This is a genomic window from Micromonospora cabrerizensis (genome assembly GCF_022230955.1).
Classification (GTDB): Bacteria; Actinomycetota; Actinomycetes; order Mycobacteriales; family Micromonosporaceae; genus Micromonospora; species Micromonospora cabrerizensis.
Genome location: NZ_JAKKFI010000090.1, coordinates 1 through 91,490 on the forward strand (window position 1 = coordinate 1; position 91,490 = coordinate 91,490).

Here is a 91,490-nt window from a genome sequence, read left to right on the forward strand (position 1 = left end):
CCGGCGAAGAAGAGGCCGAGCAGGGCGTACCAGGCGAGGTCCACGGTCTTCTCCTCAGTTCCTCAATACCTCAGTTACTCAGTGCCTCAGTTGCTCAGTGCCTCAGTGCCTCAGTTGCTCAGTGCCTCAGTGCCTCGGGCGAAGGCCGGTTCGGGGTGGGCCGACTCGGTCGGCGGCGCCGGTGGGCGGCCGAGTGCCGGGTCGGCCGCGCCCCGCGCCGCGTGCCGGGCGAGCAGCACCCAGTTGGTGACGGCGAGGGTGCCGAGCAGCAGGCTGAACCCGATCAGCGAGGCGAGCATCACCGGCGCGCCGACCGGGGAGACGGCCTGCTCGGTGGGGAGCAGCCCGTACGCCACCCAGGGCTGGCGGCCGACCTCGCGGGAGATCCAGCCGAGGATCACCGCGACGAACGGCAGTGGCAGGGCGAGCAGGATCAGCCACAGCGGGAAGCGCAGCCGGATGATCCAGTCCCGGAAGAGCAGAGGAAGCAGCAACCAGACGCAGCCGAGGGTGAAGCCGATCAGGATCATGAAGCCCAGCCCGACGCTGGCCAGCACCGGTGGCGTGTAGTCGCCGGGGCCGAACCGGGTGGTCCACTCGGCGATCAGCGCCTGCGCCTCCGGGCTCTGGCCGCCGAACTTGGTCGGCTGCACGCCGCCGACCGGGCCGAACTGGGCGAAGCCGAAGCCCTGCACCAGGCTGATCGCCAGCGCCGAGGTGACCAGCCCGATCCGCAGCGAGGTGCGGAAGAGCACGAAGTCGGGCGTACGCCGGATCAGGTGCCAGGCGCTGACCGCCGCCATCAGCATCCCGCCGACCAGCAACGCGGCCGACACCACGTGCCCGAACGCCATGCCGAGGCTGGGGTTGGTCAGCAGCGCGCCGAAGTCGGTGAGGTGGGCGATGCCGTCGCGCACCTCGTAACCGACCGGGTTCTGCAACCAGGAGTTGGCCACCATGATCCAGAACGCCGAGGCGTACGCGGTGATCGCCACGCCCCAGAGCAGCGCGAGATGGACACCCTTGCCGAGCCGGTGCCAGCCGAAGATCCACATCCCGAGGAACGTGGATTCGAGGAAGAACGCCACCAGCGTCTCGATGGCCAGCGGCGCGCCGAAGACATTGCCGACGTAGCGCGACAGGCCACTCCAGTTCAGCCCGAACTGGAACTCCATCACGATGCCGGTGGCGATGCCGAGCACGTAGTTGATCACGTAGAGCTGGCCCCAGTAGCGGGTCAGCCGCTCCCACTTCGGGGTGCCGGTGAGCACCCAGGCGGTCTGCATCCCGACCAGCAGGGTGACCAGCCCGAGCGTGACGACCACGAAGAGGAAGTGGATCGAGGTGGTGGTGGCGAACTGCAGGCGGGCGAGGAGCAGGGTGTCCATGGCCGGCTCTCCGTAGTGTTGGCTCCCTTGTCGTAGCCACCCTACACGTAGGTTCTCTACACGTCTGACTACTACGTGCTGTCGTAATAGAGTCTACGACATCACGTAGTAGTTGTGGGGCCGGGAAGATCGCGCTCGATCCTGGATGTAGTGGCCTCGTCGGCCGTGGAGGCCACTCGATCCTGGATCGAGCGCGATCTTGCAATGGGGAGGCGGGCAGCGGGGCGCGGGGCGCACGCGGGGCGCGGTGACCCGCCGCGGCGAGAGCACCGCGGGGCGCGGGTGTGGGCGCGGGGGTGCGGGTGCTGCGCGGGGGTCAGGTCAGGACAGGAAGAGGGTGACCGGGAGGGCGACCAGCGTGCTGGCGACCGCGAGGGCGGTGGCGCCGAGCACCCGGGGCGGCCGGTCGGTGACCAGGAGGCGCTGGACCCGTACGTCGAGATCCCGGTCGCCCATGCCCAGCGCGCCGGCCGGCGTGATGCGGTGACCGGCGGCGGCGAAGCGGCGTAGTGCTCCGGCGAGCGGCGCTTCGGCGTGCAGCTCACACGCCTTGTCGTCGGCACGCATCTCGACCAGCAGGGCGACCCGCTCGTGGGCGTCGCGGACCCAGCCGAACCACGGCAACGCCCGGCACAGCGCGGTGAACGGCAGCAGCACCAGATCGTGCCGCTCGTGGGCATGCGCGCGCTCGTGGCTGAGCACCGCGGCCAGCTCGGCGCGGTCCAGCAGGCTCAGTGTGCCGGCGCTGACCACCACCTGCGGCTTCACCCCGGGCAGGCAGTACGCGGCGGCGCTCGGATGATCCAGCACCAGCGCACCGGGTGCGGCCGGATCATCCCGGGCGACCAGGGAGAGCAGGTCCCGGTGCCGGCGCTGGGCGCGTACGGTGCCGTGGATGCTGCGGACGGTCGTGGTCACCAGCACCGCGCCGATGCCGAAGCCCACGCCGACGCCGGCGAGGTGGAAGGCGTTCACCCCGATCGGCAGCGTGCCGTGGGCGAGGTCGTCGGCCAGGGCGAGCAGCGCGCTGCCGGTCGGCCGGTCGTACGCGCTCAACCCGAGCGCCATGGGCAGGCCCATCGCGGAGAGGCCCAGCGCCAACCCGACGGCCTGCCAGCAGATGATCGCCACCCGGGGGCTGCGCCACGTCCAGGTGGAGCGGGCCAGCACCTGGGCCGTCAGGTAGCAGGCCAACATGGTGGCGGCGAAGTGCACGGCGTACGCCATGGCGCGCGTCCTACCGCTCCGCTGCCTCGCCGGCGGTTCGCCGGCCCGTCGGTGCGTCCAGGCGGTCGGTCAGCTCGGTGTCGGCTGGGTCGCCGCCGGTGGAACCTGGACCGGTCAGGCCCGCCTCGCTGCCCAGGGCCGCCCGCAGCACCTCGGCCTCGGTGCCGGTCACCGAGCGGGCGAACCGCACCAGCGCGGCGTCCCGGCTGCCGCCGAGATCGAGGGCGTCGAGCATGAGCTGGGCGATGTGCGCCTCACGGCTGGCCGCCGGCCGGTAGCGCCAGGCCCGGCCCTCGCGCTCCCGCTGCACCATGCCCTTGCCGGCGAGCCGGTCCAGCACGGTCATCACCGTGGTGTACGCCAACTCGCGGCCGTCGAGCGCGTCGGCCACCTCGCGCACGGTCACACCGTCCGACGTGCCGGGGACCACGTCCCACAACACGTCCATCACCGCACGCTCAAGATCGCCCAACCGAGTCACGCACCAATCCTACCCCCGGTAGTAGAGCCCTGGCCCCCACGCCCACCCCACCGGCCCTCCTTCTCAGCCGTGATCATGGGGTTGACCGGGCCAAGCGAGATCAAAAACCCCGCCAACCCCATGATCACCAACCAGGATCGGCGGACCGGCGCAAGATCCGCACAAGTTCAGGGATGTTGCTGCCTCAGGCGCTCCGCAGGCAGCAACATCCCGGAAGTTGCGCAGATCTTGACCGCCCCGGCGAGGGCGGGCGAAGCGCGCACCGGCGGCGAGGAGCGGCCCGGCGAGGGCGGCCCGGCGGCGAGGAACGGGCCGGCGGCGGGAGAGCGCCCGGCACAGACAGTGCCTCACCGCACCTACCTGCCCCCGACCGGCAACCCGACCCGAGGCAGAACCCGTGAGCTGACCCACCCCGGCGAACCCGGCCCACGTCAGGTTTTCCGGGGGAGCCCCACCCGCGCAGGGATCAAGCCTGACCGCCCGGAGCGGGTGGGGCTCCCCCGGAAAACCCAAAGGCCGGGAACGAATCACACCCCCTTGGGATGCCACACGGTCTTGGTCTCCAGCAGCGCCGTCATCCGAGCCAGACCCGGGTCGACGGACCAGTCGTGGTCGGCCGGGGCAGGCCGGAGCACCCGCTTGAGGTTCTCCGCCGCCCTGACCTCCAGGTCGGTGGCGAGCGAGGTGTCGGTCACCCCGCTCAGGTCGATCGCGTTGACGTCCATGTGCGCAGCCAGCGCCGGCGCGGTCTCGGTGATCGCGCCGGTGAGAATGTTGACCACCCCACCGGGCAGGTCGGAGGTGGCCAGCACCTCGGCCAGCGTCACCGCAGCCAGTGGCTCGGAGGGCGAGGCCGCCACGACCACCGTGTTGCCGCTGACGATCGCCGGGGCGATCACGCTGACCAGGCCGAGCAGCGCCGGGCGCTCGGGGGCGACCACCGCGACCACGCCGGTCGGCTCGGGCGCCGAGATGTTGAAGTACGGGCCGGCGACCGGGTTGGCGCCGCCGTACACCTGGGCGAGCTTGTCGGCCCAGCCGGCGTACCAGACCCAGCGGTCCACCGCGGCGTCCACCTCGTCGCCGGGCACGCCCAGGGCGACGAACTGCTCGCGGCGGCCCTCCAGCATCTCGGCGGCGCGGTAGAGGATCTGACCCCGGTTGTACGCGGTCGCGCCGGCCCAGCCCTTCACGGCGGCGCGGGCGGCGACCACCGCGTCCCGGGCGTCCTTGCGGGAGGCCAGTGACACATTCGAGGACTGCACGAGATACGACCGTCCCGACTCGCTGCGCGGGAACTTCCCGCCGATGAAGAGCTTGTACGTCTTGCGTACCGCGACGCGCTCAGACATTGAGGTAGCCCTCCAGCCCGTGCCGGCCGCCCTCGCGACCGTAACCCGACTCCTTGTAGCCACCGAACGGCGAGGTGGGGTCGAACTTGTTGAACGTGTTGGCCCAGACCACGCCGGCGCGCAGCCGGTCGGCCATCCACAGGATCCGCGAACCCTTGTCGGTCCAGATGCCGGCCGACAGCCCGTACGGCGTGTTGTTGGCCTTCTCGACGGCCTCGGCCGGGGTGCGGAAGGTGAGCACCGACAGCACCGGGCCGAAGATCTCCTCGCGGGCGATCCGGTGGGCCTGGGTGACCCCGGTGAAGATGGTGGGCGCGAACCAGAAGCCGCGCTCGGGCAGCTCGCACGGCGGTGACCAGCGCTCGGCGCCCTCGGCGGAGCCGGCGTCGGACAGCTCGCGGATCCGCTCCAGCTGGGCGGCGGAGTTGATCGCGCCGACGTCGGTGTTCTTGTCCAGTGGGTCGCCGACCCGGAGCTGGGCCATCCGCCGCTTCAGCGACTCCAGTACGCGGTCGGCCACGTTCTCCTGGACCAGCAGGCGGGAGCCGGCGCAGCAGACGTGCCCCTGGTTGAAGAAGATGCCGTTGACGATGCCCTCGACGGCCTGGTCGATGGGCGCGTCGTCGAAGACGATGTTGGCGGCCTTGCCGCCCAGTTCCAGGGTGAGCTTCTTGCTGGTGCCGGCGACGGACCGGGCGATGGCCCGGCCGACCTCGGTGGAGCCGGTGAAGGCGACCTTGTCGACGCCGGTGTGCTCGACCAGTGCCCGGCCGGTGTCGCCGGCGCCGGTGACGATGTTGACGACACCGGCCGGCAGGTCGGCCTGCTGGCAGATCTCGGCGAAGAGCAGCGCGGTGAGCGGGGTGGTCTCGGCGGGCTTCAGCACCACCGTGTTGCCCGCGGCGAGCGCCGGGGCGATCTTCCAGGCCAGCATGAGCAGCGGGAAGTTCCACGGGATGACCTGCGCGGCCACGCCGATCGGCCGGGGGTTCGGGCCGAAGCCTGCGTGGCTCAGCTTGTCGGCCCAACCGGCGTAGTAGAAGAAGTGCGCGGCGACCAGCGGCAGGTCGACGTCCCGGGACTCCCGGATGGGCTTGCCGTTGTCCAGGGATTCCAGGACGGCCAGCTCGCGGGAGCGCTCCTGGATGAGCCGGGCGATCCGGTACAGGTACTTCGCCCGGTCCCGGCCCGACATCGGACCCCAGACCTTGTCGTACGCCTTGCGGGCGGCACGCACGGCGCGCTCCACGTCCTGGGCGCCGGCCTCTGCGATCTCGGCCAGCACCTCCTCGGAGGCGGGGTTGATCGACTTGAAGCTGCCACCGTCGGTGGGGTCGACGAACGTGCCGTCGATGAACAGCCCGTACGAGGGTTTGAGGTCCACCACCGAGCGGGACTCGGGGGCGGGGGCGTATTCGAACATCGGCTATCAGTCCAGGGTGAAGTAGTCGGGACCGGAGTAGGTGCCGGTCGTCAGCTTGGTGCGCTGCATCAGCAGGTCGTTGAGCAGGCTGGACGCGCCGAAGCGGAACCAGTCCGGGTCGAGCCAGTCCGGGCCGACGGTCTCGTTGACCATCACCAGGTACTTGATCGCGTCCTTGGTGGTCTTGATGCCACCGGCGGGCTTCACGCCCACCTGCCGCCCGGTCGCCGCCCGGAAGTCACGGACCGCTTCCAGCATCACCAGGGTCACCGGCAGGGTCGCCGCGACCGGGACCTTGCCGGTGGAGGTCTTGATGAAGTCGCCGCCGGCCAGCATGGCCAGCCAGGAGGCCCGCCGCACGTTGTCGTAGGTGGCCAGCTCGCCGGTCTCCAGGATCACCTTGAGGTGGGCGTCGCCGGAGGCCTCCTTGGTGGCCACGATCTCGTCGTAGACCTCCTTGTAGCGCCCGGCCAGGAACGCACCCCGGTTGATCACCATGTCGATCTCGTCGGCGCCGGCCGCGACGGCGGCCCGGGTGTCGGCGAGCTTGATCTCCAAGGGGGCCTGACCCGACGGGAACGCGGTCGCCACGCTGGCCAGGTGCACGGCGGATCCGCGCAGCACCTCGGCCACGTACGGGACCATCGCCGGGTAGACGCAGACCGCGCCGACGTGTGGGCAGGACGGGTCGGCCGGGTCCGGGCGCAGCGCCTTCGCGGCGAGCGCGCGCACCTTGCCCGGGGTGTCCGCCCCCTCCAGGGTGGTCAGGTCGACCATCCGGATCGCCAGGTCGATCGCCTGGGCCTTGGCGGTGGTCTTGATGGATCGGGTGCCGAGCTGTGCCGCCCGCTGCTCCGCGCCGACCTGGTCCACACCGGGAAGCCCGTGCAGGAAGGTCCGCAGAGCGGTCTCGGATCGTCCCAGCTCGGAGAGCTCCGACCGGGCCGACGTCGTTGTCGCCGTCATGCCGAGAAGTCTACGCACCGGACGGCTGAGTGATCTTGGTCACGGCGGGCCCGGCGTGAGCGGCGTCGCTGGTCCGACCGCACCCGCACCACCGCGCCGAACGGACCGGTAGGTTGAGCGATCGTGGACGTACACGTCATTGACCACCCGCTGGCCCAGTCTCGGCTGACCGCCATGCGGGACGCGCGCACCGATTCCTCGACGTTCCGGGCGGCGCTGCACGAACTGACCACCATGCTGGTGTACGAGGCGGCGCGTTCCTTCCCCGTCGAGCGGTACCAGGTGCAGACGCCGGTCACCGGCGCCGAGGGCACCCGGCTGGCCAACCCGCCGCTGCTGGTGCCGGTGCTGCGGGCCGGCCTCGGCATGGCGGACGCCGCACTCGGCCTGCTGCCGGAGTCCTCGATGGGCTTCGTCGGCCTGGCCCGTGACGAGGAGACCTACGAGCCGCGCGCGTACATGGAGTCGCTGCCCCGCGATCTGACCGGGCTGCCGGTGCTGGTGCTCGACCCGATGCTGGCGACCGGTGGCTCGCTGGAGCATTCCTGCCGGTTGCTGGCCGACCGTGGCTGCACCGACATCACCGTGCTCTGCGTGCTCGCCGCCCCGGTGGGCATCGAGCGGCTGGAACGCTCCGGCCTGCCGTTGCGGCTGGTCACGGCCTCGATCGACCAGGGGCTCAACGACAGCATGTTCATCGTCCCCGGGCTCGGGGACGCCGGCGACCGCCAGTTCGGCGGCATGCCCCGGTTCTGAGCGCGACACCCGGTCGGTGCCGGGTGTGGCGGGTCCGTGCGCGGTGGTGCGCGGACCCGCTACCGTCTCGGGCCATGACTGGTGTTGCGCTCGCCGAGGAGTTGCTGCTCCTCGCCTACGACGACACGACCGGCAAGGCGACCATGCCTCGGATCAGCCTGGACCTCGGCATGGCCGCCGCGGTGCTGGTCGAGTTGGCCATCGCCGGCCGGATCGCGTACGCCGAAGGGTCGTTGACCGTGGTCGACCCGACGCCGACCGGCGAGCCGGTCGCCGACGAGGTGTTGAGCCGGATCGCGGTCGACACCCCGCACACCCCGGCCTCCTGGGTGCAGCGTCTGCGGCACGGCCTGCGCGACCGGATCCTCGGTGACCTGTGCAGCCAGGGTGTGGTCCGCGACGTCGACGAGACCGAGCTGGGTTTCATCCACGTGCACCGTTACCCGGTGGTGGACGCCTCCGTCGAGGCGGAGACCCGCCAGCGGCTGGCCGAGGCCCTGACCGGCGCGGCGGCCCCGGACGAGCGGACCGCGGCGTTGGCCACCCTGGTCGTGGTGCTGCGGATGGAGTCGTCGCTCGGGGTGGACGGTGAGACCGCCGCCGACGCGCGCCGCAGGCTGGAGGAGATCGCCACCGGCGCCGGCTTCTCCGGCGAGGTGAGCACCGACGACTCGGTGGTCCGCCCGTCGGTCGGCCTGGTCGTCGCGGCCCTGGGCCGCGCCGTCGACCAGGCCCTCGGCCCGCGCCGCTGACGCCGGGTCGACCCCGCTCGGCGTTCCCTCTGCTCTGCACCCGCCCAGGCACCACGTGCCGGCCCGCGCCGCTGACCGTCGGGGGCCGACCCCGCTCGGTGTTCCCTTTGCTCTGCACCCGCCCAGGCGCCACCGGCCGACAGCTCAGCCAGTGGCGCTTCCGCGGGTGCAGAGCAAAGGACGGGTGGTTCAGATGCCGAGGGCGGCGCTGACCTCGGCGCGAAGCGCGGCGACGGCCGACGCCGCCCTGCCGCGGGCCGTCCGGACGTCACCGTCCACGACCGGTTCCACCACCTCGAGGTACGCCTTGAGCTTCGGCTCGGTCCCGGAGGGCCGGATCACCACCCGGGCCGCCGCGGTGCGCAGGATCACCACGTCCGACTCGGGCAGCAGGTCCCGGACGCTGTCCACCGGCTGCCCGAGCAGGGTCGTCGGGGTGTCCGCCCGGATCCTGGCCATCGCGTCGCTGATCACCCGCAGGTCGTCCACCCGGGCGGAGAGCTGGTCGGTGTGGTGCACGCCGAACTCGGCGGCCAACTCGTCGAGCCGGTCGGTCAGCGTCCGACCCTGGGTCTTCAGACCGGCGGCCAACTCGGCCACGGTCAGCGCCGCCGTGATGCCGTCCTTGTCCCGGACGTGCTCCGGTGCGACGCAGTAGCCGAGCGCCTCCTCGTAGCCGAAGACCAGAGGCGTGCTCCCGCCGCCAGCCCGCACGATCCACTTGAACCCGGTCAGCGTCTCGTCGTAGGCCAGGCCGCGCGCTGCGCACATCGCGCGCAGCAGTGACGAGGACACGATCGTGGTCGCGTACAGCCCGGTCACCCCGCGCCGCATCAGGTGATCGGCCAGCAGCACGCCCACCTCGTCGCCGCGCAGCATCCGCCAGCCGTCGCGCCCGTCGCGGACGACCACCGCGCAACGGTCGGCGTCCGGGTCGTTCGCGATGGCGAGATCCGCGCCGGTCGAGTCGGCCAGGGCGATCAGCCGGTCCACCGCCCCCGGCTCCTCCGGGTTGGGGAACGACACGGTGGGAAACGCCGGGTCCGGCTCGGCCTGGTCGGGGACCACGCCGGGCACCGGGAAACCGGCGCGGGCGAAGGCGGCGGTGAGCACCGCCGCGCCCACCCCGTGCAGAGGGGTGTACGCCACCATCAGGTCCCGTGGCCCGTCCGGGTCGATCACGGCGGTGGCCTGTTCGACGTACGAGGCGGCCAGGTCGTCGCCGAGCACCTGCCCGGGTGGGCCGAGCGGCACCTGGGTCAGCGGGCCGACCGATCGGATGGCCGCCTCGATGCCGGCGTCGGCGGGCGGCACGATCTGGGCACCCGCGCCCAGCTCACCGCCCAGCTCCGCACCGAGGTAGACCTTGTAGCCGTTGTCCTGAGGTGGGTTGTGGCTGGCCGTGACCATCACACCGGCGACTCCGCCGAGGTGGCGCACCGCGTACGCCAGCACCGGGGTGGGCAGCGGGCGGGGCAGCAGCAGCGCCGGTCGACCCGCCCCGGTGGCCACCTGGGCGGTGCGCTCGGCGAACTCCCGGGAGCCGTGCCGAGCGTCGTAACCGATCACCAGGGGGCCGGTGCCGCCCTGGGCCGCGAGCCAGCCGACCAGGCCGGCAGCGGCCTGGGTGACCACGGCGAGGTTCATTCCGTTCGGGCCGGCCCGCAGTGGGCCGCGCAGGCCCGCGGTGCCGAAGGTCAGTGGGCCGGCGAACCGGTCGGCCAGCTCCGGCGCGCTCGCCGGCAGCCGGTCGAGCACCGCCGTCAGCTCGTCCCGGCTGGCCGGGTCGGGGTCGTCGGCCAGCCAGCGCCGGGCTTGCTCGCGAATGTCGTCGATGTCAGTGGTGTCCGCCGCCATGCCTCTTGATAGCACGGCGGCGGATCACCGCTGTCGGTTCCCTCCGGCTCAGCCGTCTCCGGTGAGCTGGAACGTCCGCACCATCTCGTCGAAGATCGGCTTGCTCTCCGCGAACTTGGTGTCCGTCGAGGTCAGGTAGAACGAGTACGCCTTGCCGCCCTCGGCCACACCACGCCAGACGCCGTGCCGCATGGCGTCGCCCTCGCCGCAGGTGTATTCGAACTCGGCGGCGGGCTTGCTGGCCAGCTCGGTCTCGGTGGCACTGATCTGCTGGTACGGCTTGACGCAGGAGGTGCTCCTGGTCTTGAGACCGTTCTCCGCCGTCTCCGCCCAACGGTTGGAGTCGCTGGACCACTTCTCGGTGATGATGCGCACCTTGCGGCCGCTGTCCTCCGGGTCGATGTAGTCGGTGTAGGAACCGCCGGTGGCCTTCTTCCAACCCTTCGGCACCATGAGCTGGATGCCGCGGGCGGCGTGTTCCTGCATCTCGACGGTCGGCGCGGTCGCGGTGGACGGGGTGGGCTGCGCCTGCGGAGTGCTCGGCGGCGCGTCGTCACCGCCGGAGAGCGCCACCACGGTGAGCAGCAGCACAACGGCCAACCCGCCGGCCGCGGCGAGCTGCACCTTGCGCGGCCAGCCCTTGACCGTGCCGACGAGCTGACCACCGGTGGCGCGGACCTTGCCCAGCGCGCCACCGCCGCCGGACGCGGCCGGCGGCGTGGCCCAGGGTTGGCCGGTGCCCGGCACCGACCACTGGTTGCCGCCGCCGTAGGTGCCGCCGATGCGTTGGGTGGCCTCCGGTGCGCCGCCGTAGCCGACCTGCTGGGTGGCGCCGGCCGGAGTGCCGTAGGTGACCCGCTGGGTGGCGTCCGGGTGCGCCCCGGCGTCCACCCGCTGGGTGGCGTCCGCGTTGCCGCCGTAGGCACGCCCGGCGGACTGTCGGCCGGGTGCGGGCATCGCGCCGGTGGGGGTGTGCAGCGGGCCGGCCAACGCGTCGGCGCTGGTCTCGTCGAGCCCGGTGGCACCGGTCGTGCCGGTGGGCTGTGGGCGTTCGCCCCGGCTCAGCGCCGCCAGCCGGTCGGTGAGCGACTCACCCGGGGCCAGCATGGCGGGCCCACCGATCTGGCTGTCCGGCTTCGGCTCCGGCTGGGGCGGCGGCAGGACGGGCACCGGGCGCTGCTGCACCGGCACCACGGCGTACGGGTCGGTGACCGAGTGCACGGCGGTCGCGGTGCTGCCCAGTGCGCCGGCGAGCAGCTCGCGCAGCATGGCCCGCGAGGTGTGCACGTCCAACCGGCGCGCCGGGTCCTTCTCCAACAGACCCATCAGCACGCGGGTCAGCGGGCCGCTGCGCTGCGGCGGGGCGGGCGGGTCCTCGACCACGGCGTGCATGGTCTCGATCGGGTCGCCCTTGTCGAACGGGGGTCGCCCCTCGACCGCTGTGTAGAGCGTCACACCCAGTGAGAAGAGATCGCTCGGCGGCCCGAACTCCTGGCCCATGGCGCGCTCGGGCGAGATGAAGTGCGGGGAGCCGAGCACCATGCCGGGGGTGGTGAGCTGGACGTCGGTGGGCATCCGGGCTACCCCGAAGTCGGTCAGCACGCAGCGCCCGTCGGCGCAGATCAGCACGTTGGCGGGTTTCACGTCCCGGTGCAGGACACCGATGGCGTGCGCGACCTCCAACGCGCCGAGCAGCGCGATGCCGATCTTGGCAACGGCCCGGGGCGCCACCGGCCCGTCCTCGATGACCATGTCGGCGAGGCTGCGGGCGTCCAGCAGCTCCATCACGATCCACGGCCGGCCGGCCTCGGTGACCACGTCGTACACCTGCACGACGGCGGGGTGCTGGATGGCGGCGGCGGCGCGGGCCTCGCGCAGGGTGCGTTCGTACATGGCGTCACGGTCGCTGGGGGCCAGACCCGGAGGAAGGACGACCTCCTTCACCGCCACGTCACGGCGCAGCAGGGTGTCTGTGGCGCGCCACACCGTGCCCATGCCGCCGTTGCCCACCGAGGACCGCAGCGAGTACCGGCCACCAATGGTGGTGCCGGGCGCCGCTCGGCCGTTGGCGGGACTAACTGGTCCGCCGCTCCACGTCGGGATCTGAGTCACAGAAAAGCCACCGGGGGAAATCGAGGGGGGCTGGGACACAACCCCCCTATCTTGCTGGTTCCGACGCCCGATGCGAAAGCCGACGCGACGGACGTTTATCGAAGCTGACAGAACGTGCCGTGTCGTTCACCTGGTGTCGACCGGTCGGGACGCACTGTGCGGTATCCCTCACGCGAGGGCGTGGCCAGGCGTCCTACCATCCGGGGATGAGTGAACGGCGGTCAAGCGAGTCCGGTTTCCCGATCAACGGCGTCTACACGGAGGCCGACCTTCCGGAGGACCTGGACTCCCGGCTGGGCAGCCCCGGCGAGTTCCCGTACACCCGGGGGGTCTACCCCACGATGTACACCTCCCGTCCGTGGACCATGCGCCAGTATGCCGGCTTCGGCACCGCCACCGAGTCCAACGCGCGGTACCACCAGCTGTTGCGGGCCGGCACGATGGGCCTCTCGGTCGCCTTCGACCTGCCGACGCAGATGGGCTACGACTCCGACGAGCCGATCGCGCACGGCGAGGTCGGCAAGGTGGGCGTCGCCATCGACTCCATCGAGGACATGCGGCTGCTCTTCGCCGACATTCCGCTGGACAAGGTCTCCACCTCGATGACCATCAACGCGCCCGGCTCGGTGCTGCTGCTGCTCTACCAGCTCGTCGCCGAGGAGAACGGGGTGCCCGGCTCGGCGCTCAACGGCACGATCCAGAACGACATCCTCAAGGAGTACATCGCCCGGGGGACGTACATCTTCCCGCCGAAGCCGTCGCTGCGCCTGGTGGCCGACACGTTCGCGTACTGCCGCAAGGAGGTGCCGAAGTGGAACACCATCTCCATCTCCGGCTACCACATGGCCGAGGCCGGCGCGACGCCCGCGCAGGAGATCGCGTTCACCCTGGCCAACGGCGTGGAGTACGTGCGGGCGGCGCTGGCCGCCGGGCTCGCCGTGGACGACTTCGCGCCCCGGCTGTCGTTCTTCTTCGTGGCCCGCACGACCCTGCTGGAAGAGGTGGCGAAGTTCCGTGCCGCCCGCAAGATCTGGGCCCGTCTGATGCGGGACGACTTCGGCGCCAAGGACCCGAAGTCGATGATGCTGCGCTTCCACACCCAGACCGCCGGTGTGCAGCTCACCGCGCAGCAGCCGGAGGTGAACCTGGTCCGGGTGGCGGTGCAGGGGTTGGGCGCGGTGCTCGGCGGCACCCAGTCGCTGCACACCAACAGCTTCGACGAGGCGATCGCGCTGCCCACCGAGAAGGCGGCCCGGCTCGCGCTGCGGACCCAGCAGGTGCTGGCGTACGAGACGGACCTGACCGCCACCGTCGACCCGTTCGCCGGCTCGTACGTGGTGGAGGCGATGACCGCCGAGATCGAGGCCGCCGCCGTCGAGTTGATGGAGCGGGTGGCCGACCACGGCTCGGCGGTGGACGCGATCGAGGCCGGGTTCCAGAAGCGGGAGATCGAGCAGTCCGCGTACCGGATCGCCCAGGAGATCGACTCGGGTGAGCGGGTGGTGGTCGGGCTCAACCGGTTCACCGTTGACGAGGAGGAGCCGTACGAGCCGCTGCGGGTCGACCCGACGATCGAGGCGGCCCAGGCCGACCGGCTGGCGCGGCTGCGCTCCGAGCGGGACGCCGACGCGGTGACGCGGGCTCTCGCGGATCTGCGGGCCGCGGCCGAGGGAACGGACAACGTGCTCTACCCGATGAAGGCGGCGCTGCGGGCCCGGGCGACAGTGGGCGAGGTGTGCGGGACGTTGCGCGAGGTGTGGGGGTTGTACCGGCCCACCGATCGTTTCTGACCGGCACTGGCCGCGACGGCGGTGTTTGCGTCCGGTTCAGCGGGTACCCCTTCGACCACGGACGCACACCGTGTGCGCCCGTGGTCGACGCGTGCGTGTGAGCGTCCTTATCCGGTCGTCGCGGAGTGTGGTCGGCTAATTGTCGGAGTGTCAGTTCACCACCCCGACTAATGCGACAATTTGCAACAGGGGTCCCCTGGTGGCACCCCGGATTCGCGACCGCCACGATTGGTTACGCGTTGTAGGAGGTGAGGGGCGGATGACGGCATTCGAGCACGATCTACCTGCTGTCCCGCACATCTCCGAGCGCCCTCAGCAGGGCATTCGTGACGCTACGCGGTCTGATCATTACCGGAACGAGGTTGCGCAGCGTCACCGCCGGAGGTCTAGGCTGTCTGCTGTCCCCGATGATCCATCCACTTCTAGTGATCGAGAATTCGACGTGACGAGTGCGTTGACGCTGCCCACAGATGGCCAGCTGGCGTCGTCCTGGCTGGAGACGCCCCCCGGCTCCCAGCCGCTGCCCCGCGACCTGGACCACCTCCTCGCCCTGCGGGTACCGGGGCTGATCGCTACGCGCCGTCACATCCACTCGCACCCTGAGCTGTCCGGCAACGAGTTCGAGACGGCCGCCCTGATCGCCCGGGAGCTGTCGCTGGCCGGGCTGCACCCGCGTCTGCTGCCCAAGGGCAACGGCGTGATCTGCGACGTCAACGGCCGGCCGGACGGCCCGGTCGTCGCGCTGCGCGCCGACATCGACGCCCTGCCGCTCGACGACACCAAGGACGTGCCCTACCGGTCGACCGTGGAGGGCGTCTGCCACGCCTGCGGGCACGACGTGCACACGACCGTCCTGCTCGGCGTCGGTATGCTGCTGGCCCAGCTCGCCGACCTCGGTGAGCTGGACGGGCGGGTCCGACTCATCTTCCAGCCGGCCGAGGAGATCCTGCCCTGCGGCTCGCTGGAGGTCATCGAGGCCGGTGGCCTGGACGACGTCGTGCAGATCTTCGCGCTGCACTGCGACCCGAACCTGCCGGTGGGCCAGGTCGGCCTGCGGGTCGGCCCGATCACTGCGGCCGCCGACAACGTCACCGTCCGGCTCTCCGGCCCGGGTGGTCACACCGCCCGGCCGCACCTGACCGTCGACCTGGTCGATGCGCTCGGCCGGCTGATCACCGAAGTGCCCGCCCTGGTCAGCCGCCGGGTGCCGGCCAACAGTGGCCTGCTGCTGGTCTTCGGCCACGCCTCGGCCGGCACCCGTTACAACGTCATCCCCTCCGAGGCGAGTGCCTCCGGCACCCTGCGGGTGATGGACCGCGACACGTGGGAGCAGGCTCCCAAGATCGTCGCTCAGGTGGTCCGGGACGTGATCGCCCCGACCGGCGCCACGGTCGACCTGGAATATCTGCGCGGCCGGCCGCCGGTGTGCAACGACGCCCGGGCGATCCAGGTGCTGACCGCCGCCACCGCCGCCGCGCTCGGCCCGGAGGGGATCGCCGAGACGCCGCAGAGCATGGGTGGCGAGGACTTCTCCTGGTATCTGGAGTACGTCCCCGGCGCCCTCGCCCGGCTCGGCGTGGGCCGTTCCGGTCCCAACGTCGACCTGCACCGCGCAAGCTTCGACGTGGACGAGCGGGCCATCCCGGCGGGCGTACGGGTCATGGTGCAGACCGCGCTGCGGGCACTGGCGGCGGTGCGCTGACCGGACCGACCAGAGCCGGGACCTTCCGGCGTCGGCGCAGCACCACCAGCAGCACCGCCAGGGGTACGCCGAGCGCCACCAGCCACGGCAGCAGCGCGCCCAGCACGGTGAGCAGGACGGTCAACGAGGCGACGAACGCCTTCCAGCCGCCCCTGAGCCCGACCAGGAAGCCGGTCTCGGCCTTCTCCTCGGCGGCCTTGGCCGCCGGGCCCGCCAGCGACACGGTGATCGTGGACAGGGCGGTCAGGTCGGCCAGCCGTCGCTTCTTGGCCTCCAGCGACGCCAGGTCGGCCTCCCGGCGACCCAGCTCGTTCTCCAACGACACCAGGTCGGTGATCGAGGTGGCGCGGCCCAGCAACCGGCGGGCGCTGTCCACCCGGGCCCGCTGACTGGTGATCCGGGCGTCCAGGTCGACGGTCTCCTCGGTGACGTCCTGTGTGTCGATCTCCCGGCTCTGCTGCCGCCCGAGCTTCGCGATCTCCTCCACCACGCCGGCGAACTTCGGTGCCGGCACCCGCAGCTGCAACTCCGCCACCGCGTCGACGCCGGCACTGCGCCGCTGGTCGCCCCCGATGAAGCCACCGGCCCGGGTGGCCACGGCGGTGGTCTCGCGGGCCGCCGCGTCCACATCGTCCACCTGCACGCGCATCGTTCCGGTGTAGATGATCGCCCGTTGGTCGACCCGCAGGTCCGGTGCGCCGGCCCCGGCCGCCCCCGCCGCGTCCGCGGCGGTGTCCCTGTTCGCCTCGCCCGCCTCGCCCGCCACGCCGGCCTTCGCCGGCGCCTCGGCCGCCGAGCCCGCGGCGTCCTTCGACCCGCTGTCGTCGCCGGCGCCGCATCCCGTCAGCACCAGCGTCGCCGCCAGTGCCGTCACCGCCAGCAGTGTGCCGTGGCGTCGTACCACCTGTCCGTCCATCCCCGCTCCCATCGTCGTCATCCGGTGTGGCGATAGCTCGGACGCTGCGCACGCGTCGGCTGGTTCCGGCAGACTGCGCTGAGGACGTCACGATTCGATAATCGAGGAGTCACGATGCGGCTCACCAAGTACGCCCACTCCTGCCTCCGTGTGGAGCACGACGGGGGAGTGCTGGTCGTCGACCCCGGCATGTTCAGCGATCCAGCGGTGGCCCTGGACGGTGCGGACGCGGTGCTGATCACCCACGAGCACCCCGACCACCTCGACCTGGCGGCGGTGCGCCTGCAACTCGACCGGCAGCCGTTCCCGATCCACGGCCCCGCCTCGCTCGCCGGGGCCCTGGGCGACGCGGCCGAGACCCTCCACCCGGTCACCCCCGGTCAGTCGTTCACCGCCGCCGGGGTCGCCGTCCGCGCGTACGGAGGGCGGCACGCGGTGATCCACCCGGACATCCCGGTGGTGGACAACCTCGGTTACCTGATCAACGACGTGGTCTACCACCCGGGTGACTCGCTGGTGGTGCCCGACGAGACACCCGTCGACACGCTCTTCGCGCCGATCCACGCCCCCTGGTCGAAGTTCTCCGAGGTGCTCGACTTCATCCGGGCCGTCGCGCCGCGGCGCGCGTACGCCCTGCACGACGGCCTGCTCAACGACAACGGGCTGGGTGTGCTCAACCGGCAGTACACGGCGATGTCCGGCACCGAGTACCAGCGACTGGAGCCCGGCAGCCGGGTGGACGTCTGACCCGATGCCCGGCCCCTCGACGGAGCTGGTGCAGCAGCTCTACCGCACCCCACCGGACCGGTTCGTGGCCGCCCGGGACGCCGCCGTGGCCGACGCCCGCCGTGCCGGTGACCCGACCACCGCGCGGCAGTTGGCCCGGCTCCGCCGCCCGACGGTGGCCGCCTGGCTGGTGAACCTGCTCGCCATCAGACGCCCCGAGCTGGTCGCCGACCTCGTCGAGCTCGCCGACGAGCTGCGCACCGCCCAGCGGGAGCTGCGCGGCCCCCGACTGCGGGAGCTGTCCGCGCAACGCCGGGCGGTGGTCGGTGCCCTGGTCGCCGAGGTCCGCAAGCTCGCGGCGGCGGAGCCGGACGCGCCACCGGGGGGTAGGCTGCCACTGGCCGAGGTGGAGGCGACCCTCAACGCGGCGTTCTCCGACGCCGAGGTCGCCGAGCAGGTCCGGGCCGGTCGTCTGCTCCGGGCGGCCAGCTACGCCGGTTTCGGCGAGGTGCCCCGCCCACAACTGCGGCTGGTCACCGGCGACGACGAGGAGCCGGAGGAGGAGCGCCCGGCCCGCCGACCCGGTGCCCAGCGGGGGCGCCCCGAGCCGGCGACCGGGAAGGACCGGGCGGCCTCCCGCACGGACCGCGGAGCCTCCCGCCCGGACCGGGCGACCTCCCGCACAGACCGGGCGGCGGAGCGCGCCGAGCAGGCCGAGCGTGCCGCGCAGCGGGCGGCCCGTGCCGAGCGGGTCCGGCAGCGCCGCGCCCTGGACCGGGAGCTGGCCCTGGCCCAGGCCGACCAGGAGCGCGTCGAGGCCGAGCTGACCGAGGCGACCGGGCAGGAGCGGGACGGCGCCGCCGTACTCGACGGGATCGAGGCCGAGCTGGCCGAGCTGGAGCGGCGGCGGGCGGTCGCCGAGCAGGATCTCAGCCGGGCCAAGCTCGCCCGGCGCGCCGCGGAGCGGGCGGTCAGCGCGGCTCGGCGGCGCGCGGGCGAGGTGGAGGCGGCAATCGAGGCGTTGGCGGCCGAAGAGGGGGATGCGGCCGGGGGTGCTGGCGCGGCAGACTGACCATCGATGGATGACGACGGGTGTGCGAGCCGTCCACGGCGGGTGACCCCGGGTCGGGGAGTCGTCGCGGGCGACGGGTCGGGCTGGTCGGCGGTGGCGCGCGAATGACACCGGAGCAGGCCGCCGCGGCCAGCAAGCCCGTCGTGCTCGACCTCGGCGACGCGTTCAGCCGAGACCCGGTCACGTTGCGCCGGGCGCGGTTGCTCGGCATCTCCGGCTGGGCCTTCTACATCGGTGGTCGGGCCGGTGCCCTCGGCGACGTACGGGCCGAGACGGCCGCCGCCGCGCTCGGCTTCATCGCCCCGGACGCGGTCGCCGACGGGTGGGACGCCGCCGGCCGGGTCGTGCCGCCGTTCGAGGTGGCCGCCGCCAGCCTCGCCGAGTGCTGTCGGTGGGGAGCGCAGCAGCTCGGCGGCCTGCCCGGCACCGAGCGCCTGGCGACGCTCGTGGAGCGGGCGGTGGTCGCCGCGGACGCCAGTGCGATGCCGCTCTTCGCCGCCTGGCGGGCCATGCCCCTGCCGGACCTGTCCCCGGGCGCCCGCACCGCGGCCGGCCTGCGGCTGCTCCGCGAACACTTCACCGGCGCCTACCTGCTGGCGGTGCGCGCCGCCGGGATGACCCCGCTGGAGGCCGTGCTGTCCGGGCCGGAGGGGGAGGCCGGGGCGGTGGCCTGCGGCTGGCCGCCGCCGTACCCACCGATCGGGCCGCTGGTGCGTCGGCGACTCTGGGCGGAGGCGGTGACCAACAGACTGGCCGCGCCGGCGTTCACGGCCCTCGGCCCCTCCGACGGCAACGAGCTGGTCGAGTTGCTGCACCGCACCCGGGCCCACCTCGCCTGAGCCTCCCGCCGTCGAAAAAATGGGCGGCGCCCGACGAGGTCGGCTGCCAGGATGTTCTGCCGTGACTCTTCCCGCTGGTTGGACAACGCGCAGGCCCACCCTCGACGACGTGCCCGCGATCCTGGCGGTGGTACACGCCGCCGACACCTTCACCATCGGCCATCCCGACTTCGACGCCGAGGACGTGGCCGCGTCACTGACCGCCCCCCACTTCGACCCGGCCCGGGACTCCTGGCTGGCGGTCGACCCCGAGGGCGACGTGGTCGGCTGGGCGACGGTGGACAACCCCACCGGGGTCGGCCGGGAGTTCGTGGAGATCTACGTCGACCCGGTACGCGCCGCGACCGTCCGGGCGCCGCTGCTGACCCGACAACTGGACCGGGTCGCCGAGCGCGCCGCCGAGCGAGGGCTGCCATCGCTCACCGTCCGATGCGCGGTCTTCGCGCCGGAACGTGACTGGGAACGGACCCTGCGCGAGGTCGGGTTCACCCTGGTCAAGAGGTACGTCCGGATGAGCGGGCCGCTGACGGACCTGCCCGCACACCCCGCCGGGCCGTCCGACGTGACGGTGCGGCCGGTACGTCCCGACGACGAGGCCGACCTGCGGGAGTTCCACCGGATCACCGATACCGCCTTCGCCGACACCGCCGATCACGAGCCGTTGTCCTACGAGCGGTGGCGGGCCCGGATCGGTGACCTGAACGCCTGGGACGAGTGGTTCGTCGCCGAGGTGGAAGGGGTGCCGGTCGGCGCGTTGCGGTCCTCGGACCAGGCGCTCGACCAGCAGCAGGGCTGGGTGAAGAGTTTGTCGGTGCTGTCCGCGTACCGTCGCCGGGGTGTGGGTGCGGCGTTGCTGCGCCGCGCCTTCGCCCGCTACGCCGAGAAGGGGCGGCAGTCCGTCGGCCTGGGCGTGGACCTCACCAACCCGACCGCCCCGCTGTCGCTCTACGAGTCGGTGGGCCTGCGGGCAACCCTGTGGACCGACATGTACGAGCTTTCCGTCCCGGCCGCCGGTGTGTGATTGACGACCCCGGTCGGGCCCGACCGGCGATCCGGTCGCCGGCGGTAGCAGACTGGGAGCGTGCGATACGCGCTGCTACGCCGACGCGGTGCCGGTGGGGCGGGACCGCAGCTCGGTGACGTAGTCGTCCGGGGCGCCCGCCTTCTCGGCGGCGTTCGCGATCTCCGACAGATACCACGAGGTCGGCAGGCCGCCCTCGTACCCGTTGAAGACGTAGATCCACGCGGTCACGTCCCCGTCGAGGGTGGAGACGCGGACGTGCAGCTTGCGGTACGTGCCGGCGGTCACCCCCTCGATCTCGTCGAGCTGGCCCGCGTCGTAGGGGTGGATGTCGTAGAGCGCCACGAAGACCCGGTCACCGGGGGACTCGACCAGGGTGCTCACCGCGCCCTCCCAGCCGATCACGTCCGCCCCGGCGAAGGTCAGCCGCCAGCCTTCCAGCCAGCCGGTGCCCACCATCGGCGAATGCGGACAGTAGGCGCGCATCCGGGCGGGGTCGAGATTTGAGCCGTAGGCGGCGTGATGACGCACGGCGATGACGATAGCCCGGCGGACGGGTGGGGGAGAATACGACTGTGCGTGTCGAATGCGCTCAGGAGAAGAAAGTCACTGTGAGCATGGACGAAGGGCGAACGCTGTGAGCCGGATCGTGATCATCGGTGGGGGGCCGGCCGGGTACGAGGCGGCCCTGGTCGCCGCCCAGCTGGACGCCGATGTCACCGTGGTGGAGGCCGACGGTGCCGGTGGGGCCTGCGTGCTCTCCGACTGCGTACCGTCGAAGACCTTCATCGCCAGCTCCGGAGTGGTCACGGGTTACCGCGACACCGAGGAGTTCGGGGTGCACTCGGACGGCCTGGAGGCGGTCACCGTCGATGCCCGGGCGGTGCACGAGCGGGTCAAGCGTCTGGCGTTGGCGCAGTCCGCCGACATCCACGCCAAGCTGCTGAAGGCGGGGGTCACCTTCGTGGCCGGCACCGCCCGGCTCGGCGAGGATTCCCTCGGGCACACCCACCGGGTCGTCGTCACCCCCGCCGATGGGGGCGAGGAATACTCCATCGCCGCGTCGACGGTGCTGGTGGCCACCGGCTCGACACCCCGCCAGTTGCCCACCGCCGTACCGGACGGTGAGCGCATCCTGACCTGGCGCCAGGTGTACGACCTGCCGGAGCTGCCCGAGCACCTGATCGTGGTCGGCTCCGGTGTGACCGGCGCGGAGTTCGCCAGCGCGTACCTGGCGATGGGGGTCCAGGTCACCCTGGTCTCCAGCCGCGACCGGGTGATGCCGCACGAGGACGCCGACGCCGCGTCCGCCATCGAGCGGGTGTTCCGCAACCGGGGCATGGAGATCCTCAACAACTCCCGGGCCGACGCGGTCCGGCGTACCGCCGACGGTGTCGAGGTGGAGCTCTCCGACGGCCGCAGGGTCACCGGTTCGCACGCGCTGATCACGGTCGGCTCGATCCCGAACACGGCCAACCTGGGTCTCACCGAGTACGGGGTGGAGCTGGGCCGGGGCGGCTACCTGACCGTGGACCGGGCCTCCCGGACCAACGTGCCCGGCATCTACGCCGCCGGTGACTGCACCGGCGTGCTGCTGCTGGCCAGTGTCGCCGCCATGCAGGGCCGGATCGCCATGTGGCACGCGCTCGGTGAGGCGGTTCGCCCGCTGCGGCTGCGTACCGTCGCGGCGAACGTCTTCACCGACCCGGAGCTGGCGACCGTGGGCGTCTCGCAGGACGAGGTGGACGCGGGCAAGGTGCCGGCCCGGCAGGTGATGCTGCCGCTGTCCGGCAACGCCCGGGCGAAGATGGACGACCTCTCGGACGGCTTCGTGAAGTTGTTCTGCCGGCCGGCGAGCGGTCAGGTGATCGGCGGTGTGGTGGTCGCACCGAAGGCCAGCGAGCTGATCCTGCCCATCACCATGGCCGTGGAGAACAACCTGACGGTCAACGAGCTGGCCCAGACCATCACCATCTACCCGAGCCTCTCCGGCTCGATCACCGAAGCAGCACGCCAGCTAATGCTCCACGAACTGGAGTAACCCGCCCCGCCCCAGCCCGGGTCGATCATGGCCGGTTCATGCCGTCAGACGCCTTTTGTGAGGCACCACAACTGCATGATCGACCCGGGCCTGCTTGGTCTGGACCACCGCTACCGTGGCCAGGACGGCTACCTCGGTGAGGATCAACAGGCGTTCGGCCAGGCCGATGAGCATTCGGTCGCCGGGGTAGGCGGACCAGATCATCGCCGCCGCCAGGGCGAGACTGAGCAGGACGAGCGTTCGGAGCGTCCGGGCGGCGGGGGCCAGGGCCGGCCGGCGGGCCAGCAGCCAACCGCTGACCGGTAGTGCCAGGAAGGCGACCACCGAGGCGTACCGGTGCAGGTAGGCCTCGGTGGTCATGGCGGTGCCCGGCTCGTTCGTCGGCACCACCGCGGCGAGCAGCAGCCCGGCGACCCACGCGCCCAGCAGCAGCTCAGCCGTCCCGGCGCGCGGTCGGGGTGGGGCGGTGCGGCGCAGCCCGAGCAGCAGCACCGCCGTGGCGAGCGCGAGCACCACCATGGCGACGTCGATGACACCGCCGCGGTCGGAGACCGCGAAGTCGCTGATGGTCAGCGCCCACGGGCTGAGGTCGTCGTTGACTTCGAGGTGACCGATCACGGTGAGCAGCGCCGCCACGACGATCCCGCCCAGGGCCAGCAGGCCAGTACTCCGGGTAACAGGCATGACTCAGCCTGTCGCCGCAGTCACCCCAGCCGAATCCGGGACAGCCACCGAAATCGTCCCCCGGGACCACCCCTAGAGGCCACGCCAAGTCTCGCGGTGCGGGTCTGGCGACACTCAGTCGATGGGGACGTCGGCTGCGGCGGCGGCGCGGGCGTTGCGGCCCGCCACCAGGGTCATCGCCCACCCGGCCGCGGCGAACCCGGCTGCGGCGGCGGTGGCGATGATGGCCAACCGCCAGGCCGACTCGGTGAGCGCGGTGCCGCCCAGATGCCCGACCATCGCACCGTAGGTGGCCCAGCCCAGCGCGGCGACCGCCTCGTACAGCATGAACAGCCGGTACGGGTAGCGGCTGCGGCCGGCCGAGAAGCACGCCGCCATCCGACCGCCGGGCACGAACCGGCAGAGCAGGATGACCATCGGCCCGGGTTGTCGGAGCCCCTGGGTGACGCGGCTGGCCACCCGGCGGGCCCGGCTCACCTCGGCGTGCCGGGGTGGCCGCCGGTCCGGTGCGCTCCGGCCGAGCAGGTAACAGGCCAGGTCACCGGCGAACACACCGAGCGCGCCGACGGCGATGGTGACGGGCAGGCTGAGCCCGCCGTAGACGGTGAGGGCGCCGCTGGTGATCATGACGATCTGGGTGGGGATCACCGGGACGAAGGCGTCCGCGATCAGCAGGGCGAGCAGCACCAGGTAGGCCCACGTCGGCGATGCGACGTCAGTCAGTAGTTCGGGCACGCCTGCCACCTCGCCGAATGCGGCCGATTGGGTGTCTTGAGCCTGACGGCGTGTCCGCCGTCACCGTGGACGGCCCTGGCCCGTCGTGACCGTCGACACGGCCAGGCCACCCAGGTACAACGAGGCGGGTCGACCTCGGGTGACGGGCTCGGTGACCGTCCCACCCGTCCGGGAGCGGTCGGCGGATCGGGGTTCGTCGGCGTACCGTTGTCGGCGCGGCCACGCCCGTCGGGTCCCCCGTTCCTGACGTTTCGGGCCGCCAGGGCCGCCGGCGGGTCCCGCGCCGGCGGCCCACCCCTCGCCCGCGCTCCCACGGTCGTAATTCGGGTGCGTCCTCGACCGCCTGAGACGTAGCGTCGCGGCATGAGCAGTGCGGTAGTGGTGACCACGACGCCGGGTGTCCCCGGCGCGCCGCTCTGACGTAACCACCGTCGACCAGGCCCCGGGGCGATCCGCCCCCGAGGGCCGCGCGGCGTTCGGTGTCCAGGTCGCCTCCGGGTCGTACCCGATCCAGGAGCCCGACATGATCGACCACCGCAGGCTCGGCCGTGAGCTGGACCTCTTCGTCTCCGATCCGCTGGCCGGCGCCGGCCTGCCGATCTGGCTGCCGGCCGGCGCGGCTGCCCGGCACGCCGTCGAGGAGTACGTCCGGGAGTTGGAGCGCCTTTCCGGCCATCAGCACGTCTACTCGCCGCCGCTGGGCAAACGCGAACTCTTCGAACTCTCCGGGCACCTCGGCTACTTCGCCGACGACATGTTCCCGCCGATGCGGCTCAGCGCCGACGACGAGTTCGTGCTCCGGCCGGCGCTCTGCCCGCACCACGCGCTGGTGTTCCGGGCCCGGGGCCGCTCCTACCGGGAGCTGCCGCTGCGGATCGCGGAGCTGGGCGGGATGTACCGCTCGGAGCGCTCCGGGGTGCTCGGTGGGCTGTCCCGGGTACGCGCCATCTCGCTCAACGACGCGCACACCTTCTGCGCGCCCGAGCAGGTGGGCGCGGAGGTCGCGGAGATCCTCGGGCTGATCCGTGTCGCGCACGCCGCGCTCGGCGTCCGCCCGGCCGGGTTCCGGCTGTCGCTGCGCGGGCCGGGCGAGAAGTACGTCGGCGACGACGCGCAGTGGGCCCGCGCGGAGGACCTGCTCCGCGCCGCGCTGGCCGGGATGGCGTACGTCGAGGCGCCCGGGGAGGCCGCGTTCTACGGACCGAAGATCGACATCCAGATCTTGGACGCGGCCGGCCGGGAGTCGACCATCTCCACCATCCAACTCGACTTCGACAAACCCGAGCGGTTCGACCTGTCGTACACCGGCGCCGACGGCAGCCGGCACCGGCCGGTCATGCTGCACCGCAGCCTGGTCGGCAGCATGGAGCGGCTGTTCGCGTACCTCATCGAGGTGCACGAGGGCGCCTTCCCGGCCTGGTACGCGCCCGTCCAGCTGGTGTTGCTGCCGGTCGACGACGGGCAGGCCGACGCGGCGGCGGAGCTGGCCCGGCGGGCCGCCGACGCCGGCCTGCGGGTCGAGGTCGACGCCTCCGGCTCGCTGGGAGCACGGATCCGGGACGCGGCCCGCCGCCGCGTCCCGTACCTCGGGGTGCTGGGCGCCCGGGAGGTGGCCGACGCTCGCCTCGCGCTGCGCCTGCGCGGCGGTCGTGCCCTGGCCCCGATGCCCGCCGAGGCCGCGCTCGCCCTGATCGGCAGGCAGGTGGCCGCCCGCGCGGCCGACCTGCTGCCGTCGGGCTGACCCGCCCACCGATCGTCTCGCGCGCACGGCCGCCCGACCTCAGACCGACGCCGGTTGGGCGGCCGGCTCCTCGTCGACCACCGCGCCGGTGAACTGGGAGCGGTAGAGCCGGTGGTACGCGCCCTGGGCGGCGAGCAGCTGCTCGTGGGTGCCCTGTTCGACGATCCGGCCGTTCTCCATCATCAGGATCAGGTCGGCGTCGCGGATGGTGGAGAGCCGGTGCGCGATGACGAAGCTGGTCCGGTCCGAACGCAGCGCGGCCATCGCCCGTTGGAGCAGCACCTCGGTGCGGGTGTCCACCGAGCTGGTGGCCTCGTCGAGGATCAGCAGCGACGGCTCGGCGAGGAACGCGCGGGCGATGGTGATGAGCTGCTTCTCACCGGCGCTGACGTTGCTGCCCTCCTCGTCGATGACCGTGTCGTAGCCGTCGGGCAGGCTGCGCACGAACCGGTCCACGAAGGTGGCCCGGGCCGCCGCGAGGATCTCCTCCTCGGTGGCGTCCGGCCGCCCGTAGGCGATGTTGTCCCGGATGGTGCCGCCGAAGAGCCAGGTGTCCTGGAGCACCATGCCGATCCGGCCGCGCAGGTCGTCGCGGCGCATCGTCGTGATGTCGACCCCGTCGAGCGTGATCCGGCCGGCGTCCAGCTCGTAGAAGCGCATGACCAGGTTGACCAGCGTGGTCTTGCCGGCGCCGGTCGGGCCGACGATGGCGACCGTGTGCCCCGGCTCGGCGACCAGGGACAGGTCGTCGATCAGCGGCTTGTCCGCCTCGTAGCGGAACGAGACGTGCTCGAACTCGACGCGACCGTGCGGGTCGACGACCCGGGCGGGCTCGACCGGGTCGGGCGTCTGCTCGTCGGCGTCGAGCACCGCGAAGACCCGCTCGGCCGAGGCCACCCCGGACTGGAGCAGGTTGGCCATCGACGCGAGTTGGGTGAGCGGCTGGGTGAACTGGCGGGAGTACTGGATGAACGCCTGCACGTCGCCGAGGCTCATCGTCCCGGAGGCGACCCGCAGCCCGCCGACCACGGCGATCGCCACGTAGCTCAGGTTCCCGATGAACATCATCGACGGCATGATGATCCCGGAGATGAACTGCGCCCCGAAGCTGGCGCGGAACAACTCGTCGTTCTTCGCGTGGAACGCGGCCTCCACCTCACGCTGCCGGCCGAAGACCTTGACCAGCTCGTGACCGGTGTACGCCTCCTCGATCTGACCGTTCAGCTCGCCGGTGTGCGTCCACTGGGCGATGAACTGCTTCTGCGAGCGCTTGGCGATGCGCTGGGTGACCAGCACCGACAGTGGCACCGCGACCAGGGCGACCAGCGCCAGCAGCGGCGAGATCCAGAACATCACGGCCAGCACGCCGACCACGGTCAGCAGCGAGGTGAGCAGTTGGCTGAGGGTCTGCTGGAGGCTGGTGGAGATGTTGTCGATGTCGTTGGTGACCCGGCTCAGCAGCTCGCCGCGCGGCTGCCGGTCGAAGTAGGGCAGCGGCAGCCGGTTGAGCTTCTCCTCCACCTCGGCGCGCAACCGCAGCACGGTGCGCTGGACCACCCCGTTGAGCAGCCAGCCCTGCCACCACGACAGCAGGCTCGCGGCCAGGTACAACCCGAGGGCCAGCAGCAGCACCCGCTTCAGGGCGTCGAAGTCGATGCCCGTCCCGGGCACCACGTCCATTCGGGCCAGCATGTCGGCGAAGCTGTCGTTGCCGCTGGCCCGGGCCGCGGCGACGGCCTGGTCGGCGGTGGTCCCGGGCTCCAGTTGCCGCCCGATCACCCCGGTGAAGATCAGGTCGGTGGCGTGGCCGAGGATCTTCGGCCCGGCCACGCTGAACCCGACGCTCACCACGGCCAACGTGATGATCGCGGCCAGGTGCAGGCGGTGCGAGCGCAGCCGGCCGAGCAACCGGCGGGCCGAGGGCCCGAAGTTCATCGACTTCTCGGCGGGCATCCCGGCGCTCATCCACCCCGGGCCGCCGCGTTGACCGCCGGGCGGCAGCCGCTTCGGCGTCGGCGCGCCACCGCCGGTCTCCGGCGTCGTCTCCCCGCCGGTCTCCGGCGCGGGTTCCCCGCCGGGTTGCTGCGCTGTCCCATCCGGCGTCCGTCCGTCGCCAGCCGGCTTCTGACTGGGTACGGCCGGCGTGCGCGGGTTGTCGGGCTCACTCATGCCGCCACCTCCGCCGTCTGCTGGGAGGCCACGATCTCGGCGTACGTCGGGCAGGTCTCCAACAACTCCGTGTGTCGTCCCACTCCGACGACCCCCCCGTCCTCAAGAACGATGATCTGGTCCGCATCGATGATCGTGGAAACCCGCTGGGCGACGATCACCACCGCGGACTGGGCGGTGACCGGCCGCAGAGCGGCTCTGAGCCGCGCGTCGGTGCCCAGGTCGAGCGCGGAGAACGAGTCGTCGAAGAGATAGATCTCCGGTTGCCGCACCAGCGCCCGTGCGATGGCCAGGCGTTGGCGTTGCCCACCGGAGACGGTGGTGCCGCCCTGCGCGATCGGCGCCTCCAGCCCGCCCGGCATCTGGGCCACGAAGTCCCGGGCCTGGGCGATCTCCAGCGCCGTCCACAGCTCCTCGTCGGTGGCGTCGGGGTTGCCGTAGCGCAGGTTGCTGGCCACCGTCCCGGTGAACAGGTACGGCCGTTGCGGCACCAGGCCGATGCGTCGCCACAGCTCGTCCGGCTCAAGCTCCCGGACGTCCACGCCGTCGACCAGGACCGCGCCCCCGGTGACGTCGACCAGACGGGGAATCAGCGACAGCAGGGTCGTCTTGCCGGCACCGGTGCTGCCGATGATCGCCGTGGTGGTGCCCGGGGTGGCGCGGAAGGAGATGTCCCGCAGCACCGGTTCGACCGCGCCCGGGTACTGGAAGCGCACCCCGCGTAGCTCCAACTCGGCCCGGGTGGGCAGGTCGGTCACCGGCTCGGCGGCGGGGACCACCGAGGAGTCGGTGTCCAGCACCTCCACGATCCGCTCGGCGCAGACCGCGGCCCGGGGCACCATCATCAGCATGAAGGTGGCCATCATCACCGCCATCAGGATCTGCATCAGGTATTGCAGGAACGCGGTGAGCGCCCCGACCTGGATCGCGTTGGCGTCCACCCGCTGCGCGCCGAACCAGAGCACCGCCACGCTGGAGACGTTCAGCACCAGCATGACCACCGGGAAGATCAACGCCATCAGCCGGCCGGTCCGCAGCGCGGTCGCCGTCAGGTCCGCGTTGGCGACGGCGAAGCGATCCGTCTCGTACGGCTCGCGGACGAACGCGCGGACCACCCGGATGCCGGTGATCTGCTCGCGCAACACCCGGTTGACCGTGTCGATCCGGGTCTGCATCAGCCGGAAGCCCGGCACCATCCGACGGATGATCGCGCCCAGCGTGATGGCCAGCACCGGCACGCTGACCAGCATCAGCCAGGAGAGCCCGATGTCCTCGCGGAGCGCCATCACCACGCCACCGACGCTCATGATCGGCGCGGCGACCAGCATGGTGCAGCTCATCAGGACGAGCATCTGCACCTGCTGCACGTCGTTGGTGTTGCGGGTGATCAACGACGGTGCTCCGAACCGGGCTACCTCCCGGGCGGAGAATCGGTTGACGTGCCCGAACAGCGTGGCCCGGACGTCCCGGCCGAAGCCCATCGCGATCCGCGCGCCGAGGTAGACCGCGGCGATCGAGCAGACGATCTGGATCAGGCTGACCAGCAGCATCCACCCGCCGATGCGCACGATGTAGTCGGTGTCGCCCCGGGCCACGCCCTGGTCGATGATGTCGGCGTTGAGGCTGGGCAGGTAGAGCGAGGCCATGGTGCCCACGAACTGGAGCAGCACCACCGCCAGCAACGGTCGTTGATAGGTGCGCAGTTGGCTGCGCAACAGTCGGATCAGCACGCCGGATCCTTCGGTTCGGTAGGGCGTCCGGTCATCCGCGGGTCGTCTCCGCTGCCGATGACCTCGAGCAGGAACTCGCGGATCACCTGGGCCTTCACCGGGTCGGTGTCGACCGAGGTGAGCGGGCGTCCGGAGTGCATGAGTGCGCTGAGCGCGGCCACCCGCTCCCGCCCGGCGGGGGTGAGGGCGAGTCGGACGCTGCGTCGGTCGCTGTCGTCGCGCTGCCGCTCGACGAGCCCCTCCCGAGCCAGCGTGTCCACGATGCCGGTGAGGGTCGCCGGGCGGACGAAGCCTTTCTCGGCGACCTCCCGGTGGGGCAGCTCGCCGTGTCGGGCGAGTGTCATCAGGGTGACCATGCCGGCCTGGGTGAGGCCGTGCTCCTCGGCGAGGTAGCGGTTCCACCGCTGCCCGACCAGGTGCCCGGCCACCACCAGCAGCCGGCCGAGCGGCACGTCCTGGAGGGTCACGAGTTCCACGACGGGTAGATTAGCTCCCTGATAGTCAGGGGCCAAACGAAATTGCCGCAGCGGTGGCGATGAACACGATCTGCAGGACCGCGCGTTGCGCGAGTGGGGTGACCGGACGCCCGGCGAGGGTCAGTCTCCGGCGGGCGGCCGAGACGTTCGCCGGGAACATCGCCAGCATGAGCAGGGCGAGCGCGGCCGCCGCCAGTCGGGCGGTCGTCGGGATCAGCAGACCGACCGCGCCGACCAGTTCCAGCACGCCGGTGAGCGTGACCAGCAGATCCGGGCGGGGCAGCCGCGGCGGGACCATCGCGATCAGGTCCGCTCGGCGCTGACCGGCGAAGTGCGCGACGGCGGTCAGCGCGAACATCACGGCCAGCCCGACCCGTAGTGCGGGATGCCAACCATCCAGTGTGGAGATGCCGGCCAGGCCGGCGAGTCGGGCCAGCGCGGTGCCGACGACCAGAGCGATCAGGGGTGCCATCGAAAACCTCCTCGGTGGAACTTGTCAGTGACAAGATTGCGCGTCGGAGGAGCATCTTGTCAATGACAAGATAGGATTGGGGCATGACCGAGACGCGTGCGTACCATCACGGCGACCTGCGCCGCGCCCTGCTCGCCGCAGCTCTGGAGGCCATCGGGGAGGTCGGGCCCGCCGCGCTGAGTCTGCGCGACCTCGCCCGTCGGGCCGGTGTCTCGCACGCCGCGCCCGCGCACCACTTCGGCGACAAGGCGGGCCTGCTCACCGCGCTTGCCGCCCAGGGCTTCGACCTGCTGGCACAGAAGCTCATCGACGCGGACGACGTGCTGGAGGCCGGCGTCGCGTACGTCGATTTCGCCGTCACGCACCGCGCGTACTTCGAGGTGATGTTCCGGCCCGAGTTCTACCGGGCCGACGACGCCGAGCTGATCGCGGCCCGGGAGCGCTCCGGCGCCGCGCTCCGTTCCGGGGTGGCCACCCTGCCCACCGGTGGCGCGCCCGGTGACACCGACCGGGACGCGCTCGCCGCCTGGTCGATCGCGCACGGCTTCGCCACCCTCTGGCTGGCCGGCGCGCTGCCCGAGCGGGTGGGTGACAATCCCCGCAAGGCAGCCCGCGAAGTCCTCCGCCGCCTGGCCACGTAAGGGCGCGATGCCCCCGCCGGCCTCGGCCTTTCCCGGTCGATCATGAAGTTATTGCCATGACACGCCGATGTGAGAGGCAATAACTTCATGATCAACGGGAGTGGGTGGGGATGGGTGGTGGGGTTACCAGCTTGTGGGGAGGGGCATTCCTTCGGTGAAGCCGGCGGCGCTCTGCACGCCGACGATCGCCCGGTCGTGGAACTGCGTCAGGTCCCGTGCGCCGGCGTAGGTGAACGCGCTGCGTACCCCGGCGATGATCTCGTCGATCAGGTCCTCGACGCCGGGTCGCGCCGGGTCCAGGTGCATCCGGGCCGAGGAGATGCCCTCCTCGAACACCGCCTTGCGGGCCCGGTCGTACGGGCTGTCGTCGGCGGTACGCGCGCTGACCGCCCGGGCCGAGGCCATCCCGAAGCTCTCCTTGTACCGCCGGCCGTCCGGTTCGGTGTACAGGTCACCGGGGGACTCGTAGGTGCCGGCGAACCAGGAGCCGATCATCACGTTCGAGGCCCCGGCGGCGAGCGCGAGCGCCACGTCCCGTGGGTGCCGCACCCCGCCGTCGGCCCAGACGTGCCGGCCCAACTCGCGGGCGGCGGCGGCGCAGTCGAGCACCGCGGAGAACTGGGGTCGACCCACGCCGGTCATCATCCGGGTGGTGCACATCGCGCCCGGCCCGACGCCGACCTTGATGATGTCCGCCCCGGCCTCGACCAGGTCGCGTACCCCCTCGGCGGTGACCACGTTGCCAGCCGCCACCGGCACCCCCGGGTCCAGTTTGCGGACCGCCTGGAGCGCCGAGATCATCCGCGCCTGGTGGCCGTGCGCGGTGTCCACGACCAGCGTGTCGACGCCCGCCTCCAGCAGCGCGGCGGCCTTGCCGGTCACGTCACCGTTGATGCCGACGGCCGCGGCGATGCGAAGCCGGCCGCGGTCGTCCACCGCCGGCGTGTAGAGGGTCGCGCGCAGCGCGCCCTGTCGGGTCAGCACCCCGACCAGCCGACCGTCGGCGTCCACCACCGGCGCGAGCCGGCGGCGGCCCGCCGAGAGCAGGTCGAAACCGGTACGCGGGTCCGCGTCCGCCGGCACGGTGTGCAGCTCGGTGGACATCACGTGCCGCAGTTGGGCGAACCGGTCAACGCCTGCGGTGTCCGCCTCGGTGACCACGCCCATCGGCCGGCCGTCGTCGTCGACCACGATCACCGCACCGTGCGAGCGCTTGGGCAGCAGGTGGATGGCGTCGCCCACGGTTTCGGTGGGGCCCAGGGTGATCGGGGTGTCGTAGACCAGGTGCCGCTGCTTGACCCAGCCGACGACGTTCGCCACCACCTCGATCGGGATGTCCTGCGGGATCACCGCGATCGCGCCCCGGCGGGCCACCGTCTCGGCCATCCGCCGGCCGGCGACCGCGGTCATGTTCGACACCACCAACGGGATGGTGGTGCCGGTGCCGTCGCCGGTGGAGAGGTCGACGTCGAGCCGGGAGCCCAGGTCGGAGCGGGCCGGCGCCATGAAGACGTCGGTATAGGTCAGGTCGTGCGCGGGAGCCGCGCCGTGTAGGAACCGCACTCGACCCATCATCCCCGCCCGTGGGGCGTCCCGCCGCCGGTGGTCGTGGAAAACACTCCCGTCGCCGCCGCTGTCGTCAACACCGCGTCAGAGCTGGTCAGCCCAGCAGGAGAGCCACGGCGAGCCCGGCCATCACGACGGCGATGACCGCGTCCAGCACCCGCCAGGCGCCGGCACGGGCGAGCAGCGGCGCGAGGCGCTGCGCGCCGACGCCGAGAGCGGTGAACCAGACCACGCTGGCCAGGGCGGCTCCGGCCCCGAACACCCACCGGTGCGGGTGCTGCTGGGCCACCCCGCCCAGCAGCAGCACGGTGTCCAGGTAGACGTGGGGGTTCAGATAGGTGAAGGCGGCGCAGGCGAGCAGGGTCGCCCCCAACGTGGCCGGTGGACGCTCGGTGGGCAGCAGGGTGCCGGGACGCAGCGCGCGGCGGGCGGCGAGCGCCGCGTAGCAGAGGAGGAACGCCGCGCCGCCCCACCGGATCGCCGTGAGGAGGCCCGGCCGGCCCGTCACCAGCGTGCCGACCCCGGCCACGCCCGCCATGATCAGCAGTGCGTCCGACGCGGCGCAGGTCAGCACCACGGGTAGGACATGCTCGCGGCGCAGGCCCTGACGCAGGACGAAGGCGTTCTGAGCGCCGATGGCGACGATGAGAGCGATGGAGATCGAGAAGCCGGCGATGGCAGAGGTAAGCACGGGTCGACGCTAGGGCTCTCGACATCCACCAGTCCAACTAAAGATTCTGACGCAACTTAAGCTCTGCTTATGAACGGTCTCGACTCGGCGCAGCTGCGCACGCTCGCCGCTGTGGTGTCGGAGGGCAGCTTCGACGCGGCGGCCCGGCTGCTGCACGTCACGCCGTCGGCGGTGAGTCAACGGATCAAGGCACTGGAGGAGACCGTCGGCCAGGTGCTGGTGCGCCGGGCCCGACCGTGCGTGGCAACCGACGCCGGCCGCCCACTGCTGCGCCTGGCCGGCCAGCTCACGCTGCTCGAACGGGAGGCGCTGGCCGAAGCTCGTGGCCCGCTGGCCGGTGGTGGTCGGGTGCGGGTCGCCGTGGTGGTCAACGCGGACTCACTGGCCACCTGGTTCCCGTCCGCGCTGGCCCGGTTGCCGGAGCTGGCCGGGCTCTCCTTCGACCTGCGGCAGGACGATCAGGACCACACCGCCGAGCTGCTCCGGGACGGTTCGGTGACGGCGGCGGTCACCGCCCAGCGGGAGGCCGTGCAGGGCTGTCGTGTGCTGCGGCTCGGGGCCATGCGCTACCACGCGCTGGCCACGCCTGAGTTCGCGTCGTCCCACTTCGCCGATGGTCTCACCGCGTCCGCGCTGGCGGTCGCGCCGCTGATCGTCTTCGACCGGAAGGACCGGGTGCAGCACCGCTTCATCCGTGCGGCGGCGGGCCGACCGCTCGACCCGCCGGTGCACTACGTGCCGTCGGTGCCGGCAATCAGCGAGGCCGTCCGGCTCGGGTTGGGCTGGAGCCTGGTGCCGGAGCAGATCGCCGAGGCCGACCTGGCCGGTTGCTGTGTCGACCTCGCCCCGGGCCGGCACCTGGACGTCCCGCTCCACTGGCAGCACTGGCGACTGGAGTCGGACGTGCTGAACGCCCTGACCGCAGCCGTCCGCGCGGTCGCCGCCGAGACCCTGCGCTGACCGCCGAGACGTCTCATCCCGGTACGTCGGGTCGATCTCCCGCGGAGGCCGTCAGAGGCCTGCCGGGCAGCCGCTCAGGCGATGGTGCAGATGGGGGCACCGGCGGTGATCACGGCACCGACCTCGGCGGCGAGCCCGCTGACCGTGCCCGCCTTGTGGGCGTGCAACGGCTGCTCCATCTTCATCGCCTCCAACACCACCACCAGGTCGCCCTCGGCCACGGTGTCGCCGTCCGCCACTGCGATCTTGACGATGGTGCCCTGCATCGGCGAGGTGAGCGCGTCGCCGCCGACCGGAGCGCCGGCCCTGGCCCCACCACCGCGCCGGCTCGGCTTGCGGGAGGCGGGTGCCGCGGTGGTCGTACTCCCGCCGAAGCTGGCGGGGAGGCTGACCTCGAGGCGCTTGCCACCCACCTCGACCACGACGGTCGTGCGTTCGGCCGGCGCCTCGGCGGCGCCGGCGGCGGCGGCGAACGGCGGCACGGTGTTGTGGAACTCCGTCTCGATCCAGCGGGTGTGCACGCTGAACGGCTCGGCGGTGAATGCCTCGTCCCGCACGACCAGCCGGTGGAACGGCAGCGCGGTGGCCATGCCGTCGAGGACCATCTCGTCCAGAGCGCGACGGGCGCGCTCCAGCGCCTCCGTCCGCGTCTCACCGGTGATGATCACTTTGGCGAGCAGCGAGTCGAAGTTGCCGCCGATCACGTCGCCGGCCGAGATGCCGGTGTCGACCCGCACGCCCGGGCCGGTGGGCAGCCGGAGTGCGGTGACCGTGCCCGGGGCCGGCAGGAAGTTGCGGCCCGGGTCCTCGCCGTTGATCCGGAACTCGATGGAGTGCCCGCGTGGCGTCGGGTCCTCGGTGATTCGCAGCTTCTCACCGTCGGCGATCCGGAACTGCTCGCGGACCAGGTCGATGCCGGCGGTCTCCTCGGTGACCGGGTGCTCGACCTGGAGTCGGGTGTTGACCTCCAGGAAGGAGATGGTGCCGTCCACGCCGACCAGGTATTCCACGGTGCCGGCGCCGTGGTACCCGGCTTCGCGGCAGATCGCCTTGGCGCTGTCGTGGATCTGGGCCCGCTGGGCGTCGCTGAGGAACGGCGCGGGGGCCTCCTCCACGAGCTTCTGGTGCCGACGCTGCAACGAGCAGTCCCGGGTGCCGACCACGATCACGTTGCCGTGCTGGTCGGCGAGGACCTGCGCCTCGACGTGCCGGGGCTTGTCCAGGTAACGCTCGACGAAGCACTCGCCCCGGCCGAACGCCGCGACCGCCTCCCGGGTGGCCGACTCGAAGAGCTGGGGGATCTCCTCCATGGTCCGGGCGACCTTGAGGCCGCGTCCGCCGCCCCCGAAGGCGGCCTTGATGGCGACCGGCAGGCCGTGGTCGACGGCGAACGCCATCACCTCGTCCGGGTTGGCCACCGGGTCCGGGGTGCCCGGCACCAGCGGAGCGCCGGCGCGCTGGGCGATGTGCCGGGCGGTCACCTTGTCGCCCAGGTCACGGATCGCCTGCGGGGTGGGACCGATCCAGGTCAGCCCGGCGTCGATGACCGCCTGGGCGAAGTCGGCGTTCTCGGAGAGGAAGCCGTAGCCGGGGTGCACGGCGTCGGCGCCGGCCCTGGCGGCCACGTCGAGCAGCTTGTCGATGCGCAGGTACGTCTCGGTCGCGCTGTCGCCGTCGAGCGCGTACGCCTCGTCCGCGAGGGTGGCGTGCAGGGCGTCGCGGTCGGAGTCCGCGTACACGGCGACGCTGTCGAGGCCCGCGTCGCGGCACGCACGGATCACCCGGACGGCGATCTCGCCGCGGTTGGCGATGAGTACCTTGCGCACCTTCGTGGCTCCTCCCGGGCAGGTTACTGACGGGGAGTGTATCGGCCACCCTGCTGGCCCTAACGATCGCTCAGTGTGGGATGCCGCACTGCGCGGCGACGCTCTAGTCAAACTTGTCTATTACGCTTGTCTGGTGTCTTCGACTCGATTGATGATCCTTGGCCTGGTGCGGTGGATGCAGCCCGTGCACGGCTACGACGTGCGGCGGGAACTGCTGAGCTGGGGCGCCGACAAGTGGGCGAACGTGCAGCCCGGCTCGATCTACCACGCGCTGCGCAAGCTCACCGAGGAAGGCCTGCTCAGGGCTGTTGCGACCGAGCAGGTCGGTGCCCGTCCGGCACGCACCACGTACGAGGTGACCGCGACGGGGGAGGACGAGTTCCAGACGCTGCTGCGTGGCTTCTGGTGGGGCTTGTCCGAGCCACTGGACCCGTTCTCCGCGGCGTTCGGTTTCCTGCCCGCGCTGCCCCGCTCCGAGGCTGCGGCGGCCCTGCGCAACCGGGCCAACCTGCTGCGCGCCAGCGTCGCCTCGATGCGGGCCTCGCTGGAGTCCGACTGGATACGTAAGAGCAAGCCGGTGCACGTGGCCTGGCTGTTCGAACTCTGGTCCGAGCGGGCGGAAGCCGAGCTGGGTTGGTGTGAGCGGATCGCGGAACGCATCGAATCCGGTGTGTCGTACCTGCCTGCTGAGCTGGAGAACGCCGAAGGTTGGTCGGGATGGGGCAACGGTGGAGTCCCGCCGGAGCCAGACGGTGGAGTCCCGTCGGAACCGGACGGTGGTGCCCCATCGGAGCCAGACGCGAAATAATCAACGTTGACTAGAGAAGTTATATCGCGTTAGCCTGCTGGCGGCACAGCGGGGGAGTGCGCCGTCCGGCGTCGTCCCACTCGGAGGTCGGCTCGACCGGCCCGAACGACCAGGAGCGAAAATGATCGAGACCAGGGGGCTGCGGAAGTCGTTCCGCTCCCGCGCGGGTCGAGAGACGAAGACGGTGGACGCCGTGCGGGGCGTCAACCTCGAGGTCGCCGAGGGCGAGATCTTCGGCTTCCTCGGCCCGAACGGCGCCGGCAAGACCACCACGCTGCGGATGCTCGCCACGCTGATCGAGCCGGACGGCGGCGACGCCACCATCGCCGGCGCCGACCTGCGGAAGGACCCGGCCGAGGTGCGCCGACGCATCGGCTACGTCCCGCAGGGCGGCAGCACCTGGGACGAGTCCACCGCCCGCGAGGAGCTGGTGCTGCACGCCCGCATGTACGGCATCGGCAAGGCCGACGCGCAGCGCCGCGCGGCCCGCGCGCTGGACGCCTTCCAGCTCACCGAGTACGCCGACCGCAAGTGCAAGACCTACTCCGGTGGTCAGCGCCGGCGGGTCGAGATCGCGCTCGGCATCATCCACGAGCCGAAGATCGTCTTCCTGGACGAGCCGACCACCGGCCTCGACCCGCAGAGCCGCGCGCACATGTGGGACGAGATCCGGCGGCTGCGCAGCGACGGGATGACCGTCTTCATCACCACGCACTACCTGGACGAGGCCGACGCGCTCTGCGACCGGATCGCGATCATGGACAACGGCGAGATCGTGGCCGAGGGCACCCCGGGCGAGCTCAAGCGGGAGATCTCCGGCGACGTCGTGCTGGTCGGCCTCGACCTGGCCGCCACCCCGCAGGCCGCCCAGTCGCTCGACGGCGAGGCGTACGTCAACAAGCTGGAGACCGTCGACGAGGGCGGCCTACGCCTCTACGTCGACGAGGGCGCCACCGCCATCCCACAGGTGCTGCGCCGACTCGACCACGCCGGCCTGGAGCTGCGCTCGATCGAGCTGCACCGGCCCAGCCTGGACGACGTCTTCCTCACCAAGACCGGCCGCTCGCTGCGCGAGTCCTGACCACCGCTCGCACCGCTCGCTGCGCGGGTTCCTGATCGCCGCTCGCTGCGCGGGTCCTTGATCGCCGCTCGCTGCGCGAGTCCTGACCATCCGGAGACCACTCATGAAATTCGCCCGTGACACGTGGCTGATCTTCCAGCGGCAGACCCAGCTGCTGCTGCGCAACCCGGTCTGGGTCTTCGTCGGCGTCTTCCAGCCGGTGATGTACCTGCTGCTCTTCGCCCCACTGCTCAAGCCAGCCCTGAACGCGCCCACCCAGGCCGCCGCCTACAAGATCTTCGTACCCGGTCTGCTCGTCCTGCTGGCCATCTTCGGCGGCCTGTTCCAGGGGTTCGGCCTCATCGCCGAGCTGCGAGCCGGGGTCATCGAACGCTCCCGGGTCACCCCGATCAGCCGGCTCGCCCTGCTGCTCGGCCGCTCGCTGCGTGACGTGGTCTCACTTCTCGTGCAGGCCGTCATCATCACCCTGCTGGCGCTCCTGTTCGACCTGCGGGTGTTCATCGGTGACCTGCTGCTGGCATACCTGCTGCTCGCCCTGATCGCCCTCATGACCTCGGCCGTCTCGTACGGCGTCGCACTCAAGGTCAAGAGCGAGGACGCCCTGGCTCCCCTGATGAACACCGTGGCCCAGCCGGTGCTGCTGCTCTCCGGCATCCTGCTGCCGCTGACCTTCGCGCCCGGCTGGTTGCAGGGCATCGCCAACTGGAACCCGTTCTCCTGGGCGGTCGACGGCACCCGGGCGCTGTTCGCCGGCGACCTGGGCAGTGACAGGGTCTGGCAGGGCCTGACCATCACCGCGGTCCTCGCCGCGTTGGGCGTCTACTGGGCAGCCCGCCAGTTCGCCCGAAGCGTCCGCTGACGCTGGCCGGCCGGCCGGCCAGCCGGCCAGCCGGCCTGCCTGCCAGGCCCGGCTGCTCTGGCTTGATCGCTTGCCTGCCTGCTTTGGCTTGATCGACTCGGTTTCCTGGAAGTCGGGGTGTCCTATGGCCTGGGATGCCGCGACTTCCAGGAACTCGAGTGGATCAAAGTGGCCGGCCGCTGCCGCTCAGCGCACCCGGGCGAGGGTCAGGCCGTCCGCGATCGGCAGCATCACCGGGTCCACCCGTACGTCGGCGAGCACCTCGTCGTTGAAGGCGGCGATGGCCCGGTCGCCTTCGTTCTGCGGCGCGATGATCCGCCCGCCGCGCAGTACGTTGTCGACCGCGATCACTCCACCGGGCCGCATCCGGGGCACCAACTCAGCCCAGTAGACCGGGTAGCCCGTCTTGTCGGCGTCGATGAACGCGAAGTCGAGGTAGCGCTCGTGCGGCAACTCCCGCAAGGTCTCCCCGGCCGGGCCGATCCGCAGGTCGATCCGGTCCTGCACACCGGCACGCTCCCAGTAGCGCCGGGCGATGCCGGTGAACTCCTCGGAGACGTCGAAGCAGGTCAGCTGCCCACCGTCGGGAAGCCCACGGGCAATCGCCAGCGACGACAGCCCGGTGAACGTGCCGACCTCGACGGCCTGCCGCACGTCGAGGAGTCGGGTGAGGAAGGTCAGGAACGCCGCCTGCTCCGGTGCCACCTGCATGGAGGCGTGCTCCGGCAACACCGACCGGGTTTCCTCGGCCAGGTCCTGAATGATCTCGTCCGGCGGAGCGCCGTGTGCGACAAGGTACGCGTGCAGCTCATCGGTGAGCGGGATCGACTTGGTGGTCATGACCGGACGTTACCGAGTGGCTCGACAGATTGGCCGCCCGGCGCGACCTTCGTCCAGAGGTCGGTGATCCGCAGATCCAGTTCGGCGAGGAGGCGGCGCAGCAGCGGCATCGACAACCCGACCACCGTGCCCGGGTCGCCCTCGATCCGCTCCACGAAAGCCCCACCGAGCCCGTCGATCGTGAACGCGCCGGCCACAGCCAGCGGCTCGCCACTGGCCACGTACGCGGTGATCTCGTCGTCGCTGATGTCAGCGAAGTGGACGGTCGTGGACGCGACCGCCTCCGCGCGCCGCCCGGCGACGACGTCGATCAGGCAGTGCCCACTGTGCAGAACACCGCTGCGCCCCCGCATCCGCTGCCAACGCTGGGTCGCATCCGCCGGGTCTGCCGGCTTGCCGAGGATCTCCCCGTCGAACGCCAGCACCGAGTCGCAGCCGATCACCAGCGTCCGTTGGTCGCTGGCCGGGCTCAGCCGGGTCAGCACCGCCTGGGCCTTGAGGCGCGCCAACTCCAGGCACAACTCCTCGGCCCGGTCGGTCACCACCAGGGATTCGTCCACCCCGCTGACCAGCACGTCCGGCTCGATGCCAGCGGCCTGGAGGGACTTGCGACGGGCAGGGCTCGCCGAAGCGAGCACGAGGCGGAGAGGCAAAGAGTCAGACACGAGCCCGACGTTACCGGCAAGCCCTCCACCACGACCCAAGACCAACCGCGTACGCCTCGAGCATCTTGATCGACTCGGGTTCCTTGAAACCGTGGTCTCCTCCTGCCCTGGATGCCGCAGTTTCAAGAAATCCGAGTCGATCACCCTGCCGCACACCGATCAGCGACTAATCCTTGGCGGTGGATCATCACTGCGCCGCCGACGCCGTGCCACCACCGCCCAAGCGACCCCGGCAACCACAATCACGCCCAGAGTCACCAGGCCACGTGCCGTCGCACCGCTGCCGTCATCACCCGGCCGCCGCCCGGCGGCCGTCGTCGACGGGCCAGCACCGGCCGGCGCGCTCACCGACTCAAACCCCAGCGGCGGTACGTCTGCCGTCAGCGCCGCCACCAGGTCGATCACGCCGTAGCCGTATTCGTCGTCGCGTCCAGGTGGACCCTTGTCAACGGCCGTGGCCGTGAGCCGGTGCGCTACCTCCCGCGCGGGAAGATAGGGGTACTTCGACCTGATCAAAGCCGCCGCCCCCGCCACGATCGCCGTCGCGCTCGATGTGCCGGTGCCCCTGGAGTACCTTCCGTCGTAACTGGTGCTGTAGATATCGACTGCGGGAGCGACCACGTCGATCTCCGGCCCGGTCACGGAGATTGCGGCGTGCAGCCCAGCGCGGTCCACGCCACCCACGGCTATTACACCGGCTTCGCTTGCCGGGTATCCAACGGTCTGATCGCGAGGAAGATTACCAACGCCGGCTATAACGACAATATCTGCGCCGACGGCAGCTCGAATTGCTTGACGCAATCTTGAGCTGCTTCCGCCGACAGAGGAAATACTTATTATGTCCGCGCCGTTCGCGATGGCATATTCAATGCCTCTTGCTAAACTCTCCGGAGCGCCGTTGCCGTCAGGGGGAGAGCTGAAAATTGGCAAAATTTTCGCTCCTGGAGCTATGCCTAGTGCTCCGATTTTTCCTTGCCCATGAGCTGCTATAAGTCCGGCCATTGACGTTCCGTGGCTATCCAGGTCTCTCCGGCCGTCGCCATTGCCGCCAGTAATTATGTCTGTTCCGGCAAGCAAGTTTCCGCTTAGGTCGGGGTGTGGATCGACGCCTGTGTCGGGTACGGCGACGATGACGCCATTGCCGCTACTTAGGCCTTGGGCCTGGGTCGCTTTCAAGTAGTCGAGGTGCCATTGCTCCGCCCGAATCTGAGTACTAGCGCCGGGCGGTTCGGCGGAAACAGGAAATACTGTTGATGTTGTCAGTAACGCCATTAGAGCCCAGATAGGTCGCATTAACGATTGAACCCAATGGCCGGACCAGGATCGATCGGCCCTTGCTCGTCACTGGGGCGGACGACAGGATTGACCCCTTGGTCAGTCTCCCATGGATTATCTGGGTCCCAACGGCGTTTCGCCGCATCGTCCGACCCCTGAATTTGGCTGTTCCGCCTAGGAGAACCTGGACCTGTGCTGCTGCCTAGCGCAGGCGCGCCGCCTATCGGAGTAAGGCCACCATGTAGGGGTGTGGTTCGGCCGCTGCCCGGGCGAGACCCGGCGCCCCCGGCGGGCCCGGTGCCAGCGCCGCCACCGCCAATTACCCCGCCGATTGGATTAATCTTGCGAGGTTGAGCGGCGCTTGGCCCCAGCAAACCGCCGCTCGGACCAGGGATGCCGCCAATTATTCCACCGGGAGGCATTGACTTCAGCGGCGGCGTCGGTATTTGAGTCGAAGGCCGATTGAGGCTTCCCCCGGGCGGTTGGCCCCGCGAGCTCATTCCTGCTGCCGGGTGAGATGTGATAGGTGCGGCAGGCGGTAACCCGCTTCCCGGATGCAAGCCAGAAGATGCCGGGGGAGTTGTAGCTCCGGTGTTTATCGCCGCAGGGCTGCCCGCTAGTCCATTCGCCGCACTTCCGAGTACTGGTCCAACGCCCTGCGGCTGGCTAACAGGCGCCGCAGCGTCGCCTACCGAATATCGGGGAGTTGCGAAGTTGTTGCTTCTCGGCATCGGCACAGGGACGATCGGTGGGATGGTTGGTGGCGAAGGTGTTGCGCCTAATGCATCGGGGTCTCCGGATTGGATCGGAGATCGCACTGCTGGTGGTTTTTGGAGCGCCGCTTGGGCCTGCTGAAGTTCTCCGCTGAGGCTGAACATCATGGCTCGTGCCTGTGAATTCAGCCGTTCCAGTTCGCCATCCGTGACGGGTGCCTCGGTGACCCGGTTACCCATTACCGCTTTCGGGTCGGCGGCCATCAAGTCGTACGCCTGCTTCTGTTGGAGCTTGCCCGCGTACTCCTCGTAGATCTTGCGGAGCGCGGCGCGGGTGGTGCCGATGGCCTGGGTGGCGGCGGAGAGCGCGGTGTAGTTCGCGGCGGCGGCGTCGTGGGTGCGCTGCACCTTGTCGATCAGCTGGTCGAGTTCGGTGAGGTACGTGCTGGAGGCGGCGCTGGTCTCGGGTGGCCACGCCTCGGCGAGCCCGCGCCGGTATTCCTGGAGGCGGCCGAGGTGGATCTGTGCCAGGTCGCAGACCTTGCGCCAGCCGGCGACCTGCTTCCAGTGGTTGGCGGTGTCGTGGTCGTGTAGGCAGGCCCACATGCTGTTGACGTCCATGAGCTGCCAGTCGGTGAGGCCGGAGGTGCGGCCGGTGCCCCGTTCGATCACGGCAGCACCACCGGCCCTTCGGCGTCGGGGCCGGTCGGGTCGGTCAGCATGGGCGTTGGGCCGCCGGGCAGGACGGCGCTCGGGTCGGCGAGGGCCCGTTGCACGTCGACGACCCGGGCGGCGGTGAAGGCGTCGCTGTCGGCGTAGTGGGTGGCGACCCGGTCGGCGGCGGCGGCCAGGTGGCCGGTGGCGCCGCGGACGGCGTACACCATGTCGGCGGTGGCCTGCTGCGTCTCGTGGTGCGCGTGCAGGAACGTGACCAGCTCGACGAACGCGTCGCACGGGTTGGGCAGCTTGGCGGACATGTCGTCGGCGATGTACGACAGGTGTGGCGCGTAGTTGCTCTCGACCTCGGCGGCAAGCCGGTCGGCGAAGTCGCGGAGCTGGCTGATGTCGGCCTCGATGCCGCCGTAACCGCGCAGCCAGGGCGCTGGCCGGTCCTCTTCGGGGATCATGGATCCTCCCTACCTGTGACGGCACCGTTTCCCTGAGTGAGGGTAACGGCTGGGCGTGCCCCTGGCAGCCCCCGTCCGGTGGGTCGGGTCAGCGGGGCAGGCCGGCGGCGCGCCACCCGCCGGAGCCGACCGGTCGGCCACTGCGCGCCCAGGCGGAGGTGCTCGCCGGGGCGGGGGCCGCGGCCGGGCGGGAGCGGACGACGATCGCCCCCACGAGGGCGGCCAGTTCCTCGGCGGTGGGCACGCCGCGGACGACCCGGATCAGCGGCTCTTCGGCAGACATGACGCCAGGGTACGCGGCGCGAAGGTGCGGGAAGCGGACAGTGGCGTGCCGGCGGTGTGAGCGTCGGCCGGTCCGGGTACCGTCTCACCGATGTCGAACGCGCTTCCCCAACTTGTCGCTGACCGATACCGGCTTCTGTCGCCGCTCGGCCAGGGCGGCATGGGCCGGGTGTGGAAGGCGCGCGACGAGGTGCTGCACCGGGACGTCGCCATCAAGGAGTTGGTGCCGCCGCCCGGTCTCACCGACGAGGAGCGCCGCGAGATGCGCGAGCGCTCGTTGCGGGAGGCCCGGGCCATCGCCCGGCTCAACCACGCCAACGTCGTCCGCATCTTCGACGTGCTGCGCACCGATGGCGATCCGTGGATCGTCATGGAGTACGTGGCGTCGAGGTCGTTGCAGGACACTCTCGCCGAGGACGGCCCGGTGTCGGTGGCCCGCACGGTGGAGATCGGCCTCGGTGTGCTGGGTGCCCTGAGCGCCGCACACAAGGCGGGTGTCATGCACCGCGACGTCAAGCCGGGCAACGTGTTGCTCGGCGAGGACGGCCGGGTGGTGTTGACCGATTTCGGTCTCGCCACGATTCCGGGTGACCCCAACGTGACCCGCACCGGCATGGTTCTCGGCTCACCGGCGTACATCTCCCCGGAGCGTGCCCGTGACGGCACCGCCGGGCCGGAGGCCGACCTGTGGTCGCTGGGCGCGACGCTGTACGCGGCCGTCGAGGGCAAGTCGCCCTACGCTCGGCCGTCGGCGATCGGCACTCTGGCCGCGTTGGCCACCGAGCCGATCCCGCCGCCGAGGAACGCCGGCCCGCTCAAGGCCGTGCTCAACGGGCTGCTGCGCAAGGACCCGAACGAGCGGATCACCGCCGAGGTGGCGGAGCGGTTGCTGCGCCGCGCCGGGGGCAAGCGGGCGCGCGGAATCTCGCTGCTCGATGGCGTACGCCGGCCGGGGCCGAACGGCCCGCGCGAGCCGCGCCTGCCGGTGGTGCCGGCACCGCGACCGGCCGAGAGTGTCGACCGGCCGGTGTCAGCGCCGCCGGCCGCCGCCGCGACCTCGGCTGCCGCTGCGACCTCCGCCGCCGACGCGACGCCGACGACCGTCGTGCCGTCCGGTGTGGAGGCCTCCGGCCCGACCGGCGCGGCGCCGGCCGAGCCGACCGCGACGATCGACCGCCCGTCCGACGCCGACCCGACCGCGAAGGTCGCGGCCACGAGCGACACGACCGGCGACGGTACGACGAACACCGGCGACGGCACGACCAACCCGGACGAAGAGCCGACCGTCGTCGACGGCCCGCCGGTGGCTCCGGAACAGCGCAAACCGACGACGCCGACGTCGCTCATGCCCCCGCTGAGCCCGGCCGGTCGCGCGGCGGTGCCGACGTACGGCGGTACGAAGCCGAACAACACCCGACGTAACGTGCTCATCGGGGCCCTGGTTGCGCTGCTGCTGGTCGGCCTCGTGGTGATCGTGCCGCTGCTCAGCAAGGGTGACGACGAGAAGACCCCGGCGGCCAACCCGACCGGGGCCGCCGCGACGTCCGCACCACCGCCGACCACCGCTCCGGCCGTGCCACCGCCCACCACGGGTGCCCCGAGTCCGACGCCGTCGGCCACGCCCTCGGTGGACCCGAACGCGCTGCCGGCTGGCTGGAAGCTCCACCGGGACCCGGCCGGCTTCGCGCTGCCGATCCCCGACGGGTGGGTGCGGAGTCAGGTCGGTGGCGACACGGTCATCTTCAACCAGTCCAACGGGCCGGGCAAGCTGCTCATCCAGTGGACCAACTCCCCGAAGAAAGATGCCGTCGCGGACTGGCGGGAGCAGGAGCCGAACCGCGCGAGCCGCGTCAAGAACTACCAGAACCTCGGCATCGTCGGCTGTGACTTCTGGAAGACCTGCGGCGACTGGGAGTGGCTGGAGACCCGCGACGGGCAGCGGATCCACGTCCGCAACCGCGGGTTCGTGACGGCCAGCAACCGCGGCTACGCCCTGCGGTGGGAGATCGCGGAGAAGGACTGGCAGGCCAACCTGCCGAACTTCGACCGCATCGCCAAGGGTTTCGTGCCCGACCGCCAGGACTGAAACTGATTCGCATGACCTTGCGTCGTCCTGGGTAATTGACCTTCGACGACGGAGGGGAGGCACGACATGGGTTACCGACGGAGGGACACCCGGCCTCGGCTGGCACTGTGGATGCTCGTCGCGCTCGGCGACGCGATTCTGCTGCTGGTCACCATGGGGATTCCGGCGCTCATCGCACTGCTCGGCGTCGTGATCGTTGCCGGTTTCGGGGTGGCTGCCTGGCGGCTCACCCGCAGGGGCGCGCTGTCTCGTGAGGAGACCGTGGTGCCGGCGTTGAGCCGACGGCGGGCCTGACCCGCAGCCGATGTGTGGCGGCAGCCGGACCGATTGTCGACCGTGATGGTGACCGTCGATCCCGCTGCCGCCAACGGCACGATCAGGTGTTGTTGGCCAGTGCGATCAGGCGGCTCCGGTCGCCGTTCCAGTAGTTGCGGTCCACGTTGCCGCTGATCCCCGAGACGACGCCCGTGCTGGTGTACTGCCAGAAGCTCCACACCGGCGCACCGGCCGGCAGAGCGCCCGGCGTGCTCGACCAGCGGGCCAGCCAGAGCGGGTGGTTCGCCCACGGGCCGGTCCAGCTGCCGGTGCACTGGTTCCACCAGCTCGTGGTGGTGTAGATGACCGCGTACCGGCCGGTGCGGGAGCGGTAGGTGTTCAGGAAGTCCTGCACCCAGTTGCGCATTCCGGTCGTGCTGAGCCCGTAGCAGTAGCCGCCGGCGTACGGGTTGGCCTCGATGTCCAGCGCCGCCGGCAGGGTGCGGCTGTCCGCCGACCAGGCGCCACCGTTGGAGGCCAGGTAGTTGGCCTGGGTGGAGCCGGCGGAGATGTTCGGCCGGGCGAAGTGGTACGCCCCGCGGATCACCCCGGCGTTGTACGAGTTGACGTAGTTCGCGTTGAAGTTCGGGTCCTTGTAGCTGGTGCCCTCGGTCGCCTTGATGAAGGCGAACTGGATCCCCGCGTTGCGGACGCTGGTCCAGTTGATGCTGCCCTGGTAGCGGGACACGTCGATCCCGGGTGTGGTGGCGGCGGCCGCCGGTCCGGCGGTCGCGACCAGGGCCGCCGCCGCGGTGGCGAGGACGGTGAGGCTGGCCGCGAGTGCGCGGCGCAGCGATGATCGGGTACGGGCCATGAGTGCCTCCAAGGACGTGGTTCTATCGACAACCATCTTTGAAGGTAAGTGCCCTAGATCGCAAGGCGAGCAGAAAAAAGCTTCATCAGCGGCTCGTGGAGGTCCCGTGGTCGTGGAGAGGGCGGTTCAGCGCAGCGTGGCCGGGTCGAGCTGCCAGCGAAAAGGCTCCACCAGGGTCAGCGTCTCGCCGGGCTTCGCCACCTGGTCGTCGGTGTCCGCGACAACCACATCGGGGATGACGATCCGATCCACCCCGAGCCGCACGTTGACCGCTCCCAAGACGGCGAGGCCGTCGGCCGCGCGCTCGACCTGGTCGGCCAGCCGGCGCGATACCAACTGGTGGCGCTTACTCGGGACCGGGCTCAGAAGCAGGCTCCCGTCGAGCAGCTCGATCCGGTCCGGCGTCTCACCCAGGGCGAAGTAGTCGGCCTCGGTCCAGAGCCCGACGTGGTGTTCCAAGGACAACGAACCCATCTGTAATCACCTCTGCCTTCATGGCCACCCGATCCGTCTCAGGCACTGCGAGCCGGTGCTCCGGGAGCGACACGGAACGCCGCCGGTAGGCTCGCGCCCCATGATGTCGATCGACGGGCTGGGCGACCTGTGGGACACGCTGTTCGGCGCGCAGCCGGACCCGCCCCCGCTGCTGGTGCTGATCACCGCGGCCGTCGCGCTGGTGGTGGTCTCGACCCGACTGCCCTGGCGGATCGCCCGTAACGCCATCACCATCGCCCACGAGGGTGGGCACGCGCTCGTCGCCCTGCTCACCGGCCGCAAGCTGCGCGGTATCCGACTGCACTCGGACACCTCGGGGCTGACGCTCTCCGCCGGACGCCCCACCGGCCCCGGCATGATCCTCACCCTGCTCGCCGGGTACGTCGCCCCGCCGCTGGTCGGATTGGCCGGTGCCTGGCTGCTCGGAGGCAACCGGATCACCCTCCTGCTCTGGGTCGCGGTGGCGCTGCTGCTCGCCATGCTCGTCATGATCCGCAACGCCTTCGGCGTGGTGTCGCTGCTGGTCACCGGCGCGCTGGTGTTCGCCGTCTCCTGGTACGCCACCCCGCAGGTGCAGGCCGCGTTCGCGTACGCCGGGGTGTGGTTTCTGCTGCTCGGTGGGCTGCGGCCGGTCGTGGAGCTGCAACGGCTGCGGTCACGCGGCCGGATGCCCGCCTCCGACGCCGACCAGCTCGCCGGGCTGACCCCGTTCCCGGCGTTCTTCTGGGTGACGGTCTTCGCCCTGGTCAACCTGGCCGCCCTGATAACCGGCGCCCTCCTGCTGACCGGCCCAATCCTGACCAACGCAGATCTAACGCTCTAACCCCCACCCCCACCCCGCCCCGCCCCTCGCCCCACCCCCGCCTGGGTCGATCAAGGAGTTGTGGTGGGTTGCAAAAGCCGCAATCCCGCCGCAGCCGGGCACCACAACTCCATGATCGACGGCGGAGAGGGCTGCGGCGGAGGGGGCTGCGGCGGGCAGAATGGGGTCATGCGGTACGTGATCATTGGCGCGGGTGCTGTCGGCGGGACCATCGGCGTACGGCTCGCCGAGGCCGGCCGGGACGTGACACTGGTGGCCCGGGGCGCTCACCTGGACGCGATTCGCGCGCGAGGTCTGACCCTGCGGCAGCCCGACGGCGAGGTCACCGCCCGGCTCGCCGCCGTGGACGGCCCCGACGACCGGCCACTACCGGCGGACACGGTGCTGGTCCTCACCGTCAAGTCGCAGGACACCGCCGGTGCGCTGGCCGCCTGGGTGGACGCGCCGGTGGCGGGCGGCGGTACGGCGGGCGAGCGGCTGCCGCTGGTGACCGCCCAGAACGGGGTGGCGAACGAGCGGGCGGCGCTGCGCCTCTTCACCGACGTGCACCCGGTCTGCGTCTGGTTGCCGGCCACCCACCTGGACCCGGGCGTCGTTGTCGCCAACGGTCACCCGCACCCCGGGATGCTCCACATCGGCCGCTACCCGGGCGGCGCCGACGACACCGACCGGGCGATCGCCGCGGATCTGGGCGCCGCCGGTTTCGTCGCACCGGTGCGCGCGGACGTGCTGCGCTGGAAGTACGGCAAGCTGTTGAGCAACCTCGGCAACGGCCTCCAGGCGTTGCTCGGACAGAGCATCCCGGAATCGTTGGTCGAGCGGGTACGCGCCGAAGGTGTCACCGCGCTCGCCGCCGCCGGGATCGCGCACACCTCGCCGGAGGAGGAGAAGGCCGAGCGCGGCGACCTGGTGGGGCAGCGCCCGGTCGACGGCGAGGCCCGCTCGGGTGGCTCCACCTGGCAGAGCCTGGCCCGGGGCACTGGCTCGACCGAGGTCGACCACCTCAACGGGGAGATCGCGTTGCTGGGCCGGCTGCACGACGTGGCGACGCCGGTCAACGTCGCCGTCCAGAGGGCCGTACGGCGGGCGGTCCGGGAGCGGATCGCGGCGGGCGCGTTCCCGCTCGTCGAGCTGGAGAAGATGATCGCCTGACCGCGGCAACCGAGGACCGTGTCCGGTGCGTGTTCCCTGCGACCGACACGGGGAGGTAGCGGGTGCCGGACGTCGACGGGTTCGACGAGTTCTACCGGGGAAGTCGGCAACGACTGCTGGGGTTCGTCTACGCCCTCACCGGCGATCGGGGCGAGGCGCAGGACGCCGTGCAGGAGGCGTACATCCGGGCGTGGCAGCGCTGGTCGACCATCAGTGCGTACGACGACCCGGAGGCGTGGGTGCGGGTCGTGGCCAGCCGGATCGCGGTCAGCCGGTGGCGCAGCCTGCGCAGCCGGGCCCGCGCCTATCTGCGGCACGGTGCCACCGAAAGCGTCCCCGGCCCGGGCACGGACACCGTCGAGGTGGTCGCGGCGCTGCGTCGGCTGCCCGAGGAGCAACGCGTCGCCATCGCCCTGTACTACCTGGTCGGCATGCCGGTCGCCGAGGTGGCACGGGAGACCGCTGCCCCGGTGGGCACGGTCAAGGCTCGACTTTCCCGGGGGCGCGTCGCGCTCGCCGGCCTGCTTGCCGTCTCTGACCTGGAGGAGGCCACCGATGCGTGACGACCCGACCTTCGTCGAACAGATCCAGCGGGACCTGCGCGACGTGCGCTGGCCGGAGCCGCAAGAGATCCGTGCCCGAGCCCGTCGCCGCAGTCAGCGCCGGATCGTGGCGGCGACGGTTGTGCTGACACTCGCGGGCGTTTCGGCCCTCGCCGTGACCTCGGTCGGTAGCGGGCCGACACCGCCTCCCGTAGCGGCCACATCCCCCCCTTCGGCATCCGCCCGTGGGGAGATCGCCGTCGACTCGCTGGTACGACCGACCGACCTGACGCAGCCGGCGCAGGTACAGCTCAGCGAGTCGACGCTGGAAGCGCCGGTCCTGGTCTCGGCCATGCTGGGCTACTGCCGGAAGAGTCAGGGGATGACACCCGACTGGCAGCTGTCCCGCTGGTCGCGTTCGCAGACCCTGCTGCGGGAACGTCCCGACGGCGTCGACCTCACCTCCCGCGACATGCTGCTGCATCAGGACCTGTACCGGGTGTCGCCGGAATTGGGGGCGTCGTTCTTCGCCGACCTCGACCGACTGCTGGCCCCCTGCGCTCAGTGGCGCAGCGTCGGGCCCTACGAGATAGCGGGAGCGACGGGTACGGGGGAGGCGATGCACAGCTGGGAGGTGGTCCAACGGGGCTTCGCCGGTGATGAGGCCGCCATGGTGCGCTACACCGTCTCCGGGGCCCGCGATCAGAAGACCGGCAAGGCCATCGGCAACGTTCCCCGGCCGACCAGCACGGCCGTGGTCCGGGTGGGTGACCTGATCACAGTGCTCAGTCTGGGACAGACCGGCACCGAGCCGGAACTGCGCCGCCTGGCAGAGGTCGCCGCCCGCCGGATGTGCGTCGCCGCCAACCCGGCCTGCTGACCCCGCCCGAGGCGTTCGATCCGCACCCCGGGGCGCGATGACCTGCACTCCCAGGGGCCATGATCCGCACAACATCAGGGTTGTTGGTGCCTCCCGGCACCCGGAGGCAGCACTATCCCTGAAGTTGCGCGGATCAAGCGCGCCGAGCCCGAGGCCGGCGAGGTCAGAGCGGGATGTTGCCGTGCTTCTTGGGAGGCAGGGTCTCCCGCTTGGTACGCAGGACGCGCAGCGCCCGGACGATCTGGGTGCGCGTCTCGTGCGGCGGGATCACCGAGTCGATGTAGCCGCGCTCGGCTGCCACGTACGGGTTGGCCAGGGTGTCCTCGTACTCGGCGATCTTCTCGGCCCGGACCGCCGCCGGGTCGTCAGCGCCGGCCAGCTCGGAGCGGTAGAGGATGTTCACCGCGCCCTGCGCGCCCATCACGGCGATCTGGGCGGTCGGCCACGCGAAGTTCAGGTCCGCGCCGAGGTGCTTGGAACCCATCACGTCGTACGCCCCGCCGTACGCCTTGCGGGTGATCACGGTGACCTTGGGGACGGTCGCCTCGGCGTACGCGTAGATGAGCTTGGCGCCCCTGCGGATGATGCCGTCCCACTCCTGGCCGGTGCCGGGCAGGAAACCGGGCACGTCCACGAAGGTCAGCACCGGGATGTTGAACGCGTCGCAGGTGCGCACGAACCGGGCGGCCTTCTCCGAGGCGGCGATGTCCAGGGTGCCGGCGAAGTGCATCGGCTGGTTGGCCACCACGCCCACCGGCCGCCCCTCGACCCGGCCGTAGCCGACCACGATGTTCTGCGCGTAGAGCGGCTGGACCTCCAGGAACTCCCCGTCGTCGAGGACGTGCTCGATCACCGTGTGCATGTCGTACGGCTGGTTGGCCGAGTCCGGGATCAGCGTGTCCAGTGCCCGGTCCTCGTCGCTGACCGCCAGGTCGGCGGGAGCCTCGAGGACCACCGGCTCGTCCAGGTTGTTCGACGGCAGGTACGACAGCAGTGCCTTGACGTAGTCGACCGCGTCCTCCTCGTCGCTGGCGAGGTAGTGCGCGTTGCCGCTGCGGGAGTTGTGCGTGCGCGCCCCGCCCAACTCCTCCATGCCGACGTCCTCGCCGGTCACCGTCTTGATCACGTCGGGGCCGGTGATGAACATGTGCGAGGTCTGGTCGACCATCACGGTGAAGTCGGTGACCGCCGGGGAGTAGACCGCGCCGCCGGCGCAGGGCCCCATCACCAGGGAGATCTGCGGGATGACGCCGGAGGCCCGCACGTTGCGGAAGAAGATCTCACCGTAGAGGCCCAGCGAGACCACACCTTCCTGGATGCGTGCGCCACCGGAGTCGTTGATGCCGACCACCGGGCAACCGATCTTCATGGCCAGGTCCATCACCTTGACGATCTTCTGGCCGAAGACCTCACCGAGCGAGCCACCGAAGACCGTGAAGTCCTGGGCGAAGACGCACACCTGCCGGCCGTCCACGGTGCCGTAGCCGGTGACCACGCCGTCGCCGTACGGGCGGTTCTTCTCCAGCCCGAAGGCCGTGGACCGGTGCCGGGCCAACTCGTCGAGTTCGACGAAGGAGCCCTCGTCGAGCAGCATCTCGATCCGCTCGCGGGCGGTCTTCTTGCCGCGCGCGTGCTGCTTCTCGACCGCGCGGGCCGACCCGGCGTGCACCGCCTCGTCGACCCGGCGCTCCAGGTCCGCCAGCTTGCCGGCAGTGCTGTGGATGTTGGTCCCGGTCTCGGTAGTCACCCAGGGAATATAACGATGGTTCAGGTCGGCGCCGCTGTGCAGTACGCCTCAGTACCGCTGCGGGGATCGTCGTAGGCTGGCGGAATGTCGGGCTCCCCGTACACCAATCTGGATCGCCCGCCGCTGTCGGCGGCCCGGCTGAGCCGCGCGTTGGTCGCGCCCAACGGGCCGTGGGCCCGGCTGGAGCTGCGCGCCGAGACCGGTTCGACCAACGCCGACGTGGCCGAGGCCGCCCGGGCCGGCGAGCCCGAGGGCCTGGTCGTCGTCGCCGAACAGCAGACCGCCGGGCGCGGTCGGCGCGGTCGGGTCTGGCAGTCGCCGGCGCGCGCCGGCATCGCCACCAGCGTGCTGCTGCGGCCCGGCGAGGCCGTGCCGGACCGCGGCTGGCTGCCGGTGCCACCCACGGCGTACGGGTGGCTGCCGTTGCTGGCCGGCGTGGCGCTGGTGGAGGCGGTGGCCCGGTTGGCCGAGCTGGAGGCCGCCCTCAAGTGGCCCAACGACCTGCTCATCGACGACGCGAAGTGCGCGGGCGTGTTGGCCGAGGTGGTGCCGGGTCGCTCACCGGACGAACCGTCGGCCATCGTGCTCGGCGTCGGGCTGAACGTGACGCTGCGCGCCGACGAGCTGCCCGTCAACCCGACCGGGCTGCCGGCCACCTCGCTCCAGCTGGCCGGCGCGACGGCCACCGACCGGGACCCGCTGCTGCGGGCCCTGCTGCGCGCGGTGGCCGAGTGGTACGACCGTTGGCGCTCGGCGGGCGGCGACGCGGTGGCCAGCGGCCTGCGCGACGCGTACCTGGCGGCCTGCGCGACGGTCGGTCGTGAGGTGCGCGTCCTGCTCCCCGACGGGGAGGTCCTCACCGGCACCGCCACCGGAGTTGACCGGGACGGCCAGCTTCAGGTGACCACCCCGACGGCCACCCGCACCCTGGCCGCTGGCGACGTCCTGCACCTGCGCTGATCCACCTCTCGCGACCTCGCGGCCCGACGGGCGTGAGCCGCAGGGCGGGCGACCCGAGCGTGCAAGATCGCGAAGAGCGGGGTGGGGCCGCGTGGCGGATGTTGTGGTGGGCCCTGGGGGGTTTACCGTCTGCGCGTCGAGAAGAAGGCGTTGGAGGTTCCCGTGGCGTTCCCAGAAGACGTGCTCACCAAGGACGAGCACGTCGTGCTGCACCTGCATCCGCACTGGAAGGCACTGATCCGGCCGATCGTGGTGCTGGTGCTCGCCATCGCCGCGGTGGTGGTCGGTGTGCTGCTGCTGCCCGAGAGCAGCGGCGGTTCGATCGCGATCGCCGTGATCGGGGTGATCGCCCTGGTCGCGGTGCTCTGGCTCGGTCTGTGGCCGTTCCTGGTCTGGCGTACCACCCACTACCTGTTCACCAACGAGCGCGTGCTGCTCCAGCAGGGCGTCTTCTCCCGGGACCGGCGGGACCTCCCACTCACCCGGATCAACGACCACTCGATGAACCAGCACTTCTTCGAGCGGCTGCTCGGCTGCGGCACGCTGACCATCGAGTCGGCCGGCGAACGCGGCCAGTCGGTGCTCGCCGACGTGCCGGGGGTCGGTCGGGTGCAGACCACCCTGTACGAGCTGGTCGAGGCACAGCACGACAAGCACTCGCTGGGTGACGGGGAGATGCGCGACATCCTCGCCGACATGCGCGAGGGCAAGCCGCTGCGCGACACCACGACCTGATCGTCCGCATCGGTTGACGCCCGCTCCGGTCGGAGTCGGAGCAGGCGTCAGGCGCGCTGTTCGGGCCCGTCCGGGCTGGTTCTGGCCGGGCTGGTCTCGGCCGGCTTGTTTCCGGCCGGACTGGTCTCGGCCGGTGCGCTCGCGGACTGCTTGACGCCGGTTGGCCCGTCGGCCCGGTCAGCACCGGTTGAGTCGGCCCGGTTGGCCGAGTCGGCCGGGCTCGCTGAGTCGGCTGGGCTGGTGGAGTCGGCCGGGCTGGTGGAGTCAGCTGGGCTGGCTGAGTCGGCCGGGCTGGCGGGGTCGGTCTCGCTCGGTCGGGCGGCGAACCAGCCGCGGAAGCGGGTCCGCAGCACCTCCTGCTCGGGCCGGTCGTCGGGGCCGAGGCGGAGCATGGTGCCGGTGAGGCTGACGGTGCCGAGCCCGGGGCGGGCGGTCGACGGCCGGGCACCCATCACGTCGACCCGGACGGCGAGCCGGTCCCCGGCGCGCACCGGAGCGAGCCAGCGCAGCTCCTCCAGGCCGGGGGAGGCGTCCGCGGCAGCCCGGGACAGCAGGTGGTCGACGTACGCGCGCATGAACAGGCTGACCGTGTAGAAACCGCTCGCGATCAACCCGCCGTGCCGGCTCTCTCCGGCCAGGTCGGGATCGACGTGGTACCACTGCGGGTCGAAGCGACGGGCGAAGGCGACCATCTCGTCGCCGTCCACGGTGACCACGCCGAGATCGACGGTGAGCCCCGGGACGAGATCCTCGAAGAACAGCTCGGCGGGTTGTCCGGTGCCGGAGCGTTCGGCGGGTGTCGTCACCGGCGGGGCGAGCGGCGGGTGCCGACCTGCAGTTCCGCGGCGAGTTCCGCGTCCAGGTCGGCGGCGGGGCTGACACTGAGCCGCGTGGGCCGACCCTGGGTGGGTGTGCCGGGCGGTAGGTCGCGCCGCTCGGAGTCCGCTTCCTCCAGCTCGGACACGGACTCGGCGAGCTCGGCGACCGGGTCCATCTCCGCCATGGTGTCCCACTCGTCGCGCGGGATGCTGTGCCAGGTGGAGTCGGGCTTCGCCTCCTCCTCGACCGGTGCGACGGGTTGGAAGACGAACGTCCGGTAGGACCAGAAGCGGAACAGCGTGGCCAGCAGGACACCGACGGTCTTGGCCACGTTCAGTGCCAGCAGGCCGTGGACGCCGAGGCCGTACTTGGCCGCCGCCACGGCGCCAAGCTCAATGAGCAGGCCGGCCCCGTTGAACAGGAAGAAAAGGAGGTATTCCCGACGAAGTGCCGATTTCGGGCGATCCCGGTACGTCCAGTGCCGATTCATGAGGTACGACGTGATCGTGGCGACGATGGTCGCGATCACGGTCGCCTTCAACTGACCATTGACGAAAACGGTCAGTGCAAGGGCATTGAACACCGCGTAATTGATGACGGTGTTGATGCCGCCGACGATGCCGAACTTGAGCGCCTCGTGGATGAACTTCTGCCAGCGCTCAGGCAGCAGACGGACAAGACGCATACGAAACACCTTAGGGCAGTCGGTGAGGCCGGCGATCACCGGCCGAACGAGGTGGGCGGCAGGTCACGCTCTGTGGTCACGCTCGGGCTTCACCTGCGGAACGGTCGGGGTTCCCGCTTCGACGAAGACGAACCGCCGGTACGACCAGAATCGGAACAGCGTGGCGAACCCGGTGCCGACGATGTAGCTGGCGAGGTTGTCCGCCAGGCGCGTCTGGAACACCGCTGGCCAGATGGCTCCCAGCCCGTAGTGGCTGAGCGCGAGGCAGGCCACCGTGATGCCGAGACCGACCGCGTTGAAGAAGAAGAAGAGCCCATACTCGCGGGCCGCGTTGTTGCGCTGGCGGTGCCGCCAGGTCCAGAACCGGTTGCCCACGAAGGCCACGGAGGCCGCGATCACTGTGGAGATCGTCTTCGCCGTCACCTGTTCGACGTCGTGCTGACTCAACAGGTAGTTGAAGAGCGCGAAGTCGACGAGGAAGGCGAGCCCACCCACGGTGGCGAACTTGCTCATCTCGCGGAGGAGGTGACCGAAGCGGTCCAGCAGTTTGCCGACCAGACCCCGTCGGGTCTGCCGGGGTCCCGGTTGCTCCCCGGTCATCGTGGCGGCCACGCAGGGCAGCCTACCGGCTGTCGACCAGTCAGAGGGGTAGCAACGGCGAGCGGGCGTGGTCGCTCGGAGGAGCCCATCACCCTGTGCGAAACCGTTGAACGCAGCGTAACCAATTGGGAGGACTGACGCGGCCCGGAACGGGAATCCACGCACCGGTCGGCGGGGCAGGTCCACGGCCCGACCGCAACAAGCGTCCGCCGGGGTGCACAACAAGATTTGCGTGAAACTGCGCGGGAAAGCGGGTATCAGCTCGTGATGCCGCAGCGTGGCCGTACCTTGTGCAGTTCTTCACAACAAGTCCCACTGACTCGGAAGGCTGCCCGGTTTACGCTGAGGCCAATCCCAGGTTTCCACGAAGGCGACGCATCGCGCCGCTGAGTCTCGTGCATCCCATAGATCGGTCAGCGTCGACCACAAGGAGATGTGTCATGGTTGCTCCGGCTGTTGTGCGGGGTATCGATCAGGCCCCGACGTCCCATCCGAAACTGCTCGCCTGGGTCCGTGAGGTCGCGGAACTGACCACCCCCGACCGTGTCGTCTGGGTGGACGGGTCCGACGAGGAGTGGCGCCGCCTCACCGACGAGCTGGTCGAGGCCGGAACGCTCATCCGGCTCAACCCGGAGAAGAAGCCCAACTCGTTCTACGCGCGTACCGATCCGACGGATGTCGCCCGGGTCGAGGAACGCACCTACATCTGCTCCGTCGACGAGGCGGACGCCGGCCCCACCAACAACTGGATGGCGCCGCCGGAGATGAAGCGGACGATGACCGATCTCTACCGCGGCTCCATGCGCGGTCGCACGATGTACGTCATCCCGTTCGTCATGGGCCCGGTCGAGGCCGAGTCCCCGATGTTCGGCGTCGAGATCACCGACAGCCCGTACGTGGTCGCCTCGATGCGGATCATGACGCGGATGGGCAGCCGGGTTCTCGAGGCGATGGGTGACGACGCGGACTTCGTGCACGCGCTGCACTCGATCGGCGCCCCGCTCGCCCCGGGTCAGCAGGACGTCGCCTGGCCGTGCAACGAGACCAAGTACATCTCGCACTTCCCGGAGACCCGGGAGATCTGGTCGTACGGCTCGGGTTACGGCGGTAACTCGCTGCTCGGCAAGAAGTGCTACTCCCTGCGGATCGCCAGCGTGATGGGCCGGGACGAGGGCTGGCTCGCCGAGCACATGCTGATCCTCAAGATCACCTCGCCGGAGGGCAAGGTCCACCACATCGCCGGCGCGTTCCCCTCGGCCTGCGGCAAGACCAACCTGGCCATGGTCGAGCCGACCATCCCGGGTTGGAAGGTCGAGACGATCGGCGACGACATCGCCTGGATGCGGTTCGGCCCGGACGGCCGCCTCTACGCGGTCAACCCGGAGTACGGGCTGTTCGGTGTCGCGCCCGGCACCGACTGGAAGACCAACGCCAACGCCATGCGCACGCTGGACCGGGGCAACTCCGTCTTCACCAACGTCGGCCTCACCGACGACGGTGACGTCTGGTGGGAGGGCATGGGGGAGCCGCCGGCGCACCTGATCGACTGGAAGGGCAACGACTGGACGCCGGAGAGCGAGGGCCTCTCCTCGCACGCGAACAGCCGGTTCTGCACCCCGATCACCCAGTGCCCGATCCTCGCCGACGAGTACTTCGACCCGAACGGCGTGCCGATCGACGCGATCCTCTTCGGTGGCCGCCGCAAGGACACCATCCCGCTGGTGACCGAGGCCCGCGACTGGGTGCACGGCGTCTACATGGGTGCCACGCTCTCCTCGGAGACCACCGCTGCCGCGTCCGGCGCCGTCGGCGTGGTCCGGCGGGACCCGATGGCGATGCTGCCGTTCATCGGCTACAACGCCGGGGACTACTTCCGGCACTGGATCGAGATGGGCAAGGGCACCGACGGCGACGAGGCCAAGCTGCCGAAGATCTACTACGTCAACTGGTTCCGTAAGGACCCGGAGGGCTCCTTCCTCTGGCCGGGCTTCGGGGAGAACTCCCGGGTGCTCAAGTGGGTCGTCGAGCGGATCGAGGGCACGGCCGACGCTGTCGAGACGCCGGTGGGCATGGTTCCCGCACCGGACGCGCTGGACGTCGAGGGCCTGGACATGACCCCGGAGGACGTTCGGATCGCCCTGAAGGTCGACCCGGACGAGTGGCGCAACGAGCTGCCGATGATCACCGAGTGGTTCGAGAAGTTCGGTGACAAGCTGCCCGGCGTGCTCTGGGCCGAGCTGGACGCGCTGCGCGCGCGCCTCGACGCCGCACAGCCGCAGCGATAGCGGTAGGTGTGAAGAACGCCCCCTGCGGGCAACAACGGTTCCCATGAGGACGGCCGCCGAGACCCAGGTCCGGCGGCCGTCCGCCGTCCGGGTGCTCACCATCCTGCTTGCGACGACGGCGGGGGCCACCGTCGTGGTCGAGCTGCTCAACTGGTGGTACGCCCCGGAGCAGGGCTTTGGGCTGGCCGTACGCACCGGCTGGGCCATGCTGCGCTCGTTCGGTTTCCTGCTGCTGATCGGGCACGTCCGGAAGGGCCGCACGGTGGCCCGTCCGTTCGGGCTGATCCTCGCGGTCACCACGATCTTCGCCGTCGGCCGGCTCATCGTGCCCCGGCAGGGAGTGCCGCCGCTGCCCGGCCTGCTCGGCTTCGCCGTGCTCACCGCGCTCTGCGCCACGGTGGTCTGGCTGCTCTACCGCTCGTCGGCGTTGGCCGGGCACCTGGTTCGGCACCGGCCCCGGCTCGTCATCGACCGGGCCGGCATCTCCTGGCGGGAGACCCCTCCGCGCCGACCGCAGACCAGCGCCTGGCTGTTGACCAGCCGGGTGGCGGCGTTCACCTACAGCCCGTTGATGCTGGTGCCGGCCCTGGTGGCCGGGGGTTCCATCCTGGACGGGCGGCTGACCGCGGTGCCGGCCGTACTGCTCTGGTTCGGCGCGGGCATCGCCGCCAGCTACGCGGTGCTGTTCTGCACCGCGTTCCTGATGCGGGGCAAGGACTGGGCGCGTGGCCTGCTCGTCGTCGTCACGGTGGCCGTACTCGCTGTGGACCTGCCGCTGTGCTGGTGGCTGCTGGGCGTGGACGGTCTGGTCCGCGACGGCGGCCCGCTGCTCGCCGCGGCTGGGCTCGCCCTCTACGGTCTGCGCCGCGCGTCCCGCGCCGACGACGAAACGCCGGCCTGACGGCGGCGCGCCGGCCTGACGACGGCGCGCCGGCCTGACGACGGCGCGCCGGCCTGACGGCGGCGCCATCCCGCGCCCGGCTGGCCGCCATCCCTCAGCTCTGACCAGGTAGTGACAGCCGCTGTAGAGCTGCCCCAGATATGGGGCGACCCGCGCTGAAGTCGCTCCCGCTCCCGCTCCCGCGCCCGCTCCCGCTCCGCTCCCTCCCGCTCTGCTCCCGCTCTGCTCCCGCTCCGCTCCCGCGTCCGTGTCCACGCCGCCCAGGGCTCTGCCCGATGCCCCACATTCGGGGCAGGTCTACAGGCTGTTGGACAGGTGGGCCAGACTCCGCGCGCTGATGCTCTCGGCACGAGCGGCCTTCCTTTGGCCACGCCTGGACTGCTCGCGCCTGCCGCTGGAGGCGTTCGCGTTCCCAGGGCAGGAAGTCAGCGCCATGCGGGTGCGGCCCGCACGGGCGGGCAGGGGGCAGGATGGCGGGTGGCGTCGGTCACAACGGTCGGCGTGTGCGGCGCGGGTGGATCGTCGGGGCGGTGCGGGAACGGGCACGGCCGCGCCGCGTTGGTCGGAGGGAGGCGCGGTGAGCGACGAGTTCGACGTGGTGGTGGTGGGAGCGGGGCCGGCCGGTGCCGCCGCGGCGCTGAGTGCGCGGCGGGCGGGTGCCAGCGTGCTGCTGCTGGACCGGGCCGACTTTCCCCGGGACAAGGCGTGTGGCGACGGGATCGCCGCTCATTCGGTGGACGTGCTCGCCGAGCTGGGGGTGACCGAGGCGGTGGCCGGGTACGCCCCGCTGCCCGCGCTGCGGATGATCGCGCCGGGTGGCGGCGCCGTGGCTCGGGCGCTGCCCCGACCCGCGTACACCGTGCCTCGGAAGGTCTTCGACGCGCGTCTGGTGGCGGCCGCCGTGGCGGCCGGCGCCCAGCTGCGCCGGCACACCGTGCGCCAGGTCGAAGCGCGCGCCGACCGGGTGGTGCTCGACGGCGAGTTGTCCGGCCGGGTGGTGGTGGGCGCGGACGGCGCCGGGTCGGTGGTCCGTCGGGCGCTGGGCCACCCGCAGAATCCCGACCGGCACCTGGCGCTGGCCATCCGGGGGTACGCCCCGGCGCTGCCCGGTCCGTCCGAGCAGCTCATCGTCACCTCGAAAGCCCGCTGGCCGGCGTACGCCTGGTCGTTCCCGATCGGTGACGGGCGGGCCAACGTCGGGTACGGGGAGGTGCTGCGCGGTGAGCCGTTGAGCCGGACGTACCTGCTGGACCGGCTGGCCGCGCTGCTGCCCGGCACCGACCTGGCGGCGGTGACCGCGTTGCGCGCCCACCACCTGCCGCTGTCCACCCACCGGCCGTCACCGGGTCAGGGGCGCACGCTGCTGGCCGGCGACGCGATGTCGCTGATCAATCCGTTCACCGGGGAGGGCATCTTCTACGCGCTGCTCTCCGGTGCGCTGGCGGGTGCGGCAGCGGCCCAGGCGCCCGACGCGGCCGCCCGCCGCTACGCCCAGGGGTTGCGCCGCCGCCTCGGCACCCACCTGCGGCACAGCTCGGTCGCGGCGTGGTTGGCCCGGCGGGGCCGGGTGGTGGACGCGGCGGTCCGGGCCGCCCGCCGGGACGACCGGGTGTTCTACGACGTGGTCGAGCTGGGGCTGGGTGACGGGCGCCTCACCGCTCGCACGCTGGCGATGATCGGCATCGGTCTGCCCGGCGGGGATGGGGCTCCGAGGCAGTGATCTGGTCGAAGGGTCGCTACGCTGCTAGGTGATGACGCTGCGGAACCTTATCTACTCCGTCTACGAGCGCCGGCTCACGGCGAAGCTCGCGGGTAAGCCGGTGCCCCGACATGTCGGGGTGATGTGCGACGGCAACCGCCGATGGGCGAGAGAAATGGGCTTCGTCGACCCGAACGACGGGCACCGGGTTGGCGCGGCGAAGATCAAGCATGTGCTCGGCTGGTGTGACCAGGCGGGCGTCGGGCACGTCACCCTCTATCTGCTGGCCACCGACAACCTGCGTCGTCCGGCCAGTGAGCTGGACCCACTCCTCAAGATCATTGAGGACCTGGTGGTGGAGCTGGCGGAGGAGGGCAACCCCTGGCGGCTGCGCATCGTCGGGGCTCTCGACCTGCTGCCGGCGCAGACCGCGGCGGCGCTCAAGGGCGCCGAGGAGCGCACCCGCGAGCGCACCGGCGGCGCGGAGGTCAACATCGCGGTGGGGTACGGCGGTCGCCGGGAGATCACCGACGCGGTCCGCTCGCTGCTGCTGGAGCACGCGGCCACCGGCGGCACGCTGGAGGAGCTGGCCGAGGTGCTGGACGTCGAGCACATCGCCGAGCACCTCTACACCCGTGGCCAGCCCGACCCCGACCTGGTCATCCGCACGAGCGGCGAGCAGCGACTGTCCGGCTTCATGCTCTGGCAGTCCGCGCACTCGGAGTTCTACTTCTGTGAGCTCAACTGGCCGGATTTCCGGCACATCGACTTCCTGCGGGCCCTGCGCTCGTACGCCACCAGACAACGCCGCTACGGCGTCTGAACGGGCGGCGACAGAAACTGTCGCCGCCCCGACCGGTCACGGAAGGTGGGTCAGTGCCCGGGTGAGGAAGTCACCCAGGGCCGCCGGGGACTCGATCGTCAGGTCGGCGGCGTTCGCCACCTCCTGACCGGTCTCCGGGTTGGCCACGGCCACGCAGACACCGAGGAAGTCCGGGTCGGCGGCGGCACGGGCGCGCAGCGCGGCGAAGGCCTTGATGTCCGAGACGTCGTCGCCGAAATACCAGGCGCCGGTGGCGCCCTTGATCGCCTCGCCGATGACCATGCCCTTGTCCCGGTCGACCGGAGGCTTGAGCTCCAGCACCATCCGCCCGGCCTGCACCCGCAGCCCCAGCCGGTCGGCCTGTGCCTGCCCCCACTGCTGCACGGTGGCGCCGAGCTGCGGGGCGGTACGCCAGTGCAACGCCACGGAGAGCCGCTTGTACTCGACGAGCGTGCCGGGTGGCAGCTCCGCCCGGGCCTGGTCGGCCAGCTCCGCCATGGTCGGCACCCAGGGCAGCGCGGCCGGCTCGGTGACGGTCTCCCCGCCGGAATGGCTGTGCTCCAGCCCGTAGAGGCCGTAGAGGTCCACACCGGTGAGCCCGCCGAGCTGATCCCGGAGGAACTCGACGGGCCGTGCGGAGACGATCGCGACCCGCTGCACGATCGGGGCCAAGGCCTCGATCGCGGCCAGCGCTGTGGGGGCCGGTCGCACCGCGGTCGGATCGTCGTCGACGGGCGCGAGCGTGCCGTCGAAGTCGAAGAAGAGCACGGTCCCGGCCGCCCGGCTGGCGGTGGTCCGCCAGGCCTGGTCGGCGTTCAACGGGGTTCTTGGCTGCTGATTGCCCAGATTCAACGGCGGCACGCGCGTCAGCGTACCCCGGCGAGGGGGGCTCATTCCTGGCCGAGCGGACCCGTTCGGCAGTACGAGATCAGCGTTCGGCGGCTCCTCGTCCGCGCCGGCCGAACGGCACGACCGCCGCCTCCTGGCCATGGCTCAACAGGTAGCCCTCCACGAACCCGGTGTTGCGATCACCGGTGTGGTTCTCGATCTCGTTGAGCCGTGCCACCAGAAACTCGGTGAGGGCGCTGATCCGGTTGTCGAGACGCTCGTGCAGCTCGGCGACGACGGCCAGGACGACCGCGGTGCCGGCGGTGATGAGCGCAAAGAGATTGACGAGCAGCGGAAGCTGCCCGCCCTCGACCGCGAGGGTCACCGCGTTGCCGGTCGCCCACAGTGTTATCGACACCGTCGCGACCACGACTGCCAACCACTTCAGGGTCATGGACAGACCCCTCCTTCTGTCCCGCAGGGCTAGGTTCGGCCTTGTCCCGTCCCCCCGCCGATGACGAGCCCAAGCAGTACGAATAGGGACGCTAGCGTGCCCGTTCCAGCCCCGGAGGCAAACGAATGAACCTGACCAGGCGTTCTTTCGCTATCTGAGGAACTACCCTGCCCGATTGCCCCTTTTTCGGACATCGACCGGCAACGTTGGGCGATAAGCGAGGTATCTAATGGTTTCCCGGATGTGGAACTTCTCCGCGTCCGACACGTTGGGGTCGACCAGGCGGCGCAACAGCGCCTCGACGTCGGGGTCCATCGGAGGGGCGGGTTGACCCGTGCGGGGGCCGGCCGCGGTGCGGTCCCAACCGAGCGCGGCGAAGGCGGCGGCCGGATTCAACCCCAGGCCCTCGCAGAAGGCGACCACGCGTTCGGCCTCCGGGTCGCTGGCCCAGTCACCCCGGACCCACCGGTTGATGGTCTGCCGGGAGACACCGGTGCGTCGGGACACCTCGGTGCCACTCCAGGCTCGGGTCGCCCGCGCCTCGTCCAGGGCGCGCCGGACGAAGGTGGCGAAGGCGATCTTCCGCGCATTGGCCGTCTCGGTCACCCTGTGACGGTACGGCCAGCCGGCGACGGGCGCGCGCCCCGGCTCGCCACTGTCACGCAGACGTGACGGGTCCTTCGGGTTTCCGGTAAACGAGTCAGTGCCACTGTCGAGGGGTGTCACGCGGGCAGAATAGATGCCCGTAGTGGCGAAGGTAAGCGGACGAAAAGCTGATACTGTCACGCCCATGGGACAATCTACGGTGTGTCTCGTGCATGAGACGATTGGTGCTCGCATGCGTCACGCCTCCGGTGCCAGGGGGGTGTGGTGACCGAGCTCGCCACCCGAGCCCAGGCCTTCGGGCTGATCGCCGAGGGGGTGGCCGCGGGGCTGACCGCCCCCTGGCGCCTCTATCTGGCCCGAGGCTGCCGCTACCTGTCGCTGAGCGTCGGCGATCGCGCCGAGTGGAACGCCTGGCGTACCCATCTCGGCTGCCCCGAGCTGAGCGTCCGCGTCTACGACGCCGGCGGTGAGATCCGCCGGTCGTCGGTGGCCGAGGTCGTGCTGGACGGCTGCCGGATCAGCGTCGAGCTGGTCGAGGAGGTCAGCACCGACGACCTGGACCGGCTGCTCGTCGCGGACCCCACCACCATCGAGCCGGAGGAGCGATGACCTGCCGTCCTGGCCGGGCCGGAGCTGCCCGATGAGCCCCTTCCTCGCGGTCTTCCTCGTCCTGGTGCTCGGTGCCACCAGCTATGCGGCCGGCCGGTTGCACGGGCAGCTCAGCTATCGCATCGGCTACCGCTTCGGTTACCGGCAGGGCTACTTCGACGGTGACCGGGGCGCCTGGAACAGGCGTCGTCGTGACGCCCAGGCGGCGATCGCCTCGGCCCTGTCGGTCGCACCGGCCAGTGTCGCGCGCTCGGCCAGCGCCGTCGCCCGACCCGGCACCACGTACACCGGTTCGTCGTTCACCGCGCCGGCCGCCCCGATCACCGGGCGGCACCCGACCGGCACGCTCGTCCGACGTACCGGTTGAGGTCGGCCGGCGGGCGCCGACCCGCCGACCGGCGCCACGAACGCGGTGCGTCGTCCGCGGCGGACACGCACCGTCGGGCCCCGTCAGACCGGTGACGGCGGCCCCACCGGCCGGGATGCGCGCAGGGGGCATGCATCCCGGCCGGTTCCGCCGCGCCCACCGCCGGCATCCGCGCTGGTGAGGGCCCCGACCAACGGGTGTGCGCACACCCGACTTGGGAGATCCACGTCCGACCTCTAGCCGGAAGGGTCCGGCGGGGCTAGCGTCTAGGCATGGCACGGGGTTCTCCCGAGCCAGCCGGTCCGCCCGGATCTGCGACCTCGCGCATGGGGTTCCGCATCCGACCCCGTGTCCCCGGGCACCGGAGGAGGCGGAACACGGGTGGCGGGTGCCCATCCGTCGGAGCAGGCCTGTGACGACTCGCCGTACCACCGCCGGTGCCGACCAGACCCCGGCCGCGACTGCCACGACCCGCCGCGCCACCAGGAGCCGCCGTACGGCGGCCGCCGCGCCGGCCGACCCCAAGGAGCCGCGACCAGCCGGCCAGGCCTTTGTCCTGGACACATCCGTGCTGCTCTCCGACCCGGCGGCGTTCCACCGGTTCGCGGAGCACGAGGTGGTGCTGCCCCTGGTGGTCATCACCGAGCTGGAGGGCAAGCGGCACCATCCGGAGCTGGGCTGGTTCGCCCGGCAGTCGCTGCGGATGCTCGACGACCTGCGGGTCCGGCATGGCCGACTCGACCGACCGGTGCCGGCCAACGACGTCGGCGGCACCCTGCGGGTGGAGCTCAACCACACCGACGACGGGGTGTTGCCGCCCGGGTTCCGCACCGAGAGCAACGACGCCCGGATCCTCTCCGTCGCACTCAACCTCGCCGGCGAGGGCCGGGAGGTGACCCTGGTCAGCAAGGACATGCCGCTGCGGGTCAAGGCGGCCTCGGTGGGCCTGCGCGCCGACGAGTACCGCCACGGTCAGGCCAGTGACCCGACCTGGACCGGCATGTCCGAGATGGAGCTGACCGAGGAGCAGATCGGGTCGCTGTACGCCGGCGAGACGCTCGACCTCGACGAGGCTGCCGGGCTGCCCTGCCACACCGGGCTGGTGCTGCACTCGGGGCGTGGTTCGGCGCTCGGTCGGGTGCTGCCGGACAAGTCGGTCCGGTTGGTCCGGGGCGACCGGGAGGCCTTCGGGTTACACGGCCGCTCGGCCGAGCAGCGCATCGCCCTCGACATGTTGCTCGACGAGTCGATCGGGATCGTGTCGCTGGGTGGCCGGGCGGGCACCGGCAAGTCGGCGTTGGCGCTCTGCGCCGGGCTGGAGGCGGTGATGGAGCGCCGCCGCCACAAGAAGGTGATCGTGTTCCGCCCGCTGTACGCCGTCGGCGGCCAGGAGTTGGGCTATCTGCCGGGCTCCGAGTCGGAGAAGATGTCGCCGTGGGCCCAGGCGGTGTTCGACACGCTCGGCGCCGTGGTCCACGAAAACGTGCTGGAGGAGGTCACCTCGCGGGGCATCCTCGAGGTGCTGCCGCTGACCCACATTCGCGGGCGCAGCCTGCACGATGCCTACGTGATCGTGGACGAGGCCCAGTCGCTGGAGCGCGGGGTGCTGTTGACCGTGCTGTCCCGGATCGGGCAGGGCTCCCGGGTGGTGCTCACCCACGACGTGGCCCAGCGCGACAATCTGCGGGTCGGCCGGCACGACGGGGTGACGGCCGTCATCGAGGCGCTCAAGGGCCATCCGCTCTTCGCGCACGTCACGCTCAGCCGTTCGGAGCGGTCGCCGATCGCCGCGATGGTGACGGATCTGCTGGAGGACATCCCGATCTGATGGCGATATGTAGGGTTTCGTCCCTATTCTAGGTGTGGTACAGATCACAAAGAGGTCCGTTGGTTTCCCATCGGTCTCACTGTGCGCAATCGTGTCCCACGAGCGTCCACGCACCACGAGCATCGTTGATGGTCGTTCGTCCTCAGATGGGCGGCATCGGCGGCGGTCGGTGCGTCGGCGCGACCGGCATCCGGTCGGGGCGCTCGTGGCACGGCTGACGGCCCACCTGTGGCCGGCCGCGCCGCGTCCTTGCCCCCGACGAAGGGACCACTTCGTGAGTCGGCTGTGGAGCCGGTTGGGTGCCCGTACGGCCGCCGTGGCGCTGCTCTCCGTGGGCGTGGCCGGTGGCTTCTACCTGGGCGAAGACCGGGAAACCCAGCAACAGGGCCTGACCGAGCAGGTCAGCGTCGAGGTCGACCGGGCCGATTTCGCGTACCAGCGCGAGCGGCAGTCGGCCCACCAGGTGAAGTTCGCCCAGCAGCGGGCCGCCGAGTACCAGGCCAAGCTGCGTGCGGCGCAGGCCGCCAAGGAGGCCGCCGAGCGGGCCCGCAAGGCCGAGGCCGCCGCCGCGTCCCGCAAGCGCGAACGTGACGCTGCCAACGCGCCCGCCAAGCCGTACGACGGGCCGATCCCGGCGTCCTGCGAGGAGTACAGCGGCAACCGCAAGACCGGCTGCGCCATGATGATCGGCGCGGGCTTCGGCATCGCCGAGTTCCCCTGCCTGGAGAAGCTCTGGAACAAGGAGAGCGGCTGGAACCACAAGGCCGCCAACTCCTCGTCCGGTGCGTACGGCATCCCGCAGGCCCTGCCGGGCAGCAAGATGGGTACGGTCGCCTCCGACTGGCGGACCAACCCGGCCACCCAGATCAAGTGGGGGCTGGGCTACATCAAGGGCAGGTACAAGACGCCCTGCGGTGCCTGGGGTTACTTCCAGAACAACGGCCACTACTGACGCCGTCGACGGCGGGGCCGGTGGGTGACCACCTGCCCCGCCGTCGCGCGTACGCCGGCCTGCCCGGACGGGACGTGAGTGGCGGTCGCCCGCTTTTGCTGATAGCAGTTGTAGGGTGACCCTGCACCCGTCGAGCGGCGACCCCTTCCGGTTTGGCACCGAGGCGTTCTATGCCGCGCTCGGCCGGGCCTTCGTCGCCATGTGCGCGGTGGTCCCGTTCCTCTTCCTCATCGAGGCGGTCGACCAGGGTCTCGCGTTCGGCCTCGACGCCACCGCCGGCATCATCCCGCAACGCATCGACGGGCTGGACGGCGTCTTCTTCTCCCCGTTCCTGCACCACGGCTTCGACCACCTCTACAGCAACAGCATCCCGCTGATCCTGCTGGGCACGTTCGTCCTGGCCGCCGGCGCCCGCCGGTTCCTCTGGTCGACCCTGGTCATCATCCTGGTCAGCGGGCTCGGCGTCTGGTTCACCGGCTCGCCCAACTCGGTGGTGGTCGGCGCCAGCGGCGTCATCTTCGGCTACCTGGGCATCCTGCTCACCCGGGGCATCGTCGAGCGCAGTTGGTGGAACTTCGCGGTCTTCCTCCTGGTCGGCCTGCTCTACGGCTGGCAACTGGTCGGCATCCTCCCCACCGACGAGCGGATCTCCTGGCAGGGTCACCTGTTCGGGCTGCTCGGCGGGGTGGTCGCGGCGATCCTGTTCCGTCGACGGCGGCCGGCCGTGGACGGGCCGGACTACTCGGGTGACACCCTCCGCCTGCCCTGACAGGTTTCCCCGGCGCGCCTCTGGGACGTGCTTGCCGGACCGTCATCGCCCGCCTACGGTCGAGATCAGCAAGCGTTGATCCGTGAGCGGAAAGCGACGGTACGCCATGCGTGAGGTCGATGTCGCCGTGATCGGGGCCGGTCCGGCCGGTCTCTTCGCCGCGTACTACGCCGGGTTCCGGGGTCTGTCGGTGGCGGTGATCGACGCGCTGCCGGAACCGGGCGGCCAGGTCACCGCGATGTACCCGGAAAAGTTGATCCTCGACGTGGCCGGCTTTCCCGCCGTCAAGGGCCGCGACCTGGTGGCCAACCTGGTCGCCCAGGCAGCCCCGTTCCATCCGCAGTACCTGCTCGGCACCCGCGCCGAGAAACTCTCGTACGCCGATGACCGTCCGGTGCTCGGCCTGGCCGGGGGCGAGCAGCTCGGCTGCGGCGCGGTCGTGGTCACCGGTGGGCTCGGCAGCTTCAGCCCTCGGCCGCTGCCGTGCGCCGACGGCGCCCCCGGCTCGGGGATCGTCTACTTCGTCACCGAGCCCGCCGAGCTGGCCGGCCGGGACGTGCTGATCGTCGGTGGCGGCGACTCCGCGTTCGACTGGGCGCTGGCGCTGCACCCGTTGGCCCGTTCGGTGACCCTGGTGCACCGGCGGGAGAAGTTCCGGGCACACGCCTCGACGGTGGCCCGCGTGCTGTCGCTGCCGGTGCGGGTGGTGGTCAACGCCGAGGTCAGCCGGCTGATCGGCGACGGCACGGTGACCGCTGCCGAGGTGACCGTACGCGGCGGTGCGGCCGAGACGCTGCCGGTGGACATCGTGGTCGCGGCCCTCGGCTTCACCGCCGACCTGGGGCCCCTCGCCGAATGGGGGCTACAGCTCGACCGCCGGCACATCCTGGTGGACAGCGCGATGGCGACGAACCTGCCGAGGGTCTTCGCGGCGGGTGACATCACCGAGTATCCGGGCAAGGTCCGGCTGATCGCGACCGGCTTCGGCGAGGCCGCCACGGCGGTCAACAACGCGGCCGTGGCCATCGACCCGAGCGCGCACCTCTTTCCGGGGCACTCCTCCGACGCCGGCTGACCGTCGGTATCGGACGCAGACCGGCTCGTGTCCGGATCGAGACGGGTCGACCGGACCCTGAGGGGATGACGGGTCCCGAGACACCCCGCGACGGCGCGCCCACCGCGTTGTCCTGGCTCTGCCACCCCTCGACCCTCCTCGCACTGGTCGTGTTGGTCGTCAACGACCACGTGCTGAAGTCCGCCTTCCCGGGTGTGGTGACCGGCAAGGTGAGCGACGTCGCGGGCCTGGTGCTCGCCCCTGCGCTGGTCGCGGTGCTGCTGACGCTCCTGGTGCCACGGCTGCCGGCCCGGGCCGCCGCGCTGGCCGGCCTGGTCGCGGTGGGCGCCGGGTTCGCCGTCGTCAAGTCCAGCGGGTACGCCGCCGAGGTCGCCTCCTCGGCGTGGACCGCCCTGGCGGGGCCGTCGCTGGTCCGGGCCGACCGGACCGACCTGCTCACCCTGCCGGCCCTCGGCCTGGCCTGGTGGAGTTGGACGCGGGCCCGTCAGCGGCCGGTACGGCAGCGGGCTGTGCGGTTGGCCCGAATGCTGGTGGTGCTGCCACCGGCGTTGCTGGCCGTGGCCGCCACCAGCGCGATCTACTTCCCCTACGCCCTGGGCACCGCGATGCTCGACGGAAAACCCGCGATCTCGCTTGGCAGCGGCTACAGCACGTCAGACTGGCCATCCAGCGTGTCGGACGGGCAGTGGGCCGTCAGCGACAGTGCGGCGGCCACCTGGCGGCCTGCCACCGAGGCGGAGCAGCTGCGACTCTCCGACCAGTCCGGACGCCGGCAGGCGTGCGTGCCGGCCGAGCCGCACCGGTGTTACCGGACGGTCGCGGGCCACCTACGGGTCGAACAGACCGACGATGCCGGCGCGAGCTGGCGGGTGGCCTGGGAGGTGTCGGACGCGCGACGCGAGGAGTTGGCCCGCCGGGCCCCGAATCCGGGCAACGTCGACAAGCACTTCGCTTCCCGCGATCTGATCGTCTATCCCGCCGCAGGCGGCGGCCACGAGGTTCTGGTCGCCAACGGGCGCGACGGCTTCCTGCGCCGCCTACCCGACGGTGGGTGGCAGCGCGACGGGTTCCTCTTCGAGGAGGGCGGCTCGCCGGCCATCCTGTGGGGTGACCCGCCGCTGCTGGCTGGCGGCGGACCCGTTGAACGTCAGACGGACCTGCTGCTGGCCGTCGCCCTCGCGTTGATCCTCGGCTTCACCGTCATCGTGGTCGCCGCTCACCTTGCCGTCCGACGTGGTGGCGGCGGCCCCGGGTGGGGGCGCGGTGGTGGCCTGTCGATGCTGCTCGGCGTGGCCCTGCTGGCACTGGTCTGGCGCCGCGACGAGGACTTCGCGAGCGTTCTGGCCGTGTTGACGGTCGTCCTGCCGGGGGGAGCGCTGACGGCGGTGGTCCTGTTCGCCGGTGCCCGGCACTGGGGTGCGACGGTCCGCTGGTGCCGACGCGCGCTGGGCGGCTTCCTGCTCACCGTCCTCCTTGCGGGCCTGCCGCTGATCGGCTGGCTGTACGGCATCCCGCTGCGGACCCGGTTCGCGGTGGCGCTGGCACTGCTGGCCACGGTGCCGAGCCTGCGGCTGGCCGTCCGGGCCGCCGCGCTGGTCGACCCGTCCCGGGCACGCGCCCGCCGGCCTCGACCGCTCTCCGTGCCATATCCGCCGTACGCGCCCCCGCCGTACCCGCCGCCGATGCCGTACCCGCCGCCCCCGCCGTATCCGGCCACGCCCCAACTGTCCGAGCCGCCGATTCCGCCCGATCCGCCCGGGCCGCCGACTCTGCCGCTCCGGCCTTCCGTGCCCGATCCGCCAGCGGGATCCGGGCCGGATCAGGCCGACAAGGGCTAGCGGGTGACGGTCGGCCTACTCGCCGGGTCAAGGTGAGCAGGTCCCAGTCCTCAGCCCCCCGTGAACCGATCAGCTCAGCGGCGGGCGGGTGGCGCGAGCGCGGCGATCAGCACGGCCACCATGGTCAGAGCGGCCCCGAGCAGGGTGTTCAGGCCGGGGTGCGAGGCGGCTGTGGGCGAGACCAGGTCCAGCAGGACCGCTCCCACGATCTGGCCGGCGATGGTGGCCAGACCGAGCAGCAGGACCCCGGTGAAGCGCACGATGGCCGCGGCGATGGCGATGAACACGATGCCGATCGGCCCGCCGAGATAGAGCCACGGCTCGGTGGGGAGGTGACCGGTCGGCCAGCCGCGTACCGCGAGGTCGATCGCGAACGCCACGAGCAGGGTGACCGTGCCGACGAAGAAGTTGACCAGCGTGGCGGTCAACGCGCTGTCTGCCGCCGCCCGGACCCGGCCGTTGACCGCCTGCTGCCAGGCGGTGCCCACCCCGGCGAGCAGGGGTAGCAGCGCCAGCGCCAACATGCCCGGGTCCTTGAGTCGGTCACCGACCGCCAGGCCGACGGCCAGCACGGTGAGCACCGCGCCGGCGAGCCGCTGCCGGGTGACCGGCTGCCGACCGGTCGGCCCGATCCCCGCCCGGTCCACGGCGAGGCTGCTGCCGCTCTGGCCGGCCACCACCGCCACGGTGAAGACGGCCACGCCCAACGAACCGATGGTGAGACCCTGGGCGGCCACCAGGAACGCCCCGCACATCCCGCCGAGGCACTGCCACGGCCGCAGGGCACCCCTCGTGAGCGCGCCCCGCAACGCGACCAGGCCGCGCCGTCCGCCGGGGGTGGCGGGCACCAGCACCAGGAGCACCACCAGGCCGACGCCGAAGGAGACCACCGCGGCGGCGAAACCGTCGGCCAGGCGTACCCCCAGCTCGCCGTTGATGCGGGACTGCACCGCCACCGCGACCCCGGAGACCGATGCCAGCGCGACACCGGTGATCCGGCGGGCGGCGGACAGGACCTGCGGGGCCGCCGTGTCGGCGTTGGTCACTCCTGCTCGGCCAGCGGACGACCGTCGAAGTCGACAGCGGAGTACAGCGCCAACTTCTCCAACCGGTGGTACGAGTCGATCACCCGGATCGTGCCGCTCTTCGAGCGCATCACGATCGACTGGGTGTACGCGCCGCCGGCCCGGTAGCGCACCCCGCGCAGCAGGTCCCCGGAGGTGACCCCGGTCGCCACGAAGAAGCAGTTGTCGCCGGTCACGAGATCGTCGGTGCCCAGCACCCGGTCCAGGTCGTGCCCGGCGGCGATCGCCTTCTCCCGCTCCTGCTCGTCGCGCGGCCAGAGCTTGGCCTGCATCGCACCGCCCATGCACTTCAGCGCGCAGGCGGAGATGATGCCCTCCGGGGTGCCGCCGATGCCCATCAGCACGTCGACGTCCGACTCGCCCCGGGCGGCCGCGATGGAGCCCGCGATGTCACCGTCGGAGATGAACCGGATGCCGGCCCCGGTCCGGCGGATCTGCGCGACCAGGTCGTCGTGGCGGCTCCGGTCCAGCACGCAGACGGTCACCTCGGAGACGTCGGTGCCCTTGACCTTGGCGATCCGGCGCAGGTTCTCCGCCACACCGGCGTTGATGTCGATGACGTCGGCGTACGCCGGCCCGACGGCGAGCTTCTCCATGTAGAACACGGCGCTGGGGTCGAACATCGCGCCCCGCTCGGAGACGGCCAGCACCGCAACGGCGTTCGGCATGCCCTTGCTCATCAGGGTGGTGCCGTCGACCGGGTCGACGGCGACGTCCACCTCCGGGCCGGTGCCGTCGCCGACGTGTTCGCCGTTGAAGAGCATCGGGGCGTTGTCCTTCTCGCCCTCGCCGATCACCACCACACCGCGCATCTGGATCGAGTTGATCAGCTTGCGCATCGCGTCGACCGCGGCTCCGTCGCCGCCCTCCTTGTCACCGCGGCCCACCCAGCGGCCTGCGGCCATCGCTGCGGCCTCGGTGACCCGGACCAGGTCGAGGGCAAGGTTTCGGTCGAGATCCTGGGGGATCCGCGTTCTGGTGTTCGTCATGACGGCTACTCCTCCTCGCGACGGTGCGGGGACGACCGGTGTCGGGGAGGCCCCCACTGCCGGCTTTGTCGCTGATCCTCACACGATGGCCGACCCGGCGTCGGCGCGGGGCGGTGATGGCCCGGATACCGCCGGTCGGGCGGCTGCGAAGATGGACGGGTGGAACCAGCACAGCCAGCCGACCGCGTCCCCGCCGACCGCACGCCGCCCGACGGTCAGCCGCCGGCCGACGTCCCCACCGGCCCCGGCGGCGAACCCGCCGCGACCGATCCGACGCCACCGCCTGCGCCGAAGCCCGGCAAGTCCGAGCGCTCGCCGAAGGACATGGCGATCTCGTTGCTGGTGCTGCTCGTCCCGATCGCGCTGCTGCTGGCGTTCTACCGGGGCTTTCTCGGTGGTGACCAGGCCACGACGGTCGACCCGGCCCCGGCCATCGAGCAGGCCCGGTCGGCGAACACGTTCCCGGTGAGCCAGCCGCAGGGGCTCGGCTCCGACTGGTCGACGGTCAGCGCCCGCTACCAGACCGTCGAGGGTGGCGCGAACCTGCGGCTCGGCTACCTCACCCCGGAGGGGCGTGGCGTCCAGCTCCTGCAGAGCAGCGTGCCGGCGGAGCGGTTGCTCCCCGCAGAGCTGACCGGCCAGGGTCAGCCACAGGGCCCCACCGAGCTGGCCGGGCGCACCTGGCAGCTCTACACCGCCCGGGGAAACCAGCAGGCGCTGGTGCTGCTGGAACCGACCCGCACGGTGATCGTGATCGGCGATGCCCGGGACAACGAGCTGCGAGAACTGGCTGGCTCACTGCGCTGAGCGGGCTCAGCCTATCGACGGAGGCGGCCGGCGTTGAAGATCCGCTAGTCTGCTCCGGCTCAGATCCGGCAGGTTTCGCGGCCGGATATCCCCCCTGCTCTGAAGTGAGATCTTCGTGAACATTCGACGGTGGAGCCTCGGCCTCCTCGCCGCCACCCTGCTCGTCCCCGGCCTGGCCGCGTGCAAGTCCGACGCTGCCGAGCCGGCCGCCGGCACGAGCCCGTCCGCCCCGGCGATCCCGGCTGATCCGAAGGAAGCCCTGCTCGCCTCCACCAAGGAGATGGGCAAGGGTGACTTCACCTTCACCCTGGCCGGCGCGGAGATGACCGGCGGCGGCCTGGTGCACAAGCCCAGCAACAGTGCCCAGTTCACCATGAAGTTCGGCGACGCCTCCCAGGACATGTCGATCGAGATGGATCTCATCTACATCGACTCGGACAGCTGGGTGAAGATGGACCTCGGTGGCGCCATGGCCGGTGCCATCCCCGGTGCGGAGAAGAACAAGGGCAAGTACCAGCACCTCGACAAGACCAAGGTCGAGGGCATCAAGGATCTCCAGCTGGACCCGGAGTCGCTCGACCCGGTCGACAGCGAGCTGTTGGTCAAGGGTGTGACCGACGTGCAGAAGACCGGCGAGGGCACCTACTCCGGCAAGATCGACATCTCGGCCGCCACCGAATCGGTCGCCCTGGACGAGGACGTCGTCAAGGCGCTGGGCGCACAGGCCAAGGCGCTGCCGTTCACGGCCAAGCTGGACCCGCAGGGCCGGCTCACCGAGCTGGCCATCTCCGTGCCGGCAGCCGGCGAGACCGCCGCACACGAGATCAAGGTCGGTTACACCGGCTACGGGACCGGTGCCGGTGCGCAGAAGCCGCCGGCCGACAAGGTCGTCGAGGCTCCCGCCGAGACGTACGAGCTGTTCAAGTAGGTCGGCGTAATGGGTCGGGGTGGCCTCGGGCCGCCCCGGCCCCGCCCTCCGAGGTCGGTCGCCAGCGAGCAACCGGACAGAAGGGTGATTGTCCGACCCGTCAACAGGGAACAGAGAGGGAGTGATCCGGGCGCGCTGCTCGGCCCGGATCGCGCGACGTGGCCGACGGTGCTGCCGCGTCGCCCGGTTTCCGGCGCCGACCAGGTCGTCGGGTGACCCTCTTGGGAGACACGTATGACTGTCCGACGACTCGGCGCCGGCCTGGTAGCCGCCGCCCTGATCACGCCCGCCCTGGCCGCCTGCGCCAACGGTGGCACCGGCACCGCCGGATCGACCGCCACCCCGACGGTGACCGCGTCCGGCACGGCGAGCCCGTCCTCCAGCGGCGCCCCGGTGGCCGGCGACGCCAAGCAGGCCCTGCTCGACTCCACCAAGGAGATCAGCAACGGCAACTTCCGGTTCGCCCTCACCGCCGTCGGCTCGACGGTGGAGGGGCAGGTGCACCAGCCGAGCCAGAGCGCGGCCATGAAGATCGCCATCGGTGGCCCCTCGTCCGACCTCGCGATGAAGCTCGACGTGATCCACTACAAGCCGGACAGCTGGGTCAAGCTGGAGCTGAGCGGCCCCACAGCCAACAGCCTGCCAACCATCAAGCAGCTCAACCTCGGTAAGTACCAGCACCTGGACCAGGCCCGGATCAAGGGCAACCGCAACCTCGGGTTCGACTTCGACAAGGTCGACCCGGCCGGCAGCGCGGTGCTGACGCAGGGCATCACCGAGGTACGCAGCACCGGCACCGGCGCGTACGCCGGCACCATCGACGTCACCAAGGCCGCCGAGGCGGGCTCGCTGAACGCCGCCACGATCGCCGCGCTGGGCACCCAGGCGAAGACGGTCCCGTTCACCGCGAAGGTGGACCCGCAGGGCCGGCTCAGCGAGCTGGTGTTGCAGTTGCCGGCCGCCGGGCAGACCGCCGCCCAGGAGATCAAGATGACGTACTCCGACTACGGCGCCGCCACCGCTGCCCAGAAGCCGCCGGCTGCCGAGGTCGTCGAGGCGCCGGCCGAGCTGTACAACCTGTTCAACTGACGTACGCGGGTGGGGCGGCTCCGGTCGCCCCACCCGTGGTCAGGACGCGGGCTCCTGCCGGGCGGCGTCGATCCGTGCCCGTGCGCCGTCCAACCAGCGTTGACAGATCACCGCCAGCGCCTCGCCGCGCTCCCAGAGCGCCAGCGACTCCTCCAGGGACGTGCCGCCGGCTTCCAGCCGCTCCACCACCGAGGCCAGCTCGGCGCGGGCCTGCTCGTAACTGAGCCGCTCGTCCGGCCCGGCTTTCGTGTCGTCAGTCATCGCGTCCATCTCAACACACCGCTTCCCAGGTCACCGCGTCACCACTCAGCCATCCACCGTGGCCGCCAGCTCACCGTCGGCCAGCCGTACCCGCAGCGGGTCGCCCTTCCCCACGTCCGCCGCCGCGCGGACGACGTGGCCGTCCGCGCGTTGCACGATCGCGTACCCCCGGTCGAGGGTGGCGGCGGGGGACAGCGCCCGCAGCCGGGCGAGGGTGTGGCGCAGGTCCTCGTCGGCGGCGGTGAGCCGGTGGTCCAGGCAGCGGCCGGCGCGTTGGCGCAACGCGGCCAGCTCGGTCGCCCGATGCTCCACCATCACCTGCGGGCGGGCCAGCACGGGCCGGGACCGCAGCCCGTCGAGCCGGTGCGTCTCCCGGTCGACGAGGTTGCGGACCGCTCGTTCGAGGCGGTGCCGGGCCTGGCCGATGAGGCGTACCTCCTCGGTGAGGTCGGGGACGACCCGCTTGGCCGCGTCGGTCGGGGTGGACGCCCGCAGGTCGGCCACGTAGTCGATCAGTGGGGCGTCCGTCTCGTGGCCGATCGCGCTGACCACCGGCGTACGACAGCCGAAGACCGCGCGGCAGAGCGCCTCGTCGGAGAAGGGCAGCAGGTCCTCGATGCCGCCACCGCCCCGCGCGATGATGATCACGTCGATGCTCGGGTCGGCGTCCAGCACCTTGAGCGCGTCCATGATCTGCGGCACCGCGGAGGGACCCTGCACGGCCACGTTGACCGTGCGGAACTCCACCGCGGGCCAGCGCCGCCGGGCATTGGTCAGCACGTCCCGCTCGGCGGCCGACGCGCGACCGGTGATGAGCCCGATCCGGCCGGGCAGGAACGGCAACCGGCGCTTGCGGGCGCGGTCGAAGAGCCCCTCGGCGGCCAGCAGCTTCTTGAGTTTCTCCAGCCGGGCCAGCAGCTCACCCAGCCCCACCTGGCGGATCTCGTCGGCCCGCAGGCTCAGCGTGCCCCGGGCGGCGTAGAACTCCGGCTTGGCGTGCAGCACCACGCGGGCACCCTCGCGCAGCTCCGGTGCGCCGGTGTCCAGGACGTCCCGGTTGGTGGTGACGGTCAGGCTCAGGTCGGCCGACGGGTCACGCAGGGTGAGGAAGACGGTGCTGGCTCCGGGGCGGCGGCTGATCTGTGCCACCTGCCCGTCGACCCACACCCAGCCCAGCTTGGCGATCCATGCCCCCACCTTCTGGCTGACCACCCGTACGGGCCAGGGCTCCTCCGCGCTGCTGGCCCCGCCGCTGCTGGCCCCGCCGCTCCCGCTCCGCGCCCCCTCAGTCACCCGCCCACCCTACGGACCCTCGCGGTGATCAAGAAGTTTGCGTCAGCATCGGGCGCGTTTCTGACGCAAACCTCTTGATCACCGGGTCAGCCCGGGGTCCTGGGCCGGGTGGTACCGGGGGAGTCGGCACGTACGATGGACGGGTGACTGAGGCTGAGGCGACTCCCCGGACCGGCAAGCGCGTGCTCCTGGCGAAGCCCCGCGGCTACTGCGCCGGCGTCGACCGTGCGGTGCAGACCGTCGAGGAGGCGCTGAAGCTCTACGGCGCCCCGATCTACGTGCGCAAGCAGATCGTGCACAACAGGCACGTCGTGCAGACCCTGGAATCCCAGGGCGCGATCTTCGTGGAGGAGAACGAGGAGGTGCCGGAGGGCTCCACCGTCATCTTCTCCGCGCACGGCGTGGCTCCCGAGGTCTACGAGCAGGCGAAGCAGCGCTCGCTGAAGGCGATCGACGCGACCTGCCCGCTGGTCACCAAGGTGCACCACGAGGCGAAGCGGTTCGCCGCCGAGGACTACGACATCCTGCTCATCGGGCACGAGGGGCACGAAGAGGTCATCGGCACCGCCGGCGAGGCTCCCGCACACATCCAGCTGGTGGACGGTCCGGACGGCGCCGACAAGGTCACCGTCCGCGATCCGGAGAAGGTGGTCTGGCTGTCCCAGACCACGCTCTCGGTCGACGAGACGCTGGAGACGGTGGCCCGGCTCAAGCAGCGGCTGCCGCTGCTCCAGTCCCCGCCCAGCGACGACATCTGCTACGCCACCTCCAACCGGCAACACGTGGTCAAGGAGATCGCCGCCGACTGTGACGTGGTGATCGTCGTCGGCTCGACGAACTCCTCGAACTCCGTCCGCCTGGTCGAGGTCGCCCTGGACGCGGGCGCCCGCGCCGGTCACCTGGTCGACTTCGCCCACGAGATCGACGACGCCTGGCTGGAGGGGGCCACCACGGTCGGTCTGACCTCCGGCGCGAGCGTGCCGGACGACCTGGTCCAGGACGTGCTGGCCCATCTCGCCGCGCGGGGCTTCGCCGACGTGGAGGAGATCACCACCGCCAACGAGCGGCTCGTGTTCTCGCTCCCGCAGGAGCTCAAGCGGGACATGAAGGCCGCGGCGGCGCGCGGCTGACCACGGGAACGAACTCGGCCCGGCGTACGTCAGATCCGGCATGAGGACATTTCGGCTCGCCGTTGCCGTGCTGGCCGTCTGCGTGGCGCTGAGCGCCTGCGGCAGTCAGGACACCGGAGGCGGCACACCCAGCCCGACCCCGACGGGAGCGCAGCCGGTGACCAGCCCGCCCACGCCCGATCCGACCGCTCTGCCGTCGACCGCCGACCCCACCCCTCCCTCGGGCCCGAAGACTCCGAAGCCGGGCGGCCCCAGCACGCCCCCGGGGGTCGGTGCCACCACCCTGACCGGCACCGTGCAGGGCGGCGTGGAGCCCAACTGCGTGCTGCTCGACGGCTACCTGCTCGTCGGCGGTCCGCGTGACGTGCTGACGCCCGGTGCGCGGGTCGAGGTCACCGGGCGGGCCGAGCCCGGCATGATGACCACCTGCCAGCAGGGCACCCCGTTCGTCGTGACGGCCGCCCGCCCGACCTGACACCTTTCGTACGCGAAGGAGCCCGCCCCCGGAATACGGGGACGGGCTCCTGTCGGTCTTACGGACGGATCAGTTCACGGCCCCGATGGAGACGGTGCCGCGGCCGACGACCGCACCCTCGGTCGTGACGATCGCCAGCTCACCGGAGAGCTGACGTCCGTCGGCCGGAACGGCCACCGCCGTCACCGTGCCGGTGATGGTGGTCGACTCGCCGTGCAGCAGCGGCACCGCGACTGACGAGGCGGTGATCGTGCCCAGCGACGCGGACGCGAAAGCGTCGTAGTAGTCGTACGCGGTGCTGGTGCCCGGCCCGTCGACCCCGTACGGCTCCACCACGACCCGGTAGGTGCCGGCCGGCGGGTTGGTCAGCGTCACCGCCTCCTCCGAGTCGCCGTCGGCAGCCCGGCCAACCTCGGTGTCGCCCCGGTAGACGAACAGGTCCAGGTCGGAGCCCGCGTTGGCGGGGTTGCCGATCCGGGCGGTGAACGTCGACGTCCCGGCCGGGATCTCGACGGTCCACTCCTGGTTGGGGCCGCCCTCGGTGATGGTCGGACGCTCGGTGCGCACGCCGGTCAGCGCGCCACTACGGCCGCTGACCGAGACCGGGCCGAAGGCGTTGGTGACGTTCCAGCTCACCGGGGTCGGCTCGCCGGCCTCGACACTGGGCAGCTCGACCAGCGCCGGCTCGACCGTCAGGCCCTGCACCCGCGCCTGGAGCTTGAACGGGTTGTTCAGCGCCGGAGAGGTCCGCCGCGAATCCACCTCGATCTCCCAGACCCCGGGAAGCGGGTTCTGGTAGTCCCGCTCCTGCGGCTTGCAGACGTTGGCGTCGGAGAAGTTGGTGTAGCAGACGGTGCTGGTGGTTGCCTCCGCCGGCACACCCAGCGGGTTGATGGCGATGAACCGGGTCTGCGACCCGGTGGCGATCCCGGACAGGTTCACCTGGAGCGCCTTGGCGCCCTCCGGCACCGTGACGAAGTACGACGTGAAGCCGTTGCGGTCGACGGAACCCTCGTTGGTGTACGAGAAGGCCGGCTTCTTCACGTCGTTCGAGGCCACGACCACAGTGGAGACCTCGAAGTCGACCACGTTGGTGGCCGGGTCGTCGATCCTCATGATCGCGCCGTGCGCGCCCTCGGCGGCCGGCTTGGCGGTGACGGAGACGGTGACGGTCTTGTTGAGCGGCAGCGCAACCGTCTTCGGGGCCGTGAACGTGCCGTCGTTGCCCTGGAGCGTGACGGTGTGCTTGATGGTGCCGGCCGGGCCGCTGGTGCGGGTGATCTTGACCGGGTAGGTCTTGCTCTGCCCGACCTTGTGACCGCCCTGGGCCGAGCCGCAGCGGTTGTAGACGCCGGTGCCCCGACCCGGGTTCGGCACGAACTTCACGCCGTCCCAGATGGTCAGCTGGGCTGCCAGCGGGCTGCAGACCGGCGCGTCGGAGACGTACGACCGGGTTTCGACGCCCTGGCGCAGCAGCTGCCAGGCGCCCGGCACGTTGACCATGCCGTAGCCCTGCGCGTACGTCGGCACGTCCGCGATCGGCTTGGCCGAGCTGAACATCGCCCGCCGCAGCGCCGCCGGGCTGACGCCCCGGTCGGTGGCCTTGGCGGCCGACAGCAGCAACGCGCCGGCCCCGGCGGTCTGCGGGGAGGCCATCGAGGTGCCGTTCAGCATCGCGTAGCCCGGGGGCAGCGGGTAGCCGGCCTCGGGGACCGGGACGCCGAGCTGCCAGGTCGGTGCGGTGGAGATGGCCGAGCCGGGGGCGGCGATGTTCGGCTTGAAGCCGCCGTCCTCACGCGGGCCGCGGGAGGAGAAGTTGAACAGCGCGTTCTTCTTCCGCACGACCGAGCCGTAGTTGGCCAGCCAGGTGTCCTTGCTGATGCTGGCGGCGGTGCTGATCACGTTGTTCGCGACGGACGGGTCGCCGACGGTGTTGAGGCCCGGGCCGGAGTTGCCGGCCGAGATGACCAACTGCACGCCGTACGTCTCGATCAGTTCGTTGTAGAGGTTGGTCCGGGCGTTGTTGCCGTCGTTCAGGCCCGGGAGGCCGCCGATCGACATGTTGACGATGTCGACCCCGCGGTTGGCCACCAGGTCGATCATGCCGGTGGTGAGGGCCGCCGCGGTGCAGCCGCCGCCCCAGGAGCAGGCGCGGGCGGAGACCAGCTTGGCACCGGGGGCCGCGCCGTCGAAGACGTCGTTGCCCAGCATGTCGTTGGCGGCGGTGATGCCGGCGACGTGGGTGCCGTGGGTGCTCTCGACGATGCCGATGTTGACGTAGTCGTAGGTGCCCGGGAGCCCGATCGGCGTGGTGTTCACGTTCTTGCGGAACTCGACGACGAACGGCTGCCGCTCGGCGACCGCGGTCGCCGGGTTGTCGGTGCCGAAGTAACCGACGTCGTACTTCTCCTTGTACGGCCGCATCACCGCGTCGTCGGTGAAGTTGCGGTTCTGGTTGGCGTCCACCCAGATGTTGTTGGTGGCCGGGTCGAAGAGCACACCCCAGACGTCGGTGGTGTCGCCGTCGCGGTTGACGTCACCGCGGGCGTCGCTGGCGGCGGTGACGGACTCGCTGAACTGGTTGAACCGGTACGCACCAGCCGGTGCCGTCCAGGTGCCGCCCGCGATGGTGAACGACGGGCCGGCGACCTCGGCCTGCATCCGCCGCCAGGTCGCGTCCTCCAGCGGGTCGGTCGCGGTGACCCAGTCGACGATCTTGCGCTCACCGGTGGTGGTCTGCTGCAACGCCGGGTGCGCGAGGTCCACACCGGAGTCCATGATGCCGATCGTGACGCCCCGGCCGTCCCACTCCGGGTGGGCTGCGGTGAAAGCCACCGCGCCCGTCTCGTTGGTCGGCATGTAGGGGTTGTCCGCCCGGGTGGCCTCGCCTGGCGCCCCGAGCGTGGCCTGCCGCGCCCCGGCGGTGCCGGTGGGGGTCTGCTCCGGGGTCGGGTCCGGCAGTTTGATGACCTCGTCCAGGTCGACGGCCGAGACGCCGGGCAGCCGTGCCGCCGCGAGCGCCTTGTCGGTCGGGACCTTCGCCAGTACGAAGCCCACCTTGTCCTGCCGCTGGCTGACGGTGCCGCCGAGCTTGGTGAGGCGGTCGGCGACATCGCCCGTCTCGCCCTTCTCGGTGGAGACGATCAGGGTGACGGTCGGGGCCTTCTTGGCCCTGGCCTCACCGAGCAGTTTGGCGTCGTGAGCGCCCAGCGTCTCGGCGGCGGTGGCCGGGGAAGCGTCCGGTGTGGTGACGGGAGCGGCGGCCGCGGTGGCGGCACCACCCACGACGGTCATGGCGCTCGTCGCCAGGACCGACGCGAAGAGCGCGGCGGAGGTACGCCTGCTCAGATTTCGGGGTTTGCTCACGTTCTCTTTCCTCCAGAGAACAGGGCCCTCGGGGAGCAGGGCGCGTGGGTGAGCAAAATCTTTCGGGGTGCCGGTGAGCACTGTCACTACTGGCCGGTCCCTTGTGACCACTTCGTGACATGCACGCATACGCACTGTCACATGACTGACTAGCGGGCGGAGACCTCGTCGTCGGCCGGGTCGGCCAGCTCAGGCGCCTGCGGCTGTCGGGGCGTCAACTCGACCTGCGCGGGCGTCGCCAGCTCCTCGTCGGAGACGCCCAACTCGGCGAGCTTGCGGGCACTGACCAGCACCCGCGCCTCCAACGAGCCGACCGCACGGTTGTACGCGGTCACGGCACCGGCCAGCGACGACCCCAGCTTGCCCACGTGGTCGCCCAGGGTGGAGAGCCGCCCGTACAACTCGCGGGCGAGGGTGTGCACCGCCAGCGCGTTACGGGCCAGCGCCTCCTGCCGCCACGAGTAGGCCACCGTGCGGAGCAGGGCGACCAGCGTGGCCGGCGTGGCCAGCACCACGTTGCGGGTGAAGGCGTGCTCCAGCAGCGTCGGGTCACGCTGGAGCGCGACGTCGAGGAACGGGTCGGCGGGAACGAACAGCACCACGAACTCGGGCGAGTTGTCGAACGCCGACCAGTACGACTTGGCGGCCAACGCGTCGACATGCCCACGCAGGTGCCGGGCGTGCGCGTCGAGGTGGGTGTCCCGGCCGCGCTCGTCGCGGGACTCCATCGCCGTCAGGTAGGCGTCGAACGGCGCCTTGGCGTCCACCACCACCGACCGGCCGCCGTGCAGCCGGACCACCAGGTCGGGGCGGACGACCTGCCCGTCGTTGTCGGCGGTGACCTGCTCGGAGAAGTCGCAGTGCTCCAGCATCCCGGCCGCCTCGACGATCCGGCGCAACTGGTGCTCGCCCCAGCGGCCCCGCACCTGTGGCGCCCGCAGCGCCGCCACGAGCTGCTTGGTCTCGGTGCGCAACTCACCGGAGACCGCGGTCATCGAGCGGACCTGCTCGCGCAGCTCGGCGTACGCGTCGACCCGGTCGTGCTCCAGCTCGGCCACCCGCTGCTCGTAGCGGCGCAGGCTGTCGTGCAGCGGGGCGACCGCCCGGGCCACGGCCTCCTGCGACTGCGCGGTGGCCTCGTAGCTCAAAGCCCGCATGGACTGCTCCAGCCGGCCCTCGCCCTCCCGGGTCGCGGCCAGGGTGGCGTCGAGGCGGGCGATGTCGGCCGCCGACCGGGACCGGGCCGCGAGCCAGCCCACCGCCCCGCCGGCGCCGAGGCACACGATCACCACAAGCAGCGTCGAGACGTCCATCACCGGAGCTTGCCAGACGGATATGACGTGCAACCCGGGGGTACGTTCGATGGCATGGAACTTGTGCTCTGCCTCGCCGTCGTGCTGGTCGGCGCACTGGGCGCCGCAGCGCTCATCCGCGCCCAGACCGGTGCCCGCAGGCGCACCGAGCTCTCCGACGCCCGCGCGGAGGCGCAACGGTGGTACGAGCGCCTCGGTGGCCAGTTGATGAACCTGCACGGCGAGGACCCGGCGGTACGCCAGGCGCTCGCTGACGCCGGTGAGCGCTACAACGCGGCCGGCTCACAGCTGGAGCAGGCGCGGACTCCGCACCAGTTCGGGCTGGCACGGGAGACCGCGCTGGAAGGGCTCGCCTACATCCGGGCGGCGCGTACCGCGTTGGGCATCGACCCGGGCCCCGAGGTGCCGGCGCTGGCCGCCGCCCGTGGCGTGGGGCAGCTCACCAAGGAGCGCGAGGTCGACGTGCAGGGGCAGACGTTCCGGGCCGGCCCGCAGCCCGGCCGGGAAACGCCCTACTACTACCCCGGTGGGCGTTATCAGGGTCGGCCGGTGCCGGCCGGGTGGTATTCGACGCCGTGGTGGAAGACGGCGCTGGGCGCCGGCGCCGGAGTGCTCGGCGGCATCCTGATCGCCGACGCGCTGTTCTCGCCCGCCTTCGCCGACCCCGGCTACGGCTACGACGAGGGCTACCAGGAGGGCTTCGGTGACGGCGTCGACCAGGGCGCCGACGGCGGCGACCAGGACTTCGGCGGCGGCGACCAGGGCGGCGATGTCGGCGGCGGCGACTACGCAGGCGGCGACTTCGGCGGCGGCGACTTGGGTGGTGACTTCGGCGGCGGCGATTTCGGCGGCGGCGACTTCTGACCTACCCCACCCCCAACCCCCCAACCCGGTCGATCATGGAGTTGTGGTGCCTGCTTCGCCCTTGCTGGCGGCTCTTGCGGGGCACCACAAGTCCATGATCGACGCGGCTGGGTCGGGGCGTCGGGTTGATCAGCCGGTGTTGCGCATTCCGGCGGCGATGCCGTTCACCGTCGTGAGCAGTGCCCGCTCCAGGGCGGTGCCGTCACTCGGTGCGCGTCGGCCGCCCGGCGCGGTGGCCACTGCCCGCCCGGCGGCACCGGACTCCCGGTACTGCCGCAGCAACGCCACCTGAAGGTGGTGCAGCGGCTCCAGGTAGGTGTCGCGGACGGCCAGGGTGCGCTGGAGCACCGGCGAGTTTTCCAGCAGGGCGGGTGAGGCGGTGACCGCCAGCAGCTCCCGCTTGGTCAGCTCGTACTCCTGCTCGATCTGCTCGAAGATCGGGTGCAGCTTCTTCGGCACCAGCGTCTCGACGTACCGGCGGGCGATGCTCAGGTCGGTCTTGGTCACCATCATCTCGACGTTCGACAGGAACGTGCGGAAGAAGTGCCAGTTGCGGTGCATCTCGGCCAGCACGTCCGCCAGCCCGGCCTCACGCGCGGCGGCCAGGCCGGAGCCGACGCCGAACCAGCCCGGCACGATCTGCCGGGTCTGCGTCCAGCCGAACACCCACGGGATGGCCCGCAGACCGGACAGGCCCGCGCCGGTGTTCGGGCGCTTCGCCGGCCGGGAGCCGATGTTCAACGCGCCGAGCAGCTCGGTGGGCGTGGACGCCCAGAAGTACGCCGGGAGGTCCGGGTCCTCGACGAGGGACCGGTAGGAGCGGAACGCGGACTCGGAGACCACGTCCATCGTCGCGTCCCAGCGTTCCAACATCTCGGCCGGCTGCCGCGGCGCGGTGTGCAGCAGGGTCGCCTGGAGCACAGCCGCGAGGGTGAGCTCCAGGTTTTCCCGGGCCAGCGACGGCAGGGTGTACTTGTCGGAGATCACCTCGCCCTGCTCGGTCACCTTGATCGCGCCGTCCATCGTCCCGTACGGCTGGGCCAGGATCGCCTCGTGCGTCGGCCCGCCACCGCGCCCGACCGTGCCGCCCCGGCCGTGGAACAGCCGCAGGTGCACCCCGTGCCGGGCGGCCACGTCCCGCAGCGCGCGCTGCGCCCGGTGGATCGACCACTGGCTGGTGGTGATCCCGGCTTCCTTGTTGGAGTCGGAGTAGCCGAGCATGACCTCCTGCACGTCACCCCGGGCGGTCACCAGCGCCCGGTACGCGGGCAGCGACAGCAGCTCGTCGAGGAGCTCACCACCGGCGTTCAGCTCGGCCGGGGTCTCCAGCAGCGGCACGAATCCGACCCGGGCGCGGCCACTGTGCACGTCCACCAGACCGGCCTCGCGGGCCAGCACCACGGCGGCCAGCACGTCGTCGACGCCCAGGGTCATCGAGATGATGTACGACTCGATCACCTCGGAGCCGAACCGGTCCTGTGCCTCCCGGATGGTGCTGAACACGTCGAACGTCTTGCGGGCCGGCTCGGTCAGCGCCGTGTCCAGGGTGGACAGCGGTCGGCGGCCGGTCAGCTCGTCGGCGAGAAGCTTGGTGCGCTCCAGCCGGGTCAGCGCCGGGTAGTCGGAGACCTCGCCCACGGCCTCGTAGAGCTGGGCGAGCACCGCGTGGTGCGCCTCGGCGTGCTCCCGGACGTCCATCGTGGCCAGGTGCAGGCCGAACGCGGACACCGTACGGATGGTGGAGGCCAGCCGGCCGACGGCGGTGAGCTGCCCGGAGTTGCGGGCCAGCGAGGCGCGCAGCAGATCCAGGTCGGCGATCAGCTCGGCGGAGCCGCGGTAGTCGCGGCCCGGCACGTGGGCCGTGCCCTGGCGCAGCCGCTGCCGGGTGTTGGCGAGCTTCGCCTTCACGCAGCGCGCCTTGAGCCGGTACGGCTCCTCCGCGTTGACCCGCCGGAACCGCGTCGCCACCTCGGGCAGCGCGTCCAGGTCGGCGGCGAGGCTGGCGGAGAGGTCCAGGGACACCCCGCGCAGCCGGCGGGAGACCGAGACCTCGTTGATCAGGTGGTCCATCGCCTTCTCGGTGGCCGCGATGCCGTGCTCGTGCTGGATGGTCAGCACCTCACGGGTGACCGCGGGGGTGACGAACGGGTTGCCGTCGCGGTCACCGCCGATCCAGGTGCCGAAGCTCAGCGGGCGGGCCGTCGGCGAGGTCTCCACGCCGAGGGTGCGCAGCGTGTCGGCCAGGTCGTCGAGCACCTGCGGGGCGGCCTCGGCGTACAGGTCGCGCAGGTAGTAGATGGCGTTGCGGGCCTCGTCGGTCGGGTCCGGCCGGTCGAGCCGCAGCTCGTCGGTCTGCCACATCAGGTCCAGCAGCTCGGCCAGGCGGCGGTTGGCGGGGCCCTCGTCGCTGGCGCCGTAGAGGATCGCGTTGGCGGTCTCGGTGTCCAACTCGTCGGCGATCGCCCGCAGCTTCGACAGGATCGAGCGGCGGGCCGCCTCGGTGGGGTGCGCGGTGAAGACCGGACGGACGGCCAGCCGGCGAGCCGCGTTCGCGATCTCCTCGGCGGGCACCCCGCGTTCGGCGATCATCTTGGCCGCCTGGTCCAGCCAACCGCCCTGCACCGCGCGACGGCGACGGAGGTCCCGTGCGCGGTGCACCTGCTCGGTGATGTTGGCCAGGTGGAAGTAGGTGGAGAAGGCGCGGGCCAGCTTGGTGCCGGTGGTCACGTCGAGCCCGCCGAGGCGTTGGGCGGCCGCCGGCGCGTCGGTGCGGACCTGGGCGCGGATCTCCTCGACGAGGTCGAGCAGCGGGCGACCCTCCTGGCGGGCCAGGGTCTGCCCGAGCAGGGTGCCGAGCCTGCGGATGTCGGCACGCAGCGCGGCGTCCGGGCCGTCGTGGTCGTGCTGATCGGTCACGGTGCGCTCCCTTACGTGGGTACGAAGGACAGCGCTGTCCGACTCACTGGATGGTATCCGCGTCCACCGGATGTCCGGAGGACCCCAGGGCGATCCAGTACCCCTGGAATGGTGTTTTCGGACGTGATCTCAACCACCGTCGCCGGCGGGAGCGGGGCCGGGGCGGGCCGGGTCAGGGCCGGGGCGCTTCCGCACCGGAGTCGGAGGCGGCGGCCCGGCGACCGCGCACGAGGCTCGCGCCGAGCAGGCCCAGCCCGCCGATCACCGCCCAGAGCGCGAGGGCGAAGGCGGGCCAGCCGGCCGATCGCCAGTCGAAGTACACGGCGGCCTTGGTCAGGTCGTTGGCGAGGCCGGGGATGTTCCACCGGTGCATCCCGCGCAGCACCCCGGGCAGGAACTCGGGCGCGTAGATGCCGCCGGAGCCGGGGTTGCCGAGCACCACCAGGAGCAGGATGACCAGCGCGGTGCCCGCGACGCCGAGCCAGCCCTGGATGGCGCTGGCGAACATCGCGGCGGCGAAGACGGCCAGCGCGCCGATCGCGGCGATCGTCGGTACGTCGTGGTGCCAGATGTCCAGCACCGGTCCGACCACGACCGCGCCGGCGATGCCGAGCAGCACGCTGTAGACGGCCAGGGCGGCGATGCGCAGCCCGGCCCTCCGCGCCGTCCGTGGGGTGGTGCCGGCGGATATTCCGAGCACGGTCGAGGCCAGGTAGCCGCCGAGCACGTAGCCGACGTTCAGGTAGAAGGGCACCACCCCGCGCGGGTCGGCCGAGGTGACCGGCACCCTGTCGACGATCTGTAGAGGGGTGCCGCCGCGGGTGGCGGCGGTGGTGAGCACCTCCTTGATCGCGCTGGTGGCGGAGGGTCCGGAGGCGCTGGCGACGGTGAGGAGCAGGCCGTTGTCGGGGCCGGTGCTGAGTACGGCGTACACCGCGCGGCTGAGCAGACCGTGCTCGGCGGCGCTCGTGTCGTCGTACCCGATCGGTTTGATGATGGTGGTCTGACCGCGCACGGCGTCGAGCGTCGCCTGGGCGCGCTGGTCTCCGAGGGCGACGCCGACCGGCAGGTCGCGGGGTGTGGGCTGGTGCAGTGCGCCGACGTAGGCCGCGATGAACGCGGTGGCGAGCACGAGGGTGCCGAGAAGCAACCCGAGGCTGCGCGGTGCCCAGTCCCGGGTTCGACCCTGCGATGCGGTGTCCACCTTGTGAGCCTATGGCCGGTTTCGGGATCGGCAGGGCGGAAACCGGTTGGCCGGACCGCTAGCGTTCGACCATGGTGTCGCTGCAATACCCGCCCAAACCACGCCCGGGCGACCGGGTCGCGGTCGTCTCACCCTCCGCCGGCCTCCCGGCCGTCTTCCCCCACGTGTACGAGTTGGGGCTGCGCCGGCTGCGCGAGGAGTTCGGCCTGGAGCCGGTCGAGTATCCGACCACCCGGGTCATGGGGGCGGACCCGCGAGACCGGGCCCGCGACCTGACCGCCGCCTTCGCCGACCCGAGCATCACCGCGGTGCTCGCCACGGTCGGCGGCGACGACCTGATCACCGTCACCCCGCACCTCGACGACGACGTGCTGCGAGCCAACCCCAAGCCCTACTTCGGCTACTCCGACAACACCAACGTGCTCAACCACCTGTACCGGCTGGGCATCGTCGCCTACCACGGCGGTTCCGTGCTGGTGCACCTCGGCCGGCCCGGCTCGCCGCACCCGCTGACCTTCGCGTCACTGCGCGCGGCCCTGTTCACCACCGACTGGTACGAGTTGACGCCCGCCCACGAATGGGGTGACCGGCCCAACCCGTGGACCGAACCGGAGACGCTGGCCCACGAGCCGGAGATGCTGCCCGGCGCGGGCTGGCGCTGGCAGGGCCCGCAGCGGGAGGTACGGGGGCGCACCTGGGGCGGCAACCTGGAGATCCTGCACTGGTTGCTGGCTACCGATCGAGTGCCCACCGCCGCCGAGCTGCACGGATCCGTGCTGGTCGTCGAAACCTCGCAGGAGATGCCCGACGCGCAGGAGGTGTTCCGGATCGTGCGGAACATGGGGGAGCGGGGCCTGCTTGCCGCCTTCCCCGCCATCGTCGTCGGTCGCCCCAAGGCCTGGGACTTCGCCACGCCACTGTCGGTGCCGGAACGGCAGGCGTGGGGCGATGCCCAGCGGGAGGCGATCACCCGGGCGCTCGGGCCGTACAACCCGGACGCGGTGGTGGTCTTCGACGTCGACTTCGGTCACACCGACCCGCAGTTGATCATTCCGTACGGCGGGGAGATCCGGGTGGACGCCGTCGCCCGCAGGATCTCGGTGCGCTACTGACCCGGGTTTGACCAGGCGCGCGTTGTCGCAGCCGGTGGCGTCACGGGTTGACGACGGCGCGTTGTCGCAGCCGGTGGCGTCCGGGTTGTCGGGCTGCGCGTTGTCGCAGCCGGTGGCGTCACGGGCTGACCGGCTGCGCGTTGTCGCAGCCGGTGGCGTCATGGGTTGACGACGGCGCGTTGCTGCCGCCGTGGCGTCAGGGGTTGACGACGGCGAAGGCCCGGACCGGGAAGGTGCCCATGCCGGCCACCCTCGGCGGGGCCGCGGTGAACCGGAACCCGCTCGGAGGCAGCGCGTCCAGGCCGTTCAGGTGCTCCACGATCGGGATGCCCGCGGCCAGCAGCGTGCTGTGCGCGGGGCGCTGACCGCCGGCCGCCGGGCTCATGTCGTCAATGTTGATCGAGTCGATGCCGACCAGGGCCGCCCCCGCGTCGGCCAGTGCCTGAGCGGCGTCCCCGGTGAGGAACGGCGCCTCCGGCGCGCCGTACCCCTCGGTGCCGAAGTGCGCATCCCACCCGGTGTGCAGCAGAACCGCGCGCCCGGCCACCTCGTACGCGGCCAGCAGCAACCGGTCCACGGCCCGGACTCCGGTCGGCACCCGGACCACCACCCCGGGCAGGTCGGCGAGGCTGTCCAGCGACACCCCGGTCAGGTCGTCGCCGCCGGCCCAACGGTGGGCGGGAGTGTCCACGTACGTGCCGGTGTTGGCGATCAGGTCGATCCGCGCCACGTGGAACTCGGTGCCCGGCGCGTACCGCTCCCAGGATGCGGCGAAGGTCAACCAGTCGGTGATCCGGGGCCCCGGCCAGCCCGGCAGGGTGGTCATCCCGTCGCTGATCACGTGGCTCAACTCGACCAGCCGGCGGGCAGGCGTCGGCGAGTCGACGGCAACTCCCCGGCCGCCCTTGTGGGGCTCTTCGATGATCGTCTTCCCGCTGATCCGAACCTCGGCGACCATCAGCAGTCCCAGGTGCCGGACGAACAACGCCGCCAGGTCGTCGTCGCTGATCTCCGGACCGGGGATGTCCAGCCGGAACCCCTCGGTGCGCAGTCCGCCACCGTTGGCGAAGCTCACCTCCGCGTCGAACTGTGCCCGCCACTGCTCATCCACCCCGAAACCCGACCACGCCAGCCGCCACCGGTCAAGATCTATGTCCCGTGTCCGGTCCGCCTCGGGCTGGGGCATGCGGGTCCGCCTCGGGCTGGGGC

82 protein-coding genes and 1 pseudogene are annotated in these 91,490 nt (G+C 71.3%); 41 read left to right on the forward strand and 42 right to left on the reverse strand.

The features are described from left to right. Window positions 1–110 precede the first annotated feature (110 nt). The 6 genes from LADH09A_RS24300 to deoC form a co-directional block, all read right to left on the reverse strand. On the reverse strand, window positions 111–1,388 hold the full coding sequence (locus LADH09A_RS24300) for a cytochrome ubiquinol oxidase subunit I (protein WP_238647787.1): 1,278 nt from the start codon (window positions 1,386–1,388) through the stop codon (window positions 111–113). A 321-nt stretch (window positions 1,389–1,709) separates the two neighbouring features. Then, window positions 1,710–2,615 (reverse strand): M56 family metallopeptidase, encoded by a 906-nt coding sequence (locus LADH09A_RS24305; protein ID WP_238647788.1) that lies wholly within the window; start codon window positions 2,613–2,615, stop codon window positions 1,710–1,712. 10 nt (window positions 2,616–2,625) lie between these two features. Beyond that, on the reverse strand, window positions 2,626–3,096 hold the full coding sequence (locus tag LADH09A_RS24310; RefSeq protein WP_238647789.1) for a BlaI/MecI/CopY family transcriptional regulator: 471 nt from the start codon (window positions 3,094–3,096) through the stop codon (window positions 2,626–2,628). A gap of 527 nt (window positions 3,097–3,623) precedes the next feature. Further along, the gene (locus LADH09A_RS24315) at window positions 3,624–4,448 is read right to left on the reverse strand and encodes an aldehyde dehydrogenase family protein (RefSeq protein WP_238647790.1); all 825 of its coding nucleotides are present in this window, start codon (window positions 4,446–4,448) and stop codon (window positions 3,624–3,626) included. Continuing rightward, complete coding sequence (locus LADH09A_RS24320) at window positions 4,441–5,871, reverse strand: aldehyde dehydrogenase family protein (protein ID WP_238647791.1); 1,431 nt, start codon at window positions 5,869–5,871, stop codon at window positions 4,441–4,443. The genes LADH09A_RS24315 and LADH09A_RS24320 overlap by 8 nt, the downstream gene beginning before the upstream one ends. Before the next feature lie 6 nt (window positions 5,872–5,877). Next, a complete protein-coding gene (gene deoC / locus LADH09A_RS24325) occupies window positions 5,878–6,837 on the reverse strand; it encodes a deoxyribose-phosphate aldolase (RefSeq protein ID WP_238647792.1) in 960 nt (319 codons plus the stop codon). A gap of 123 nt (window positions 6,838–6,960) precedes the next feature. On the opposite strand from deoC, the gene upp reads away from it, so the two are divergent. Then, the gene (upp, locus tag LADH09A_RS24330) at window positions 6,961–7,593 is read left to right on the forward strand and encodes a uracil phosphoribosyltransferase (protein ID WP_179782109.1); all 633 of its coding nucleotides are present in this window, start codon (window positions 6,961–6,963) and stop codon (window positions 7,591–7,593) included. A 74-nt stretch (window positions 7,594–7,667) separates the two neighbouring features. Further along, the gene (locus LADH09A_RS24335) at window positions 7,668–8,345 is read left to right on the forward strand and encodes a GOLPH3/VPS74 family protein (RefSeq protein ID WP_238647793.1); all 678 of its coding nucleotides are present in this window, start codon (window positions 7,668–7,670) and stop codon (window positions 8,343–8,345) included. 189 nt (window positions 8,346–8,534) lie between these two features. Here LADH09A_RS24335 and LADH09A_RS24340 read toward each other — a convergent pair whose 3' ends face one another. Next, window positions 8,535–10,202: a phospho-sugar mutase gene (locus tag LADH09A_RS24340; RefSeq protein WP_238647794.1), complete on the reverse strand. Its 1,668-nt coding sequence runs from the start codon at window positions 10,200–10,202 to the stop codon at window positions 8,535–8,537. Between the two features lie 48 nt (window positions 10,203–10,250). Beyond that, a complete protein-coding gene (locus LADH09A_RS24345) occupies window positions 10,251–12,314 on the reverse strand; it encodes a serine/threonine-protein kinase (protein ID WP_238647795.1) in 2,064 nt (687 codons plus the stop codon). 206 nt (window positions 12,315–12,520) lie between these two features. Here LADH09A_RS24345 and LADH09A_RS24350 point away from each other — a divergent pair, with 206 nt between their 5' ends. Together LADH09A_RS24350 and LADH09A_RS24355 are read left to right on the forward strand one after the other, a co-directional pair. Then, complete coding sequence (locus LADH09A_RS24350) at window positions 12,521–14,104, forward strand: acyl-CoA mutase large subunit family protein (RefSeq protein ID WP_238647796.1); 1,584 nt, start codon at window positions 12,521–12,523, stop codon at window positions 14,102–14,104. A gap of 442 nt (window positions 14,105–14,546) precedes the next feature. Then, window positions 14,547–15,806 carry an amidohydrolase gene (locus LADH09A_RS24355; protein WP_238647797.1) on the forward strand — a complete coding sequence of 420 codons (1,260 nt, stop codon included), beginning with the start codon at window positions 14,547–14,549 and terminating at the stop codon, window positions 15,804–15,806. On the opposite strand, the gene LADH09A_RS24360 is transcribed toward LADH09A_RS24355, so the two are convergent. Then, window positions 15,763–16,743 carry a DUF4349 domain-containing protein gene (locus tag LADH09A_RS24360; protein WP_238647798.1) on the reverse strand — a complete coding sequence of 327 codons (981 nt, stop codon included), beginning with the start codon at window positions 16,741–16,743 and terminating at the stop codon, window positions 15,763–15,765. The genes LADH09A_RS24355 and LADH09A_RS24360 overlap by 44 nt on opposite strands. A 93-nt stretch (window positions 16,744–16,836) precedes the next feature. Between LADH09A_RS24360 and LADH09A_RS24365 the strand changes: the two genes are divergently transcribed. The 4 genes from LADH09A_RS24365 to LADH09A_RS24380 all read left to right on the forward strand — a co-directional run bounded on the left by LADH09A_RS24365 (window position 16,837) and on the right by LADH09A_RS24380 (window position 20,380). Further along, the gene (locus LADH09A_RS24365; protein WP_238647799.1) at window positions 16,837–17,469 is read left to right on the forward strand and encodes an MBL fold metallo-hydrolase; all 633 of its coding nucleotides are present in this window, start codon (window positions 16,837–16,839) and stop codon (window positions 17,467–17,469) included. A 4-nt stretch (window positions 17,470–17,473) separates the two neighbouring features. Beyond that, on the forward strand, window positions 17,474–18,520 hold the full coding sequence (locus LADH09A_RS24370) for a hypothetical protein (protein ID WP_238647800.1): 1,047 nt from the start codon (window positions 17,474–17,476) through the stop codon (window positions 18,518–18,520). A gap of 104 nt (window positions 18,521–18,624) precedes the next feature. Beyond that, complete coding sequence (locus LADH09A_RS24375) at window positions 18,625–19,359, forward strand: SCO6745 family protein (protein ID WP_238647801.1); 735 nt, start codon at window positions 18,625–18,627, stop codon at window positions 19,357–19,359. A 109-nt stretch (window positions 19,360–19,468) separates the two neighbouring features. Further along, window positions 19,469–20,380, forward strand: coding sequence for a GNAT family N-acetyltransferase (locus LADH09A_RS24380; protein ID WP_238647802.1), 912 nt, complete (start codon window positions 19,469–19,471; stop codon window positions 20,378–20,380). Window positions 20,381–20,455: 75 nt separating this feature from the next. Here the strand turns inward: LADH09A_RS24380 and LADH09A_RS24385 are convergent, their stop codons facing one another. Then, window positions 20,456–20,911, reverse strand: a complete 456-nt coding sequence (locus tag LADH09A_RS24385; protein WP_130407236.1) for a gamma-glutamylcyclotransferase family protein — start codon at window positions 20,909–20,911, stop codon at window positions 20,456–20,458. 106 nt (window positions 20,912–21,017) lie between these two features. Between LADH09A_RS24385 and LADH09A_RS24390 the strand changes: the two genes are divergently transcribed. After that, window positions 21,018–22,421 (forward strand): NAD(P)H-quinone dehydrogenase, encoded by a 1,404-nt coding sequence (locus tag LADH09A_RS24390; protein WP_238647803.1) that lies wholly within the window; start codon window positions 21,018–21,020, stop codon window positions 22,419–22,421. Between the two features lie 36 nt (window positions 22,422–22,457). Here LADH09A_RS24390 and LADH09A_RS24395 read toward each other — a convergent pair whose 3' ends face one another. Both LADH09A_RS24395 and LADH09A_RS24400 read right to left on the reverse strand, forming a co-directional pair. After that, window positions 22,458–23,105: a DUF998 domain-containing protein gene (locus tag LADH09A_RS24395; RefSeq protein WP_238647804.1), complete on the reverse strand. Its 648-nt coding sequence runs from the start codon at window positions 23,103–23,105 to the stop codon at window positions 22,458–22,460. A gap of 114 nt (window positions 23,106–23,219) precedes the next feature. Next, entirely contained in the window at window positions 23,220–23,840 is a 621-nt protein-coding gene (locus tag LADH09A_RS24400; RefSeq protein ID WP_238647805.1) for a DedA family protein, read from the reverse strand. Window positions 23,841–24,363: 523 nt separating this feature from the next. Between LADH09A_RS24400 and thrS the strand changes: the two genes are divergently transcribed. Continuing rightward, window positions 24,364–25,581 (forward strand): threonine--tRNA ligase, encoded by a 1,218-nt coding sequence (gene thrS / locus LADH09A_RS24405; RefSeq protein ID WP_238647806.1) that lies wholly within the window; start codon window positions 24,364–24,366, stop codon window positions 25,579–25,581. A 39-nt stretch (window positions 25,582–25,620) separates the two neighbouring features. On the opposite strand, the gene LADH09A_RS24410 is transcribed toward thrS, so the two are convergent. The 4 genes from LADH09A_RS24410 to LADH09A_RS24425 all read right to left on the reverse strand — a co-directional run bounded on the left by LADH09A_RS24410 (window position 25,621) and on the right by LADH09A_RS24425 (window position 30,428). Continuing rightward, the gene (locus LADH09A_RS24410; protein ID WP_238647874.1) at window positions 25,621–27,546 is read right to left on the reverse strand and encodes an ABC transporter ATP-binding protein; all 1,926 of its coding nucleotides are present in this window, start codon (window positions 27,544–27,546) and stop codon (window positions 25,621–25,623) included. A 200-nt stretch (window positions 27,547–27,746) separates the two neighbouring features. After that, a complete protein-coding gene (locus tag LADH09A_RS24415) occupies window positions 27,747–29,480 on the reverse strand; it encodes an ABC transporter ATP-binding protein (protein ID WP_238647807.1) in 1,734 nt (577 codons plus the stop codon). Further along, window positions 29,474–29,956, reverse strand: coding sequence for a MarR family winged helix-turn-helix transcriptional regulator (locus LADH09A_RS24420; protein ID WP_238647808.1), 483 nt, complete (start codon window positions 29,954–29,956; stop codon window positions 29,474–29,476). The genes LADH09A_RS24415 and LADH09A_RS24420 overlap by 7 nt, the downstream gene beginning before the upstream one ends. Window positions 29,957–29,981: 25 nt before the next feature. After that, complete coding sequence (locus tag LADH09A_RS24425) at window positions 29,982–30,428, reverse strand: DoxX family protein (protein WP_238647809.1); 447 nt, start codon at window positions 30,426–30,428, stop codon at window positions 29,982–29,984. A gap of 83 nt (window positions 30,429–30,511) precedes the next feature. Between LADH09A_RS24425 and LADH09A_RS24430 the strand changes: the two genes are divergently transcribed. Then, window positions 30,512–31,069, forward strand: a complete 558-nt coding sequence (locus LADH09A_RS24430; RefSeq protein ID WP_238647810.1) for a TetR/AcrR family transcriptional regulator — start codon at window positions 30,512–30,514, stop codon at window positions 31,067–31,069. Window positions 31,070–31,192: 123 nt separating this feature from the next. Here LADH09A_RS24430 and LADH09A_RS24435 read toward each other — a convergent pair whose 3' ends face one another. After that, a complete protein-coding gene (locus LADH09A_RS24435; protein ID WP_238647812.1) occupies window positions 31,193–32,632 on the reverse strand; it encodes a GuaB1 family IMP dehydrogenase-related protein in 1,440 nt (479 codons plus the stop codon). A 97-nt stretch (window positions 32,633–32,729) separates the two neighbouring features. Then, on the reverse strand, window positions 32,730–33,326 hold the full coding sequence (locus LADH09A_RS24440; RefSeq protein ID WP_238647814.1) for a LysE/ArgO family amino acid transporter: 597 nt from the start codon (window positions 33,324–33,326) through the stop codon (window positions 32,730–32,732). Between the two features lie 69 nt (window positions 33,327–33,395). Between LADH09A_RS24440 and LADH09A_RS24445 the strand changes: the two genes are divergently transcribed. Further along, window positions 33,396–34,286, forward strand: coding sequence for a LysR family transcriptional regulator ArgP (locus LADH09A_RS24445; RefSeq protein WP_238647816.1), 891 nt, complete (start codon window positions 33,396–33,398; stop codon window positions 34,284–34,286). A 74-nt stretch (window positions 34,287–34,360) separates the two neighbouring features. Here the strand turns inward: LADH09A_RS24445 and LADH09A_RS24450 are convergent, their stop codons facing one another. Further along, complete coding sequence (locus LADH09A_RS24450) at window positions 34,361–36,112, reverse strand: acetyl/propionyl/methylcrotonyl-CoA carboxylase subunit alpha (RefSeq protein WP_238647817.1); 1,752 nt, start codon at window positions 36,110–36,112, stop codon at window positions 34,361–34,363. Window positions 36,113–36,245: 133 nt separating this feature from the next. Here LADH09A_RS24450 and LADH09A_RS24455 point away from each other — a divergent pair, with 133 nt between their 5' ends. The 3 genes from LADH09A_RS24455 (at window position 36,246) to LADH09A_RS24465 (ending at window position 38,860) form a co-directional block, all read left to right on the forward strand. Continuing rightward, window positions 36,246–36,920, forward strand: coding sequence for a PadR family transcriptional regulator (locus LADH09A_RS24455; RefSeq protein WP_238647818.1), 675 nt, complete (start codon window positions 36,246–36,248; stop codon window positions 36,918–36,920). A gap of 121 nt (window positions 36,921–37,041) precedes the next feature. Continuing rightward, window positions 37,042–38,001: an ATP-binding cassette domain-containing protein gene (locus tag LADH09A_RS24460; RefSeq protein ID WP_238647819.1), complete on the forward strand. Its 960-nt coding sequence runs from the start codon at window positions 37,042–37,044 to the stop codon at window positions 37,999–38,001. Between the two features lie 103 nt (window positions 38,002–38,104). Continuing rightward, the gene (locus tag LADH09A_RS24465; protein ID WP_238647820.1) at window positions 38,105–38,860 is read left to right on the forward strand and encodes an ABC transporter permease; all 756 of its coding nucleotides are present in this window, start codon (window positions 38,105–38,107) and stop codon (window positions 38,858–38,860) included. 186 nt (window positions 38,861–39,046) lie between these two features. Here the strand turns inward: LADH09A_RS24465 and LADH09A_RS24470 are convergent, their stop codons facing one another. The 5 genes from LADH09A_RS24470 to LADH09A_RS24495 all read right to left on the reverse strand — a co-directional run bounded on the left by LADH09A_RS24470 (window position 39,047) and on the right by LADH09A_RS24495 (window position 43,763). Beyond that, complete coding sequence (locus LADH09A_RS24470; RefSeq protein WP_238647821.1) at window positions 39,047–39,700, reverse strand: O-methyltransferase; 654 nt, start codon at window positions 39,698–39,700, stop codon at window positions 39,047–39,049. Beyond that, entirely contained in the window at window positions 39,697–40,365 is a 669-nt protein-coding gene (locus LADH09A_RS24475; protein ID WP_238647822.1) for a Maf family protein, read from the reverse strand. Before LADH09A_RS24475 ends, LADH09A_RS24470 begins: the two co-directional genes overlap by 4 nt. A 159-nt stretch (window positions 40,366–40,524) precedes the next feature. Beyond that, a complete protein-coding gene (locus tag LADH09A_RS24480) occupies window positions 40,525–41,637 on the reverse strand; it encodes a S8 family serine peptidase (RefSeq protein WP_238647823.1) in 1,113 nt (370 codons plus the stop codon). 1,384 nt (window positions 41,638–43,021) lie between these two features. Continuing rightward, the gene (locus LADH09A_RS24490) at window positions 43,022–43,480 is read right to left on the reverse strand and encodes a hypothetical protein (RefSeq protein WP_238647825.1); all 459 of its coding nucleotides are present in this window, start codon (window positions 43,478–43,480) and stop codon (window positions 43,022–43,024) included. An 88-nt stretch (window positions 43,481–43,568) separates the two neighbouring features. Then, on the reverse strand, window positions 43,569–43,763 hold the full coding sequence (locus tag LADH09A_RS24495) for an acyl-CoA carboxylase subunit epsilon (RefSeq protein WP_238647826.1): 195 nt from the start codon (window positions 43,761–43,763) through the stop codon (window positions 43,569–43,571). A 90-nt stretch (window positions 43,764–43,853) separates the two neighbouring features. Between LADH09A_RS24495 and LADH09A_RS24500 the strand changes: the two genes are divergently transcribed. Beyond that, window positions 43,854–45,848 carry a serine/threonine-protein kinase gene (locus LADH09A_RS24500; RefSeq protein WP_238647829.1) on the forward strand — a complete coding sequence of 665 codons (1,995 nt, stop codon included), beginning with the start codon at window positions 43,854–43,856 and terminating at the stop codon, window positions 45,846–45,848. Between the two features lie 66 nt (window positions 45,849–45,914). Further along, complete coding sequence (locus LADH09A_RS24505; RefSeq protein ID WP_238647831.1) at window positions 45,915–46,142, forward strand: hypothetical protein; 228 nt, start codon at window positions 45,915–45,917, stop codon at window positions 46,140–46,142. 82 nt (window positions 46,143–46,224) lie between these two features. Here the strand turns inward: LADH09A_RS24505 and LADH09A_RS24510 are convergent, their stop codons facing one another. Together LADH09A_RS24510 and LADH09A_RS24515 are read right to left on the reverse strand one after the other, a co-directional pair. Then, window positions 46,225–46,977, reverse strand: coding sequence for a GH25 family lysozyme (locus LADH09A_RS24510; RefSeq protein WP_238647832.1), 753 nt, complete (start codon window positions 46,975–46,977; stop codon window positions 46,225–46,227). 126 nt (window positions 46,978–47,103) lie between these two features. Next, window positions 47,104–47,451, reverse strand: a complete 348-nt coding sequence (locus LADH09A_RS24515) for a Uma2 family endonuclease (RefSeq protein ID WP_238647833.1) — start codon at window positions 47,449–47,451, stop codon at window positions 47,104–47,106. 100 nt (window positions 47,452–47,551) lie between these two features. On the opposite strand from LADH09A_RS24515, the gene LADH09A_RS24520 reads away from it, so the two are divergent. The 4 genes from LADH09A_RS24520 to LADH09A_RS24535 all read left to right on the forward strand — a co-directional run bounded on the left by LADH09A_RS24520 (window position 47,552) and on the right by LADH09A_RS24535 (window position 50,869). After that, window positions 47,552–48,295, forward strand: a complete 744-nt coding sequence (locus LADH09A_RS24520) for a M50 family metallopeptidase (protein WP_238647835.1) — start codon at window positions 47,552–47,554, stop codon at window positions 48,293–48,295. A gap of 168 nt (window positions 48,296–48,463) precedes the next feature. Continuing rightward, window positions 48,464–49,447 carry a ketopantoate reductase family protein gene (locus LADH09A_RS24525; protein ID WP_238647837.1) on the forward strand — a complete coding sequence of 328 codons (984 nt, stop codon included), beginning with the start codon at window positions 48,464–48,466 and terminating at the stop codon, window positions 49,445–49,447. Window positions 49,448–49,509: 62 nt separating this feature from the next. Next, on the forward strand, window positions 49,510–50,010 hold the full coding sequence (locus LADH09A_RS24530) for a SigE family RNA polymerase sigma factor (protein WP_238647838.1): 501 nt from the start codon (window positions 49,510–49,512) through the stop codon (window positions 50,008–50,010). Next, on the forward strand, window positions 50,003–50,869 hold the full coding sequence (locus LADH09A_RS24535; protein WP_238647840.1) for a hypothetical protein: 867 nt from the start codon (window positions 50,003–50,005) through the stop codon (window positions 50,867–50,869). Before LADH09A_RS24530 ends, LADH09A_RS24535 begins: the two co-directional genes overlap by 8 nt. Window positions 50,870–51,032: 163 nt before the next feature. Here the strand turns inward: LADH09A_RS24535 and LADH09A_RS24540 are convergent, their stop codons facing one another. Further along, a complete protein-coding gene (locus LADH09A_RS24540) occupies window positions 51,033–52,616 on the reverse strand; it encodes an acyl-CoA carboxylase subunit beta (protein ID WP_238647842.1) in 1,584 nt (527 codons plus the stop codon). A gap of 84 nt (window positions 52,617–52,700) precedes the next feature. Here LADH09A_RS24540 and LADH09A_RS24545 point away from each other — a divergent pair, with 84 nt between their 5' ends. Beyond that, complete coding sequence (locus LADH09A_RS24545) at window positions 52,701–53,576, forward strand: biotin--[acetyl-CoA-carboxylase] ligase (RefSeq protein WP_238647844.1); 876 nt, start codon at window positions 52,701–52,703, stop codon at window positions 53,574–53,576. A 162-nt stretch (window positions 53,577–53,738) separates the two neighbouring features. Continuing rightward, the gene (locus tag LADH09A_RS24550) at window positions 53,739–54,311 is read left to right on the forward strand and encodes a PH domain-containing protein (RefSeq protein ID WP_088946200.1); all 573 of its coding nucleotides are present in this window, start codon (window positions 53,739–53,741) and stop codon (window positions 54,309–54,311) included. 47 nt (window positions 54,312–54,358) lie between these two features. On the opposite strand, the gene LADH09A_RS24555 is transcribed toward LADH09A_RS24550, so the two are convergent. The 3 genes and pseudogenes from LADH09A_RS24555 to LADH09A_RS32140 all read right to left on the reverse strand — a co-directional run bounded on the left by LADH09A_RS24555 (window position 54,359) and on the right by LADH09A_RS32140 (window position 56,719). Next, window positions 54,359–55,117, reverse strand: a complete 759-nt coding sequence (locus LADH09A_RS24555; RefSeq protein WP_238647845.1) for a MaoC/PaaZ C-terminal domain-containing protein — start codon at window positions 55,115–55,117, stop codon at window positions 54,359–54,361. After that, entirely contained in the window at window positions 55,114–55,815 is a 702-nt protein-coding gene (locus LADH09A_RS24560; protein ID WP_238647876.1) for a GtrA family protein, read from the reverse strand. The genes LADH09A_RS24555 and LADH09A_RS24560 overlap by 4 nt, the downstream gene beginning before the upstream one ends. 63 nt (window positions 55,816–55,878) lie before the next feature. After that, window positions 55,879–56,719, reverse strand: a pseudogene (locus LADH09A_RS32140) (GtrA family protein). A gap of 136 nt (window positions 56,720–56,855) precedes the next feature. Here LADH09A_RS32140 and LADH09A_RS24570 point away from each other — a divergent pair. From LADH09A_RS24570 to LADH09A_RS24585, 4 genes are all read left to right on the forward strand, one after another. Next, window positions 56,856–58,700, forward strand: a complete 1,845-nt coding sequence (locus LADH09A_RS24570; RefSeq protein ID WP_238647847.1) for a phosphoenolpyruvate carboxykinase (GTP) — start codon at window positions 56,856–56,858, stop codon at window positions 58,698–58,700. Window positions 58,701–58,743: 43 nt separating this feature from the next. Then, window positions 58,744–59,601: a hypothetical protein gene (locus LADH09A_RS24575; RefSeq protein ID WP_238647848.1), complete on the forward strand. Its 858-nt coding sequence runs from the start codon at window positions 58,744–58,746 to the stop codon at window positions 59,599–59,601. Between the two features lie 577 nt (window positions 59,602–60,178). Continuing rightward, complete coding sequence (locus LADH09A_RS24580) at window positions 60,179–61,321, forward strand: NAD(P)/FAD-dependent oxidoreductase (protein ID WP_238647849.1); 1,143 nt, start codon at window positions 60,179–60,181, stop codon at window positions 61,319–61,321. A 31-nt stretch (window positions 61,322–61,352) separates the two neighbouring features. Further along, window positions 61,353–62,123, forward strand: coding sequence for an isoprenyl transferase (locus tag LADH09A_RS24585; RefSeq protein WP_238647851.1), 771 nt, complete (start codon window positions 61,353–61,355; stop codon window positions 62,121–62,123). A 36-nt stretch (window positions 62,124–62,159) separates the two neighbouring features. On the opposite strand, the gene otsB is transcribed toward LADH09A_RS24585, so the two are convergent. From otsB to LADH09A_RS24600, 3 genes are all read right to left on the reverse strand, one after another. Next, the gene (otsB, locus tag LADH09A_RS24590) at window positions 62,160–62,984 is read right to left on the reverse strand and encodes a trehalose-phosphatase (protein WP_238647852.1); all 825 of its coding nucleotides are present in this window, start codon (window positions 62,982–62,984) and stop codon (window positions 62,160–62,162) included. A 67-nt stretch (window positions 62,985–63,051) separates the two neighbouring features. After that, on the reverse strand, window positions 63,052–63,405 hold the full coding sequence (locus LADH09A_RS24595; RefSeq protein ID WP_238647853.1) for a hypothetical protein: 354 nt from the start codon (window positions 63,403–63,405) through the stop codon (window positions 63,052–63,054). Between the two features lie 162 nt (window positions 63,406–63,567). Next, window positions 63,568–64,011, reverse strand: coding sequence for an XRE family transcriptional regulator (locus LADH09A_RS24600; protein ID WP_238647854.1), 444 nt, complete (start codon window positions 64,009–64,011; stop codon window positions 63,568–63,570). 264 nt (window positions 64,012–64,275) lie between these two features. On the opposite strand from LADH09A_RS24600, the gene LADH09A_RS24605 reads away from it, so the two are divergent. From LADH09A_RS24605 to LADH09A_RS24635, 7 genes are all read left to right on the forward strand, one after another. Further along, entirely contained in the window at window positions 64,276–64,620 is a 345-nt protein-coding gene (locus LADH09A_RS24605; RefSeq protein WP_030328857.1) for a hypothetical protein, read from the forward strand. 31 nt (window positions 64,621–64,651) lie between these two features. After that, window positions 64,652–64,987, forward strand: coding sequence for a hypothetical protein (locus tag LADH09A_RS24610; protein WP_238647855.1), 336 nt, complete (start codon window positions 64,652–64,654; stop codon window positions 64,985–64,987). Window positions 64,988–65,399: 412 nt separating this feature from the next. Beyond that, entirely contained in the window at window positions 65,400–66,815 is a 1,416-nt protein-coding gene (phoH2, locus tag LADH09A_RS24615; RefSeq protein ID WP_238647856.1) for an RNA 5'-3' helicase PhoH2, read from the forward strand. Between the two features lie 274 nt (window positions 66,816–67,089). Beyond that, entirely contained in the window at window positions 67,090–67,767 is a 678-nt protein-coding gene (locus LADH09A_RS24620; protein WP_238647857.1) for an aggregation-promoting factor C-terminal-like domain-containing protein, read from the forward strand. A 115-nt stretch (window positions 67,768–67,882) separates the two neighbouring features. After that, window positions 67,883–68,536 (forward strand): rhomboid family intramembrane serine protease, encoded by a 654-nt coding sequence (locus LADH09A_RS24625; protein WP_099850536.1) that lies wholly within the window; start codon window positions 67,883–67,885, stop codon window positions 68,534–68,536. Window positions 68,537–68,642: 106 nt separating this feature from the next. After that, a complete protein-coding gene (locus LADH09A_RS24630) occupies window positions 68,643–69,611 on the forward strand; it encodes an NAD(P)/FAD-dependent oxidoreductase (protein ID WP_238647877.1) in 969 nt (322 codons plus the stop codon). Window positions 69,612–69,676: 65 nt separating this feature from the next. After that, window positions 69,677–71,449: a hypothetical protein gene (locus LADH09A_RS24635; protein ID WP_238647858.1), complete on the forward strand. Its 1,773-nt coding sequence runs from the start codon at window positions 69,677–69,679 to the stop codon at window positions 71,447–71,449. A gap of 74 nt (window positions 71,450–71,523) precedes the next feature. Here the strand turns inward: LADH09A_RS24635 and LADH09A_RS24640 are convergent, their stop codons facing one another. Both LADH09A_RS24640 and glpX read right to left on the reverse strand, forming a co-directional pair. Beyond that, window positions 71,524–72,495, reverse strand: coding sequence for a DMT family transporter (locus LADH09A_RS24640; RefSeq protein ID WP_238647859.1), 972 nt, complete (start codon window positions 72,493–72,495; stop codon window positions 71,524–71,526). Continuing rightward, complete coding sequence (gene glpX, locus LADH09A_RS24645) at window positions 72,492–73,523, reverse strand: class II fructose-bisphosphatase (protein ID WP_091394313.1); 1,032 nt, start codon at window positions 73,521–73,523, stop codon at window positions 72,492–72,494. Before glpX ends, LADH09A_RS24640 begins: the two co-directional genes overlap by 4 nt. A gap of 159 nt (window positions 73,524–73,682) precedes the next feature. Here glpX and LADH09A_RS24650 point away from each other — a divergent pair, with 159 nt between their 5' ends. From LADH09A_RS24650 to LADH09A_RS24660, 3 genes are all read left to right on the forward strand, one after another. Then, complete coding sequence (locus LADH09A_RS24650; protein ID WP_238647860.1) at window positions 73,683–74,330, forward strand: DUF4245 domain-containing protein; 648 nt, start codon at window positions 73,683–73,685, stop codon at window positions 74,328–74,330. A 115-nt stretch (window positions 74,331–74,445) separates the two neighbouring features. Next, window positions 74,446–75,258 carry a hypothetical protein gene (locus LADH09A_RS24655; protein ID WP_238647861.1) on the forward strand — a complete coding sequence of 271 codons (813 nt, stop codon included), beginning with the start codon at window positions 74,446–74,448 and terminating at the stop codon, window positions 75,256–75,258. A gap of 234 nt (window positions 75,259–75,492) precedes the next feature. Beyond that, window positions 75,493–76,347, forward strand: coding sequence for a hypothetical protein (locus LADH09A_RS24660; RefSeq protein WP_238647862.1), 855 nt, complete (start codon window positions 75,493–75,495; stop codon window positions 76,345–76,347). Between the two features lie 39 nt (window positions 76,348–76,386). Here LADH09A_RS24660 and LADH09A_RS24665 read toward each other — a convergent pair whose 3' ends face one another. Together LADH09A_RS24665 and xseA are read right to left on the reverse strand one after the other, a co-directional pair. Next, window positions 76,387–76,608 carry an exodeoxyribonuclease VII small subunit gene (locus LADH09A_RS24665; protein ID WP_030328827.1) on the reverse strand — a complete coding sequence of 74 codons (222 nt, stop codon included), beginning with the start codon at window positions 76,606–76,608 and terminating at the stop codon, window positions 76,387–76,389. Between the two features lie 45 nt (window positions 76,609–76,653). Continuing rightward, on the reverse strand, window positions 76,654–77,901 hold the full coding sequence (gene xseA, locus LADH09A_RS24670; RefSeq protein WP_238647863.1) for an exodeoxyribonuclease VII large subunit: 1,248 nt from the start codon (window positions 77,899–77,901) through the stop codon (window positions 76,654–76,656). A 143-nt stretch (window positions 77,902–78,044) separates the two neighbouring features. On the opposite strand from xseA, the gene LADH09A_RS24675 reads away from it, so the two are divergent. Both LADH09A_RS24675 and LADH09A_RS24680 read left to right on the forward strand, forming a co-directional pair. Continuing rightward, entirely contained in the window at window positions 78,045–79,031 is a 987-nt protein-coding gene (locus LADH09A_RS24675) for a 4-hydroxy-3-methylbut-2-enyl diphosphate reductase (RefSeq protein ID WP_238647864.1), read from the forward strand. A gap of 40 nt (window positions 79,032–79,071) precedes the next feature. Beyond that, complete coding sequence (locus tag LADH09A_RS24680; protein WP_238647865.1) at window positions 79,072–79,506, forward strand: hypothetical protein; 435 nt, start codon at window positions 79,072–79,074, stop codon at window positions 79,504–79,506. Between the two features lie 69 nt (window positions 79,507–79,575). On the opposite strand, the gene LADH09A_RS24685 is transcribed toward LADH09A_RS24680, so the two are convergent. Then, entirely contained in the window at window positions 79,576–82,872 is a 3,297-nt protein-coding gene (locus LADH09A_RS24685; protein WP_238647867.1) for a S8 family serine peptidase, read from the reverse strand. A gap of 149 nt (window positions 82,873–83,021) precedes the next feature. Continuing rightward, window positions 83,022–84,185: a DNA recombination protein RmuC gene (locus tag LADH09A_RS24690; RefSeq protein WP_238647868.1), complete on the reverse strand. Its 1,164-nt coding sequence runs from the start codon at window positions 84,183–84,185 to the stop codon at window positions 83,022–83,024. Between the two features lie 54 nt (window positions 84,186–84,239). Between LADH09A_RS24690 and LADH09A_RS24695 the strand changes: the two genes are divergently transcribed. Further along, entirely contained in the window at window positions 84,240–85,049 is an 810-nt protein-coding gene (locus tag LADH09A_RS24695) for a hypothetical protein (RefSeq protein WP_238647869.1), read from the forward strand. A 129-nt stretch (window positions 85,050–85,178) separates the two neighbouring features. On the opposite strand, the gene ppc is transcribed toward LADH09A_RS24695, so the two are convergent. Further along, window positions 85,179–87,965, reverse strand: a complete 2,787-nt coding sequence (gene ppc / locus LADH09A_RS24700) for a phosphoenolpyruvate carboxylase (protein ID WP_238647870.1) — start codon at window positions 87,963–87,965, stop codon at window positions 85,179–85,181. 172 nt (window positions 87,966–88,137) lie between these two features. Continuing rightward, window positions 88,138–89,169, reverse strand: a complete 1,032-nt coding sequence (locus LADH09A_RS24705) for a hypothetical protein (protein WP_238647871.1) — start codon at window positions 89,167–89,169, stop codon at window positions 88,138–88,140. Window positions 89,170–89,240: 71 nt separating this feature from the next. On the opposite strand from LADH09A_RS24705, the gene LADH09A_RS24710 reads away from it, so the two are divergent. Further along, window positions 89,241–90,281, forward strand: coding sequence for a S66 family peptidase (locus tag LADH09A_RS24710; RefSeq protein ID WP_238647872.1), 1,041 nt, complete (start codon window positions 89,241–89,243; stop codon window positions 90,279–90,281). Window positions 90,282–90,477: 196 nt separating this feature from the next. On the opposite strand, the gene LADH09A_RS24715 is transcribed toward LADH09A_RS24710, so the two are convergent. Continuing rightward, on the reverse strand, window positions 90,478–91,467 hold the full coding sequence (locus LADH09A_RS24715) for a cyclase family protein (RefSeq protein WP_238647878.1): 990 nt from the start codon (window positions 91,465–91,467) through the stop codon (window positions 90,478–90,480). Between the last annotated feature and the right edge of the window lie 23 nt (window positions 91,468–91,490).

Excerpts from the sequence above, each read along its gene's own strand:
- LADH09A_RS24710 (WP_238647872.1), top strand. The coding sequence starts at position 89,241 with ATGGTGTCGCTGCAATACCCGCCCAAACCACGCCCGGGCGACCGGGTC.
- LADH09A_RS24305 (WP_238647788.1), bottom strand. The coding sequence starts at position 2,615 with ATGGCGTACGCCGTGCACTTCGCCGCCACCATGTTGGCCTGCTACCTG.
- LADH09A_RS24585 (WP_238647851.1), top strand. The coding sequence starts at position 61,353 with ATGACGCTGCGGAACCTTATCTACTCCGTCTACGAGCGCCGGCTCACG.
- LADH09A_RS24570 (WP_238647847.1), top strand. The coding sequence starts at position 56,856 with ATGGTTGCTCCGGCTGTTGTGCGGGGTATCGATCAGGCCCCGACGTCC.
- LADH09A_RS24525 (WP_238647837.1), top strand. The coding sequence starts at position 48,464 with ATGCGGTACGTGATCATTGGCGCGGGTGCTGTCGGCGGGACCATCGGC.
- LADH09A_RS24575 (WP_238647848.1), top strand. The coding sequence starts at position 58,744 with ATGAGGACGGCCGCCGAGACCCAGGTCCGGCGGCCGTCCGCCGTCCGG.
- LADH09A_RS24350 (WP_238647796.1), top strand. The coding sequence starts at position 12,521 with ATGAGTGAACGGCGGTCAAGCGAGTCCGGTTTCCCGATCAACGGCGTC.
- deoC (WP_238647792.1), bottom strand. The coding sequence starts at position 6,837 with ATGACGGCGACAACGACGTCGGCCCGGTCGGAGCTCTCCGAGCTGGGA.
- LADH09A_RS24545 (WP_238647844.1), top strand. The coding sequence starts at position 52,701 with ATGTCGGGCTCCCCGTACACCAATCTGGATCGCCCGCCGCTGTCGGCG.
- LADH09A_RS24510 (WP_238647832.1), bottom strand. The coding sequence starts at position 46,977 with ATGGCCCGTACCCGATCATCGCTGCGCCGCGCACTCGCGGCCAGCCTC.
- LADH09A_RS24500 (WP_238647829.1), top strand. The coding sequence starts at position 43,854 with ATGTCGAACGCGCTTCCCCAACTTGTCGCTGACCGATACCGGCTTCTG.
- LADH09A_RS24635 (WP_238647858.1), top strand. The coding sequence starts at position 69,677 with ATGACGGGTCCCGAGACACCCCGCGACGGCGCGCCCACCGCGTTGTCC.
- LADH09A_RS24300 (WP_238647787.1), bottom strand. The coding sequence starts at position 1,388 with ATGGACACCCTGCTCCTCGCCCGCCTGCAGTTCGCCACCACCACCTCG.
- LADH09A_RS24535 (WP_238647840.1), top strand. The coding sequence starts at position 50,003 with ATGCGTGACGACCCGACCTTCGTCGAACAGATCCAGCGGGACCTGCGC.
- LADH09A_RS24495 (WP_238647826.1), bottom strand. The coding sequence starts at position 43,763 with ATGTCTGCCGAAGAGCCGCTGATCCGGGTCGTCCGCGGCGTGCCCACC.
- LADH09A_RS24470 (WP_238647821.1), bottom strand. The coding sequence starts at position 39,700 with ATGACCACCAAGTCGATCCCGCTCACCGATGAGCTGCACGCGTACCTT.
- LADH09A_RS24515 (WP_238647833.1), bottom strand. The coding sequence starts at position 47,451 with ATGGGTTCGTTGTCCTTGGAACACCACGTCGGGCTCTGGACCGAGGCC.
- LADH09A_RS24370 (WP_238647800.1), top strand. The coding sequence starts at position 17,474 with ATGCCCGGCCCCTCGACGGAGCTGGTGCAGCAGCTCTACCGCACCCCA.
- LADH09A_RS24360 (WP_238647798.1), bottom strand. The coding sequence starts at position 16,743 with ATGACGACGATGGGAGCGGGGATGGACGGACAGGTGGTACGACGCCAC.
- LADH09A_RS24630 (WP_238647877.1), top strand. The coding sequence starts at position 68,643 with ATGCGTGAGGTCGATGTCGCCGTGATCGGGGCCGGTCCGGCCGGTCTC.
- LADH09A_RS24460 (WP_238647819.1), top strand. The coding sequence starts at position 37,042 with ATGATCGAGACCAGGGGGCTGCGGAAGTCGTTCCGCTCCCGCGCGGGT.
- LADH09A_RS24340 (WP_238647794.1), bottom strand. The coding sequence starts at position 10,202 with ATGGCGGCGGACACCACTGACATCGACGACATTCGCGAGCAAGCCCGG.
- LADH09A_RS24505 (WP_238647831.1), top strand. The coding sequence starts at position 45,915 with ATGGGTTACCGACGGAGGGACACCCGGCCTCGGCTGGCACTGTGGATG.
- LADH09A_RS24595 (WP_238647853.1), bottom strand. The coding sequence starts at position 63,405 with ATGACCCTGAAGTGGTTGGCAGTCGTGGTCGCGACGGTGTCGATAACA.
- LADH09A_RS24365 (WP_238647799.1), top strand. The coding sequence starts at position 16,837 with ATGCGGCTCACCAAGTACGCCCACTCCTGCCTCCGTGTGGAGCACGAC.
- LADH09A_RS24690 (WP_238647868.1), bottom strand. The coding sequence starts at position 84,185 with ATGGACGTCTCGACGCTGCTTGTGGTGATCGTGTGCCTCGGCGCCGGC.
- glpX (WP_091394313.1), bottom strand. The coding sequence starts at position 73,523 with ATGACGAACACCAGAACGCGGATCCCCCAGGATCTCGACCGAAACCTT.
- LADH09A_RS24480 (WP_238647823.1), bottom strand. The coding sequence starts at position 41,637 with ATGGCGTTACTGACAACATCAACAGTATTTCCTGTTTCCGCCGAACCG.
- LADH09A_RS24680 (WP_238647865.1), top strand. The coding sequence starts at position 79,072 with ATGAGGACATTTCGGCTCGCCGTTGCCGTGCTGGCCGTCTGCGTGGCG.
- LADH09A_RS24695 (WP_238647869.1), top strand. The coding sequence starts at position 84,240 with ATGGAACTTGTGCTCTGCCTCGCCGTCGTGCTGGTCGGCGCACTGGGC.
- LADH09A_RS24375 (WP_238647801.1), top strand. The coding sequence starts at position 18,625 with ATGACACCGGAGCAGGCCGCCGCGGCCAGCAAGCCCGTCGTGCTCGAC.
- LADH09A_RS24660 (WP_238647862.1), top strand. The coding sequence starts at position 75,493 with ATGACTGTCCGACGACTCGGCGCCGGCCTGGTAGCCGCCGCCCTGATC.
- LADH09A_RS24665 (WP_030328827.1), bottom strand. The coding sequence starts at position 76,608 with ATGACTGACGACACGAAAGCCGGGCCGGACGAGCGGCTCAGTTACGAG.
- LADH09A_RS24445 (WP_238647816.1), top strand. The coding sequence starts at position 33,396 with ATGAACGGTCTCGACTCGGCGCAGCTGCGCACGCTCGCCGCTGTGGTG.
- LADH09A_RS24465 (WP_238647820.1), top strand. The coding sequence starts at position 38,105 with ATGAAATTCGCCCGTGACACGTGGCTGATCTTCCAGCGGCAGACCCAG.
- LADH09A_RS24395 (WP_238647804.1), bottom strand. The coding sequence starts at position 23,105 with ATGCCTGTTACCCGGAGTACTGGCCTGCTGGCCCTGGGCGGGATCGTC.
- LADH09A_RS24560 (WP_238647876.1), bottom strand. The coding sequence starts at position 55,815 with ATGCGTCTTGTCCGTCTGCTGCCTGAGCGCTGGCAGAAGTTCATCCAC.
- LADH09A_RS24320 (WP_238647791.1), bottom strand. The coding sequence starts at position 5,871 with ATGTTCGAATACGCCCCCGCCCCCGAGTCCCGCTCGGTGGTGGACCTC.
- LADH09A_RS24610 (WP_238647855.1), top strand. The coding sequence starts at position 64,652 with ATGAGCCCCTTCCTCGCGGTCTTCCTCGTCCTGGTGCTCGGTGCCACC.
- LADH09A_RS24410 (WP_238647874.1), bottom strand. The coding sequence starts at position 27,546 with ATGAGCGCCGGGATGCCCGCCGAGAAGTCGATGAACTTCGGGCCCTCG.
- LADH09A_RS24490 (WP_238647825.1), bottom strand. The coding sequence starts at position 43,480 with ATGATCCCCGAAGAGGACCGGCCAGCGCCCTGGCTGCGCGGTTACGGC.
- thrS (WP_238647806.1), top strand. The coding sequence starts at position 24,364 with ATGATCGACCACCGCAGGCTCGGCCGTGAGCTGGACCTCTTCGTCTCC.
- LADH09A_RS24335 (WP_238647793.1), top strand. The coding sequence starts at position 7,668 with ATGACTGGTGTTGCGCTCGCCGAGGAGTTGCTGCTCCTCGCCTACGAC.
- LADH09A_RS24430 (WP_238647810.1), top strand. The coding sequence starts at position 30,512 with ATGACCGAGACGCGTGCGTACCATCACGGCGACCTGCGCCGCGCCCTG.
- LADH09A_RS24425 (WP_238647809.1), bottom strand. The coding sequence starts at position 30,428 with ATGGCACCCCTGATCGCTCTGGTCGTCGGCACCGCGCTGGCCCGACTC.
- LADH09A_RS24520 (WP_238647835.1), top strand. The coding sequence starts at position 47,552 with ATGATGTCGATCGACGGGCTGGGCGACCTGTGGGACACGCTGTTCGGC.
- LADH09A_RS24315 (WP_238647790.1), bottom strand. The coding sequence starts at position 4,448 with ATGTCTGAGCGCGTCGCGGTACGCAAGACGTACAAGCTCTTCATCGGC.
- LADH09A_RS24715 (WP_238647878.1), bottom strand. The coding sequence starts at position 91,467 with ATGCCCCAGCCCGAGGCGGACCGGACACGGGACATAGATCTTGACCGG.